Source organism: Thioalkalivibrio sulfidiphilus (genome assembly GCF_000377945.1).
In the GTDB taxonomy this organism is placed as follows: Bacteria; Pseudomonadota; Gammaproteobacteria; order Ectothiorhodospirales; family Ectothiorhodospiraceae; genus Thioalkalivibrio_A; species Thioalkalivibrio_A sulfidiphilus_A.
Genome location: NZ_KB898932.1, coordinates 1 through 81,845, shown reverse-complemented (window position 1 = coordinate 81,845; position 81,845 = coordinate 1). Strand labels below are relative to the sequence as shown.

General features: G+C 66.2%; 82 protein-coding genes and 1 pseudogene. 35 read left to right on the top strand and 48 right to left on the bottom strand.

Annotated elements, in window-relative coordinates:
• Positions 1–122: transposase (locus D580_RS16120; protein WP_155999695.1), on the top strand; the 122-nt coding region annotated here is incomplete at its 5' end.
• 154 nt (positions 123–276) lie between these two features.
• On the opposite strand, the gene gpmI is transcribed toward D580_RS16120, so the two are convergent.
• The 10 genes from gpmI to hisB form a co-directional block, all read right to left on the bottom strand.
• A complete protein-coding gene (gpmI, locus tag D580_RS0106710; protein ID WP_018953651.1) occupies positions 277–1,827 on the bottom strand; it encodes a 2,3-bisphosphoglycerate-independent phosphoglycerate mutase in 1,551 nt (516 codons plus the stop codon).
• Positions 1,828–2,098: 271 nt separating this feature from the next.
• Positions 2,099–3,211 carry a twin-arginine translocase subunit TatC gene (gene tatC / locus D580_RS0106705; RefSeq protein WP_018953650.1) on the bottom strand — a complete coding sequence of 371 codons (1,113 nt, stop codon included), beginning with the start codon at positions 3,209–3,211 and terminating at the stop codon, positions 2,099–2,101.
• Positions 3,195–3,665 carry a Sec-independent protein translocase protein TatB gene (tatB, locus tag D580_RS0106700; protein WP_018953649.1) on the bottom strand — a complete coding sequence of 157 codons (471 nt, stop codon included), beginning with the start codon at positions 3,663–3,665 and terminating at the stop codon, positions 3,195–3,197. Before tatB ends, tatC begins: the two co-directional genes overlap by 17 nt.
• A gap of 59 nt (positions 3,666–3,724) precedes the next feature.
• A complete protein-coding gene (gene tatA / locus D580_RS0106695; RefSeq protein ID WP_012636807.1) occupies positions 3,725–3,991 on the bottom strand; it encodes a Sec-independent protein translocase subunit TatA in 267 nt (88 codons plus the stop codon).
• A 48-nt stretch (positions 3,992–4,039) separates the two neighbouring features.
• On the bottom strand, positions 4,040–4,363 hold the full coding sequence (locus tag D580_RS0106690; protein WP_012636806.1) for a phosphoribosyl-ATP diphosphatase: 324 nt from the start codon (positions 4,361–4,363) through the stop codon (positions 4,040–4,042).
• Positions 4,360–4,755, bottom strand: a complete 396-nt coding sequence (hisI, locus tag D580_RS0106685) for a phosphoribosyl-AMP cyclohydrolase (protein ID WP_012636805.1) — start codon at positions 4,753–4,755, stop codon at positions 4,360–4,362. The genes D580_RS0106690 and hisI overlap by 4 nt, the downstream gene beginning before the upstream one ends.
• 265 nt (positions 4,756–5,020) lie before the next feature.
• On the bottom strand, positions 5,021–5,791 hold the full coding sequence (hisF, locus tag D580_RS0106680) for an imidazole glycerol phosphate synthase subunit HisF (protein ID WP_018953648.1): 771 nt from the start codon (positions 5,789–5,791) through the stop codon (positions 5,021–5,023).
• Between the two features lie 48 nt (positions 5,792–5,839).
• Positions 5,840–6,568: a 1-(5-phosphoribosyl)-5-[(5-phosphoribosylamino)methylideneamino]imidazole-4-carboxamide isomerase gene (gene hisA / locus D580_RS0106675; RefSeq protein WP_012636803.1), complete on the bottom strand. Its 729-nt coding sequence runs from the start codon at positions 6,566–6,568 to the stop codon at positions 5,840–5,842.
• Between the two features lie 17 nt (positions 6,569–6,585).
• Positions 6,586–7,242, bottom strand: coding sequence for an imidazole glycerol phosphate synthase subunit HisH (gene hisH, locus D580_RS0106670; RefSeq protein WP_018953647.1), 657 nt, complete (start codon positions 7,240–7,242; stop codon positions 6,586–6,588).
• A 35-nt stretch (positions 7,243–7,277) separates the two neighbouring features.
• Positions 7,278–7,871 (bottom strand): imidazoleglycerol-phosphate dehydratase HisB, encoded by a 594-nt coding sequence (gene hisB, locus D580_RS0106665; RefSeq protein WP_018953646.1) that lies wholly within the window; start codon positions 7,869–7,871, stop codon positions 7,278–7,280.
• A 216-nt stretch (positions 7,872–8,087) separates the two neighbouring features.
• Here hisB and fnr point away from each other — a divergent pair, with 216 nt between their 5' ends.
• Entirely contained in the window at positions 8,088–8,852 is a 765-nt protein-coding gene (gene fnr / locus D580_RS0106660; protein WP_018953645.1) for a fumarate/nitrate reduction transcriptional regulator Fnr, read from the top strand.
• 86 nt (positions 8,853–8,938) lie between these two features.
• Here the strand turns inward: fnr and D580_RS0106655 are convergent, their stop codons facing one another.
• From D580_RS0106655 to pip, 4 genes are all read right to left on the bottom strand, one after another.
• A complete protein-coding gene (locus D580_RS0106655; protein WP_038043302.1) occupies positions 8,939–9,595 on the bottom strand; it encodes a hypothetical protein in 657 nt (218 codons plus the stop codon).
• Between the two features lie 5 nt (positions 9,596–9,600).
• Positions 9,601–10,920, bottom strand: a complete 1,320-nt coding sequence (locus D580_RS0106650) for an ammonium transporter (protein WP_018953643.1) — start codon at positions 10,918–10,920, stop codon at positions 9,601–9,603.
• A 262-nt stretch (positions 10,921–11,182) separates the two neighbouring features.
• Positions 11,183–11,632 carry a D-aminoacyl-tRNA deacylase gene (gene dtd / locus D580_RS0106645; protein WP_018953642.1) on the bottom strand — a complete coding sequence of 150 codons (450 nt, stop codon included), beginning with the start codon at positions 11,630–11,632 and terminating at the stop codon, positions 11,183–11,185.
• The gene (pip, locus tag D580_RS0106640) at positions 11,629–12,579 is read right to left on the bottom strand and encodes a prolyl aminopeptidase (RefSeq protein WP_018953641.1); all 951 of its coding nucleotides are present in this window, start codon (positions 12,577–12,579) and stop codon (positions 11,629–11,631) included. Before pip ends, dtd begins: the two co-directional genes overlap by 4 nt.
• Before the next feature lie 375 nt (positions 12,580–12,954).
• Here pip and D580_RS0106635 point away from each other — a divergent pair, with 375 nt between their 5' ends.
• On the top strand, positions 12,955–13,731 hold the full coding sequence (locus D580_RS0106635; RefSeq protein WP_018953640.1) for a tRNA 2-thiocytidine(32) synthetase TtcA: 777 nt from the start codon (positions 12,955–12,957) through the stop codon (positions 13,729–13,731).
• Between the two features lie 8 nt (positions 13,732–13,739).
• Positions 13,740–14,591 carry a lysophospholipid acyltransferase family protein gene (locus tag D580_RS0106630; protein WP_018953639.1) on the top strand — a complete coding sequence of 284 codons (852 nt, stop codon included), beginning with the start codon at positions 13,740–13,742 and terminating at the stop codon, positions 14,589–14,591.
• 69 nt (positions 14,592–14,660) lie between these two features.
• Here D580_RS0106630 and D580_RS0106625 read toward each other — a convergent pair whose 3' ends face one another.
• The 11 genes from D580_RS0106625 to def form a co-directional block, all read right to left on the bottom strand.
• On the bottom strand, positions 14,661–15,587 hold the full coding sequence (locus D580_RS0106625; RefSeq protein ID WP_018953638.1) for a lipid A biosynthesis acyltransferase: 927 nt from the start codon (positions 15,585–15,587) through the stop codon (positions 14,661–14,663).
• Positions 15,580–15,912 (bottom strand): tetratricopeptide repeat protein, encoded by a 333-nt coding sequence (locus tag D580_RS0106620; RefSeq protein WP_018953637.1) that lies wholly within the window; start codon positions 15,910–15,912, stop codon positions 15,580–15,582. The genes D580_RS0106625 and D580_RS0106620 overlap by 8 nt, the downstream gene beginning before the upstream one ends.
• A gap of 109 nt (positions 15,913–16,021) precedes the next feature.
• On the bottom strand, positions 16,022–16,603 hold the full coding sequence (locus tag D580_RS0106615) for a class I SAM-dependent methyltransferase (RefSeq protein WP_018953636.1): 582 nt from the start codon (positions 16,601–16,603) through the stop codon (positions 16,022–16,024).
• A 205-nt stretch (positions 16,604–16,808) separates the two neighbouring features.
• Complete coding sequence (locus D580_RS0106610; RefSeq protein ID WP_018953635.1) at positions 16,809–18,260, bottom strand: TrkH family potassium uptake protein; 1,452 nt, start codon at positions 18,258–18,260, stop codon at positions 16,809–16,811.
• A 97-nt stretch (positions 18,261–18,357) separates the two neighbouring features.
• Positions 18,358–19,731, bottom strand: coding sequence for a Trk system potassium transporter TrkA (trkA, locus tag D580_RS0106605; RefSeq protein ID WP_018953634.1), 1,374 nt, complete (start codon positions 19,729–19,731; stop codon positions 18,358–18,360).
• Between the two features lie 55 nt (positions 19,732–19,786).
• Complete coding sequence (locus tag D580_RS0106600; RefSeq protein WP_018953633.1) at positions 19,787–21,163, bottom strand: sigma-54-dependent transcriptional regulator; 1,377 nt, start codon at positions 21,161–21,163, stop codon at positions 19,787–19,789.
• On the bottom strand, positions 21,160–23,364 hold the full coding sequence (locus tag D580_RS0106595) for a sensor histidine kinase (RefSeq protein ID WP_018953632.1): 2,205 nt from the start codon (positions 23,362–23,364) through the stop codon (positions 21,160–21,162). Before D580_RS0106595 ends, D580_RS0106600 begins: the two co-directional genes overlap by 4 nt.
• Positions 23,349–23,933 carry a DUF4390 domain-containing protein gene (locus D580_RS0106590; protein ID WP_231363510.1) on the bottom strand — a complete coding sequence of 195 codons (585 nt, stop codon included), beginning with the start codon at positions 23,931–23,933 and terminating at the stop codon, positions 23,349–23,351. Before D580_RS0106590 ends, D580_RS0106595 begins: the two co-directional genes overlap by 16 nt.
• Positions 23,930–25,228: a 16S rRNA (cytosine(967)-C(5))-methyltransferase RsmB gene (gene rsmB, locus D580_RS0106585; protein WP_018953630.1), complete on the bottom strand. Its 1,299-nt coding sequence runs from the start codon at positions 25,226–25,228 to the stop codon at positions 23,930–23,932. Before rsmB ends, D580_RS0106590 begins: the two co-directional genes overlap by 4 nt.
• A gap of 121 nt (positions 25,229–25,349) precedes the next feature.
• On the bottom strand, positions 25,350–26,306 hold the full coding sequence (gene fmt, locus D580_RS0106580) for a methionyl-tRNA formyltransferase (protein ID WP_018953629.1): 957 nt from the start codon (positions 26,304–26,306) through the stop codon (positions 25,350–25,352).
• Between the two features lie 215 nt (positions 26,307–26,521).
• Positions 26,522–27,058 (bottom strand): peptide deformylase, encoded by a 537-nt coding sequence (def, locus tag D580_RS0106575; RefSeq protein ID WP_018953628.1) that lies wholly within the window; start codon positions 27,056–27,058, stop codon positions 26,522–26,524.
• A gap of 181 nt (positions 27,059–27,239) precedes the next feature.
• Here def and D580_RS0106570 point away from each other — a divergent pair, with 181 nt between their 5' ends.
• The 5 genes from D580_RS0106570 to D580_RS0106550 all read left to right on the top strand — a co-directional run bounded on the left by D580_RS0106570 (position 27,240) and on the right by D580_RS0106550 (position 33,456).
• Positions 27,240–28,391 (top strand): LysM peptidoglycan-binding domain-containing protein, encoded by a 1,152-nt coding sequence (locus tag D580_RS0106570; protein ID WP_026289772.1) that lies wholly within the window; start codon positions 27,240–27,242, stop codon positions 28,389–28,391.
• 264 nt (positions 28,392–28,655) lie between these two features.
• On the top strand, positions 28,656–29,783 hold the full coding sequence (dprA, locus tag D580_RS0106565; RefSeq protein WP_018953626.1) for a DNA-processing protein DprA: 1,128 nt from the start codon (positions 28,656–28,658) through the stop codon (positions 29,781–29,783).
• Position 29,784: 1 nt separating this feature from the next.
• Positions 29,785–30,261: a DUF494 family protein gene (locus D580_RS0106560; protein ID WP_018953625.1), complete on the top strand. Its 477-nt coding sequence runs from the start codon at positions 29,785–29,787 to the stop codon at positions 30,259–30,261.
• Between the two features lie 36 nt (positions 30,262–30,297).
• Positions 30,298–32,700: a DNA topoisomerase I gene (locus D580_RS15270; RefSeq protein WP_018953624.1), complete on the top strand. Its 2,403-nt coding sequence runs from the start codon at positions 30,298–30,300 to the stop codon at positions 32,698–32,700.
• Positions 32,701–32,883: 183 nt separating this feature from the next.
• On the top strand, positions 32,884–33,456 hold the full coding sequence (locus D580_RS0106550) for a Sua5/YciO/YrdC/YwlC family protein (RefSeq protein WP_018953623.1): 573 nt from the start codon (positions 32,884–32,886) through the stop codon (positions 33,454–33,456).
• Between the two features lie 115 nt (positions 33,457–33,571).
• Here D580_RS0106550 and D580_RS0106545 read toward each other — a convergent pair whose 3' ends face one another.
• Positions 33,572–34,279: a ParA family protein gene (locus D580_RS0106545; protein WP_018953622.1), complete on the bottom strand. Its 708-nt coding sequence runs from the start codon at positions 34,277–34,279 to the stop codon at positions 33,572–33,574.
• A gap of 142 nt (positions 34,280–34,421) precedes the next feature.
• On the opposite strand from D580_RS0106545, the gene D580_RS0106540 reads away from it, so the two are divergent.
• The 6 genes and pseudogenes from D580_RS0106540 to D580_RS0106515 all read left to right on the top strand — a co-directional run bounded on the left by D580_RS0106540 (position 34,422) and on the right by D580_RS0106515 (position 37,553).
• Positions 34,422–34,628, top strand: a complete 207-nt coding sequence (locus D580_RS0106540; protein ID WP_012636776.1) for a dodecin — start codon at positions 34,422–34,424, stop codon at positions 34,626–34,628.
• A gap of 3 nt (positions 34,629–34,631) precedes the next feature.
• A pseudogene (locus D580_RS15265) lies at positions 34,632–34,811 on the top strand (DUF2237 family protein); the annotation flags it as partial.
• Between the two features lie 240 nt (positions 34,812–35,051).
• A complete protein-coding gene (locus D580_RS0106530) occupies positions 35,052–35,384 on the top strand; it encodes a hypothetical protein (RefSeq protein ID WP_155999749.1) in 333 nt (110 codons plus the stop codon).
• A complete protein-coding gene (locus tag D580_RS0106525) occupies positions 35,381–35,770 on the top strand; it encodes a helix-turn-helix domain-containing protein (RefSeq protein WP_018953620.1) in 390 nt (129 codons plus the stop codon). The genes D580_RS0106530 and D580_RS0106525 overlap by 4 nt, the downstream gene beginning before the upstream one ends.
• A 3-nt stretch (positions 35,771–35,773) precedes the next feature.
• Positions 35,774–36,322, top strand: a complete 549-nt coding sequence (locus tag D580_RS0106520; protein WP_018953619.1) for a hypothetical protein — start codon at positions 35,774–35,776, stop codon at positions 36,320–36,322.
• Positions 36,323–36,362: 40 nt separating this feature from the next.
• On the top strand, positions 36,363–37,553 hold the full coding sequence (locus D580_RS0106515) for a hypothetical protein (RefSeq protein ID WP_155999747.1): 1,191 nt from the start codon (positions 36,363–36,365) through the stop codon (positions 37,551–37,553).
• Between the two features lie 117 nt (positions 37,554–37,670).
• Here D580_RS0106515 and D580_RS0106510 read toward each other — a convergent pair whose 3' ends face one another.
• From D580_RS0106510 to D580_RS0106465, 10 genes are all read right to left on the bottom strand, one after another.
• Positions 37,671–38,126: a DUF302 domain-containing protein gene (locus D580_RS0106510; protein WP_018953617.1), complete on the bottom strand. Its 456-nt coding sequence runs from the start codon at positions 38,124–38,126 to the stop codon at positions 37,671–37,673.
• Positions 38,127–38,235: 109 nt separating this feature from the next.
• Positions 38,236–39,156 (bottom strand): mechanosensitive ion channel family protein, encoded by a 921-nt coding sequence (locus tag D580_RS15260; protein WP_018953616.1) that lies wholly within the window; start codon positions 39,154–39,156, stop codon positions 38,236–38,238.
• 116 nt (positions 39,157–39,272) lie between these two features.
• Positions 39,273–41,285, bottom strand: coding sequence for an asparagine synthase (glutamine-hydrolyzing) (asnB, locus tag D580_RS0106500; protein WP_026289768.1), 2,013 nt, complete (start codon positions 41,283–41,285; stop codon positions 39,273–39,275).
• 224 nt (positions 41,286–41,509) lie between these two features.
• Positions 41,510–42,598: an aspartate/ornithine carbamoyltransferase family protein gene (locus D580_RS0106495; RefSeq protein ID WP_018953614.1), complete on the bottom strand. Its 1,089-nt coding sequence runs from the start codon at positions 42,596–42,598 to the stop codon at positions 41,510–41,512.
• Positions 42,592–42,714, bottom strand: a complete 123-nt coding sequence (locus tag D580_RS16975) for a hypothetical protein (protein ID WP_018953613.1) — start codon at positions 42,712–42,714, stop codon at positions 42,592–42,594. The genes D580_RS0106495 and D580_RS16975 overlap by 7 nt, the downstream gene beginning before the upstream one ends.
• A 188-nt stretch (positions 42,715–42,902) precedes the next feature.
• The gene (locus D580_RS0106485) at positions 42,903–44,339 is read right to left on the bottom strand and encodes a sodium:solute symporter family transporter (RefSeq protein WP_026289766.1); all 1,437 of its coding nucleotides are present in this window, start codon (positions 44,337–44,339) and stop codon (positions 42,903–42,905) included.
• Positions 44,336–45,079, bottom strand: coding sequence for a cysteine hydrolase family protein (locus D580_RS0106480; RefSeq protein WP_018953611.1), 744 nt, complete (start codon positions 45,077–45,079; stop codon positions 44,336–44,338). Before D580_RS0106480 ends, D580_RS0106485 begins: the two co-directional genes overlap by 4 nt.
• Positions 45,076–46,365, bottom strand: a complete 1,290-nt coding sequence (locus D580_RS0106475) for a Zn-dependent hydrolase (protein ID WP_018953610.1) — start codon at positions 46,363–46,365, stop codon at positions 45,076–45,078. Before D580_RS0106475 ends, D580_RS0106480 begins: the two co-directional genes overlap by 4 nt.
• On the bottom strand, positions 46,362–46,796 hold the full coding sequence (locus D580_RS0106470) for a fibronectin type III domain-containing protein (RefSeq protein WP_018953609.1): 435 nt from the start codon (positions 46,794–46,796) through the stop codon (positions 46,362–46,364). Before D580_RS0106470 ends, D580_RS0106475 begins: the two co-directional genes overlap by 4 nt.
• A 4-nt stretch (positions 46,797–46,800) precedes the next feature.
• Complete coding sequence (locus D580_RS0106465; RefSeq protein ID WP_018953608.1) at positions 46,801–47,343, bottom strand: MarR family winged helix-turn-helix transcriptional regulator; 543 nt, start codon at positions 47,341–47,343, stop codon at positions 46,801–46,803.
• A 94-nt stretch (positions 47,344–47,437) separates the two neighbouring features.
• Between D580_RS0106465 and D580_RS0106460 the strand changes: the two genes are divergently transcribed.
• From D580_RS0106460 to D580_RS0106445, 4 genes are all read left to right on the top strand, one after another.
• A complete protein-coding gene (locus D580_RS0106460; RefSeq protein WP_018953607.1) occupies positions 47,438–49,816 on the top strand; it encodes a sucrose synthase in 2,379 nt (792 codons plus the stop codon).
• A gap of 493 nt (positions 49,817–50,309) precedes the next feature.
• Positions 50,310–52,256, top strand: a complete 1,947-nt coding sequence (locus D580_RS0106455; RefSeq protein ID WP_018953606.1) for a PrkA family serine protein kinase — start codon at positions 50,310–50,312, stop codon at positions 52,254–52,256.
• Positions 52,257–52,262: 6 nt separating this feature from the next.
• Complete coding sequence (locus tag D580_RS0106450; protein WP_018953605.1) at positions 52,263–53,546, top strand: YeaH/YhbH family protein; 1,284 nt, start codon at positions 52,263–52,265, stop codon at positions 53,544–53,546.
• A gap of 1 nt (position 53,547) precedes the next feature.
• The gene (locus D580_RS0106445; protein WP_018953604.1) at positions 53,548–55,101 is read left to right on the top strand and encodes a SpoVR family protein; all 1,554 of its coding nucleotides are present in this window, start codon (positions 53,548–53,550) and stop codon (positions 55,099–55,101) included.
• Positions 55,102–55,267: 166 nt separating this feature from the next.
• Here D580_RS0106445 and D580_RS0106440 read toward each other — a convergent pair whose 3' ends face one another.
• From D580_RS0106440 to D580_RS0106430, 3 genes are all read right to left on the bottom strand, one after another.
• Complete coding sequence (locus tag D580_RS0106440; protein ID WP_018953603.1) at positions 55,268–56,200, bottom strand: carbohydrate kinase family protein; 933 nt, start codon at positions 56,198–56,200, stop codon at positions 55,268–55,270.
• A 212-nt stretch (positions 56,201–56,412) separates the two neighbouring features.
• Positions 56,413–56,616, bottom strand: a complete 204-nt coding sequence (locus D580_RS0106435) for a cold-shock protein (protein ID WP_012636760.1) — start codon at positions 56,614–56,616, stop codon at positions 56,413–56,415.
• Positions 56,617–56,825: 209 nt separating this feature from the next.
• Positions 56,826–59,252, bottom strand: a complete 2,427-nt coding sequence (locus D580_RS0106430) for an EAL domain-containing protein (protein WP_018953602.1) — start codon at positions 59,250–59,252, stop codon at positions 56,826–56,828.
• A 167-nt stretch (positions 59,253–59,419) separates the two neighbouring features.
• Between D580_RS0106430 and D580_RS0106425 the strand changes: the two genes are divergently transcribed.
• Together D580_RS0106425 and D580_RS0106420 are read left to right on the top strand one after the other, a co-directional pair.
• Positions 59,420–60,628, top strand: coding sequence for an alkaline phosphatase family protein (locus D580_RS0106425; protein WP_018953601.1), 1,209 nt, complete (start codon positions 59,420–59,422; stop codon positions 60,626–60,628).
• Between the two features lie 47 nt (positions 60,629–60,675).
• Complete coding sequence (locus D580_RS0106420) at positions 60,676–60,975, top strand: hypothetical protein (RefSeq protein ID WP_012636757.1); 300 nt, start codon at positions 60,676–60,678, stop codon at positions 60,973–60,975.
• Positions 60,976–61,097: 122 nt separating this feature from the next.
• Here the strand turns inward: D580_RS0106420 and D580_RS0106415 are convergent, their stop codons facing one another.
• The 6 genes from D580_RS0106415 to D580_RS0106390 form a co-directional block, all read right to left on the bottom strand.
• A complete protein-coding gene (locus D580_RS0106415; protein ID WP_018953600.1) occupies positions 61,098–61,463 on the bottom strand; it encodes a hypothetical protein in 366 nt (121 codons plus the stop codon).
• A gap of 155 nt (positions 61,464–61,618) precedes the next feature.
• Complete coding sequence (locus D580_RS0106410) at positions 61,619–62,908, bottom strand: ATP-binding protein (protein WP_018953599.1); 1,290 nt, start codon at positions 62,906–62,908, stop codon at positions 61,619–61,621.
• Positions 62,908–63,588 (bottom strand): response regulator transcription factor, encoded by a 681-nt coding sequence (locus tag D580_RS0106405; RefSeq protein WP_018953598.1) that lies wholly within the window; start codon positions 63,586–63,588, stop codon positions 62,908–62,910. The genes D580_RS0106410 and D580_RS0106405 overlap by 1 nt, the downstream gene beginning before the upstream one ends.
• 16 nt (positions 63,589–63,604) lie before the next feature.
• A complete protein-coding gene (locus D580_RS16820) occupies positions 63,605–63,979 on the bottom strand; it encodes a PepSY domain-containing protein (protein WP_231363509.1) in 375 nt (124 codons plus the stop codon).
• A gap of 40 nt (positions 63,980–64,019) precedes the next feature.
• Positions 64,020–64,553, bottom strand: coding sequence for a glycine zipper 2TM domain-containing protein (locus D580_RS0106395; RefSeq protein ID WP_018953596.1), 534 nt, complete (start codon positions 64,551–64,553; stop codon positions 64,020–64,022).
• Between the two features lie 78 nt (positions 64,554–64,631).
• Entirely contained in the window at positions 64,632–64,979 is a 348-nt protein-coding gene (locus D580_RS0106390; RefSeq protein WP_018953595.1) for a hypothetical protein, read from the bottom strand.
• Positions 64,980–65,387: 408 nt separating this feature from the next.
• Here D580_RS0106390 and D580_RS0106385 point away from each other — a divergent pair, with 408 nt between their 5' ends.
• From D580_RS0106385 to D580_RS0106360, 6 genes are all read left to right on the top strand, one after another.
• Positions 65,388–65,777: a thioredoxin family protein gene (locus tag D580_RS0106385; protein WP_018953594.1), complete on the top strand. Its 390-nt coding sequence runs from the start codon at positions 65,388–65,390 to the stop codon at positions 65,775–65,777.
• Positions 65,778–65,960: 183 nt separating this feature from the next.
• A complete protein-coding gene (locus tag D580_RS0106380; protein WP_018953593.1) occupies positions 65,961–66,377 on the top strand; it encodes a thioredoxin family protein in 417 nt (138 codons plus the stop codon).
• Between the two features lie 51 nt (positions 66,378–66,428).
• Positions 66,429–66,734: a DUF2288 domain-containing protein gene (locus D580_RS0106375; protein WP_018953592.1), complete on the top strand. Its 306-nt coding sequence runs from the start codon at positions 66,429–66,431 to the stop codon at positions 66,732–66,734.
• On the top strand, positions 66,734–67,489 hold the full coding sequence (locus D580_RS0106370) for a spermidine synthase (protein ID WP_018953591.1): 756 nt from the start codon (positions 66,734–66,736) through the stop codon (positions 67,487–67,489). The genes D580_RS0106375 and D580_RS0106370 overlap by 1 nt, the downstream gene beginning before the upstream one ends.
• A gap of 137 nt (positions 67,490–67,626) precedes the next feature.
• A complete protein-coding gene (locus tag D580_RS0106365) occupies positions 67,627–68,010 on the top strand; it encodes a DUF3775 domain-containing protein (protein WP_018953590.1) in 384 nt (127 codons plus the stop codon).
• Between the two features lie 122 nt (positions 68,011–68,132).
• Positions 68,133–72,551, top strand: coding sequence for a DEAD/DEAH box helicase (locus D580_RS0106360; protein ID WP_018953589.1), 4,419 nt, complete (start codon positions 68,133–68,135; stop codon positions 72,549–72,551).
• 364 nt (positions 72,552–72,915) lie between these two features.
• On the opposite strand, the gene D580_RS0106355 is transcribed toward D580_RS0106360, so the two are convergent.
• From D580_RS0106355 to D580_RS16115, 3 genes are all read right to left on the bottom strand, one after another.
• Positions 72,916–74,457, bottom strand: a complete 1,542-nt coding sequence (locus tag D580_RS0106355) for a phytoene desaturase family protein (protein WP_018953588.1) — start codon at positions 74,455–74,457, stop codon at positions 72,916–72,918.
• Between the two features lie 80 nt (positions 74,458–74,537).
• A complete protein-coding gene (locus tag D580_RS0106350; protein ID WP_018953587.1) occupies positions 74,538–74,915 on the bottom strand; it encodes a hypothetical protein in 378 nt (125 codons plus the stop codon).
• A gap of 381 nt (positions 74,916–75,296) precedes the next feature.
• Entirely contained in the window at positions 75,297–75,443 is a 147-nt protein-coding gene (locus D580_RS16115; RefSeq protein WP_018953586.1) for a hypothetical protein, read from the bottom strand.
• A gap of 88 nt (positions 75,444–75,531) precedes the next feature.
• On the opposite strand from D580_RS16115, the gene D580_RS0106340 reads away from it, so the two are divergent.
• From D580_RS0106340 to D580_RS15250, 8 genes are all read left to right on the top strand, one after another.
• Positions 75,532–75,945, top strand: coding sequence for a hypothetical protein (locus D580_RS0106340; RefSeq protein WP_018953585.1), 414 nt, complete (start codon positions 75,532–75,534; stop codon positions 75,943–75,945).
• Between the two features lie 325 nt (positions 75,946–76,270).
• A complete protein-coding gene (locus D580_RS0106335; RefSeq protein WP_018953584.1) occupies positions 76,271–76,756 on the top strand; it encodes a Na+/H+ antiporter subunit E in 486 nt (161 codons plus the stop codon).
• On the top strand, positions 76,749–77,027 hold the full coding sequence (locus tag D580_RS0106330) for a monovalent cation/H+ antiporter complex subunit F (protein WP_018953583.1): 279 nt from the start codon (positions 76,749–76,751) through the stop codon (positions 77,025–77,027). The genes D580_RS0106335 and D580_RS0106330 overlap by 8 nt, the downstream gene beginning before the upstream one ends.
• Entirely contained in the window at positions 77,024–77,323 is a 300-nt protein-coding gene (gene mnhG / locus D580_RS0106325) for a monovalent cation/H(+) antiporter subunit G (protein WP_018953582.1), read from the top strand. The genes D580_RS0106330 and mnhG overlap by 4 nt, the downstream gene beginning before the upstream one ends.
• Positions 77,324–77,326: 3 nt before the next feature.
• The gene (locus tag D580_RS0106320; RefSeq protein WP_018953581.1) at positions 77,327–78,277 is read left to right on the top strand and encodes a hydrogenase subunit MbhD domain-containing protein; all 951 of its coding nucleotides are present in this window, start codon (positions 77,327–77,329) and stop codon (positions 78,275–78,277) included.
• Complete coding sequence (locus tag D580_RS0106315; protein WP_018953580.1) at positions 78,274–78,552, top strand: cation:proton antiporter subunit C; 279 nt, start codon at positions 78,274–78,276, stop codon at positions 78,550–78,552. Before D580_RS0106320 ends, D580_RS0106315 begins: the two co-directional genes overlap by 4 nt.
• A complete protein-coding gene (locus D580_RS0106310) occupies positions 78,549–79,991 on the top strand; it encodes a complex I subunit 5 family protein (protein WP_018953579.1) in 1,443 nt (480 codons plus the stop codon). The genes D580_RS0106315 and D580_RS0106310 overlap by 4 nt, the downstream gene beginning before the upstream one ends.
• 218 nt (positions 79,992–80,209) lie before the next feature.
• Positions 80,210–81,631, top strand: coding sequence for a proton-conducting transporter membrane subunit (locus D580_RS15250; RefSeq protein ID WP_231363508.1), 1,422 nt, complete (start codon positions 80,210–80,212; stop codon positions 81,629–81,631).
• The last annotated feature ends 214 nt before the right edge of the window (positions 81,632–81,845 follow it).

The following is an 81,845-nucleotide window of genomic DNA, read 5'->3' as shown; positions in this document are numbered from 1 at the left end:
AGGCGATGGGCTTTCGCCGCTTCAGTGTCCGGGGGCTTGAAGCGGTCACGGGTGAATGGAATCTGGTGTGTCTGGCGCTCAACCTGCGACGGATGCAGCGCTTGGGATGGCGCCCGGCATAACCGACACCCCGCCAGTGCGGGGCCGGCGGCCCACTGTGACGCCGGGTGACCCTGCATGCCGGTCACTGTGGCTGGATAACAGTCCCGGCGCCACCCGGCCCCCGCAGATCAGCATCGATTTATGCTCGACCGAAAACTTCTACCGCCCAGGCTCCTAGCCCGCCGGCGCCGTCCCCGAGAGCAGCAGGGACTTGCTGCGCATGGCCTTGGGCTGGGGCAGCCCCATCAGTTGCAGCACCGTGGGGGCGATGCCGCTCAGGCCGCCGCCGGTGGTCAGGCGCCAGCGATCCCGGTCGATCAGCAGCAACGGCACCGGGTACATGGTGTGCTGGGTATGGGGCTCGCCGGTGACAGGGTCCACCATCTCGTCGCAGTTGCCGTGATCGGCGGTCAGCAGCACCGAGAAGCCCTTGGCCTTGGCGGCATCCAGCACCCGGCCCACCTGGGCGTCCAGGGCCTCCACGGCCTTGATCACCGCCTCGCGCACGGCGGTGTGACCCACCATGTCGCCGTTGGCGAAGTTCACCACGATGAAGCCATACTGGCCGCTCTCGATGGCCTTGATGGTCTCGTCGGCCACCTCTCGTGCACTCATCTCCGGCTGCTCGTCATAGGTGGCCACCGGCGGCGAGGGCACCATGACCCGGTCCTCACCGGCGAAGGGCTCTTCCTTGCCGCCGTTGAAGAAAAAGGTCACGTGGGCGTACTTCTCGGTCTCCGCGCAGTGGAACTGGCGAATCCCGGCGGTACTGATCACCTCGCCCAGGGTGATGGACGGGCGCTCCGGCGGGAAACCGATGGGCGACAGGAAGCGGGGGTCGTACTCGGTCAGACAGGTCACGGACACGGGCTTGAAATCGCCCCGGTCGAAACCGTCGAACTCGTCCATGCCCAGAGCGGCGGCCATCTGCCGGGGCCGGTCGTTGCGGAAATTGAAGAACACCAGGGCATCACCGGGCCTGAGCATGCCCTCGGGGTCGATCACCCGGGGCTTGATGAACTCGTCGGTCTCGCCCGCCGCATAGGCGGACTCGATGGCCGCGGCGGCGGACGCGGCGCGCTCGCCGTCACCGTGCACCAGGGCGTCGAAGGCCTTCTTGGTCCGATCCCAGCGCTTGTCCCGGTCCATGGCGTAGTAGCGCCCGCTCACGGTGGCGATGCGCCCGCCCGCCTCGGCCAGCAGGGGCTCCAGTTCATCCAGGTAATTGGCAGCGCATTTGGGCGCGGTGTCTCGGCCGTCGGTGATCATGTGCACCAGGGGCTTCACCTCCAGGCGCTGGCACAGCTGGATCAGTGCCTGCAGGTGGCGCACATGGCTGTGCACGCCGCCGTCGGACACCAAGCCCAGCAGGTGCAGGGGGCGACCCGCCGCCTTGGCGGCCTGGGCGGCGCCGTTGAGCGCCGGGTTCTCGAAGAAGCTGCCATCGGCAATGGCATCATCGATGCGCACCAGGTCCTGGCGCACCACGGAACCGCAGCCCAGGGTCAGGTGACCCACCTCGGAGTTGCCCATCTGCCCGTCCGGGAGACCCACCGCCCGGCCGCAGGCGTCCAGCGTGGTGTGCACGTGGGTGGAGAAGTATTCATCCAGGCGCGGCGTGCGCGCCTCCGCGACGGCGTTGTTGATCTTGCTGGGGTTGATGCCCACGCCATCCATGATGATGAGCAGGGTGGGGCAGCGGGGTGTCTTGTGGTCTTCGCTCATGGGGCGTCGTTCCGGGTGCGATGAATGACGGGTGGGCACGGAGAGCTGGAGAGGCTTCGATCCGGGCCGGGGAGGGGTATTTTAGCAGATGCTGTTGGAGCGTGAGAGGATGGCTAGTGGCTAGTGGCTAGTGGCTAGTGGCTAGTGGCTAGTGGCTAGTGGCTAGTGGCTAGTGGCTAGTGGCGAAAATGCTAAGTTATCCCCTCTCCCTCTGGGAGAGGGTTGGGGTGGTCTTCCTTGCCACTTGAGACTAGCCACTAGCCACTGCAAATTACGCCTTACCGCCCTTATCCTGATCCGAATCCTTCTTCTCGCCCTCGTCCTTCCTGTCGTCCTTCTTGTCGGTCTCCGGGGCTTGCCAGCCGCGGGCCTCCTCATCGGCCAGACGGTCCAGCTCGGCGTCCATTTCCGCGTCGCTCAGGGGGCGATACTCATCATCCCCGGTGGCCGAATCGGACTTGGCGGTGCCGCTGCCGGCGGCAGACGCAGCCGCGGCTGCCTTGGCGGCGGCATGCCGTTCGCGCAGCGGATTGGGCCTCGGCTTGGGCCGGGAGACACCCTCGTCGATGTCCTCCTGGCTCCACTCGGCGTCGTCGTACTGGGCCTCCGACTCACCGGCCTCCGCAGCCTCCCTGGCGCGGCGCCGCTGCATGATTCGGGACAGCAGCAGACCGATCTCGAACAGCAGCCACATGGGCAGGGCCAGCAGGGTCTGGGAGATGATGTCCGGCGGGGTGAGCACCATGCCGATGACGAACACGCCGATGATCACGTAGGGCCGCTTCTGGGCCAGCTTCTCGGGCGTGGTCACGCCCAGGGACACCAGCAGGATGGTGGCGATCGGCATCTCGAAGGCGATGCCGAAGGCCAGGAACAGCATGATGACGAAATCCAGGTAACGGGCGATGTCGGTCATCACCGCCACCCCTTCCGGGGCGGTGCTGGTGAAGAACGCGAAGATCAGCGGGAAGACCACGAAATAGGCGAACGCCATGCCCGTGTAGAACAGCAGGGTGCTGGAGATCACCAGCGGCGCGGCCAGGCGCTTCTCGTGCTTGTAGAGACCCGGGGCGACGAAGCCCCAGACCTGGTAGAGCAGGTAGGGGATGGTCAGCACCACCGCCAGCAGCAGCACCAGCTTGAAGGGGATCAGGAAGGGCGCGGCCACCTCGATGGCGATCATGCTGCTGCCTTCCGGCAGGTGCGCCATCAGGGGCTCGGCCAGGGCAGTGTAGATCTGGTTGGCGAAGGGGAACAGCACCAGGAACACCACCAGGATGGCGAGCACCATGCGCAGCAGACGGTTGCGCAGCTCGAACAGGTGGCTCAGCAGGGTGCCTTCCCCCTGGGCACCGGGTGCCGGTTGCTCAGGCTTTGGGCTCATCACGATCCTTGGCGGGCGGGGTTTCCTGGGCGGCCGGCTGGGCATCGGACACCTTGCTGGTGTCGGCCTCGGTCTTGCGCTGTTTCACCAGACGGGTGGCCTGCTCACCGAAATCCCCCTCCTCGGCGAAGCCCTCCTGCTCGTCCTTGACCTCGTTCTCGATGGACTTGACCAGGTAGGAGGTCTCCTCCACCTCGTGGCGCAGGCTGTCCTCGGTCTCCTTCATCATGTTCTTCAGCTGGCTGATCTCCTTATTCTGCTCGTTGAGCAGTTTGCGCAGCTCGTCGGTCTGGAATTCCTGCTCGATGTCGGCGCGCACGTTGGTGACAAAGCCACGGATCTTGCGCACCCACAGACCCACCTCCCGGGCAAGACCGGGCAAGCGGTCGGGGCCCACCACCAGGAGGGCCACCACCAGGATTACGAGGATTTCCCAGAAGCCGACGTCGAACATGGCAGTGCTCTGTCACGGGTTGGCGGGCGCGCAGGCGCGCGCCCGCCAAGCACGCGACATCAGGCCTGGCGTTCCTTGTCCTTGCCGGATTCCTTCTTGGCCTCGGCGTCGATCACCCGGCCTTCGGTCTTGTCTTCCATTTCGCGGCGGGCGGTGGTGTCTTCCTCGCCCTCCTTCTCGTCGCCGTCACGCACGGACTTGCGGAAATTCTTGATGGCGCTGCCCAGATCGCCGCCCATGTTGCGCAGCTTCTTGGTGCCGAACAGAAGCACGACGATGACCAGAATGATCAGGAGCTGCCAGATGCTGATGCCACCGATACCCATTTGCGTTCTCCGGTAAGTCTCTAAATCGTTATGTAATAGTTATGAATGCTACTTGGCCCGACTGGCCTTTTCCTCGATGCCCGAGACACCGAAACGCCGCCCCAGCTCGGCCAGCACCGCCTCCGGACCCAGGCCCTGATGGGCCAGCATCACCAGGCAATGAAACCACAGATCCGCCGTCTCATAGACGATCTGCTCCGGGTCCCCGTTCTTGGCGGCCACCACGGTCTCCGTGGCCTCCTCCCCCACCTTCTTCAGGATCGCGTCCAGGCCCTTGGCATACAGGCCGGCCACGTAGGAGCTGTCCGGTGCCGCCTGCTTGCGGGCCTCGAGCACCCGCGCCAGCTCTTCCAGGATCCGATCACTGCTCATGTCTTATCACCGTACATCTGATCCGGGTCCTTGAGTACCGGCTCCACCACCTGCCAGTCGCCATCCTGGTAGCGATGGTAGAAGCAGTTGTGGCGCCCGGTGTGGCAGGCGATGCCGCCGCGCTGCTCCACCTCCAGCAGCAGGGTGTCCCGGTCGCAGTCCAGGCGCATCTGCACCACCCGCTGGGTGTTGCCGGAGCTCTCGCCCTTGTGCCAGAGACGCTGCCGGGAGCGGGACCAGTATACGGCCTCGCCGGTCTCCAGGGTGCGCTGCAGGGATTCCCGGTTCATCCAGGCGAGCATCAGGACCTTGCCGGTGCCGGTCTCCTGGGCGATGGCCGGGATGAGGCCATCCGGGTTCCAGTGAATCGTGTCTAGCCAGTCTGGGGACATGCTGTTCTCGCCGGCGGAATGCGCCGGAGTCTTCGACTTTATACGTTAATTGTGAAAGTTTAACCCGAATGTTTCATGAATTCGCGCGATGATCGCGCGGGATATTGGCCGCACAGGGGATTTTCCAAGGGAGCGCCGTATCGGGCTATACGGCCGAGTGAGGAAAATCCCCTGTGCGGACAAGAGACAAGCGAGGGCGCGCGCAGTTCATGAAACATTCGGGTTAAACCACGGGGGAGCGCGGCCCGGCGCGGGGAAAAGGCCGTCAGAGGCGGACCTCCACGCCCTGCTCGGCCATGAATCGCTTGGCCTCGCCCACGGTGTGCTGGCCGAAGTGGAAGATGCTGGCGGCCAGCACCGCGTCGGCATGGCCCCGGGTGACGCCGTCCACCAGGTGCTGCAGTGTGCCCACGCCGCCGGAGGCGATCACCGGCACCCGCACCGCATCGGAGACCGCCCGGGTCAGCTCGATGTCGAAGCCCGACTTGGTGCCGTCCCGGTCCATGCTGGTGAGCAGGATCTCGCCGGCACCGCAGTCCACCATGCGCCGGGCCCAGTCCACCGCATCGAGGCCCGTGGGCTTGCGACCGCCATGGGTGAAGATCTCCCAGCGATCCGCCTCGCCGGGACCGGAGACCCGCTTGGCATCGATGGCGACCACGATGCACTGGGAGCCCACCTTGTCGGCGGCCTCTCGCACGAAGTCCGGGTTGAACACCGCGGCGGTGTTGATGGAGACCTTGTCGGCGCCGGCATTGAGCAGGCGGCGGATGTCCTCCATGCGCCGGATGCCGCCGCCCACGGTCAGGGGGATGAACACCTCGGTGGCCACCTGCTCCACCACGTGCACCATGGTCTCGCGCTCGTCGTGGCTGGCGGTGATGTCCAGGAAGGTGATCTCGTCGGCGCCCTCGGCGTCGTAGCGCCGGGCGATCTCTACCGGGTCACCGGCGTCGCGGATCTCGACGAAGTTGACGCCCTTGACCACGCGGCCGTTGTCGACGTCGAGACAGGGGATGATGCGTTTGGCGAGCATTGGGGCAGTGGCTAGTGGCTAGTGGCAAGGAAACCCGCCGGGCAGAACCTACTGGTCGGCGAGTTTCTGGGCCTCGGCGAGGTCGATGGTGCCTTCGTAGAGGGCGCGGCCGACGATGACGCCGTCGATGCCCTCCTCGCTCACGGCGCACAGACGGCGTATGTCATCCAGGTTGGTGACGCCGCCGGAGGCGATCACGGGCACGTGCACGGCCTGGGCGAGCTTGACCGTGGATTCCACGTTCACGCCCTGCATCATGCCGTCCCGGGAGATGTCGGTGTAGATGATGGCGGCCACGCCGTCCTGCTCGAAGTGCATGGCCATGTCGATCACGTCGTGGTTGGAGAGCTTGGACCAGCCGTCGATGGCCACCTTGCCGTCCTTGGCGTCCAGGCCGACGATGATGTGGCCGGGGAATTCCAGGCACAGGTCATTGACGAAATGGGGCGCGCTCACCGCCTTGGTGCCGATGATGACCCACTGCACGCCAGCGTCCAGGTACACCTGCACGGTGTCGTCGTCGCGGATGCCGCCGCCCACCTGCACCGGCAGGTCCGGGTAGCGGGCGACGATCTCGCTGATGATGCCGGCGTTGCGTGGCTCGCCGGAGATGGCCCCGTCCAGGTCCACGATATGCAGCCGGCGCGCCCCGGCCTCCACCCAGCGACCGGCCACCTCCACCGGGTCGTCGGAGAACACCGTCGCGTCGTCCATCCTGCCCTGGCGCAGACGCACGCACTTGCCATCCTTCAGGTCAATGGCCGGAATCACCAACATGCTCGAGTCTCCTGGGATCATGACTGTGGCTGCCCATCCCAGCGCATGAAGTTCCTGAGCAGGGTGAGGCCCGCGGCCGCGCTCTTCTCAGGGTGGCACTGGATGGCAAAGATGTTGTCCTTGGCAATGGCCGAGGTGAAGCGGATGCCGTACTCGGTGGTGGCGGCCACCAGGGCGGGGTCGCCGGCCTCGAGGTGATAGCTGTGCACGAAATAGAAGCGGCTGTCCTGGGGGATGTCCCGCCACAGGGGGTGCGCGCCTTCCTGATGTACCTGGTTCCAGCCCATGTGGGGAATCTTCAGGCGGTCGCCGCTGCCGGCGTCCCGCAGATCCGTTCCGAAAAACCGCACCGTGCCGGGCAGGATGCCCAGGCAGGGGGTGCCGCCATTCTCTTCACTATAGTCCACCAGCACCTGCATGCCCATGCAGATGCCCAGGAACGGACGGCTGGCGGCCACCTCGCGCAGCACGGCATCGAGGCCCCGGGCGATGAGCGCGGCCATGCAGTCCCGGGCGGCGCCCTGGCCGGGGAACACCACCCGCTCGGCGGCGGCGATGTCCCCGGGGCTGTCGGTGAGCAGCACGCGGGTGCCCGCCGGAGCCTCGTGCTCCAGGGCCTTGACCACGGAGCGCAGGTTGCCCATGCCGTAATCGACCACTGCCACGGTGTTCATGATCGCTGCCTTGCTCGGGATGCGGGTGTCGCGGCCTACAGGGAGCCCTTGGTAGAGGGGGTGGTGCCCTGCATGCGCGGGTCCGGCTCGGCGGCCATGCGCAGGGCGCGGCCGAAGGCCTTGAAGATGGTCTCCGCCACGTGGTGGGCGTTGCGCCCGCGCAGGTTGTCGATGTGCAGGGTCACGGCGGCATGATTGACGAATCCCTGGAAAAACTCGCCGAACAGGTCCACGTCGAAGTCGCCGATGCGTGCCCGGGGGTAGTCCACGTGGTACTCCAGGCCGGGACGGCCGGAGAAGTCCACCACCACCCGGGACAGGGCCTCGTCCAGGGGCACGTAGGCATGGCCATAGCGGCGGATGCCCTTCTTGTCGCCCAGGGCCCTGGCCATGGCCTGGCCCAGGGTGATGCCGATGTCCTCCACCGTGTGGTGGGCATCGATGTGCAGGTCACCCCTGGCGACGATCTCCAGGTCCACCACGCCGTGCCGGGCCACCTGGTCGAGCATGTGGTCCAGGAACGGCAGGCCGGTGTCGAACTGGCCTTTGCCCTGACCATCCAGGTTGATACGGACCCGGATCTGGGTTTCCAGGGTGTCCCGGGAGACTTCGGCGATACGCTCGGACATGGGTGCAATAAATCCGCGGATTGATCGACCTGCGATCATATCACAGCCACCGGCCCTGACACGCGCCGTCACAGCGAGCAGATCGGCGGCCGCAGTATGAAGGGTGGTGAGAATTGCGGGCCTGTAGTGGCGTGCTGCTTGTAGGGCCGCGAAGCCTTCGGGTATCTTGAGCATTAAGGTAGGTACAGGGACACCTCCTCACCACGGGAACCACGCATGCCCACGTCCAATATCATCGATCTGCATGGCCTGAAGAAGGCCTGCAGCAACTGCAGCCTCCACGACCTGTGCATCCCCATGGGGGTCAGTGACCAGGAACTGGACGCGCTGGAGCGCATCATCAACCGCCGCCGGCCCCTGCAGCGGGGCGAGTACCTGTACCGCCCCGGCGACCGCATGCAGGCCCTGTACGCGGTGCGGGCCGGCTCCGTGAAGACCTCCTCCATCAGCGACGACGGCCTGGAACAGGTCACCGGCTTCCACCTGCCCGGCGAACTCCTGGGCCTGGATGCCATCAGCGACGGCATCCACCCCTGCACCGCCCGGGCCCTGGAAACCACCTCGGTGTGCGAGATCCCCTATGACCGGCTGGAAGACCTGGCTGGCCAGGTTCCGGGGCTGCAGCGTCAGCTGTTCCGCATCATGAGCCGGGAGATCCAGTTCGACGAACACCTCATGACCCTGCTGGGCAAGAAGTCCTCGGAGGCGCGCCTGGCCGCCTTCCTGCTGAGCCTGTCCAAGCGCTTCGGCGAACGGGGCTTCTCCCGCCAGGAATTCAACCTGACCATGTCCCGCAACGACATCGCCAACTACCTGGGCCTGGCGGTGGAGACGGTCAGCCGGCTGTTCACCCGCTTCCAGCAGCTCGGCCTGCTGGAGGTCAACCGCAAGCTGGTGCAGCTGATCGACATGGAAGGCATGCACCAGATGGCCGGCGCCCACGGCGCCGAGAGTCTTGAGAAAGGCAGCCGGGGAGGCTGATGACTGCAATTCAAAGTTCAAGATTCAAAATTCAAAGAAAAGCTCACACCCCCTTTGAATTTTGAATCTTGAATGTTGAATCGCCTCTACAGCAGTGCTCTCGGCGAAAACACCTCCGCCTCACCCAGCTTCTCCGTCACCCTGACCGCCTCCGCCAGCAGCCTGTCCGCGCTCACGGGCCCCACCTCCTCGCAGGCGGCCACGTAGGTCAGGTGCAACAGGCCGCGCAGGCCCTCCAGGCCCACGGCCTGGGGCAGGTGCGCCGCCTCCCCCGTGATCCAGTCGGTCACCTGCCCGCGCAGACCCGCCGGCAGACCCAGGCCCACCAGGCGCTGCATCACCCGCACCCGCACCCCGGTCTCCACCTGCCGCTGCACGAGCCCCTCCATGAGGCCCCCGTACAGGGACTCGAACACCGTCAAGGCGCCCGGCGGCAGGGACGGCGAGGCACTGGCCGCAGGGACGGCACCCCGGTCCGAGGGACCCGGGTCCGGGGCCAGGTCCGCCTCGTCCAGGGACAGTGCGCGCACCAGGGCCCGGTGCAGTTCGCCGCGCCGCGCCTCCAGCCCGGCCTGCCGGCAGATGCGCGCCAGGAAGTCGTGCAGGGCGTACACGGGCTTGTCCGAGAACTCCCGCTCCCAGAGGCCCAGACCCTCACGGGCGGCGGCCTCGTCCATGAGGGAGCACAGTCCGGTGAAGATGGCGCGGCGGCGGCGACGCAATTCCCTGCTGTCCACGGCCATGACGCTCACCCCTTGCCCTTGTGCAGGACATCGGCCTGGAACTCCGGATAGCCGATCTCGTAGTGCTCGCTGAAGTCGAGACCCCGCTGCTCGTCCAGCGTGGAGGCGCGCAGGCCCACGGTGCGGTCGATGAGGAAGTACATCAGCAGGGCCATGGGGAAGGCCCACAGGAAGCCCGCCAGGATGCCGATCATCTGCACCGCCACCTGCATGGGGTTGAACAGGTCGCCGGCCAGGAACAGGCCCGCCGCCAGGGTGCCCCAGGCGCCGGCCAGGCCGTGGGCCGAGACCGCGCCCACCACGTCGTCCAGGCCCAGGGACTCCAGCAGGCGCGTGCCCGCCACCACGATCATGCCCGAGACCAGGCCGGTGACCACGGCGAAGTGCGGGTCCATGGTGGCGGCGCCGGCGGTGATGCCCACCAGGCCGCCGATGGAGGCATTCACGGTGGTGGTGAGCAGCACCGGCTGTCGCAGGATGGCCAGCAGGATCAGGGCGCCGGCGGCGCCGGCCGCCGCCGAGAGGTGGGTGTTGAGGTTGATCAGGCCGATGGAGACATCGGCGCCGCCGGTGCTGCCGCCGTTGAAGCCAAACCAGCCCACCCAGAGAATGAAGCCGCCCAGGGCCACCTGGGTGAGGTTGTGGCCATGGATGGGCCGGCGCTCGCCATTGGGGCCGAAGCGCCCCAGGCGCGGTCCCAGCACGATAACGCCAGCCAGGGCCACCCAGCCGCCAATGGAATGCACCACCGTGGACCCGGCGAAATCGATGAAGCCGAGGCTGGCCAGCCAGCCCTCGCCGCCGTGGGCGCTGCCCCAGGCCCAGCTGCCGTACACGGGGTAGATGATGGCGGTGATCAGCACCGCGCCCAGCAGGTAGGCCTGGTAGCGGGTGCGCTCGGCCATGGCGCCGCTGGCGATGGTCACGGCGGTGGCGGCGAACATGGTCTGGAACAGCAGGGCCATGTAGTCGCCGTTCTCGGCGCCGATCAGGGCGAAATGGGACTGGCCGAACCAGCCGGTGGGGTTGAAGCCGAACATCAGCCCGTAGCCCACCAGCCAGAAGGCCAGGCTGCCCAGGCACACGTCCACGTAGTTCTTCATCACCACGTTGACGGCGTTCTTGGCCCGGGACATGCCGCTCTCCAGCAGGGCGAAACCCGCCTGCATGAAGAACACCAGGGCGGCGGCCACCGCCAGCCAGACCGTGTCCAGGGCGGGCAGCCAGTCCGGCGGCCCGGACTCCGCGGCCTGGGTGACGGCCGGGAACAGGCACAGGGCCGTGATGAGCATCAGGGGGGTGAAACGGGATCGGTGCAGGGTCATGGAATCTCTCGTCCTCTTGCTGGGCCTTGCTTGTGAATGAGCAAGGCCCATGCCAGAGGACAGATCCATGACCGGCGGCGGATGCCGGGTGATGAATGGCGCCTGGGCACGATAGATCCGACCGTCCGCGCACCAGGGCAGGGCGGGCGCACCGGGGCGGTGCCGCAGGGAGATCGAGATTCAAAATTCAAAATTCAAAGGGGGTGACGTTTCCTTTGAATCTTGAATCTTGAATTTTGAATCTTGAATTCTGAATTGTCCGTTAGCTGGTCGGCGGCACTTCCAGCCAGAAGGTCACCGGGCCGTCGTTGACCAGGCTCACCGCCATGTGGGCGCCGAAGCGGCCCGTAGCCACGGGCGTGTGGGCCGAGACTGCCAGGGAGACCAGGTGATCGAACAGCGCCCTGCCGAGCCCGGGCTCGGCGGCCGGGGTAAGGCTCGCGCGCATGCCCTTGCGGGTGTCGGCGGCCAGGGTGAACTGGGGCACCAGCAGCAGGCCGCCGCCGGTGTCCAGGAGGCTCAGGTTCATGCGCCCGGCCGCATCCTCGAACAGGCGGTAGCCCAGGATGCGCTCCAGCAGGCGCGCCGCCTGGGCCTCGGTGTCGCCCCGCTGCACGCCGATCAGGGCCAGGATGCCGGGGCCGATGGCCCCCACGGTCTCGCCGTCCACACGCACCGCGGCCTCGCTGACCCGCTGCAGCAGGGCGATCATCGCAACATCGCGGCCAGTTCGTCCGTGGCCCGCACCAGGGCATCCACGATGCCCGGTTCGCCGGCGGAATGGCCCGCATCCGGGATGATCTCGAGCTTCGCCCGGGGCCAGGCCCGGTGCAGGGCATGGGCCTGGTCCAGCGGGCAGACAACGTCGTAGCGGCCGTGCACGATGGTGCCGGGGATATCCGCAAGGCGGTGGGCGTCGCGCAGCAGCTGGTTCGGTTCCAGGAAGGACTGGTTCATGAAGTAATGACACTCGATGCGCGCCAGGCTCAAGGCCACGTGGGGATCGCGGAAATGGTCCACCACCCCCGGATTGGACAGCAGCGTCGCGGTGCGTCCCTCCCACTCGGACCAGGCCTTGGCGGCCGCCATGCGCGCCACCTCGTCCTCGCCGGTGAGCCGGCGATGGTAGGCGGAGACCATGTTGTCCCGTTCCGCCTCGGGGATCGGCGCCATGTAGTCCTCCCAGTAGTCGGGGAACAGGCGCCCGGCGCCCTCCTGGTAGAACCATTGGATGTCCCGGGGCCGGCACAGGAAGATGCCGCGCAACACCAGTCCCAGCACCCGCTCAGGGTGGGCCTCGGCATAGGCCAGCGCCAGGGTCGAGCCCCAGGAGCCGCCGAACACCACCCAGCGCTCGATGCCCAGATGCTCCCGGATGCGCTCCATGTCGGACACCAGGTGCGCGGTGGTGTTGTCCTCCAGGGAGGCGTGGGGGCGGGAGCGGCCGCAGCCCCGCTGGTCGAACAGCACGATGCGGTAGGCGGCGGGATCGAAGAAACGCCGATGCCAGGGCTCGCAGCCGGAACCGGGGCCGCCATGCAGGAACACCACCGGCAGACCTTGGGCAGTGCCGCAGGTCTCCAGGTGCAGCCGGTGGGTCTGGTCCACGGCCAGGGTTTCCATGTGATAGGGGTCGATGGGCGGGTAGAGCACACGCATGATCGAGGACCTCGAGGCCTGTCCGAATGGGTCCCATCATAGCCCCAAACAGCCCAAAAGCGTCTGTGTAGGCCTAGGCCTACACGAATTGTGGAAGAATCCTACAAAAATGGCCGTTTTCGGGCCTTTTCTCACGCCACGGAATGGGAAATGATGGTATCGCCCTCCAGGGGAGGAGGTTTCAGGGAACCCCGGACACTCGATAGGACGTCGGATTCGGGTGTGGAACGGATCCCACCAGGGACGCTTTAATCACCAAGGGGCCAGGACGGCCAAACCCCGGTGCCAGGATGGCGCCGGGGTTTTTTTATGCCCGCATCTCCCTGGTGGCCAGGGCCCTTGCCCGCACCCTGAATGGCACGTATCTTCGGTCGGATGACCGACTTCATCGCACCCCCCAAATCCCTGATCCGCCTCACCGGCAAGGCCCTGGGCGATTTCCGCATGATCGCCGACGGCGACCGGGTGCTGCTGGGCCTGTCCGGCGGCAAGGATTCCCTGAGCCTGCTGCACCTGCTGCACCACTTCCAGCGCCGCGCCCCGGTGCGCTTCGACCTGGCCGCGGTGACCATCGACCCCCAGAGCGAGAGCTTCGACCCCTCGCCCCTGATCCCCTACATGAAGGCACTGGGGGTCGAGTACCACTACGTGCGCGAGCCCATCATGGAGCTGGCCACCGAGCACATGGACAACGACTCCTACTGCGCCTTCTGCTCGCGCATGAAGCGCGGCCTCATGTACCGCACCGCCCGGGAGCACGACTTCAACGTGCTGGCCATGGCTCAGCACCTGGACGACCTGGCGGAGAGCTTCCTGATGAGCGCCTTCCACGGCGGCCGCCTGAAGACCATGAAGGCCCACTACCGCATCGACGCCGGCGACCTGCGGGTGATCCGTCCCCTGGTCTACGTGCGCGAGCGCCAGACGGCCGCCTTCGCCGAGGCCGCCGGGCTGCCGGTGATCAGCGAGAACTGCCCGGCCTGTTTCGACATGCCCACCCAGCGCCAGCACATGAAGGAACTGCTGGCCCGGGAAGAGGCCGAACAGCCCCGCCTGTTCCGCAACCTGCTCTCCACCCTCAGGCCGCTCATGTCCCAGGGCCTTGAGGACATCCCCGAGGCACCCGCCGTCCCTGCCCGCAAGCGGGCCTGAGCATCCCCATGGATGGCCTGCTGCTGCGCGCGCTGCTGGGTCTGCTGGCCCGGCTGCCCCTGCCCGTCAATCACGCCCTCGGCGCGGGTCTCGGCTGGCTCGCCTGGCTGCTGCCCAACGACCTCAAGCGCATCTCCCTGGACAACCTGGCACGCTGCTATCCGGATGAATCCGAGACCTGGCGACGCCGGGTGGCACGCAGAAGCCTGATGGAGACCGGCAAGGCGCTGACCGAGGCACCCTGGCTATGGCGCGCCGGCCCCAGGCGCATCGCCGCCCTGCTGGACGGGATCGAGGGCTGGGAACACGTGGAGCGGGCCCTGGCCGAGGGCCGGGGCGTGTTCCTGGTCTCGCCCCACCTGGGCAGCTGGGAGTTCGCCGGCCTGCATGCCGCCTCCCTGGGACCCATGACCAGCCTCTACCGCCCGCCCCGTCAGAAGGCCCTGGACGGTCTGCTGCGCCGCTCCCGCCAGGCCACCGGCGCCAGGCTGGTGCCCACCACCCCCGGCGGCATCAAGGCCCTGCGCCAGGCGGTGGAACGGGGCGAACTGATCGGCATGCTGCCGGACCAGACGCCGAAGGGCTCCAGCGGTGTGTTCGCCCCCTTCTTCGGCCACCCGGCCTACACCATGATCCTGCTGGCACGGCTGGCGGCACCCGCCCGGGTGCCGGTGATCTTCGCCTACGCGGAGCGCCTGCCCCGGGGCCGGGGCTACCGCTATCACTGCATCCCCGCCCCCGAGGGCCTGTACGCCGAAGACCCGGTGGAGGCCGCCACCGCCATCAACCAGGCCGTGGAGACCCTGGTGAGACAGTGTCCGGAGCAGTATGCGTGGAGTTACAAACGGTTCAAAAAGTAAGAAGTGGGAGTTGGGAAGTGGGAAGTAAAAGGCCTTACTTCGCACTTCCCAATTCACACTTCCCCCTTCTTAGTAGACCTTCTTCTCGCCCGCCGGCCGCGTCTTGAAGTACTTCAGCGTCCACAGGTACTGGGCGGGATGGCGGCGGATGGATGCCTCGATGGCCTGGTTCATGCGCCGGGCATCCTCCTCGGCATCCCCGGTCGGATAGTCCTGCAGAGGGGGCTCCAGGCGCATCTCGTAGACGTCCTCCTCCGGCAGGTAGACGCTCAGGCTGGGCAGCACGGCGGCGCCGGTGAGTCTGGCGAGACGGCCCAGGGCGGGCAGGGTGGCCTTGGGCACGCCGAAGAAGGGCACGAACACCGAGTGCTCCGGACCCAGGTCCTCGTCGGGCAGGTAGTAGAAGAAGCGGCCCTGCTTGATGTGTTTCAGCGCCGGGCGCAGGCCCTGCTCCCGGGCGAAGATGTCGCCGCTGTACTGGGTGCGGCTCCTGTGGTTGATCCACTCCACCACTGGGTTCTTCATGGGCTTGGCGAAAGACACCCCGTCGTAGAGCTGGCTCATGCGCAGGCCGCCGAAATCCAGGGCCGGGGCGTGGGGGGCCAGCACGATCACCGGTCGGCCCGCCTCCCGGCAGGCCCGGTAGTGTTCCTCGCCCGCCAGGCGGATACGCCGGGCGTGGGCGCGGGGGCCGCGGAACCACAGCAGGCCGTAGTCCACGAAGCATTGCGCGGTGGAGCGGAAGTTTTCCCGCGCCAGGCGTTCCCGGGCCGCCTCGTCCAGCTCCGGAAAACACAGGGCCAGGTTCACCGCGACGATGTGCCGCTGCTTCGGGGCGAAGCGCCACATCAGCGCCGCCAGGCCCGCGGCCGCACCCCGGATGACAAAACGGGGCATGACGCTGAGCAGCGCCACCGCGCCCAGCCCCAGCCAGGTGGGCCAGTAGCGGGGCGCGAGCAGTCCGGCGTGAAACGGCGCCCGGTAGGCCTCAGCCATCGGCACCGCCCAGCTGCTTCTCGGCCCGGCGGCGGAACACCTGCATCTCCTTGGCCGCCTGCTTGTCGCCCTTCTCCTCCGCCACGGCGATGCCCTGGTCGAAGGCCTCGATGGCCGCGGCCTGATTGCCGCTCTCCGCCAGGGCCTTGCCCAGCAGCTTCCATGCCGCCGAGTACTTGGGATCATGACCCACCGCGGCGCGCAGATGGGGCACCGCCTCGGCGGCGCGCCCGGCACCCAGCAGGGCGTTGCCCAGGGAGAAACGGAGCATGGCATTGTCCTGCCCGGCATCGAGCATGGACTGGAAACGTTCGATCATGGACATGGGGGGATTATAAGGGCCGGAAGCGGGAACAGGAGATATGAGGTACGAAGTGAGAATTGGGAAGTGGGAACACAGACCACTTCGTACTTCCCAATTCTCACTTCCCACTTCAACAGGTCTTGACCCCCACCAGATACGCCTCATTCCTCCACCCTCTGCTCGTATCTCCGATCACGCCCTCCTCCCGGTAGACGACGAGCCGCAGGGGCGAGAAGAGTTTCAGCAGTTCGTTGGGTGCCAGGCGGAAGGCGGGATCCGCGGGGCCGGTGGCCTCCACCGCCTCGCGGGTGAAGGTCTCGTAGAACAGCAGGCCGCCGGGGCGCAGGGCGGCGATCAGGGCGGGCACGTGCGCCCGGTCCAGAAAGCGGGACACCACGATGACGTTGAAGCTCTCAGGCTCGGGCGGTGACTGCTCCACGTCTCGCACCCTCGCCTGCAGCGGCAGGGACTGGGACTCGGCCAGGGCATTGATCTTGTCCACGGCCACCGGCGAGATATCCCAGGCCTCGGTGTCCAGCCCGTATTGCGCCAGCAGGCGCGCGTTGCCGCCGAGCCCGCTGGCCAGATCCAGGGCGCGGCCCTTCTCCGGCAGCAGGTGCGCGAACTCCGTCAGCACCCGGCAGGCCGATGCCTGGGCCACATCGGCGTCCCGATAGCGGGCATCCCATTTGTCCTGCGTTGGGCTTGTCATTGGGGGTCCTTGGGTACTGTGAGAGAAGCAACTTCTGCCGCAGAGGCGCAAAGAAAAAATCTCTTTGACAGGATTTACATGATTAACAGGATTGAAAAGAACGGCATGGCGAGCATTGGTTTTACATCATGTTAATCATGTAAATCCTGTCCGATCCCTTGATTTCTCTGCGCCTCCGCGCCTCTGCGGCATTCCGTTCGAGACCCTACTTGCGCCAGAACGCCGGCGTCAGCAGCACCAGCACCGTGAAGATCTCAAGGCGGCCCATGAGCATGGCGATGCACAGTATCCACTTGGCGAAGTCGTTGATGTCCGCGTAGTGGGGGCCCACGTCGCCCAGGCCAGGACCCAGGTTGTTGAGGCTGGCGGCCACGGCGGAGAAGGCGGTGACCTGGTCAAGGCCCGAGGCCATGAGCAAAAGCATCATGACGGCGAACACCGCCACGTAGGCGGAAAAGAAACCCCACACCGCCTCCACCACCCGGTCGGACAGGGCGCTGCGTCCCACCTTCACGGCGATCTCCGCGTTGGGGTGCACCAGGCGGACCACCTCGCGCTGCCCCTGCTTGAACAGCAGCAGGAAGCGGATCACCTTGATGCCGCCGCCGGTGGAGGCGGCGCAGGCGCCGATGAAACTGGTGAAGATCAAGAGCACGGGCAGGAAGCCCGGCCAGTTGTAGAAGTCCGTGGTGGTGAAACCGGTGGTGGTGCCGATGGACACCGCCTGGAAGATGCCCTGGCGCAGGGTGTCGCTCCAGCCCTCGGTGGTGGCGGTGTAGTAGAGGTAGCCCACGCTGACCGCCGCCACGGTGGAGATGATCAGCACGTAGGTGCGGAACTCCGCGTCCTGCCAGTAATGGCGCACGGACAAGCCACGCCAGGTGAGGAAGTGCAGGGCGAAGTTCACGCCGCCCAGCAGGATGAAGGTGATGGCCACCGCCTCCACCGCCGCGCTGTCGTAGTAACCGATGCTGGCGTCATGGGTGGAAAAGCCGCCCAGGGAGACGGTGGAGAAGCTGTGGGCGATGGCGTCGAAGGGCTCCATGCCCACGGCCCAGTAGGCCAGGGCGCAGGCCACGGTGAAGCCCAGGTAGAGATACCACAGGGCCTTGGCGGTCTCGGTGATGCGCGGCGTGAGCTTGGTGTCCTTCACCGGCCCGGGCATCTCGGCCCGGTAGAGCTGCATGCCGCCCACACCCAGCATGGGCAGGATGGCCACCGCCAGCACGATGATGCCCATGCCGCCCATCCACTGCAGCTGTTGGCGGTAGATCAGGATGGCCCGGGGCAGATCGTCCAGGGCGGTGATCACCGTGGCCCCGGTGGTGGTCAGCCCGGACATGGACTCGAACACCGCATCGGTGACCGAGATGTGCAGGGCCTTGTCCAGGTACAGGGGCAGCGCGCCGAACACCCCCAGCACCAGCCAGAACATCAGCACCACCACGAAGCCGTCGCGCAGGCGCAGCTCGCGGCGCACCCGGTATACCGGCGCCCAGATGATCAGGCCGGTGAGCAGCAGAATGCCGAAGGCCTCCAGGAACGGCCACATGCTCTGCTCGCCGTAATAGAACCCCACGGCGGCAGGCGGCAGCATGGTCACGCTGAACAGCATGATCAGCAGGCCGAGGATGCGCTGGATGACGGTTAGTTGCATAAGAGCAGTGGCAAGTGGCAAGTGGCAGGTGGCAAGGAACACCAGGGGGCGCGCTTGCGCGCGTGGCCCTTGCCACTTGCCACTTGCCACTTGCCACTCATAAGAAGGTGACGCTCACGGCGAACAGGCGCTCCACTTCACGGATGCGGCGCTTGTCCACCAGGAACAGGATCACGTGGTCCTCGGCCTCGATCAGGGTGTCGTGGTGGGGGATGATCACCTCGTCACCGCGCACCAGGGCACCGATGGTGCAGCCCTTGGGCAGTTTCAGTTCCTCGACGCGCCGGCCCACCACCTTGGAGGTCTTCGGATCGCCGTGGGCCACCGCCTCGATGGCCTCGGCGGCGCCGCGACGCAGGCTGTGCACGGCGACCACGTCGCCGCGGCGCACATGGGTAAGCAGGGCGCCGATGGTCACCTGCTGGGGCGAGATGGCGATGTCGATCACGCCGCTCTCCACCAGGTCCACATAGCTCGGGCGATTGATGATGGACATCACCTTCTTGGCGCCCAGGCGCTTGGCCAGCATGGCGGACAGGATGTTGGCCTCATCGTCGTTGGTGAGCGCGCAGAAGACGTCGGTGCTCTCGATGTTCTCCTCGATGAGCAGGTCTTCGTCGGCGGCGTCACCGCGCAGCACGATGACGTTGTTGAGCACTTCGGACAGCTCCTTGGCGCGTTCCTTGTTGTGCTCGATGAGCTTGACCTGGTACTTGGGCGTCAGCACCTCGGCCAGGCGCCGGCCGATATTGCCGCCGCCGGCGATGATCACCCGCTTGTAGGGCTTGTCCAGCTTGCGCAGCTCGCTGGTGATGGCGCGGATGTTCTTGCGCGCGGCGACGAAGAACACCTCGTCTTCCGCCTCGATGACCGTGTGTCCCTCGGGAAAGATCGGGGTGTTGCGCCGGAAGATGGCGGCCACCCGGGTCTGGATGCCGGGCATGTGCTCGACGAGTTCGCGCAGTTCGTGACCCACCAGAGCGCCGCCGTGATGGGCGCGCACCGCCACCAGCTGCACGCGGCCGTCGGCGAAGTCCAGCACCTGCAGGCTGCCGGGATGTTCGATGAGGCGCTGGATGTAGGTGGTGACCAGCTCCTCGGGGCTGATGAGCACGTCGATGGGTAGGGCATCCTGGGCAAACAGGGCCTTGTGCTCCAGGTACTCGGCGGCACGCACGCGGGCGATCTTGGTGGGGGTATGGAACAGGGTGTAGGCCACCTGGCAGGCGACCATGTTGGTCTCGTCGCTGTTGGTGACGGCGACGATCATGTCCGCGTCCCGGGCGCCCGCCTTGATGAGCACGTCCGGGTGGGAACCCACGCCCACGATGCCGCGCAGGTCGAGCCGGGCCTGCAGCTCGTGCAGCACATCCGAGCGGGTATCCACCACGGTGATGTCGTTGGCCTCGTTGGCGAGGCTCTGGGCCACGGAGGTGCCCACCTGGCCGGCACCCAGGATGATGATCTTCATGCGCCTGCGTCCACGATGGCTGACAGGGCCGAAATTCTAGCACCATCCGTGGGCATTATTCGCCGCGCCCCTTGCGCGGCTCGATGCCCAGGGCCTTGAGCTTGCGGTACAGGTGGGTGCGCTCCAGGCCCACCTGCTCGGCGAGCCGGGTCATGTTGCCCTCGGCCCGCTCCAGCTGCTGCAGGAGGTATTCCCGCTCGAACTGTTCCCGGGCCTCGCGCAGGGGCAGGTCCATGGGGATCACCCCCGGGGCGGCCTCTTCGGCCAGGCGGGGACTGCGACCGGCCAGGGCCAGCTCCACCTCGGTGCGCGAGATGTCATCGCCGCTGCCGAGGATCAGCAGGCGCTGCACCACGTTGCGTAGCTCACGCACGTTGCCGGGCCAGTCGTGCTGCCGGAGGCGCTCCACCGCCGGCTGACTGAAACGGCGCAGGGGCAGGCCTTCGTGCTCGTGGAGGGTGGCGACGAAGTGCTCGATGAGCACGGGCACGTCCTCCAGGTGCTCGCGCAGGGGCGGGATCACCAGGGGCACCACGCTCAGGCGGTAGTAGAGGTCCTCGCGGAAGTCGCCGGCACGCACCAGGGACTCCAGGTCCTTGCGGGTGGCGGCCACCACGCGCACGTCCACGTCGATGGGTTCGCTGCCGCCCACGCGGGTGATGCGCCGCTGTTCCAGGGCGTTGAGCAGACGGCCCTGCACGTGCAGGTCCATGTCCGCCACCTCGTCCAGGAACAGCACGCCTCCGCTGGCACGCTCCAGCAGGCCGCGACGCACGCGCTCGCCCTGCTCCTGGCCCAGCAGTTCGATGGCCGACTCCTCGGGCGCGAGCGAGGCCACCGCCACTTCCACGAAGGCGTGGGCGCGGCGGCTGCTCTGGCTGTGCAGGTAGCGGGCGAAGGTCTGCTTGCCCACCCCGGCCTCGCCGCTGATCAGCACCCAGGTATCGTGCTGGGCGATGCGCCGGACCTGTTCGCGCAGGCCCTGGATGCGCGCGCTCACCCCCTCCGGGTAGACGGCCCGCTCCAGCTGCTGGCGCAGACCGATGTTCTCCCGGGCCAGCTGATCCGCCTCCAGGGCGCGGGAGACGGTGAGGATCAGCTTGGCCAGGGACAGGGGCTTTTCCAGGAAGTCATAGGCCCCCAGGCGAGTGGCCTCCACGGCGGTCTCCACGTTGCCGTGGCCGGACATCATGACCACCGGAAAATCCGCCGGCGCCTGCTGCTTCCATTCCTTGAGCAGGCTGATGCCGTCGCCATCGGGCATCCAGATGTCCAGCAGGGCCAGGTCGGGGGCGCGGGCACGGCTCTGGTCCCGGGCCTCGGCCAGGGTGCCCGCCACGCGCACGGTGTAGCCCTCGTCCACGAGGATCTCCTGGACCAGGTCGCGGATGTCCGGCTCGTCGTCCACCACCAGGATGTCTGGCGTACTCATGCGATCTCCTCTTGCAGGTCCTGACGCGAACCGGCCACCGGCACGCTGGCCGGCAGGCGGATCACGATGCGGGCGCCGCCGCTGGCGCGGTTCTCGGCCCAGACCATGCCGTTGTGTTCCTCGACGATCTTCTTGACGATGGCAAGCCCGAGGCCGGTGCCCTTAGGCTTGCTGGTCACGTAGGGTTCGAACAGCCGGGACATGAAGTCCTCGGGCACACCGCGGCCATTGTCCTGCACGCGCAGTTCCACCACCGTGCAGCGCGCCTCGCGCACACAGCGGGTGTCCACTTCCAGGCGCGGCTCGGGCACCCCTTCCAGGGCCTCCAGGCCGTTCTTGATCAGGTTGTGCAGCAGCTGGCGCATGCGCCCGGCATCGGCGAGCACCGGCGGCAGCGTATCGGCCAGGTGCAGGCGCAGACGCTGGCCCACCCCGGCGTAGAGATCCGCCACTTCACGCACCAGGGCGTTGAGGTCCAGGGGCTGCACCGAGACCGCCGGGGTGTGGGCGTATTCGCTGAAGGCATTGACCATGGATTTCATGGCCTCCACCTGCTGCACGATGGTGTGGGTGGAACGCTCCAGGACACGGGCCTCGTCTTCCTCCAGGTGCGGCTTGAGCTTGCGCTGCAGGCGCTCGGCGGAGAGCTGGATCGGGGTGAGCGGGTTCTTGATCTCGTGGGCCAGGCGCCGCGCCACCTCACCCCAGGCCGCATCCCGCTGGGCCTGCAACAGGGCGGTGATGTCGTCGAACACCACCACCTGACCGCCACGCATGCCACTCTCCGGGGGCAGCTTCACGCCCCGGCACATGAGCACCTTGCGCCCGGCGGCGCCAAACACGGTGATCTGGGCCTGCCACTCGTCCTGCTGCTGCCGGAGCTGGGTGTCGATCTCGTCCAGGAAGCGCTGCACCTGGGCATGGTGGCGGCCGATGTCACCCAGGCTGCGCCCGGACTCCCGGGTCAGGTCCACCTCCAGGATCTGGCTCGCGGCGGCATTGGCGGTGCGCAGCATCATGTCCCGGTCCAGGGTAACAACGCCGGATGACAGATGTTGCAGCACGGTCTCCAGATAGGTGCGCCGCCCCTCGGCCAGGCGCCGGCTGCGCTCGGCCTCGTCCCGTGTCGCGGCCAGGGTCGCGGTCATGGAATTGAACGAGCGCACCAGGAATCCCAGCTCGTCGCGCTGGTTCACCGGCAGCTTCTTGCGGAATTCACCGGCGGCCACCAGGCGTGTGCCCTCGGCCAGTTCGCGGATCGGCGCCACCAGCCGTCCGGCGGAGTAGAACGCCGCCCAGATGGCGCCCAGCACGGACACCAGCAGGGCCAGGGACAGGGTGATGGCGAAGCTCTGCTTGAGCGGTGCGCGCAGGTAGGCGAATTCCTTGTACTCGGAGAAGGCGTCCTGGACGCTGTCAGCCAACGCGCTCATGCGCGCCTCCACCGGGTAGATGGCCTGCAGGATGCGGCCCTCGTCACCGGGGCTTCGGGCGCGCACCGGGACCACCACGCGGATGTACAGGCCGGTGTCGTACACCGGCTCCAGGGCCACGTAGTTCTGGCGCTGGGCGAGCACCAGGAACACCTCCTGGCTGGGCAGGCTGGGCAACCTGCGCAGGGTGTCGCCGATGCTCGAGGCGATGATGCGGTTGTTGCTGTCGATCAGGGTCAGCTCCACTGCGCCGCCCCGATTGCGCAGGTCATTGAGGGTGAATGCCGCGAGTCCCTCGGAGAGGTCCACCGTCTCCTCGGCCAGGGATTCCGTCTGGCGGGTGAGCTGGCGCATGCGCAGGTCCAGAGAGCTGCGCGACAGCTCCAGGGCGTCCTCCAGGGCCTTTTCCACGCGCACGTCGAACCAGCTGTCGATGCCCTCGTCCAGGAACTTCATGGAGAAGTAGTAGACCACCCCGGCCGGCGCCAGGGAGAGCACCACGAACAGCAGCACCAGCTTGAGCGTCAGGCGCGAGCCGGGCTCACCGCGCAGCAACTGTGCCACCGCCTGGTAGACCTTGGTGCCGATGAGCACCGCCAGGAACACCAGGCCCAGGGTGTTGAGCAGCAGCAGCCAGATGTACAGACGTTCGAAGCGCGCGGAGTTGCGTGCCGCATCGCCCATGACGAACAGCGAGGCGAGCAGCAGCAGGAAGATCACTGCCATGGGCAGCAGGCCCAGGGAAAGCCTTTTCAGCGCAGCGACCATGTGTACCAGTCACTCACCGGGCTCCATTCCCCGCTCATGTAGGCCCGCGCCCGCAGCGGCAGGGGCAGGGCATCCACCGCCAGGCGCGCGCGCAGGCGCGCCGTGTAGCTGGCATTTTCGTCCAGCAGGGCAGCATCCAGCAGGGGAATGTGTTCCAGTTCACCCAGGGTGGTCAGCAGGGAGGGAAAACGGAAGAAGCTCTGCTGGGCACCGCTGTTGAGATGGGTCAGGAGGTAGAGGCGGCTCAGGGCGTGGTATTCGATCCGGTAGCGCTGGGTGATGGTGGCCACGTGGGCGTCCCAGAGCCAGCCCCGGGCCTGCTCCACCTGCACCTGCACCTCGAACACCAGGGAGACACCGTTGTGCAGCGCGTCGGTCAGGGCGGGGCTCAGGCGGTAGTGGATACCGGCATCCAGGTAGTAGACCCCGTCCAAGAGCTGGGTGCGGGCGAAATCCACCGCGATCCAGGGCTGGGCGGGCTGCGCGGGCGCGGTGGCGGGCAAGACCATCAGGCAGCCCGCCAGCAGCAGGCCCATGAGTCGCAACGGACTGGGGAGGGAGATCTTCAAGTCTTTTTAATCAGCCTGGCGTAGTAGAAGCCGTCCATGCCCTGTTCTCCGGCGAGTATCTGCCGCCCCGGCGAGGTACTGCGGCCAAAGTCTTCGGGCAACGGGCTCTCCTTGGCATCCCCGTGGGCCTGCAGAAAGGCGCGCACCTGCCCGGCATTTTCCCGGGGCAGCAGCGAACAGGTGGCATACAAGAGCATACCCCCCGGGGCCAGCAGGGGCCAGAGCGCTTCCAGCAGGGCCGCCTGGCGGGCTGCGAGCCTGGGGATGTCATCGCCCTTGCGCAGCAGCTTGATGTCCGGATGACGCCGGATCACGCCGGTGGCGGAACAGGGGGCATCCAGCAGGATGCGATCATAGGCGCCGCCCAGGTGCCATTGTCCCGGATGCTCGCCATCACCGGCCACGAGCCGTGCCCGGCGCCCGCCACGGGCGAGATTCTCCTCCACCCGTTTCAGGCGTTCGGCATCCACATCCAGGGCGGTGAGATCCAGGTCACCGGCCACCGACTCCAGCAGGTGCAGGGTCTTGCCGCCGGGCGCCGCGCAGGCGTCCAGCACCCGCATCCCGGGACGGCAGTCCAGCAGCGGCGCCGCCAGCTGTGCCGCCGCGTCCTGCACCGAGACCAGCCCCGCGTCGAAGCCCGGCAACTGGTTCACGTCCACCGGTGCTGCCAGCACCAGGGCCGAGGCCACCACCGCATGGGGCTCGGCGGCCAGCCCCGCCTCGGCCAGGCGCGTCCGGTAGGCCTCCCGGGAGATGCGCGACAGATCCACCCGCAGGGTCATGGGGGCCTGGTCGTTCAGGGCCTCGCCCAGCGCCTGCCAGTCCCAGGGCCAGGCCTTCCTGAGCGCCCCCAGCAACCAGGCCGGCAGGGACAGACGCAAGGCCGGGTCCCGATCCAGATCGGCCAGCAGGGCATCCCCCTCCCGCTGCACCCGGCGCAGCACGGCGTTGACCACCCCGGTCGCCCAGGGCTTGCCCAGGCTTTTCGCCAGTCCGGCGGTCTGCTGGATGGCCGCATAGTCCGGCGTGCGCAGGTAGAGCAGTTCGCACAGCCCCATCTCGATGACCAGCCCCACGTCCCGGTCCTTGTCGCGCATGGGCTTGCTCAGCAGGCGCCCGGTCAGGGCCTCGAGCCGGTGGTGCCAGCGCAGGGTGGCGAAGGCCAGGGCCTGGGCAAAGGCCCGGTCCCGGGGCGCCAGCGGCGCCAGCAGCGGCGGCAGCACGTCGGAAAGGGAGGCGCCGTTGATGACGACACGCTTGAGGGCCTTGAGGGTGATCTGGCGGGGGGACACGGTTCGTTAAGTGAGAAGGGGGAATTGGGAAGTGAGAATGTCAGAAGCTATTGTGAAGCGAGTGTCAGGAGGGTGAAAGGTGCGTGGCTCATGCCTTTGAACTTTTCGCCCTTCCCAATTCTCACTTCGCACTTGCGCCGAGTCTTTTGCCGAGCAGCGATCTTCCGGCCACGACCTGCGCCGCCGTCAGCGGCCTGCCGCCGGGAAACTGGATGCGGTTAAGGCGCAGCAGGCCCTCGCCGGTGGCCACGTCGATGCCTTGCGGGCCCTCGGCCACCACGCTGCCGGGGGTGGCCGTGACCGCCGAGGCCACGGGTTCGGCGGCCCAGATGCGCAGCGTCTCGCCGTCGAGGTGGGTGTAGGCCACGGGCCAGGGGTTGAAGGCGCGCACCTGGCGGTCCAGCACAGCGGCGGACAGGAACCAGTCCAGCTCCGCCTCAGCCTTACTGAGCTTTTCGGCGTAGGTGGCCAGGGCCTCGTCCTGGGGCTCGGGCCTGAGCCGGCCGGCCTGCAGGTCCTCAAGACAAACCAGCAGCAATTGTGCACCCTGCTCGGCCAGCCGGTCGTGCAGGTCCTGGGCGGTGTCCGCGGGGCCAATGGGAGTCACGGCCTTGAGCAGCATGTCGCCGGTGTCCAGGCCCGGGGCCATTTGCATCAGGGTCACGCCGGTCTCGGCATCCCCGGCCAGGATGGCCCGCTGGATGGGCGCGGCGCCGCGCCAGCGGGGCAGCAGGGAGGCATGGATGTTGAGGCAACCGTGTGTCGGGATCTCCAGCACCGCCCTGGGCAGGATCAGCCCGTAGGCGGCCACCACCATCACGTCGGGCGCGTAGGCCCGCAGACGCGCCTGCACCTCCGGGGATTTCAGGCGCTCGGGCTGTTCCACGGGGATACCGTGTTCCAGGGCCAGGCGCTTGACGGGGCTCGGGGTGAGCTTGCGCCCGCGCCCCGCGGGCCGGTCCGGCTGGGTGTAGACCGCCACCACCTGGTGGGGCGAGTCGATCAGCGCCTGGAGCGCCGGCACGGCAAACTCCGGCGTGCCGGCGTAAACGATGCGCAGCTTGGGGCTGGGTTCCAAGGTTCTGTCTCGGGTCAGAGGGAGTGACGAAAATCAAACGCGTCGCGAAGCCGCGAAGGTACAGAGAAAAGCAAGGACTGGACAGGATTTACATGATTAACAGGATGAATTCTGAGACTGAAAAGCCCTCTGTTTTCTCATGAATCCCGTCAATCATGTAAATCCTGTCGAATGATTTTCCCCGCGTCTTAGCGCCATTGCGGCGAGGTCACGTCTCAAATGGCATGCTGCCGGTCGATGTTTTTCGGCAGGGCGCCCTGACGGGTGAGCTTTTCGAGTTTTTTCTGGATGCGGTTGCGTTTGAGCGGTGAGAGGTAGTCCACGAACAGCTTGCCGTCCAGGTGATCCATCTCGTGCTGGATGCACACCGCCAGCAGGCCGTCGGTCTCCAGCTCGAAGGACTCGCCGTTGCGGTCCAGGGCGCGCACCCGCACCCGGTCGGCGCGTCGCACCGTCTCGAAATAACCGGGCACCGAAAGGCAGCCTTCCTGCATCTCCTCCTCACCCACGCGATCCAGGATCTCCGGGTTGATGAACACCAGGGGCTGGTCGTTGTTCTCGGAGACGTCGATGACGATCACCTGACGCTGGACATTGACCTGGGTGGCGGCCAGGCCGATGCCGGGGGCGTCGTACATGGTCTCAAACATGTCATCCACCAGGCGGCGAATCTCGTCGTCGACCTTCTCCACCGGTACGGCACGCTTGCGCAGGCGGGGGTCGGGAAAATGCAGGATCTCAAGCTTGGCCATGACCGTTCGTCCGCTGTTGACCCGCCTTGGCGGGATATTCGTGCAGCATTGCAGGTTTTTCTGCTAATGTTGTGATCATACTCATATAATGTGGTCAGTTAAGGGCTTATCAACCCGGCCGGATCGGGGTTACTTTCACCATCCGACCATCGAACATCAGAAATAATTCCAAGGGGGAATGATGTCCGCCATCCATCCGACTCGCACCGGACAGATCCTGTTCGCCACGGCCCTTATTGTAGCGTTACTGGCCGGCGGATGCGCCAGCACCGAGCCCGCCCCCGCGCCAGCACCCCAGCCCACCCCAGCACCCGCTCCCGTTGCCACACCGGCGCCCCCGCCGCCCGCCCCGGCCCCGGTACAGGTGCGTGAGGCCGCACCCGAGCGCTACGTGGTGCAGCGGGGCGACACCCTCTGGGACATCGCCAACACCTTCCTGCGCGACCCCTGGTACTGGCCCGAGATCTGGGTGGTCAACCCCCAGATCCCCAACCCCCACCTGATCTACCCGGGTGACGTCATTACCCTCTATTACATCGACGGCCAGCCGCGCCTGATCGTGGACGGCGGCCCACGGGTGCGCCCGACCCAGCGGCTCTCACCCCAGATCCGGGTGGAGGAGCTGCCGCCCTCCCTGGACGTGCCCATCCAGAGCCTGCACCAGTTCCTGGTGCGTCCCCGGGTGGTGACCGAGGAGCAGCTGGACCAGGCCGCCTACGTGCTGGCCTCCCAGGACGACCGCATGATCTTCGGCACCAACGACCGTCTGTATGTGCGCGGCCTGGACGCCGATGCCCTGGAGGGCAGCCGCTACAGCATGTTCCGCAAGGGTGGCGCCCTGAACGATCCGGTCACCGGCGAACTGCTGGGCTTCGAGGCCATCCCCGTGGGCGACGCGGAAGTGGTGCGCGCCGGCGACCCGGCCACCGTGGTGATCAGCCGCAGTGACCGCGAGGCCCTCATCGGCGACCGCCTGATGCCCCTGGACAACAGCGATCAGGACTTCGTGTTCACCCCCCACGCGCCCCCGATGGACACGGACGGCAAGGTGATCTCCCTGTTCGACGCCATCAGCCAGATCGCCCGCTTCCAGGTGGCCGTGATCAACCTGGGCGAGCGCAACGGCATCGAGCAGGGCCACGTGCTGGCCACCTACCAGTCCGGCCGCGTGATCCGGGACACCATCGCCAGCGAACGTGGCGAAGAGGTGACCCTGCCGGACGAGCGCATCGGCCTGATGATGGTGTTCCGCACCTTCGATAAGGTCAGCTACGCCCTGGTGATGGAGTCCACCCGCCCCATCCAGGAAGGCTACAGCGTACGTCACCCCTAGCCCGCATATTTCACCGGGATCGCGGGAGCAGGCGAAGGGTTCGCGTTCGCAGGCGCCGCTCTGGAGCGAAACCCATAGCAATAGCTATGGGTTGAGTGAAGAGCAAGCCTACGGACGCGAAGACGAGCCTGAACCGCGATAGGACACCGGCGGGAACAGATTGTCATGCTGAGTTCGTCGACCACTTCGCTGTATTCCACTTTCGTTTCAGGCTGTTACGCGTCCGCCGGTGTCCGACCGGTGAGATATGCGGGCTAAACCGCCATGACGGACACGGACGTCCTCACGGCCTGGCTGCGCCTCTGGCACGCCCCAGGCGTCGGCCCGGGCATCCTCTCTCGACTGATCGAACGCTTCGGCGGCCCTCTCCAGGCCCTCTCCGCGCCAACCCAGGCCCTGCGTGACGCCGGGCTCGGAGACGACGCGCTGTCGTTTCTCGACCGCCACGCCCTGCCCAAGGGCGTGCTTGACGACCTGGACTGGGCCGAGGCCCCGGGCCACCACATCCTCACCCCCGAAGACCCCCGTTTCCCGCCCCTGCTGCGGGAGGTGTCGCCGGGGATCCTGTACGTGACCGGCGATCCGGCCCTGCTGTCCGAACCGCAGCTGGCCATGGTGGGCAGCCGCCACCCCACCCCCGGCGGGGCCGAGACCGCCCGGGCCTTTGCCGCTCACCTGTCGCGCACCGGCCTGGTGATCACCAGCGGCCTGGCCCTCGGCATCGACGCCGCCGCCCACCAGGGCGCCCTGGATGCGGGCGGTGCCACCATCGCCGTGGTGGCCACCGGGCCCGACCGGATCTACCCCGCCCTGCACCGGGACCTGGCCCATCGTATCGCCGAACAGGGTGCGCTGGTGACGGAATACCCCACCGGCACCCCGGCACGGCCCGGGCATTTCCCCCGCCGCAACCGCATCATCAGCGGCCTGAGCCTGGGTACTCTGGTGGTGGAGGCGGCACTGAACAGCGGCTCCCTGATCACCGCCCGCAACGCCGCGGAACAGGGCCGTGAGGTATTCGCGATCCCCGGATCCATCCACAATCCCGTGGCCCGGGGCTGCCACCGGCTCATCCGCCAGGGGGCCAAACTGGTGGAAACCGCCGACGATGTGCTGGAGGAACTGGCAGAATTGCTGCGCCCGCACACGCTGGATCAGGGTCCTGCGGCAACCCCCGCCACAACGACACAAGCTCTTGAATCAGAAACGGATTCTGAGCATCAGGCCCTGCTCGATGCGATGGGCTACGACCCGGTCACCGTGGACCGGCTGGTGTCCCGCACCGGATTGACCGTCGCTGCCGTTTCCTCCATGCTGCTGATCATGGAGCTCCGCGGTCAGGTGGTGTCTCTCTCCGGCGGGCGTTATGTCCGCCACCAGCCGGAACCCTGAAATGAAAGAAAACGTGCTAGACGTCCTGATGTACCTGTTCGAGAACTACATCGACGAGGACACCGAGATCGAGCCGGACCGGATCCAGCTCCAGGACAAGCTCCTGGAGGCGGGCTTCCCGGGCGCGGAGATCGACCGTGCCTTCGACTGGCTGGAAAACCTGGCCAACCAGGAAGACCAGCCCCTGGGGCATGCCCGTCACGACTCGGCCCTGCGGGTCTATACCGACCGCGAAGTGGAGCGTCTGGACGCACGCGCCCGGGGTTTCCTGCTGTTTCTGGAACAGAATGGCGTGCTCGACGCGGGTACCCGGGAACTGGTCATCGACCGCATCATGGACCTGGACGCCGAGGACATCAGCCTGGACCAGCTCAAGTGGGTCACCCTGATGGTCCTGTTCAACCGGCCCGACCAGGAGGCCGCCTACACCTGGCTCGAGAGCATGATGTTCGATTCCCCGCCGGAATTTCTGCATTGATCCACCCAAGCACCCACGGAGCACGGACACCAGGCCATGAGTAAACACCTGGTCATCGTCGAATCCCCCGCCAAGGCCAAGACCATCAAGAAATACCTCGGACCCGATTACGAGGTGATGGCGTCCTATGGCCATGTGCGCGACCTGGTCCCCAAGGAAGGCGCCGTGGACCCGGATCACGGCTTTCGCATGAACTACCAGGTGATCGACCGCAACGAGCGGCACGTGGAAAGCATCGTCAAGGCCCTGCGCAAGGCCGACTCCCTGCTGCTGGCCACTGACCCTGACCGCGAGGGTGAAGCCATCTCCTGGCACCTCTACGAGCTGCTCAGGGAACGGGGGGTGCTGGACGACAAGCAGGTGCAGCGGGTGGTGTTCTACGAGATCACCCAGCGCGCCGTGAAGGAGGCCATCGAGCATCCCCGCGGCCTGTCCTTCGACCTGATCAACGCCCAGCAGGCGCGCCGCGCCCTGGACTACCTGGTGGGCTTCAAGCTCTCGCCGCTGCTGTGGAAGAAGATCAAGCGCGGCCTGTCCGCCGGCCGGGTGCAGAGCCCCGCCCTGCGCATGATCGTGGAGCGCGAGGAAGAGATCGAGCGCTTCCAGACCCGCGAGTACTGGACCCTGGAGGCGGACCTCGACAAGTCCGGCCAGGCCTTCAACGCCAAGCTGCATACCCTGGACGGCAAAAAGCTCGACCAGTTCGACATCGCCGACGAGGCCACCGCCAGCGCCGCCCGCAACACCCTGCTCTCCGCCGCCGACGGCAAGCTGCGCGTGGCGCGCATCGAGAAGAAACAGCGCCGGCGCAACCCGGCGCCGCCGTTCACCACCTCCACCCTGCAACAGGAGGCGGTGCGCAAGCTGGGCTTCTCCGCCAGCCGAGCCATGCGCGTGGCCCAGCAGCTCTACGAGGGCATCGACCTGGGCGCAGGTCCCATCGGCTTGATCACCTACATGCGTACCGACTCGGTGACCCTGGCCGGTGAGGCGATCGCCGAGATCCGCAGGCTCATCGAGCAGCGCTATGGCCGCGACAAGCTGCCCGAGCACCCGCGCCAGTACAAGACCAAGGCCAAGAACGCCCAGGAGGCCCACGAGGCCGTGCGTCCCACCTCGGTGATGCGCACCCCCGAGGAGGTCAAGCGCCACCTGACCACGGACCAGTTCAAGCTGTACGACCTGATCTGGAAGCGCACCGTGGCCTGCCAGATGCAGCACGCCACCCTGGACACCGTGTCCGCGGACCTGGCCGCCGGCAGCGAACGCCACCTGTTCCGCGCCTCCGGCTCCTCGGTGCGCGACCCGGGCTTCATGGCCGTCTACCAGGAAGGCAAGGACGACGCCAAGGAAGAGAGCGACGAGCGCATCCTGCCGCCGCTCGAGGAAGGCGACATCGTCAAGCTCGAGGCCCTGCGTGCCGAACAGCATTTCACCGAACCGCCGCCCCGCTACACCGAGGCCAGCCTGGTGAAGGCCCTGGAGGAATACGGCATCGGCCGTCCCTCCACCTACGCCAGCATCATCTCCACCCTGCAGCAACGGGAATACGTGGAGATGGACAGCCGGCGCTTCATCCCCACGGACATCGGGCGCATCGTCAACGCATTCCTGACCCAGCACTTCACCCAGTACGTGGACTACGACTTTACCGCCCGCCTGGAAGACGAGCTGGACGAGATCTCCCGGGGCGAGAAGGAATGGGTGCCGGTGATGGAGGGCTTCTGGTCCTCCTTCAAGGAACAGATCGAGGAGAAGGAGGCCACGGTCACCCGCGCCGAGGCAGTGCAGTCCCGGGAGCTGGGCATCGACCCCAAGAGCGGCCGCCCGGTGAGCGTGCGCATGGGCCGTTACGGGCCCGTGGTGCAGATCGGCACCAAGGACGACGAGGAGAAGCCCCGCTTCGCCGGCCTGCCGCCGGGCAAGAAGATGGACGCGGTCACCCTGGAAGAGGCCCTGGAGCTGTTCAAGCTGCCCCGGGAGCTGGGCGAGACCCCTGAAGGGGAACCTGTGTCGGTCAACATCGGCCGTTTCGGCCCCTACGTGAAGTTCGGCAGCCGCTACGCCTCCCTGAAGCCCGAGGACGACCCCTTCAGCATCGAACTGGCCCGTGCCCTGGAGCTGGTGGCCGAGAAGAAGGAAGCGGATGCCAACAAGTACATCCGGGTGTTCGACGAGGCGGGCGTGCAGGTGGTCAACGGCCGCTACGGCCCCTACATCACCGACGGCAACAAGAACGCCCGCATCCCCAAGGATCGTGATCCCAAGAGCCTGACCCTGGAAGAATGCCAGGCCCTGCTGGCCGCGGCCCCCGAACGCAAGGGCCGGCGCGGCGTGAAGAAGGCGGCGCCGAAGAAAAAGGCCGCAGCGCCCAAGAAGGCCGCCGCCAAGAAAAGCGCCGCCTCCGGTGGCGAATCCGGGGCCGGGTTGACCCGCTGATCCTAGCCCGAATGTTTCATGAATTGCGCACGTCCTCGCTTGTCTCTTGTCCGCACAGGGGGTTTTCCGAGGGAGAGCCGTATTGGACCATACGGCAGACCGAGGAAAACCCCCTGTGCGGCCAATATCCTGCGCGATCATCGCGCGAATTCATGAAACATTCGGGCTAGCAGCACGCCGCCCATGTCCCGCGACGACCCCATGCCTCTGATCCAGGATGTGCGCCGCGCCGGCGCGCTGATCCGCGCCGGCGGCGTGATCGCCTACCCCACCGAGGCGGTGTTCGGCCTGGGCTGTGATCCCCGCAACGAGGAGGCCGTGACCCGGCTGCTGGCCATCAAGCAGCGCGAAGTCTCCAAGGGACTGATCCTCATCGCCGCCGAGGCCGCCCAGCTCGAACCCTACCTCCTGCCCCTGGACCCGGAGACCACCGCCCGGGCCCATGCCGCCTGGCCCGGCCCGGTGACCTGGCTCTGGCCGGTGCGTCCAGACACCCCCCGCTGGCTCACCGGCGATCACGATACCCTGGCGGTGCGGGTCACCGACCACCCCCTGGCCGCAGCCCTGTGCCGCGAGGCCGGCGCCATCGTCTCCACCAGCGCCAACCTGGCCGGCGAGGAACCGGCGCGCACCGACGAGACGGTAGCCGCGCAACTGGGCCATCTGCTGGACGGTGTGCTGGCGGGCAAGGTGGGCGGCCGGGACCGGCCGAGCGAGATCCGGGATGTGCGTACCGGCGCCGTGATCCGGGCCTGACCCGGCATAGCCCTGAGCAGCAACCCTCGGCGTGCACACTCTGCGCTACCCGTAGGTCGGCCTTCAGGCCGACTCGAGCGCCAACCGAAGCATCGTTGTCGGCCTGAAGGCCGACCTACGCCGAGCGCGACTCCTCGGGATCGCTCCAGAGGCTCTCCGGCACAGGCACCTGCCCTTCCTCGATCCAGGCCAGCAGGGTTTCCCACTGTTCCACGTCCCGTCCCTGGGTCCCGCCCTTCATCTCGTGCACCCCGACGCCCGCCTCGAAGGCACGCACGTAGTTCTGGGTATCCCGCAGCACCCCCACCACCGGGATCTGCAGGGAAGTGAGGAAGCGCATCAGGGAACGGAACACCAGGGTGTTGGGCTTGACCCGGTTGGCCACCACCGCGATGCGGTTGTCGGGCCGGGGGATCTTGGCCACCAGCAGCAGGTCGGCGATGCAACGGGTGGCGGCGTGGATGTCGATGTCCGAGGGCATCACCGGCACCAGGATGCGGTGGGCATCCCGGGTGATCTCCCGCAACTCGTCCCGGGGCAGGCCCGCGGGGGTATCCACCACCAGCCGCCGGGTCTCGGGCGGCGGCCGCAGGGCGAAGCTGCGGGTGACGTTGCTCGGCAGCCCGAAACCCTTCAGGCCGTGGACCCGGGGCCATTCCGCGGAGCGCTTGCCGATCCAGCGGGTGCTTGAGCCCTGGCTGTCCATGTCCAGCAGCGCCGGCAGCAGACCCTGCAGGGCATAGTAGGCGACCAGATTGGTGGCAAGGGTCGTCTTACCTGAGCCCCCCTTGGGGTTCAGGATCACCACCTTGCGCACATCCATTTGTTCTCCCTGCATACATCAAGCATACCCAAAAGCGCGCCCGGCCGTGACAGCTGTTTGTGCGAACGGTCCGTTCATCCGCTACGCTCAAGTCGAGGAGTAAGTTGTCACAGCCTGAAAAACCATCACGAGGAGACGCACCATGTCACACGTCTACAAGACCCTGGAACTGACCGGTTCCTCCACCACCGGCAGCGACGACGCCATCAAGACCGCCATTGCCAAGGCCGCCAAGTCCGTGCGCCACATGGACTGGTTCGAGGTGGTGGAAACACGGGGCCATATCGAGAACGGCCAGATCGCCCACTGGCAGGTGACGATCAAGATCGGCTTCCGGCTGGAGGACTGAAAACCGGAATTCGGTTTCCCTGGCCTGCGCCCCGGGGATCGCTGGTGCCTGTGCGCGGCGAGATGGAAGGAGGCCCTGGAGGCCGGCGCCGCACCCTCGGTGGTACTCATGGCCACCCATGAGAAGACCCTGGAGGTGGTCAGTCTCGAGGATCTCAAACGCTACGCCATCGATCTCTCCTGACCTCCGGCCAGGAGGAGGAGCATAGCGTCCGCGAATTCCTGCCTTCCTGAGCGTGTCCAGGACTTCGCTCCCAACCTAAAGCACCACAGCGGCCCAATTCTCCCTACCAGAGTGAGTTTAAATGGAATAAACTGGACATTTGTTTACTTATAAGTAAACTCCATGGAGGAATATCGGGGAGTTAAACTTGTTATCCGCTACTGCGAGGAGCGGCCTCCGGGGTCCCAAGGGGGCTTCTGGATGCCGCCAAGCCTGAAGGACGCGCTCGCCTCGATCACGGCGGGGAAGCGCGACGGTTGTTTGGCTCGGTTGGCCGCGCGGCGGGAACAACTGGCGGACACGGGGCGGCTGCGATCCCCAGATTACTGGAACACCGAGGGTAAGCTCCCCAACGGCAAGCATTTCTATGCCATCAAGGTGGACAAACTGCGCGCTTACGGATGGTTCTCCAGTCGCTTCCCAGGGGTTTTCTATATCAGTCACTTCGCTTTCAAGAAGGGACAGAAGCTGGCCCAGCAGGACACGAACCGTGTGATTCAGAACTGGCGACGAATCGAGGAGCAGGACACATGACCGATTTTCTGGATCGATGGACCACCGAAAACTCTGACAATGCTAGGCTGGTGGCCCAGGAACGCCTCATCACCCAGGTAACCGAGGCAATCTGGAAGGAAATGGAAGATGCAGGGGTCACCAAGACGGAGCTCTCTGACCGCATGGGTACAAGCAAGGGATATATCTCCCAAATCCTGAGCGGATCCCGGAATATGACGCTGCGCACACTGGCGGATATATGCTTTGCACTGGGTCGAGAGGCGAACATCAGTCTAAGACGGCCCCAAGCCGAAGGCTGGATTTCTGAGTCCATCGCGAAGGTTACCCTGGGCCGTCCCAAGGTCCGTTACAAGCGGACCGGCAATGTCGTCAGCCCCATGGACCACTGGAAAACCGCGGCCTGAGCCATGGACAAGTCGCTCATCGAGACGGCTGCCAAAGCGCTGACCATCCAGGGTGTGTACCTGCGCAACAGCACTATCCGTTGCAGGGATGGCCTCCTTTTGCCCTATCCCGACGTTGATCTGGATCTCGTGCCCCAATACCGGGGCACACCAAGCGGAAAGGTGAACATTCTCAAAGTCTCGGATGAGGATAGCGGATCGCAACGCATAATCGCAGTATGCCACTTCCAGGCGGGTGTGCGGCTCGTGGACAATGCCCGGCTGTCCGAGACCGAGGAAGTCGATGAGGATGCCGTTTACGTGGAAATCGAGGCGAACTTCAGCGCCCACTACGAGATCCGCGATGGTGTCGAGGACGAGACCCTGCGCCCCGCCCTAGCAGAGTTCGTCCGCTACAACGTGGGTTATCACGTCTGGCCATACTGGCGGGAGTACGTACAGGGCACCTGCGCCCGCATGGGCATTCCGCCCATTCCCGTGCCAATGTATCTGCTTAAGAATGCCGACAGCGGCGACGAATCGGACAAAGACAAAGTGCCAAAACAAGAATAGTCGTTACCTCCCGGCCGTTTACGAATGGGGAGATCCGTTAGTGCAGAAGCTTCCTGTTTTCAATCCTGGGCCCAAGGCAAAGGAATGGGTAACCCAGGAGCGGCGCACGGCCAAGCTGATTCGGGCGCTTTGGGAGGCCGCACCAGGAAAGGCACGTCGTGATCCCGAGTTCCTAAAGATGTTGATCAGATGTTCCTGGGTGAACGGCGAATCCCACATGCTCGCAGCAGGGCGAACGTGGAGAAACGGCCTTCTGGCGGCATGGCTTGATCTACCGCCCGGATGGACGGATCAGGATCTCTCACGTGCGCTTGAGCGTCGACTCCGGCTACGCTCTGAACAGGCGGAATGGATCGTGGCAACACCCTCGGGCATCACGAACTACTACAAGTCGCTGCGCCCTGGCTTTCTGGAACAGGTCGACAGGCATGCAGGCGCCATCTGCAAGGCATTCACGATGGTGTCCATGAAATCGACCGACGTGGAAACTAAAATAGCGAATGTCGCCAACAGGGTATTGACACTGTCTGACTTCACAACGCCCCGGGGCGGCACAACATCAATGATGAATGGCCTCGCACCGACACTCGCTTGCCTGGACCCGCAGCGGCGGTTCCCCATCATGAACGCAAGGACCCGCGACCTGCTTAAGAGCATTGGTAAGCAGCCGGACGCCCAGGGAGCAGTTTCACTGAGTAGATTGATCGGCACGCGTGGAATCAAGGATGCGTTTGAGCTGGATGTCTATGCGTGGACAACGACTTTCGCAAAAGCCCCGAGAGCCAAGCCCTTACGTGTTCCCGAGCCAAGGACCGTTGGACTGAAGGCTGAAGAAGAGGCGGTCGCGAACCTTGCCAGGCGCAAGGTTGTCATCCGAAGGCGGCACAACGAACTCGTCAACCGGTTTCTGCGGGCGGTCGAATGGAAGCTGCTGCCCAAGGAAAGCGAGTATGACCTCCTCATAGAGGACTGGCAGCGCGGCAGATGGCTGCTGATCGAGGCCAAGACAGAAACCTCCGGCGTGTCGGGGCGCACCCAAATCCGCCAGGCTATTGGTCAGTTGTTCGACTACCGTTGGAGATCGTTCCGAGATCGGCTGGACAAGGTCGATCTTGCGCTCCTCACCCCCACGAAGCCTGATCAGGAGATTCTGGACCTGCTGGCGAGTATTGGCATCGAGGCCTTCTGGTTTGAAGGCAAGCGGCTTACGGGCACCACCCGACTCATCTGAGCCTGCCTGTCAGGATTAGCCCGCATCGCTCACCGATTTGGCGAGAGGGGGCACAAGTGACGAAAACGAGAAGGCCGCCCAAGGGCGGCCTTCTCGCTCAACGTGGGCGCTACAGACTCAACGCACTGTCCTGGCGATGATCTCGGCGATCTCGCCGTCAGAGGCCTCCATCACCTCGGCGACCTCCGGCGGCATCATCTGCACGAAGGCGCCCGTATTCATGCGGGCGATGAAGACGTCACCCGTCGAGGTCTGGTAGATGCTCACCCGGCAAGGCATGAAGGCGGAGATGGGCCGGTATTCGTCATTGCCCAGTATGCGCGCACTGTACTTGCCGCTGCACACGTCCAGGATCACCACCGGGTCCAGGGTAAATCCCCGTTCGGAAAGCACGCCGGCCATGTTGTTGCTGTTGAGCAGGCTCCAGCCGGCCTTGCTCACTTCTTCCTTGAAGGCCTGCAGGGTGTCCGGGAAGGACTTGTTGCTCTTGACCACTTGCACCAGCTGGGGCTGTTCACCCTCCTGGGCCAGCGCAGCGCCCGGAATCACCCAGGCCACCAGGAGCAACAGCATCAGTCCGAAAGTGCTTGCGCCGAATGCAGCGCGTGCGGTGGCTTGAGTCGCGGAATGAGGTGTCATAGTGGCTACTCCTTGTCTGTGTCTTGGATATGCATGAGGAACATTATTGGCCGTTCTCGCCCGCAGGGGTCTGCTGATTGAGCATGCGGGTCAAGAACGGGGGACTGGCTTCGCCAAAGTATAGCGTCCTGTGCGGGAACGGGATCTCCACACCGTGGGCATCGAACGCATACTTGACGCGCCTCAGGAACTCACGGCCCACGTACCACTGCTTGATGGGCAGGGTCTTAATGCGCCCCTTGATCACCACGGCGGAGTCATCGAACTTGTCCACGCCGAAGATCTCGATGTCCTGGATGTTGGGGCCGTATTCGGTGTCGGCCATCATCTCCTCGCCCACGTCCTTGAGGATGCCCACCACCTTGTCGGTGTCCTCCTTGTAGGCCACGCCGATGTCGAACACATAGGCAGACCATTCCCGGGTCAGGTTGGTGACCGCGTCGATGGTGCCGTTGGGGAAGATGTGCACCTTGCCCTCCAGGTCACGCAGCACCAGAGTGCGGAAGTTGATGCCCTCCACCAGCCCGCCGGTGCCGTTAACCACCACCACGTCGCCCACGCGCACCTGGTTCTCCAGGATGAAGAAGAAGCCGCTGATCACGTCGCGCACCAGGTTCTGGGCGCCGAAGCCGATGGCCAGGCCCAGTACGCCGGCCGAGGCCAGGATGGGGGCCACGGAGACGCCCAGCTCGTTGAGGATCACCAGCAAGGCCATCACCCAGACCACGATGAGCACCAGCTGGCGCAACAGCCGCACCAGGGTCTCGGCACGTTTGGTGGCCTCCGAGGGCACATCGCCCTGCTTCTTGCCGGCTTCCACCAGCTTTCTTTCCATGCGGGCCAGACCACCCCGGACCACGCTCATGATCACCCAGGCCATGACCAGGATGAGCAGGATGCGCAGGGTGGAGAAGATCAGGTCTTCCCATTGGACGCCTTCGAGGTATTCCAGGACGAGTTCCATGTTTGAAGCTCCGTGTGTAATGTCAGATCAGTGAACAGTGGCAAGTCTCAAGTGGCTAGTGGCAAGGGAAATCAATAACCGAAGTTCCTTGCCACTTGAGACTTGCCACTTGCCACTTACGCGGCCCAGCCCAATTCCTGCGCCTTCCTGCGCGCCAACGCCGGCACGTCCTGAGCCACGAAGTGACTGTGCAGGACCTGCACGCCGATCATGTGGTTGATCACCGCGTCCAGCTGTACCTGGGTGGAGGCGGAGGTGTTCTCGGCCTCGTGCAGGGCGAACAGGGCCTTTACGCCAGAGGGGTCCAGCAGGCCGGCGGCCTCGATGGCCTCGTCGGAGAGGTATTCATCGGCCAGGGCCTTCATGGCGGCCCACTTCTTCGGGTCCGTGTGGGCCGGCGGGGCCATGAAAGCGAACTTCTCGCGCTCATAGAGCACCTTGGGCAGCAGGCCCTTCATGGACTCGCGCAGCACGTACTTCTCGGTGCGGCCACGGATACGCATGGAGGGCGGGATCTTTGTCGCGAATTCCGCCAGGTGGTGATCCAGGAACGGCGGGCGGGCCTCCATGGAGTTCGCCATGTCCACCCGGTCGCCGCCCCAGGTGAGGATCTGGCCTTCCAGCATGGTCTTGATCCACACGTACTGGGCCTTGTCCAGGGGATGACGCCCCTCGATCATGTCGCCGTCCAGGGCCTCGGCGATGGCGCGGCCCGGCTCGTAGCCTTGCACCTGTTCACGCATGGCCTCGGACATGAGGCCCGGCACGTGGGCGGCGGTGGCCAGCCAGGGCTGCAGGCAGGAGGGGGTGAAACCCACCAGGTCGCTGAGCGCCGGGTCGTTGAGTTCGTTCTCGGCCAGCATCGCACCGGAGAACAGCTTGTTGCTCTCCGCCAGCATCTGCTCCCAGCTGGCCCGCTCGGCGGGATCCATGTGATCCAGGCCGTGCAGGAACATGTCGCGGCGGAAGGCCGGGTAGCCGGCAAACAGCTCGTCGGAGCCCTCGCCGGTGACCACCACCCGGTAACCGGCCTGGTTCACGTGCCGGCTCATGAGCAGCTTGGCCACGCCCAGGGTGTTGTAGATGGTGCGCTCGGCGTGCCAGAGGGTCTCCACCAGGTTGTCGTAGAGGTGGTCGGCATTGAGCCGCATGATGTCCTGGTCGGCGCCCACGGACTCGGCCATCTCCTTTGCAATAGCGGTCTCGTCATAGTCTGCATTGTCGAAGCCGATGGTGAAGGCCTTGACCGGGGACTGCTGGTTGGCTGCCGACAGCCCCAGGGTGATGCAGGAGTCGATTCCGCCGGAGAGATAGCAGGCCACGGGCACGTCCGCCTCGAGACGCAGCTGCACCGCCTCCATCAGTTCCCTGCGCACGCCCTCGATGTAGACCTCGTCGTCCTCGGGCTCGCCACGCTCGGAAAGCAGCGGGAAGTCCATGTCCCAGTAGCGCTCGTCCTTGATCTCGAACTTGCCATGGCGCCGCTCGAAGGTGATCACGTGGCCGGGCTTGACCTGGTGGATGCCGTCAAAGGCCGTGGTGCCGGGCACCACGGTCTGCATCAGCTGGTGATAGAGGCCCTGGGCGTTGAAACGGCGCGGCACGTCCGGGTGGGCGAACAGCACCTTGATCTCGGAACCGAACACGATCTTGCCGTTGACCTCGGTCCAGTACAGGGGCTTCACGCCGAAACGGTCGCGGATCAGCATGAGGCGATCCTTGGCCCGGTCGTACAGGGCCACGGCGTACTCGCCGCGCATCTGCTTCAGGGTCTCCTCCAGGCCGTAGCGTTCATAGAGATGAAGCACGATCTCGGAATCGCTCTTGGAGCGAAACTTGGCGCCTCGGGAGGTCAGCTCGGTGCGAATGCGCTTGTAGTCGTAGAGTTCACCGTTGACCGCCAGCATCAGGTTGCCGTCCTGGGAGGCGAAGGGCTGACGGCCGCGGTTCTCGTCCAGATCGATGATGGTCAGACGGGCGTGGGAAAAACCCACCCCGCGATCCTTCTCCACGCGATAACCGAAACCGTCCGGACCCCGGTGATACTGGATGGCCGCCATGGCCACCAGGGTTTCGGGATCAACGGGCTGTTTGGGGTCGGCGTGCAACACGCCTGCAATTCCACACATGTGTGTTTTCTCCTGCTTACATTACTCAGAAAGGCTTGATGATTGCCGCAGAGACGCGGAGACGCGGAGATATCAAAGGACTGGACAGGATTTACATGATCAACATGATTTAAGACTAGGATCTGTAGAAAGCAGTTTTAATCCTGTCAATCATGTAAATCCTGTCAAAGCGTTTCTCTCTCCGCGCCTCCGCGTCTCTGCGGCCGCCTTGAATTCAGTTCATTTCAGCCGCGCCCGACATCCGGCACATCCATGACCTCGCTGATCCGGCGCACCATGCAGGTGAGCAGGGCCATGCGGATGAATACCGCGCCGCGGGCCTGGGCGAAGTACCAGTTGTGGGGGGTCTTATCCAGGTCGGTGGACAGTTCCTCGCCGCGGGCGAGCGGGTGCAACACGATGGCGCCCTTCTTCAGCGGCGAGGCGGCGGACAGGCGCATGTCCATGCCCATGGCCTCGAAGGTGTCTCCCACCCAGGCGATGGCATTGATGTACACCACGTCCAGGCTCGGCAGTTCACCGTCCAGATCCGTGGCCACGCGCACCTTGAGCCCGGCCCCGCCCAACTCCTCGGCCTGGCCCTCGTCGAACAGATTGTCCTCGCGACTCAGGATCACCACCTCTTCGATGGCGTGGGCGAAGCAGCCCAAGGTCAAGAGCAGGCTGCGCACGGTGCGCATGCGGCTGGGTACGCCGATGATGCCGATGCGGATGCGCTGCCCGGCGGGCAGATCCGTGCGGGCCAGTTCGGGACGCCACTTCATGATGGTGTAGACATCCGCCATGGCCTGGGTGGGATGCTCGTCGATGCCGTTGCCCGCGTTGATGATGGGGATGCGCAGGGAGTCCAGCATCTCGTAGATCGCCGGGCCTTCGTTGTTGCGCAGCACGATCACGTCACCGTAGTTGTTGAACATCTCGGCGATGTCAGCGAGCGATTCGCCCTTGGCCATGCCCGTACTCTTCGGGTCGGTGATGGACATGATGTCCCCGCCCAGCCGGTGCCAGGCGCTCTCGAAGGACAGGCGTGTACGGGTGCTCGGCTCGTAGAAGGCGCTGATCAGGATCTTGCCGGCCAGGGGCGGATGCAGCAGCGCGGGCGTGCTCTCGTACTGGGCCGCGAGGCGGAACAGCTGCACCAGGGTCTCCCGGTCGAACTGGCGCGAGGAGACCACGTGCCGGCTGGACAGGGTCATGAGCGGGCGCGGATCCTCGGGCAGGCTGTCCAGCAGCGCCTTGGGCCGCTCGATACCGGCGGTACCGTCCTTGGGCTGCAGCGGCCGGTCCAGCTGCGCGTCGTTGGTCTCTACCATAGCGTGCCCCTCCTCAGGTCACGGATGAACAAACCGATGAGCAGCAGCGGCGACAGGGTGGTCACCACGGTGGCAATGCTCACCAGCCATGTGAATGCACTGACGGATAGGGTCATGGATGCATCTCCTTCAATTCACTACTTGCCGCTGAAACGCCGTGGCGCGGAGGGCAAGACATAAAATCCTCTGACAGGATTGACAGGATGAAAGCGGATTCACAGGATTGAACCTTTTACATGTAAATCCTGTTAATCCTGTCCATTTCATTTCTCCGCGCCTCCGCGTCTCTGCGGCACGCTGTTGTTCAGCCACGCAGCGGCTCTTCACGCAGACTGGCCCACTGGAAATCCCTCGGCCACAGCCAGGTCGTCACCAGCACCAGCGCCATGGAGATGGCCGCGGACACCAGTGCCGCCACGTAGAAGCCGATGGCGAAATAGCTGTAAAGCCCGATCACCGTGCCCAGCACCATGGCGGCGATCACGCCCCAGGGGTTGGTGCGCCGCCAGTAGAGGCCGGCGACGATGGGCATGATGGTGCTGGCCACGAAGGCGCCCAGGAACTGCAGCACGGCGCCCAGCGTGCCCAGGCGCAGCATGCACAGGGCCCAGGTCACCGTGCCCAGCACCACCACGATGGTCTTGGCGGCCAGATAGACTTCGCGCTCGCCGGCCTGCCTGCGCAGGTGGCCCTTGTAGATGTCCCGGGTCACCAGGTCCGACGTGGCGGCCAGTACCGAGTCCACGCTGGAAGCCAGCGCCGAGAACACCACGATGAAGACGATGATGGCGCCCGCCAGGCCCAGCAGCTCACCGGCCACCAGGGGCCCCACCATGTCGGCGCCAGGCACGTTGATGCCGAGCGCCGGCGTGGCCAGGGCTATGAAACCGGCGACGATGGGAATGGGCATCCACAACAGGCCCGCCATCAGGTAGGCCCGCTTGCCCACGCCCCGGCCGAAGGCGAAGGCGCGGCTCCACCACACGTTGGAATGAAAGATCTCGCCCACGCCGAACAGCAGGTTGTTGAACAGGAACATGATCGCGGCGGGGAACAGCAGATTCAGCAGTTCGGGACGCTGTTCCGAGACCGTCACGTGGATTTCACCGAAGCCGACCTGAGCGATGACCAGCCACGCCAGGATGACCAGGCCCACCAGGATCAGGATCGTCTGAACGAAGTCGGTGCCGATCACCGCGCGCAGACCGCCCAGCAGGGTGTAGAGCACGCAGATGAACAGGATCACGCTCATGCCCACCCGGTAGTCGATACCGGCGAGCGCCTCGATGAGCACGCCGCCGGCCATGCCTAAACTGATCAGCCAGCCCAGGCCATAGATCAGCGAGATCACCAGGAACACGCGCCAGGCGGTGTTGCCGTAACGCAGGCGGATGAAATCGCCACTGGTAAAGCCGCCCGGCATCAACCTGCGGATGCGCCCCGCCAGTGGCGCGAACAGGATCAGTCCCACAGAGCCCAGGGCATAGCCCACCATGCCCCAGATGCCCAGTTGCAGTGCGAACTGGGGCGCGGCCATGGTGGTGTTGGTGGTCACCCAGGTGGCCATGGCGGTGGCAGTGGCGAGCGCAAGCCCCACGTTGCGTCCGGCCAGCATGTAGTCGTCCACGGTCCGCGCTCTGCGCCCCAGGTACCAGCCCAGGAACACCCACAGGACACTGAACGCCCCGAGGATGCCCCAGGCGATACCCGCCGGGAGCACGGCCGTCTCAGGCCCGTTCACGAGGCCTCCGCCACCTTGGCCACTTCGGCCAGTGCCTCGTCGGTGCTCATCACCCGGGCATAGCGGTCCTTGATGGTGGTCAGCGTCGCCTGCTGCATCTCCGGGGTCACCGTCGCGCAGCCGTCCTCGATCAGCGTCACGTAGAAGCCCAGGTCACAGGCATCACGGATGGCGGTGGAGACGCACTCGTTGCTGTAGACCCCCACCACGAAGAGCGACGTGATCTCCAGGTTGCGCAGCACGTACTCCAGGTTCGTGGAGGTGAACACGCCGCTGGCGGTCTTGTTGATGATGATCTCGTCGCCCTGGGGCGCGACCATCTCCACGAACTCCGCCTCTTTGGAACCGGGCGCGGCATGCAGGTTGAGGCGCTTGTGCCCCGGACCCCGGTCGCGGCCATCGGCGGTGAGCGACTGGATGCGGGTGTGGATCACCTCCAGGCCCACGGCACGGAAGGCGTCCTGCAGGCGCCGCACGTTGGGCAGCACCTGGTTCTCCAGGGCGTTGAAGTAGTACTCCTGGGCCTCGATGGGCACGCCGGATCGCTCGCAGTCGGCGAACACGCCGTAGCCACGCGCCGCATCCAGGTACTGCAGGTCGATGCACAGCAGGGCCGCGTGGTGGGCGCCCAGTTCCCGCTTCAGGATCCGGTTGGTGATCAGGGTCTCGCGGTACTGGTCCCTGAGCGGGTCGATGCTGTCGTACTTCGACAGGTCGGTGACGTTGTCCGGCTTGCTCATGCCTTCTTCCTCTTCGGTTTTTGTTCTCTCATGGCCGCGCCGGCATCCGCGGCGGCCAGCTGCAACACCGTGTGCAGGGCCAGGTTCGCGCCCCGCTCGATGTCCTCCCAAGCGGTCCACTCGGAGGCCGAGTGGCTTTTGCCCTCCAGGCTCGGCACGAAGATCATGCCGGTGCGGGTCACCGAGCCCATGATCTGGGCGTCGTGGGCGGCGCCGCTCGGCATGCGCAAGTGCTTGAGGTCGAGACGTTCTGCGGTGTCGGTCACCAGCTGCACCAGGCCGGGATCGCAGCGCATGGGCGGGATCTCCGAGAGCACGTCGAACTCGAACATCAGGTCCCGGCGGCGGGCCAGGGCCGAGAGGGTGCGGCGGAAGGCATCCGCCAGGTTCTTCAGGGTCTCGGCGTCGGTGTCACGCACGTCCAGGGAGAAACTGGTCTGCCCCGGCACGGTGTTGGCGGCGCCGGGCTTGAGTTCCACCCGGCCGATGGTGGCGCGGCTGTGGGGGCTGCCGTGCTCCTCCAGGATGCGGTTGATCTCGCCGGCGAATTCCGCCAGGCCCTGGAAGCTGTCCACGCGCATGTCCATGGGGGTGGTGCCCGCGTGGTTGGTCTGGCCCATGAGGCGCACGTCCCACTTGAACAGGCCGGTGATGGCATCCACCACGCCGATGGACACCTGGTTGCGGTCCAGCACCGGGCCCTGCTCGATGTGCAGTTCCAGGTAGGCGTGGATGGAATCCGGCGCACGCCGGGCGAACAGGGCAGCGTTGGCGTCCAGGCCCCAGGAGGCCATGGCCTCGGTGAGGGTCACGCCATCCAGGTCCCGGGCGTTATGGATCACCGCCGGGGTCAGCTGCCCGGCGATGGCCTGGGAGCCGAACAGGCCGCCGAAGCGCCCCTCCTCGTCGGTGAAGTCCACCGCCTCCAGGGGATGCCTGAGCGTGACGCCCGCCTCCTTGACGGTGCGCAGCACCTCGAGGCCCACCAGCACGCCGAGCGCCCCGTCCAGGGGGCCGCCGCCGGGCACCGTGTCCAGGTGCGAGCCCATCATCACGCTGGGGCGCTTGCCGTCCCAGTCCAGACGCGCGTGCAGGTTGGCGGCGCCGTCCTCGTAGACCTCCAGGCCCGCCGCTTCGATGCGCGAGCGGAACCAGCGACGGCCCTCCAGATCGCCCTCGCTGAAGGCCATGCGGTGGATGCCCTGGTCGGGGGTCTGGCCGATGCGCGACAGGGCAAGCACGTCCTCGCGCAGGCGTTCAAAGTTGACTCGGATAGGGTGGTTCATGGGGTGTCTCGATCCTCCCGGGCGCCCCGGATGATCACCGCCAGCAGGACGGCGAACACCAGTGCGCCCACGACAAAGAATTGCAGCGCCCGGGCCAGGCTGTGGTGCTGCACGGTGACCTGAAGCGGCTCGCTCCAGGGGCCGGGGCCCGACTCGCCCAGCACCCGCACCCGGTAGAAGTACTCGCCATCCGGCTTGCCGGTGATCACCGAGGCGGTGTCAGCGCCGGTGTACAGGGTGCGCGCAGGGTTGAAGTGGGCGCCGTCCGACTCCTGCAGCTCGAAGCGGGCCGCCCCATCAGCCTCCCAGCTCAGGCGGTAGACGCCATCGGTGGCCCGCTCGGGCGAGGCGCGCAGGTCGGGCGCGGCCATCGCCGCCGGGGCGGCCAGCAGGCTCAGGCACCAGAGCAGAAGCAGTGCACGACGCGCCAAGGGCTCAGTCCTCGTTGTCGATGGGCCGCAGGGCTGCGTCATCGTCGCGCTCGTCCATGCGTTCCAGCAGGGCGGCAAGACCGGATTCCAGGGACGCGAGCTGGTCCAGGGGCAGGGCCTGCAGGGCACGGTTGAGCTCACCCTGGGCGGGGGCCGGGGCCGCCTCCAGCAGTTCCGCGCCCCGGGCGGTGAGGTAGAGCGTCACCACCCGCTGGTCCAGACCCGCGCGGCGGCGCTCCACCAGGTGCTTTTTCTCCAGCTTGTCCAGCATGTTGGAGGCCGTGGACGGGTGGATCATCAGGCACTGGGACAGGTCCCCCACGCTCAGACCGGGGCTTCGATGCAGTTCCCACAGGGCCCATAGCTGGGCGGCACTGACGCCGCAGGCCTTCTCGATGCTGCGGGAGTGGGTCTGCAGGGCCCGGAACACGATGCGCAACTGGCGGATCACCGTCTGAACACTGGCCGTCTGCACGCTGGGGCCCCGCGGGGAAACGGCATCCTGACCGGCGCCGTGCCGGCTCATCTCGGAATGGGGTGTGGCCATGGGATTTCTTTTTGCAGAAAGTATTTTTGTACAATAACATTACTCCCATCGCCCTGACAACGCGACCCCGCCCACACATCCCCAAGGAGGCCCCATGACCCAGCCCACCCGGGACGCCCTGGAACTGCACCGGGAAGCCGCCTACCTGCTGCTCAGACGCTACCTGGCCCTGGGCCGCCCTTTCCTGCTGCGTTCGGACCTGCAGGACGGCTTCCAGGCCCTGTGCCTGGAGCGGGACGAGCCGGGGCTGGCCGAGAGCCCCCTGGCGGACCTGGTGGGCCAGGCCCAGGAGGCGGTGCTGGCGGCCCCCTGGGTCTGCCTGGCCCTGCGCCCGCGCATCGGCCGCTGGCAGTTCCTGCGCATCCACGCCGACGACCTGAGCGTGGAGGACCTGGGAGTGAGCGAGTTCCTGGCCATCAAGGAGCGTCTAGTGTGCCCCACGCCCCGCCATGGCCGGCCCCTGGAGTTCGACATCGAGCCCTTCAACCGGGAGTTTCCGCGCCTGCGCGAGACCCGCTCCATCGGTCGCGGCGTGGAGTTCCTCAACCGCAAGCTCTCCAGCCAGCTGTTCGACCGGGCCAACGGCGGCCTGGACAAGCTGTTCCGCTTCCTGCGTGAACACCGCTGCGACGGCCGGCTGCTGATGATCAACGACCGCATCCGGGACGTGGACGCCCTGCGGGTGGCGATCCGGGACGCGGAACAGCGCCTGGCCCGGCTCAAGCGGGATACCCCCTGGGCGGACTTCGCCCACCCCCTGCAGGACCTCGGTTTCGAGCCCGGCTGGGGCCGGGACGCGGGCCGGGTACAGGAGACCCTGCGCCTGCTCTCGGAACTGCTGGAGGCGCCGTCCCCGGAGAGCCTGGAACGCTTCCTGGCGCGCATCCCGATGATCTTCAGTCTGCTGATCCTCTCCCCCCACGGCTTCTTCGGCCAGGCGGGGGTGCTGGGCCTGCCGGACACCGGCGGGCAGGTGGTCTACATCCTGGACCAGGTGCGCGCCCTGGAGCGGGAGATGCGTGACCGGCTGGCGGAACAGGGCCTGGACATCGAGCCGCGCATCCGGGTGGTGACCCGCCTGATCCCCGAGGCCCGGGGCACCAGCTGCGACCAGCCCGAGGAGGCCATCTCCGGCACCGAGAACGCGCGCATCCTGCGGGTGCCGTTTCGCGGCGAGGACGGCGAGGTGGTGCCCCAGTGGATCTCCCGCTTCGAGATCTGGCCCTACCTGGAACGCTTCGCCGACGAGGTGGAACGCGCCATCCTGGCGGACCTGGGCGGACGGCCTGATCTCATCATCGGCAACTACTCCGACGGCAACCTGGTGGCCTCCCTGCTCTCGGCCCGCCTGCACGTGACCCAGTGCAACATCGCCCACGCCCTGGAGAAGACCAAGTACCTGTATTCCGATCTCTACTGGAAGGACAACGACGCCCAGTACCACTTCGCCACCCAGTTCACCGCCGACCTGATCGCCATGAACGCGGCGGACTTCATCATCACCAGCACCTACCAGGAGATCGCCGGCACCGGCGAGGACATCGGCCAATACGAGAGTTACATGCACTTCTCGCTGCCGGATCTCTACCGGGTGGTGCGCGGCATCGACGTGTTCGACCCCAAGTTCAACATCGTCTCCCCGGGCGCCGATGACCGGGTGTACTTCCCCTACACGGAGGAGGAGCGGCGCATCACCGGGCTGCACCAGGAGATCGACGCGCTGCTGTTCGGCTGGCCCCGCGACGATGCCCGCGGCGTGCTGGCGGAACCGGACAGGCCGGTGATCTTCACCATGGCGCGCCTGGACCGGATCAAGAACATCGCGGGACTCGTCTCCTGGTACGCGCAGAACACCGAGCTGCGCGCGCGGGCCAACCTGGTGGTGGTGGCCGGCACGGTGGATGCGTCCCGTTCCGACGACCAGGAGGAACAGGCCCAGATCGCCCGGATGCACCAGCTGTTCGACGAGCATGATCTCAACGACTGCGTGCGCTGGCTGGGCGTGCGCCTGGACAAGACCCTGTCCGGGGAGTTGTATCGCTGCATCGCCGACCGGCGCGGCGTGTTCGTGCAGCCGGCCCTGTTCGAGGCCTTCGGCCTGACGGTGATCGAGGCCATGGCCTCGGGCCTGCCCACCTTCGCCACCCGCTACGGCGGGCCGCTGGAGATCATCGAGGACGGCATCAGCGGCTATCACATCGACCCCAACCACGGCGAACAGGCCGCGCGCATCCTGCTGGAATTCCTCGAACGCTGCGCGTCCGACCCGGGCCACTGGCAGCAGATCTCAAGGAGTGCCATCAGGCGCGTGGAACAACGTTACACCTGGAAGCTGTACGCGGAGCGCATGATGACCCTGTCACGCATCTACGGCTTCTGGAAGTACGTCACCAACCTGGAACGGGCCGAGACGCGACGTTACCTGGAGATGTTCCACGCGCTGCAGTACCGGCCACTGGCGTTGCTGAAGTGAGAAGTGGGAACTGAAGTGCGAAGTGTGAATTGGGGAGTGGGAATGAGGATTGATTCTCCGCCTGATTGAATCGGCTTATCCACGCCAATCTGTTTTTTATCAGCGTAATGAACTTCGCACTTCCAAATTCCCACTTCGCACTTCAAGACTGCCGTTCCCGCAGGAACACGACACGTTCGTCGGATGACATCGGCAGCGCTGCACACGCGCCCTTCCCTGTACTAAGCTTTGACCATGGGCATGCAATCCTGCGTGCCCCGCAGCAGACTAAGGTGTCCATCGGCCAGGTGAATACCGGTTCACAAACAGGCCTTGCACCACCGACGCAACGCGCCGGCACGTTCATTCACACTTCACCGATTCATCTTGAGATTTCCCGGAACTGCGCCAGCCACCCCGGGGTCCAAATTTCTGACAGCCGCCGGACCCGCGCGAGCAGGTCCGGCGGCGTCGCGCTCACACCACTGCATCCAGACGAGGAGGTGTCACCGTTATGGATTCTGCAGAAACCCTGATTGCCCAGTACGCCCGCGAATTCCAGAAGCGCCAGGAATCGGAAATGTCCCTGGCCTCTTATCTGGAAGCCTGCGCCGACGATCCCATGCTCTACGCCACCGCCGCCGAGCGCCTGGTGGCCGCCATCGGCGAACCCCGGGTCCTGGACACCGCCAGGGACGAGCGCCTGGGTCGCATCTTCCTGAATCGCACTATCAAGATCTATCCAGCCTTCGAGGATTTCTATGGCATGGAGGAGACGGTGGAACGCATCGTCGGCTTCTTCCGCTACGCCGCCCAGGGCCTGGAGGAACGCAAGCAGATCCTCTACCTCTTGGGCCCCGTGGGCGGCGGCAAGTCCTCCCTGGCCGAGCGCCTCAAGTCCCTGATGGAGAAACACCCGGTCTACGTGCTCAAGGCGGGCGAGGAACTCTCGCCGGTATTCGAAAGCCCCCTGGGCCTGTTCGACCCGAACATCCACGGTCCGGAACTGGAGGCCCGTTTCGGCATCCCGCGCCGGCGTCTCACCGGGCTCATCTCCCCTTGGGCGGTGAAACGCCTGGACGAGTTCGGCGGCGACATCTCGCGCTTCTCCGTGGTGCGCCTGTATCCCTCCAAGCTGCGCCAGATCGCCATCGCCAAGACCGAACCGGGCGACGAGAACAACCAGGACATCTCCTCCCTGGTGGGCAAGGTGGACATCCGCAAGCTCGAGCTCTACAGCCAGAACGACACCGACGCCTACAGCTATTCCGGCGGGCTCAACAGGGCCAACCAGGGCATCCTGGAATTCGTGGAGATGTTCAAGGCGCCCATCAAGATGCTGCACCCGCTGCTCACGGCCACCCAGGAGGCCAACTACGTAGGCACGGAGAACATCGGCGCCATCCCCTTCCAGGGGGTGATCATGGCCCACTCCAACGAGTCCGAGTGGCAGGCGTTTCGCAACAACAAGAACAACGAGGCCTTCCTGGACCGCATCTCGGTGATCAAGGTGCCCTACTGCCTGCGCGCCACCGAGGAACAACTCATCTACGACAAACTGATCCGCAGCAGTGAACTGAGCGAGGCCCCCTGCGCGCCGGCCACCCTGGACCTGCTGGCCAAGTTCTCGGTGCTCACCCGCCTCAAGGAACACGAGAACTCGAGCCTCTACTCCAAGATGCGCGTCTACGACGGCGAGAGCCTCAAGGACACCGACCCCAAGGCCAAGTCCATGCAGGAATACCGGGACGTGGCGGGCGTGGACGAGGGCATGAACGGGGTCTCCACCCGCTTCGCCTTCAAGGTTCTGTCAGAAACCTTCAACTACGACACCCGCGAGGTGGCCGCCGATCCGGTGCACCTGCTCTACATGCTGGAGCAGGCCATCCGCCGGGAACAGTTCCCGGAGGAGACCGAGCGGCGCTACCTGGAGTTCATCAAGGCGGAACTGGCGCCCCGCTACGCGGACTTCATCGGCAACGAGATCCAGAAGGCCTATCTCGAGTCCTACCACGACTTCGGCCAGAACCTGTTCGAGCGCTATGTCGCCTATGCCGACGCCTGGATCGAGGATCACGACTTCAAGGACCCGGACACCGGGCAGATGCTCGACCGCGCGGCGCTCAACCAGGAGCTGTCCAAGATCGAGAAGGCCGCCGGCATCGCCAACCCCAAGGATTTCCGCAACGAGGTGGTCAAGTTCGCCCTGCGTGCCCAGGCGGCCCAAGGGGGCAAGATGCCCTCCTGGACCTCCTACGAGAAGATCCGCGAGGTGATCGAGAAGCGCATGTTCAGCCAGGTGGAGGACCTGCTGCCGGTGATCAGCTTCGGCACCAAGGCGGACTCGGACATGGAGCGCAAGCACAGCGAGTTCGTGCAGCGCATGGTGGCGCGCGGCTACACCGAGCGCCAGGTGCGCCGCCTGGTGGAGTGGTACATGCGGGTCAAGCAGGCGGGATAAGGCCTCATGGTCAGCATCGTCGATCGGCGCCTCAATCCCAAGGACAAGAGCCTGGCCAATCGCCAGCGTTTCATCCGTCGTGCCAAGCGCCAGATCCTGGACGCGGTGCGCGACATCTCCGGTAGGCGCAAGGTCACCGAGGTGGGGCAGGGGGAGGAGGAGATCCGCATCCCCGCCGACGGCCTGCAGGAGCCCTCGTTTCGCAAGGACACGGACACCGGCATGCGCCGCCATGTGGTGCCCGGCAACAAGGAATACCAGGCCGGCGACCTGATCCCGCGGCCCGATGGCGGCGAGGGCGGTCGCGGCCCCGGCGGCAGCCCGACGGGGGAGGGGGAGGACGAGTTCCGCTTCACCGTGAGCCGCGACGAGTTCCTGGACCTGTTCTTCGAGAACCTGGAACTGCCGGAGCTGGCGCGCACCCAGCTCTCCAAGGTGGAACAGGAGGGCGTGCAACGGGCGGGATACTCCGTGTCCGGCTCGCCGGCGAGCCTCAACCTCACCCGCACCATGCGCAACTCCCTGTCCCGGCGCCTGGCCCTGCGCCGTCCCAAGCGCGAGGAGATCCTGGAGCTGGACCGGGAGATCGACCGCCTGGAACGTTCCGGCAAGGACCCGGAGCGCCTGCGCGCCCTGGTGCTGGAGCGCGAGGCGCTGACACGCCGCTCCCGGCTGATCCCCTACATCGATCCCATCGACCTGCGCTACAACCGCTTCACGCCGGTGCCGCGACCCATCTCCCAGGCGGTGATGTTCTGCCTGATGGACGTCTCCGGTTCCATGACCGAGGACATGAAGGATCTCGCCAAGCGCTTCTACATGCTGCTCTACCTGTTCCTGGAGCGGCGCTACCGGCACGTGGACATCGTGTTCATCCGTCACACCCACATCGCCCAGGAGGTGGACGAGGAGACCTTCTTCTACTCCCGGGAGACCGGCGGCACCCTGGTCTCGCCGGCGCTCCGGGAGATGGAGCGCATCGTGCGGGACCGCTACTCGCCGTCCGACTGGAACATCTACGCCGCCCAGGCCTCGGACGGCGACAACACCCCCTCGGACAACGCCACGGTGGTGGAACTGCTGGAGAACGCGATCCTGCCCCTGTGCCGCTATTACGCCTACATCGAGGTGTCCGAGGAGCGCGGCTGGGATGCCCTCACGGATCTCTGGGAGATCTACCAGAAGCTGGTGGCCAAGGGTCACCCCATGGCCATGCGCAAGGTCAAGAAGCGCGCCGACATCTTCCCGGTGTTCCAGGACCTGTTCACCCCCGCCGAGCTCAGACGCTGAGATGATCAACCGCTTCGAAGCCGACGCCCGCCTACTCTACACCGGACCGGACTGGGACTACCGGCTGGTGAAGAAGGCCTATGACGCCATCGAGCGCATCGCCGTGGACGAGATGGGTCTCGACCCCTATCCCAGCCAGATCGAGGTGATCAGCTCCGAGCAGATGCTCGACGCCTATGCCTCCATGGGCATGCCCCTGTTCTACCGGCACTGGTCCTTCGGCAAGCACTTCGCCCGCGACGAGATGCTCTACCGCAAGGGCATGACCGGGCTCGCCTACGAGATCGTGATCAACTCCAACCCCTGCCTCTGCTACATCATGGAAGAGAACACCATGACCATGCAGACCCTGGTCATGGCCCACGCCGCCTTCGGCCACAGCCACTTCTTCAAGAACAACCAGCTGTTCAAGGCCTGGACCGACGCGGACTCCATCCTGGACTACCTGGACTTCGCCAAGCGCTACGCGGCCGAGTGCGAGGAGCGCTACGGCGCCGAGGCCGTGGAGCAGGTGCTGGACGCCGCCCATGCCCTGATGAGTCACGGGGTGCACCGCTACCCCCGCAGGACACTCAACCTGAAGCGCGAGATGGAACGGGAGCGGGAGCGGCGCCGCCACGAGGAACAGACCTTCAGCGATCTCTGGCGCACCCTGCCCCGGCGCAAGCCCGAGGACGGCGACGAGGACCCGGGACTGGACGCACGCCGGCGCGCCCTGGGCCTGCCCGAGGAGAACCTGCTGTATTTCCTGGAGAAGCGGGCGCCCAAGCTGGCCCACTGGCAGCGCGAGCTGTTGCGCATCGTGCGCATGGTGGCCCAGTACTTCTATCCCCAGCGCCAGACCAAGGTGATGAACGAGGGCTGCGCCACCACGGTGCACTACGCCATCATGAACCGCCTGCACGAGACCGGGCAGATCACCGACGGCGCCTTCATGGAGTTCCTGCACGCCCACACCAACGTGGTGTTCCAGCCGCAGTTCGACGACCGGCGCTTCTCGGGCATCAACCCCTATGCCCTGGGTTTCGGCATCCTCCAGGACATGAAGCGCATGGGCGAAAACCCCACCGAGGAGGACCGGCGCTGGTTCCCGGACATCGCCGGCAACCCGGACTATCTCGGCACCTGGAAGTCCGCCTGGGCCGAGTACCGGGACGAGAGCTTCATCCTGCAGTTCCTGAGCCCGCGCCTGATGCGCGAGTGGCGCCTGTTCTCGGTGACCGACGATGCCGACGAGGCGGACCTCAAGGTGGAGGCCATCCACAACGAGGCCGGCTACCGGGAGGTGCGCCGGGCGCTGGCCGCCCAGTACGACCTGGCCCGTCACGAGCCGGACATCCAGGTGGTGGACGTGGACCTGACCGGCGACCGGCGCCTGATCCTGGAACACCGGGTGCTGGACGGACGCCTGCTGGAAGAGCGCAACACCCTGATGGTGCTGCGACACCTGGCCAACCTGTGGGGCTACCCGGTGAGCCTGGTGGAGATCGACCCCCGGGACGAGGACATCCTCAACGCCTACGAGGACGTGGAGCCGGACCGGCGGATGGGTTGAACGGTTTGAAAGTCAAAGGCCTCGACGCAAAGGCGCAAAGGCGCAAAGAAACGCGAAGTGTTCTGGATGTAATGAAGAAGGCCGGCGTGAGCCGGCCTTCTTGAACCCAATCATCCTTTGCGCACCTCTGCGTCTTTGCGCCTTTGCGTCGCGGTTTATTTCCCGTTCAGAACCGATACCCGAACTCCCTCTGGAACCGCTCCGCAAAACCGTCCCGGTCGAAGCGGTGGTTCTGGGTGCCGTAATGTTCGATCTTGATGGCGCCCATCAGCGAGGCAATGCGCCCGGTGGTCTCCCAGTCCATGTCGCGCATCAGGCCGTAGAGCAGTCCTGCCCGGTAGGCATCGCCGCAGCCGGTGGGGTCTCTGAGCTGCGCCGGTTTCGCCGAAGGGATCTCCAGGCACTTCCCACCGGTGTAGACCAGGGAACCCTCACCGCCCCGGGTCACCACCAGTGCCTTCACCCGCTCTGCCAGTTGCTCTACGCTGAGCCCCGTGCGGTCGCACATGAGTTGCGCCTCGTAGTCGTTGAGGGTCACCCAGGTGGCCTGGTCCACGAAGCGCTTGAGGTCCTCACCGTCGAACATGGGCATGCCCTGGCCCGGGTCAAAGATGAAGGGGATGCCGCTGCCGGCAAACTGCTCCGCGTGCTGGATCATGCCGTCCCGACCATCGGGGGAGACGATGCCGAGGGTGATGTCGCGGGCGTCGCTCACCTTGTTGCGATGCGACTCGCCCATGGCGCCGGGGTGGAAGGCGGTGATCTGGTTGTCGTCCTGGTCGGTGGTGATGAAGGCCTGGCCGGTGTAGAGATCGTCGAGCACCTTCACGTGCTTGCGGCTGATGCCGTTCTCGTCCAGCCAGTTGGCGTAGGGGCCGAAGTCGCCGCCCACGGTGGCCATGATCACCGGGTCATCCCCCAGCAGGTTCAGGTTGTAGGCGATGTTACCGGCGCATCCGCCGTACTCGCGGCGCATCTGCGGCACCAGGAACGACACGTTCAGCATGTGCACCTTGTCCGGCAGGATGTGGTTCCTGAACCGGTCGGGGAACACCATGATGGTGTCGTAGGCGATGGAACCGCAGATCAGTGCTGACATGGAGACTCCTGAGGATTCGGATGCAAGGCACCGACCATAACGAAGGCCTCAGGCGCATTCAAGATTCAAAATTCAACATTCAAAGGCGGGACAGTGCTGTTCCCTTTGAATGTTGAATTTTGAATCTTGAATGCGCCTGGAAAAAAAGCCCCGCACGGGGCGGGGCTCATACGTGAGGCCATGGAGGCCCTCCCGTTTACTGATTTCCGGTCTTACTGTGCGACGACGTTCGCCGCCTGCGGGCCCTTGGGGCCATCCTGCACATCGAAAGAGACCTTCTGGTTTTCGGCCAGGGTCTTGAACCCGGAGCCGCTGATGGCGCTGAAGTGGACGAATACGTCCTTGCCACCGTCATCAGGAGTAATGAAACCAAAACCCTTGGATTCGTTGAACCACTTCACAGTACCAGTTGCCATGGAACGCTACCTCAAAACAAACAATTGAACACTCACGGTTGATGCGCGCAGGTCATTGCAGGGGGGTCAATCGCGGGCCAGTGACGAGACTGTAAACACGAGCGACACCTAAGAAACGAACCGCCACAGGCACAAGCTACGCAACTTTTTCACGCCGCGCCAGTGTTTTTTGCAAAGGTCACGGCTAATTCATAACAATCGTACGGGGATTAATCCCGGCCAGTTTGAAACAGGCCGCACGTTCTGAAAGACGTCGGCCGGCCGATGCCATAGCCCTGGGCGTAGTCCACGCCGATCTCGCGCAGGTGTTCGAGCACCGCTTCGGATTCCACGAATTCCGCGATGGTCTTGACCCCCAGCACGCGGCCGATGCGGTGAATGGCGCCGACCATGGCGGCATCCACCGGGTCGGTCAGCACGTCCTGCACGAAGCTGCCGTCGATCTTCAGGTAGTCCACGGGCATGTGCTTGAGATAGTTGAACGAGGACAGTCCGCTGCCGAAATCATCCAGGGCGAAGGCGCAGCCCATGTCGCGCAGTTCGCGGATGAAACCGGCGGCACTGGAGAGATTGGCGATGGCCGCGGTCTCGGTGATCTCGAAACAGAAGCGGTGCGCCGGCATGCCATAGTACTGCAGTGCCTCGGTGACGAAGTCGAGCAGATCCTCCTGGCCCAGGGACTGGCCGGAGAGGTTGATGCCCACGATGGCATGCTGCTTCAGGGCGAAGTCCGAATCCGCCAGCATGGCAAACACCGAGCGGATCACATGCCGATCCACCTGGGGCATGAGGTTATAGCGTTCCGCCGCCGGGATGAACGCCCCCGGCTCCACCAGGCTACCGTCCTCGGCCTTGAGCCGCAGCAGGATCTCGAAGTGGGACACGCCCTCCCCGGAGATCGGCCGGATCGGCTGGCAGAAGAGCTCGAAGCGTTCCTCCTCCATGGCCTCGCGGATGCGGCCCAGCCATTCCATCTCGCCGTAGCGGGTCTTCAGGGCCTGGTCACCGGGGCGGGAGACGTAGACCCGGTTGCGGCCCTGTTCCTTGGCCACGTAGCAGGCTGAATCCGCCTCGCTCAGCACCTCCGAGAGGGAGGCGCTGGTCCCGTCGATGGACACCAGACCGATGCTCATGCCCACGTCGAAACGCCGTCCCTCCCACATGAAACGCAGCTCGGCCACCTCCGCCAGCAGCTGGTGACAAATGCTCAGGGCGCGGTCCAGGGGGCAGTTTTCCAGCAGCAGGCCGAACTCGTCACCGCCCAGGCGGGCCAGGGTATCGGTGTCGCGGATGTGGCGGGGCAGGGCGGCGGCCAGCTGGCGCAGCAGCTCGTCGCCGGCCACGTGCCCGCAGGTGTCGTTGACCACCTTGAACTGGTCGAGATCGATGTAGCAGAGGGCGTGGGAGCGACCGCTGCGCCGGGCGCTCTCCAGGGCCTCGCGCACCCGTTCCTCGAACTCGCGCCGGTTGATCAGGCCGGTGAGGGCGTCATGACGGGCCTGGTGACTCAGCTGCCGGGCCATGTCCCAGAGCATGCTGAAGTCATGCAGCACCAGCACCGCGCCGCTGATGCCGTCCTCCCCGTCCCGCAGGGGCGAGACCGTCAGGCGCACGGCGTAGCTCTCGCCGTCCGGTCGGCGCAGCCGGCTCTCCTCGCTGAACACCACCGGGCTGCCACCGTTGAAACAACGTTCCACGGGATCGGGCATCAGTTCACCGGTCTCCAGGTCCTCCACCCGCAGGATCTCCTCCATGGGACGGCCGCGGGCCTGGCTCAGGGTGAAGCCGGTGAGCTGTTCCGCCACCGGGTTCATGTAGGCCACCCGACCGGCCACGTCGGCGGTGATCACGCCGTCGGCGATGGACTCCAGGGTGGTGAACAGCCTGTCGCGCTCGCCGCTGAGCGCCTGCTCGGCGAGGCGCTGGGCGGTGATGTCATAGGAGACCCCCAGCACACCCCAGCCGCCCGCCGCCTCATCCGGCACGGGCTGCCAGTGGTGCAGAAAGCAGCGCCCCTCCACCCGGCTTTCCAGCTGCACAGGCTCGCCCGACAGGGCCCGCCGCAGCCCCTCGGCCACCTCCGGGTAGGTCCCGTACATCTCCAGGGCGTTCATGCCCACCGCCTGCCCGGGGGCAAGCCCCAGGCCCTCCAGACCCTTGCCCTCGGAGAGGGTGAAGGTACCGTGCCGGTCCAGGGAAAACAGCACCATGGGCGCGCTGGTGATGGCGGTACGCAGCTGGTGTTCCCGCTCGCGCAGGGTGCGCTCCGCGGCCAGGCGCTCACTGATGTCCAGGAAGGTGGCAAAGACCTGGACCTGATCCTCCACCCAGACGGCGTTGAGGTGCACCTCCGCCGGGAAGGTGCTGCCGTCCTTGCGACGGTAGGTACTCTGGAAGCTGGCGGGCAGATACCGCTCCGGATTGCCGTGCACCCGCTCCACATCCTCGCGGGTGGCGTTCAGGTCAAAATCGGTGACGTGCAGTCCGCCCACCAGCTCCTCGTGGCTGTAGCCCAGGCTGGCGCAGGCACTGCGATTGGCCTCGACGATGCCGCCATGGCGGTCGACCAGGATCATGGGGTCCAGGGCCTGTTCGAAGATCAGCCGGAAGCGCAGGTTGTCGTTGCTGGCGGGCATGGAAGCCTTTGGGTGAGTGAGTGGCCAGGGACGTCTTCCACACAGCCCGCCCCATGACCCCTTTCTGACCGAGTCTACGCGAATAAAGTCCGACAGACGCTCATTCAATGGGATCGGCGGCCCTGTTCCCATGACGGAACGCCTCGCATCGGGTTACGCTCCCCAAAATGGCACAGGCCCATGACAACCCCACAGGTTTCGCGGACCTTCAGCCCGGATGGTCCCCGCCGGACTACACCGGCGAAGGCATCGCCAACCTGATGCAGAGCCTCGCCCTGGGGCTGGGGGATCGCGCGCCGCACAACGCCTTGCCGCCCCTCAACGGCCTGCCGCCCGAGTCGGTCGCCCTGCACCGGCGTGTGCTGCTGCTGGTGGTGGACGGGCTGGGCGATGCCATGCTCGCCGACCCCGGCCTGTACCCGAACCTGCGTGCCCACCGGGTGAGGGCCCTCTCCTCGGTCTTTCCCACCACCACGGCGGCGGGCATCACCACCTACCTCACCGGCCAGCCGCCCGCACGGCACGGACTGACCGGCTGGTTCACCTACATCGAGGCCCTGGACCAGGTCATGGCCGTGCTGCCGGGCCTGCCCCGGGGCGAGGGCCCGGGCTACGGGGATCTCGCCGTCACACCCCGGGAACTGCTGGGCCTCGATCCCCTGTTCGCGCGCCTGTCCGTGCCCACCGCCAGCGTGAGCCCGGCACGGATCGCCAACTCGCCGTTCAATCGCAGCATCAGCGGCGATGCCCGGGGCTATGTCTACAAGGACCTGGCCGGCTTCTTCCGACAGACCCGCCGGGCCGTGCTGGACGCACCCGGCTTTGTCTACGCCTACTGGCCAGAACTGGACCACCTGGGTCATGAGCATGGCGCCGACAGCGCCGAGCTGCGCGCCCACCTGGCGGAGCTGGACGCGGGCTTCGCCCGGTTGTTGGAGGGTCTGGCCGGCAGCGACACCCTGGTGCTGCTCACCGCCGACCACGGCATGATCGACGCGCCCCGGCGCGTGGACCTGACCCGGCACCCGGAGATCGCCGCCTGTCTGAGCCGCCCCTTGTGCGGCGAACCCCGGGTGGCCTTCGCCTACGTGCGCCCCGAGGCCAGGGCGGCATTCGCTGAGCGCGTCATCGCGGAACTCGGCCACTGCCTGAGCCTGGTGGACAGCCGGGTGCTGCTGGAGAACGGCTGGTTCGGGCCCGGCCCCGTCCACCCGGCCCTGGCCGGGCGGGTGGGCGACTTTGCCCTGTTCATGCATGACGGCTGGATGATCTTCGACCGGGTACCCGGAGAGAAGCGCCCGCCTCGAATGGTGGCGGTGCACGGCGGGCTCAGCGAGGCGGAACGCCTGGTGCCGCTGGTGATGGCGCGGGTCTGAGCCGTACCCGTGATAAAATCGGGGCCTTACGCATGAGGTCCGCAGCCATGATTGATCCAGATGACGCCTACCAGACCGCCGCCACCGAAACCGTGGAACTGGCCAACCGGCTGGCGGCCGACACCCCCGACAACCACCCCTGGGACATCGCCGACGGCCTGCTGGCCGGCGCCGTGCACTACTGGCTCTACAGCCGCCAACCCTGCGGCGACCCCATGTGCGAGGACTGCAGTGCCTTCGCCACCGCCGACCTACGGGTGGCGGAACTCAAGCGCCTGGTGGAACAGCTCGCCCAGGACAGCGATTACTACCATTCGCCGACGGATGTGAACGTCGGTCGCGCGTAGCGCGATCGACAGTGGCTAGTGGCAAGTCTCAAGTGGCGAGGAACACCACCCTCACCCCGACCCTCTCCCTGAGGGTGAGGGGGCTCTACTTGCCACTAGCCACTTGAGACTTGCCACTGCCCTCAAGCACTTTCATCCAGCCGCCTCACACCTCCGGTCTGCCCGAGCATCTCGCTGATCCGCTGCTCCAGGAGATCGGCCGGGGCGCGGTAGGGACTGCCGTGGCTTCCCCGACGCATCACGTTGCTCTGGCGCTGCTCCTGTGGTTCGGCCAGGGCCACCCGCAGGCGTCCCAGCATCTCCCGTTCCTGGCGGTCGCGGCGTTCCTCCTCGGTGCGCGCCGAGTCCGAGGACGGCACCGGGCGACGGATCGATTCGGCGCCGGCGCGCTCCGCCTCGCCGCGCACGGGCACCGGCCAGGTGGATTCCGGATCGCTGCGGATGACCGGCGGCGGCAGGGCGGTGAACTGGACGGGGGCGAGGGACACGGCGACTTAAGAAGTGGGAAGGGTGAATTGGGAAGTGGGGCAGGGAGTAGGAGTTTAGAACTTTTGGGGAGAATTCAACATTCAAAATTCAAAGGAAAACCGGGCGCCATCCCCCCTTTGAATTTTGAATCTTGAATTTTGAATATTTCTTCGCCTCACCCCGGCAGCACCACCCTCACCTGCGCCCCGCCCAGGGGGCTGCGGTCAATCTCGATACGGCCCTCGTAGGCGACGACGATATCGGCCACCACCGCCAGGCCGATGCCCTGGCCGGGGACCTGCTCGTCCAGGCGCCCGCCCCGGGTGAGGATGGTGGGCACCTCCTCGGGGGGGATGCCGGGGCCGTCGTCGCAGACGGACAGTGCCAGGCCCTCGCCGGTCTGGCCGGCGATGACCCGCACCCGACTGCCGCCATGCTTCCAGGCGTTGTCCATCAGGTTGCCCAGCAACTCCATCAGGTCGCCCTCGTTGCCGCGAAACTGAAGGCTGGACGGCACGTCCATCTCGAACTGCACGTCCCGTTCCGGATAGACCTTGCCGAGCGTCGAACCCAGGCGCTGCACCAGGGGCGCCACGGGGATGGGCGCGCTCAACACCGTGCGACCCGAGGTGGCGGCCCGCTGCAGCTGGTAGGCGACGATGCGTTCCATGCGCTCCAGCTGCTCCAGGGCCTGATCACGGTCCGGGTCCCGGGTGTCCAGGGTGCCGCGCAGCACCGCCAGCGGGGTCTTGAGGCTGTGGGCCAGGTTGGACAGGGCGTCCCGGTAGCGGGCCAGCTGGGCCCGCTCGTGGTGGATCAGGGCGTTGAGGTTGTCGGTCAGGCCCTTCAGCTCCACGGGGTAGCGGCCCTCCAGGCCGGGCTGTTCGCCCCGCTCCACGGCGCGCAGTTCCCGGGCCACCTGCCTCAGCGGCTTGAGGCCCTGGGACAGGGCAACGCCCTGGGCCGCCAGCAGCAGCACCGCCAGGGCCGCCAGGGCGCCCCAGAGGCTCTGGCGGTATTCCGAGAGTTGGGCCTCGAAGGCACGGCGGTCCTCCAGGATGCGAAACTCCAGGGGGTAGAGGCGTTCCCCCAGCTCCCAGTTCACGGTCAGGTTGACGGTGAAGGGCAGGGCGCCGCGGTCCGGGTCACGGCCCAGGGCCGAAGGCGAGATCCACAGGCGCTCGCCGGCCGGGGTGCGGATCTCCGCCACCAGCCCGGACTCCGGCAGCATCAGGCGCGCCTCGGGCAGGCGCTCCGGGAGGATGACACGCCCGCCGGGATCCACCTCGGTGACCCCCATGAGCAGATACAGCTGGGCGTGCAGGCGCTCGTCCAGGGCCTGGGCGGCGCTGTCCCGGAAGGCCCGCTCCAGGGCGAGCGCGGTGAGGCCGGCGAACACCGCCACCACCACGGCGGCGATCAGCCCCACCCGCAGGCTCAGGGAGTTGAGGCGGCCCCGGGGCATCAGGTGTCCGGGGTCAGGGTGAGCCGGTAGCCCCGGCCGCGCAGGGTCTCGATGGGGGTCAGGCTGCCGTCCGGGTCCAGCTTCTTGCGCAGCCGGCCGATGAGCACCTCTAGCACGTTGCTGTCCCGGTCGTCGTCGTGGGCATAGAGATAGTCGGTCAGGGTCTGCTTGGAGACCACCTGCCCGGCGTGGCGGGCCAGGTATTCCAGCACCCGGTATTCGAAGGTGGTCAGCGAGACCGGTTCGCCATTGCGGCTCACCGCCTGGGCGGCGGTATCCAGCACCAGCGGCCCCAGGGCCAGGCGCCCGTCGGCGCTGCCGGCGGCGCGCCGCGCCAGGGCCCGGATGCGCGCGACCAGTTCCTCCATGTGGAAGGGCTTGGCCAGGTAGTCATCCGCGCCGGCCTCCAGGCCCTGCACCTTCTCCTGCCACTGACTGCGGGCGGTGAGGATCAGCACCGGCACCTTGCCGCCCCCGGCACGCAGGCGGCGGATCACCTCCAGCCCCGGCAGGCGCGGCAGGCCCAGGTCCACCACCGCCACGTCGGCGGGATATTCCGTGAGCTGGAACAGCCCGTCCTCGCCGTCGGCGCTGGTGTCCACCATCCAGCCCTCCGCCTCCAGGCGGGTACGCAACTGCTCGCGCAGGGGCGCCTCGTCCTCGATCACGACTACACGCATGGCCTGGTTCTCCGCTTCACAGCCATTCCCCGGTCTCGGCGTCCACCCGGATGGTGCGCACCCGCTGGTTGTCCACCAGCACCCGGATCACGTGCACCGTGGTGCCGTTGTGTTGCTGGGTCTCGGCGGACAGCACCCGCCCGCCGGTGCGACGCTGCACCTGGGCCACGGCCTGGTTGAGAGAGACCTGGCCATTGGCCTGGGCCAGCCGGTAGGTCGGATAAGGCGCAGCCGCATCCGGCACCAGGGTCACCGCGGCCTGGGGCTCGCTGATCGGCCCGGCGGCGAGCTTGTCCGGCCACGGGGCGGCCTGCACGGACATGACCAGGCCAAGGCTCAGGACCAGTGCTCGGCCGAGGCCGCGAAGCGATGAAGAGACACGGGTGTTCATGGACTCAAGTGTACCGCCTCGCGGCTCCGGGGAAAGGGCTTCAGTCGATGGGATCGACGGTCACGCGCACGCGCACCGTCCGGCCCGGATCGTAGGGCATGGTGCGGGTGTACTCCTGGCCCTGGTAACGGTAGGTCACCCGGTAGCCCACGTGGCGCTCTTCCTCGTAGAAGCGCTCCACGATCTGGCACTGCTGCTCCTGGGTGGTGTAGACCCGGGTCTGCTGGCGGCTCTGGGCCATGCTGTTGCCGATCACGGCGCCGGCCATGCCGCCCACCACGGTGGCCGCATTGCGGCTGTCGCCCTTGCCGATCTGGTTGCCCAGCACGCCGCCGATCATGGCGCCGGAGAGGGTGTAGGCACCGGTGCTCGGGCCGGTCTGCTGCACATGGCGTACCGGCTGGGTCCAGCATTCCTGGGCGGGCGCGGCCACCCGCACGAGCTCCTTCACCGGGCGCACGTCCACCACCCGGGCCTGGTCGTAGAACACGCCGCCGGGGCGGTCGAAGGCCTGGGCCGCGCCGGTGGTCAGCGCGGCCAGTGCCAGGGGAATCGCTGCATATCGGGTTTTCATGACGGCATCTCCTTGAGGGTTCTTTGCCGTGTTCAGGTTGCCTCGGGCAGCCTGAACACGGCCTGAATCCGCCAGCGTTCAGTACTGGGTGCGGTAGCGGATGGTGAAGTCCAGGGTGTTGCGCGGCACCGGCTCGTGATAGATCACCGTGGGCGCGCGGTAGACCGGCGGCCGATGAACCGGGGTGTGGTGGTACACGGGATAAACCGGCGCCCGGTGATGATGCTTGTGCTTGTGCTTGCCGCGATAGCCATGGGCCGGCGCATGGGGCGGCGGACCCGGACGGAAATGGCTGCCGCCGTAGGTCACGGTAGTCACCGTGGTGGTCGTGGTATGTCCATAGGGACCGGCCATGGCCAGCCCCGGCAGCAGCAGCGCGGCACCCACGACACCGGCGCCCAGACGGATCAGATGCTTCTTGTTCATGACGGCTCTCCTTACGGTTGCGGGCACATGCCCTCGAGTGTCGCCGTCAGGCTATCCCCGCCGCCCTGAACGCGGCCTGAATGTGGTTGGGGGGTTCGGTTTCCATGAAGTCCCGCAGGCGGATGAAAACTCTGTCCTCTCACGGAGCCACGGGGGCACGGGGTTTTGGAACAAATGACTTTCTCTGCGCCCCTGCGCCTCCGCGAGAACATCATGCCTTTGGTTTGCTGGGTTGCAATAAACCAATCCTCTCGCGGAGGCGCGGGGGCGCAGGGAAAATCTTATTGGTCTAAAAACCGGTGGCTCCGTGAGAGGACACCGTTTTTTTCGCCTCCCGTCTCCCGCCTAACACCTCACCCCCCAACACTTGTATCTTGTCTCTGCCCACTTGCCTCTAGAGCCTTCCTCATGGACCGCCTCGCCGTCTTCTTTGCCCTGCTGATCGCCGCCTACTTCGGCTTCCAGTTCTGGCTGCTGTACCGCACCCGCAACCAGCAGGGTCGGCCGGCCCCGGAGCTGAGCGATCTGCTGGACCCGGCCCTGCTGGCGAAGCCGCGCCTGGTGTTCTACTTCTGGAGCCCCGCCTGCCCCATGTGCGGCCAGGTGACCCGGGTGATCGACAGCTTGCTGGAAAGCCGCGACGACATCGTCAAGATCAACGCCATGGAACAGCCGGAGCTGGCGCGCCGCTTCCGTGTGATGGGCACCCCCACCCTGCTGACCGTCTCCGACGGCCGCATCCAGCGCATCCTGGTGGGCGCCAAGAGCGAGAAGGCCATTCGCGAACTGGTGGGCTGAGCCCGGGGGAATCACGCAGGCCGGATGCGTTGCGCTTATCCGGTCTACGACACACCAAAAGGCCATCCTCTCACGGGGGCACGTGAGAGGACACTGTTTTTTTGCCTCCCGCCTCCCGCCTAACACCTCACCCCCCAACACTTGTATCTTGACTCTGCCCACTTGCCTCTGGAGCCTTCCTCTATGGACGGCCTCGGCTTCTCTTTCCTGCTGTTCCTCGGACTGCTCGCCGCGATGCAGTTCTGGCTGCGCCGCTGCGCCCGGCTCATGGAAGGCTGCACCGCGCCCCGGCTGGATGACCTGATCGATCCGAAGTGGTTGCTTCAGCCGCGCCTGATCCTGTATTTCTGGCGCCCCGGCTGTCACATCTGCGGCCAGACCTCCAGCATCGTCAACCCGCTACTGGAGACGCGCCGAGACATCCTCAAGATCAACGCCCTGGAAGAACCCGAACTGGTGCGACGCCTGCGCCTCACCGGCACCCCCGCCCTGATCGTCATCGCCGGCGAGCGCATCGAGCGCGTACTCATCGGCTCGCGCAACGAGCAGGAGATCCGCGCTTTACTCAACGCCTGGCCCGAAGCCGATGAACACGAGTGACCCGTTTTTTGTGTATCTTCTTCCTTGCCACTAGCCACTAGCCACTGCCTTATGCACGACACCGCCGCCGAACTCCGCGCCCGCCTCAATGCCGAGACCGGGCCCATCTCCTGGCCCGAACTGGAGCGCCATTTCGCCCGGGGCGTGGTGGTGCACGTGGCGCCCGAACTGGACCTGGTGGAAGTGGCCGCGCGCATGGTGGAGGACGACCGGGACAGCATCAGCGCCTGGATGGACGCCGGACAACTGGGCCCCGCCACCGACGCGCAGGCCCGCGACTGGCAGACCCGGCGCCCGGACTTCTGGGCCGTGGTGGCCGCCCCCTGGGTAGTCATCCAGGAAAAGTCCGCCGGCTGATGCTCATCTGGTCCCACACCCGCGGCGGCACCCGCTACGAGGTGCGCACCGCCGGCCGGGTGCACCGGCTCTACACCGACGGCATCTTCCACAGCCAGGCCCATCCCGAACGGCTCGCCACCGGCCACCTCTGGGACCTGTTCAGCCTGCCCGTCCTGCTGCGCCGTGATCCCGGGATCGGGCGCGCGCTGGTGCTCGGCGTGGGCGGCGGCACCGCCCTGCGCCAATTGCGCGGCCTGGGGGCAGAAAGCGTCGACGGCGTGGAACTGGACCCCACACACCTCAGCATCGCCCGGCGCTTCTTCGGCCTCACCGGACCCGGCATCCGCCTGCACCGGGCCGACGCCCGGGACTGGCTTGCCCGGCACCGGGGCCCGAAGTTCGACTACCTGGTGGACGATCTGTTTGGCGGCGAGGACGGCGAACCCCGTCGGGCCATCCCCGTGGACGCCGCCTGGGCCCGGCAGTTGCTGCGCCACCTGGCCCCGGGCGGCACCCTGGTGATCAATTTCCCCGGGGCCTGCGAACTGCAGGCCTGCGCCCTGCTGCGTCAAGCGACCCTGCGCCGGCGCTTCTCCAGCGCCTGGATGCTGCAGCACCCCCGCTACGACAATGCCGTGGGTGTATTCCTGCACGACTCCCTCAGCGCCCGGGGCTTCCGCCAGCGCCTCGACCGCCTGCCCGCCGGGCATCCGGCACGGGGGCTCGCCCGCACCCCCGTGCGACTGCACCGCCTGGGAGCCTGTCGGACTTAGGCTGCTCCTACTGCGCCGGAGGGAGAGCGAGGCTCGCTACGGGCACCTAAGTCCGACAGGCTCCCAAGCTGATCGCTGATCCGTTCTGCTTGGTCTATGCTCCGGGCATCGAAACCCATCCGCATCGGAGGTACCCCATGCTGGAGATGAATCCGGACATCGTCTGCGCCATCATCGAGCGCGCCCGGGAATTCCACGCCAAGGAGGAGGTGGTGATCACCGAGGAGCCCGGTAGCCCTGCCGACGACTGGGCCCTGCAGGTGCTCGCCGACCACGCCGACGACCTGACCTACCAGGACCTGAAGACCCAGATCGACGACCTGGACCCGGAGCAGCAGGTGCAGCTGGTGGCGCTGATGTGGATGGGACGGGGCGACTACGAGGCGGACGAGTGGGACACCGCCCTGGCCGAGGCCAAGGACAACTGGACCCCCACTACGGCTGAATACCTGATCGCCACCCCGCTGGTGGCGGACTACCTCAGCGAGGGTCTGGACATGCTCGGCTACAGCTGCGAGTAGGAGGCCCGACCCCGGGCCGAACCTCCGCAACCTCCGGACGCAGCGCCTGACCTCGTGTCAGACAAGATGTGCCAGGTCGCCGGCTTGGCATCTCCGGTCCCCAGGGTCACACTTGGCCGACCATGTTCTCCCGCCCCACCCACACCTGGTTCACCGACAACTTCACCGAACCCACCCCCGTGCAGCGGGAGGGCTGGGCGCGCATCGCGGCCGGTGACCACGCCCTGCTGGTGGCCCCCACCGGCAGCGGCAAGACCCTGGCCGCCTTCCTGGCCGGCATCGACCGGCTCATGCAGGAGACCGGCGATGCGAAAGCGGGCGTGCGGGTGCTCTACGTCTCGCCCCTCAAAGCGCTGGTCTACGACGTGGAGCGCAACCTGCGCGCGCCGCTCACCGGCATCCTGCGCACCGCCGAACGCCTGGGCGAACCGGCGCGCGAACTGCGCGTGGACATGCGCACCGGCGACACGCCCCAGGCGGAACGCCGGGCGCAGCTCAAGGACCCGGCCCAGATCCTGGTCACCACCCCCGAATCCCTGTTCCTGCTGCTGAGTTCGAAGGCACGGGAGAACCTGCGCACGGTGCACACGGTGATCGTGGACGAGGTGCATGCCCTGGCCCCCAGCAAGCGCGGCGCGCATCTGGCCCTGTCCCTGGAACGCCTCACGGAGATCACCGACGCCGAACCCCAGCGCATTGGTCTCTCCGCTACCGTGAACCCGCCGGAGCTGGCCGCCCGCTTCCTGGGCGGCGACCGCAAGGTGGCCATCGTCGACACCTCCGCGAAACCCGCCCTGGACCTGCACGTGGAGGTGCCGGTGGCGGACATGGAGGCGGTGCAGGCGCCCGCCACCACCACACCCCGCGGCGGCTCCATCCTGGGCGAGCTCTACGCCCGGGAGGTGGCCAGGCCCACCCCCGAGCGGGGCATCTGGCCCGCCATGTACCCGGCGCTGGTGGCGGCCATCCGCAGCCACCGCTCCACCCTGATCTTCGTCAACAGCCGGGGCCTGGCCGAGCGGCTGACCCAGCGCCTCAACGAGGTTGCAGACGAACCGCTGGTACTCGCCCACCACGGCAGCGTCTCCCACGAGCGCCGCGCCGAGATCGAGGAGGGCCTCAAGGCGGGTCGCCTCAAGGGCATCGTCGCCACCAGTTCGCTGGAACTGGGCGTGGACATGGGTGCGGTGGACCTGGTGATCCTGGTGGAGTCCCCCGGCAGCGTCGCCCGGGGCCTGCAGCGGGTGGGCCGCGCCGGGCACCAGGTGGGCGCGGTGAGCCGCGGGCTCATCTACCCCAAGTTCCGGGGCGACCTGCTGGAATGCGCCGTGGTGAGCGAGGCCATGCTGGAAGGTCTGCTCGAACCCATCAGCGTACCCCGCAATCCCCTGGACGTGCTGGCCCAGCAGCTGGTGGCCATGGTCTGCGACACGCCGCGCACCGTGACCGAACTGGAGGCCCTGGTGCGCCGCGCCCACCCCTACCGGGAGCTGTCCCGGCCGCTACTCGAAGGCGTGCTGGACATGCTCTCCGGCCACTACCCCTCCGCCGAGTTCGCCGACCTGCGTCCCTGGCTCGCCTGGGACCGGGCCGAGGACCGGCTCACCCCGCGCCGGGGCGCGCCCATGGCCGTGCGCCTCAATGCCGGCACCATCCCCGACCGGGGTCTGTACGCCGTGCACCTGGGCGGCGCCGACGGCCCGCGCCTGGGGGAGCTGGACGAGGAGATGGTGTTCGAGACCCGCGCCGGGGAGAACATCCTGCTGGGCGCCAGCACCTGGCGGGTGGAGGAGATCACCCGGGACCGGGTCATCGTCAGCCCCGCACCGGGCGAGCCGGGCAAGCTGCCCTTCTGGCACGGCGACAGCCTGGGCCGCCCCGTGGAATTGGGCCGGCGCATCGGCGCGCTCACCGCAAGACTCGGCGCCCTGAGCCAGGCCGAGGCGGCCCGCTGGCTCGAGGCGCACACGCCGCTTTCGCCGTTCGCCGCCGGCAATCTCGCCGCCTACGTGCACGAGCAGAAGCAGCACACCGGCGTGCTGCCCACGGACACCGCCATCACCGTGGAGCGCTTCCGCGACGAGCTGGGCGACTGGCGCGCCTGCATCCTCTCCCCCTTCGGCGCGCGCATCCACGCCCCCTGGGGCATGGCCCTGCAGAACCTGCTCTCGGCCAAAAGCGGCTTCGAGGTGCAGGTGATGTACACCGACGACGGCATCGTGCTGCGCTTCGCCGACACCGACGCCCTGCCCGACGCCGACGAGCTGATCCCCGACCCGGAAGAGGTCGAGGCACTGATTACCGAACAGCTGGCCACCACCGCCCTGTTCGCTGGCCTGTTCCGGGAGAACGCCGCCCGGGCCCTGATGCTCACCCGCAACCGTCCCGAGGGGCGCACGCCGCTCTGGGCCCAGCGCATGAAGTCCGCCCAGCTGCTGGCCACCGTGAGCCGCTACCCCGCCTTCCCCATCGTGCTGGAGACCTACCGCCAGGCGCTCTCGGACGTCTTCGATCTGGTGGGTCTCAAGGCCCTGCTGGCCGACATCCGCGCCCGCCGGGTGCGGGTGGACGAGGTGGAGACCCGCTCTGCCTCGCCCTTCGCCCGCTCCCTGGTGTTCGCCTACGTGGCCGCCTACATCTACGAGCAGGACGCGCCGCTGGCCGAACGCCGTGCCCAGGCGCTGACGCTGGACCGGGGCCTGCTCTCCGAGCTGCTGGGCCAGGCGGAGCTGCGGGAGCTGCTGGATGCGGAGGTGCTCGCCGAACTCGAGGCGGAACTGGCCCACGAGACCGGGGACACCCGCGCCCGGGACGCGGACGAGCTGCACGACCTGCTGCGCCGCCTCGGTGACCAGACTATGGTTGAACTCTCCCGCCGCTGCACCGAAGACCCGGCACCCTGGCTGGAGACCCTGAAACACTCGGGTCGCGCCGCCGCCGTGCGCATCGCAGGCGAGCCCCGCTTCATCGCTGCCGAGGACGCGGGCCTGTACCGGGATGCCCTGGGCGTCGCTCCGCCCCCCGGCCTGCCCGACGCCTTCCTCGCGCCCGTCCCCGACGCCCTGGAGCAACTGCTGCGCCGCTTCGCCCGCACCCGCGGCCCGTTCGTGACGAAACAGGCCGCGGCACGCTTTGGCCTCACCGAGGCCCAGGTGATGCCCGTGCTGCGCGCCCTGCTCGCCGAGGGCCGCCTGGTGCAGGGGGAACTGCGCCCCGGCGGCCGCGAGCCCGAGTGGTGCGACGTGGACATCCTGCGGCGCCTCAAGCGCCGGACGCTGGCCAGCCTGCGCCACCAGGCCGCCCCGGTGGAGGCCCGTGCGCTCGCCCGCTTCCTGCCCGAGTGGCACGGCATCACCCGGGAGACCGGACAACGTCGCGGGGGTGCGGCGCGGCTCATGGACGTGGTGGCGCAACTGGAGGGCCTGCCCCTGCTCTGGTCCCTGCTCGCCGAGGTGATCCTGCCCGCCCGGGTGAGCGGCTTCACCCTCGAAATGCTGGACATGGCCGCCGCCACCGGACAGGTGGTGTGGGTGGGCACGGGCGCCCAGGGGCCGCGGGACGGGCGCGTGGCCCTGTACCGGCGCGAGCGCGCCCCGCTGCTGTTGCCGCCCGCGGGCGACCTGCCCGGCGAGCCCCTGCACCGCACCCTGCTGGAACACCTGGACCGGCGCGGCGCGAGCTTCTACCTCGAACTGGAGACCGCCGTGCAGCGGGCCCACCCCGAGGCCAGCGCCGCCGACTTCCGCGCCGCACTCTGGGACCTGGTCTGGGCCGGGGCCATCACCAACGACACCTTCGCGCCCCTGCGCGCCCTGGCACGGGGCCCCGCCAAATCCACGGGACGCAGCGCCCGGCGCGGCGGTCAGGCCCTGGCCGGCGGGCGCTGGTCACGGGTGAGCGAGCTGCGCGACCCGGCCATCAGCGACACCGAGCAGGCCGTGGCCCGGGCCGAGATGCTGCTGGAGCGCTACGGCATCGTCAGCCGCGAGGCGGCCGTGGCCGAGAACCTGCCCGGCGGCTTTGGCGCCGTCTACGGCGTGCTGCGCGCCATGGAGGAGTCGGGCCGCATCCGCCGGGGCTACTTTGTGGAGGGCCTCTCCGGCGCCCAGTTCGCCTGGGCCGGCAGCGTGGACCGCATCCGCGGCATCCGCCTGGAGGACGACCCCCAGGCGAGCGGGGAGCCGGTGGCCCAGTGTCTCGCCGCCATGGACCCCGCCAACCCCTTCGGCACCCTGCTCCCCTGGCCGGAGCCGTCCGGCGACACCCGCCCCCGCCGCGTCCCCGGCGCCTGGGTGATGCTCGTCGACGGCTTGCCGGTGCTCTACCTCGGCCCCGGCGGCAAGCACCTGGTCACGCTCGACCAGGAACCCCACCACCTGCTTGCCGCCTGCCGCGCCCTGCACCAGATCCCGCGCACCGGCCGGCGACGCCTGATGATCATCGAACAGGTGGACGGCGTACCGGTGAATGAGTCGCCCCATACTGGCGTACTGCTGGAGGCGGGGTTCGTGCGAGACTATCGGGGGTTTTCCAGGGCCTGAGCGTCGAAGCACCGGCGCAGTACAAAACCCGTTCTCTCACGGGGCCACGGAGGCACGGGGATTTCATCACAAAGGCCTTTCCCTGCGTCCCTGCGCCTCCGCGAGAGCATCATGCCTTTGGTTTGATTCTCAAGAAAAAACCGATTCTCTCGCAGAGACGCGGAGGTGCAGGGGTGATGAAATGAATTGCTTTGCTCCGTGGCCCCGTGCCTCCGTGAGAGGAAAGGCTTTACAGCCAAAATCATGAACTCTCGCCAAGACGCGAAGACGCAAAGGAAAAGAGCTTTCAATGGGGTTTCTTTGCGTCTTAGCGTCTTGGCGAGAGAAATTGTCTTTTCAAGCCTGAACTGCAAAAGAGACGCCTTTATCTTGGCATCTGCATCCACAAACGAGGCTCAATCGACGCAGCGGCCATTATCCCGCCCATGAACGCGCCCTGGATCCCCGGACTGATAAGATCCTGCCCTGCGAGCAACAGGCCTGGCACTGGGGTACGCACCTTCAACGCCTTGTGGCGCATGCGTTCGGCCGACATCACGAGCCCGTACATGGCGCCACGGTCCGCATGAACAAACGATGTCTGGGATAGCGGTGTCGAGACTTCGTGGAAATCGATCAAGGGCGCGAGACTCGGAAAGTGGCGCTCGAACTGTGCCAGCAACCGCTCGCCGATCCGCTCCTTGGCCGCCTTGTACGCCTCGGGCCGGTCTCCATGCTTACTGTCCGACCATGCCGCGAAGGGTTCCCACCGACAAATCACCACGACCTCGGCCGTGTGGTGTTCTGGGTCCGGATGCGCCGGGTCTTTGAGCGAGGGGAACGACACAAACAGGGACGGAGGGTCATCATCCGCCGGCCGCTCCCATACCCGTCCCACGTCGAAGTCTTCATACACCCAGATGTTCGCGCTTGTCGCGCCATGTGCCCTGATGTCACCCCGGAATCCCAGGTAGAGCGTGACATAGGAAACACTGGGGTCGATCGACTCAATCTCGCGTCGCCACTCAGGCGCCACCTCCTTGGGCAAAGCGGCAACGGTATTGCGCGCACCCATTGCCGAGACGACTACGGACGCATCGATGCTGTCGCCATCCACGAGACGCACACCGACCACTCGACCATCAGCAACACGGATCTCTGAAACAGGTGCATATGTGCGCAGCTCGCCACCGGCGTCGCGTATGGTTTTCCCAAGTTCCTCGGCGAACCGCGCTGGACCACCAATCGGGTAATAAGCGCCGTTGGCATAGCTATCCGTGACCAAGGCGTGGATCGCGAACGGCGACTGCGCGGGCGGGACGCCGTAGTCGCCCCAGCGCGCAGTGAGAACGGCGACTAGACGGGGGTCACGGATCTCGCGGACTGCCTCGGCTGTCGTGATGGAAAGTGCACGCCGAACGCGGCGCGCGTTCACCCACCGCAGGACCGCCGCCACTGGCGCGGGGGCGGCCTTGGCCGCGAACAGTGCCATGGTCGCCTTCTGGGCCTCGTCGCAGGCCCAGAAGCACCGGTCGATCGCTTTGGCCTCATCCGGAAACAGGGCTTTGAGCCGTTCTACGTAAGCGGCACGCGGCGCCTCGACAGGCACCTCCAGTCCGGGCAGCCGCAAGATGTCGTAAGGCGAGCCCAAGGATGAGAAACACAATCGCCCGTCGGTCAGCCATCGAAGAATGTGACCGAATTGATGCTCGTGGCCCGACCCATCGCCAACGCCACCAATGTAATGGACTCCAGTTGCGAATGTGTATTCGCGACGTCGAAACGTCTGCGTAAGCCCCCCAAGCTGGAAGTGCTGCTCAAGGAGCAATACCCGTCGGTTGCACTTTGCCAATGACGCCGCTGCCGCAAGCCCGCCTATTCCTGAACCGACGACGATCACATCGAAATGTCGGGCGTCTTCACTCATACCAGTGCTCCGATAGGCTTCGAGTCGCCCAGGGATACCGTCACCCTGACCGCATTAAGTTATCTGCCGCATGAGCAAGCTCAGTCACGATTAGTCGCCTGCTGATCGAGAATCGATCTTAACTGCTGGACCAATGCCTCGGTCTCTGACGCGTCTCGGGATAAAACAAAGCCTGAACTGAGTCGTGTTCCCGCTTTATTCCACACGACCTTGACCACAGGCACACCATAAACCCAGCGACCCGAGTGCCACTTTCCTACTTTTACGCCAATCACATCCAGGAAGTTGATCATGATGGGCTGGTCAGTAATGTATCGTCTAAAGATTAAAGCAGAAGCGTCGATCCAGTACTCGCCGTTTCCGCGCGCCAAGAGACCATCCTTGGAATAACGACGCCACCATTTCTCATCAATCTCTGTTCCGAGATAGTGGCCACGCTTCTGCTCAGTCAGGCTCATTCGAGTTCCTTGTCAATCTGCCAGATCATTCATTTTCGCGAAAGAGCCAATCAATACTATCCTCTCAGGTGCGGCGGTGCTTTCTGAACAAATGCATTTCCCCGCGTCCCTGCGCCTCCGCGAGAGCATCATGTCTTTGGGTTTGTTCCCAGCATAAAACCGCTTCTCTCGCAGAGACGCGGAGGCGCAGGGGTTTTTCAAATGAATTGCTTTGCTCCGTGGCCCCGTGCCTCCGTGAGAGGAAAGGCTTTAAAGCCAAAATCATGATCTCTCGCCAAGACGCGAAGACGCAAAGGAAAAGAGCTTTCAATGGGGTTTCTTTGCGTCTTAGCGCCTTCGCGAGAGAAACTGTCTTTCCATGGCCGGCACAAACTGTGCCCGCTACTCCCGCCAGTATTCCGGCCGGTTCATGACATCCGCGCACACCACCCGGCCACGCACCGTACCCAGCAGGCCCGGGCGCAGGGCCTTAACCATCCAGGCCGCTTCCGGTTCGATGGGATAGGGACGGACTTCGCGTATCTGCATGAGTCTATTCACTCTGTGGACATCATGAGGACTGATGGCCGGATACGTTACACTGCAGCTCCCTTTCACGTCCTGACGGAGACCCCAGATGCGCGCACCTTTGATCCTTGCCCTGCTGCTCTCCCTCCTGCTGGCGGCCTGCGGAGGTTCGGGCCCCGCCACGGGCATCAGCGGTACCGTGAGCCTCGATCCGCAACTGGCCGATCAGGTCTCCGGCGAGGAAACCGTCTTCCTGTTCGCCCGGCGTCCCGCCGGACCGCCCATGCCCCTGGCCATCCAGCGCCTTCAGGTGAGCGATCTGCCTTACCGCTTCCAGCTGGACGACAGCCACGCCATGACCGACACGGCGCTCTCTTCCGTGGATGAGGTGATTGTCGTGGCCCGCGTCTCCCGCTCCGGGCAGGCCATGCCGCAACCCGGGGACCTGGAGGGGCAGAGTGGGCCGGTCAGCACTGCCGGCACCACGGACTTGAACATCGTGATTGATCGTGTGCGGCCATGACCTTCCCGTCTGAGCAAAGATCAGTGACATCGAAATCGCTCACTGAGCGCAATGGCGCTCTGTGTGAATCACAGGCCTCAAGAAACGGATTGACACACCAAGAAACCCGTTCTACCTGCATTCCATCTCGGGTTTAATCCGGGCTTCTCAAGCCGCCACAGCAATGCCATGCTGTTCACTTCGCAAAGCAGCCACGGTTCGCGACATGGATGCCCCTCCATCCCGATCTCACGGATCGAAACCCAATGGGATTGTCATATCCCGGCGAGGTGGGATTTCCTGTGACTCAACCACCCGGACATCAGCGCGAGGAGACCGACTGGCCATGGCCGGTTTTATCCAGCGATTGACGGTCTACGCTTTCCTATGGTGGGTCCTGAGCGGCGGTTCCGCCGCCTCCTGGGCCTGGGGGCTACCGGCGATACTGCTGGCGGCACTGTTCAACCCGTTCCCGCCCGAACGCGGTGTGATTTGGCACCCCACGGCGTTGCTGGCATTCGTGCCGGTGTTCGTGGTGTTCTCCCTGCGCGGCGCACTGGATGTGGCCTGGCGTGCGCTGCATCCCCGCCGGCCTCTTCTCCCCACTCTGGTGGACTACCCTTGGGCATTGCTTCCTCCGGGACGGGGCAGGGTATTTCTCGCCAACCTCATCAATCTCATGCCGGGCACATTGTGCGTCAGGATCACAGAGCACTCCATGACCGTTCATGTACTCAGCCACCCCGCCCGTACCATGGCTGCGTTGCAACGGCTGGAGGGCGTTGTGTACCGTCTGTTCGCCTCGGACCCGGAGTCATCTCGTCATGGCTGACATCTATCTTGGCATCAGCGTGTTGCTGATACTCAATATCCTCGTCGGCCTGATCAGGGTCCTGAAGGGACCCACAGCCGCCGATCGCATGCTGGCTGCGGAGATGTTCTCGACCTCCGCCGTGGTGATCCTCCTGCTGTTCGCCACGGCCACGGGGCAGGACAGCCTTGTGGACATCGCCCTGGTCTTTGCCCTGCTGTCAGCCGTCGCCGTGGTGACCTTTGTCAGCCGCCTCTGGATTGCCAGGGACTCCAAGGGGGAGGGGGCATGACGCTGATTGAAGGGTTGGGCCTCGTGCTTGTCCTCTGCGGGATACCCTTTTTCTTTCTCGGCACGCTCGGATTGTTGCGATTCCCCGACGTGTATACGCGGCTGCATGCGCTGGCCAAGGGAGACAACGTCGGTCTCGGCCTGGTGTGCCTGGGCCTTGGCCTTCAGTCTGGCAGCCTGACCCTGGCCCTGAAGATGCTGGCGATCTGGTTGCTGATGCTCATCGCGAGTGCCGCGGGGGCGGGGCTCATTGCTCGCACCGCCCTGGCGAGGGGTGTCAAACCCTGGGGCCTGTGACCCATGAACTCCCTGCTGGCGTTCGATATCCTGCTCGCCGCCCTGCTGCTCTGGCTGGCCTGGCAATCCATGTTTGCCGCCAGCCTCTTCCGGGCAGTCATCAGTTTCATGATCTTCGGCCTGTTGATGGCGCTCACCTGGGTCCGCCTGGATGCACCGGACATTGCGCTCGCCGAAGCCGCCATCGGTGCAGGGATTACCGGCGCCCTGCTGCTCTCGGCACTGGGACGATTGCCCAGGAAGCGAGCCGGCAACTTGCGTCATCGGCATGGACTTCCCGGCCTGTTCTGGATCCTGTTTGGGTTATCCATGTCCTTGGCTGCCTGGCTCTTGTGGCACCTGGGTCCGCAGCAGCCGCCAGCGCCCGGCCTGGGTGAGCTAGTCGCCTTGAGTCTGCCCGATACCGGCGTGAACAACCCCGTGACCGCCGTGCTGCTGAGTTACCGCGCCTTTGACACCCTGCTGGAAATCGGTGTGCTACTCCTCGGCACCCTGGCCATCTGGTCATTGGGTCCCTCGCCCTGGTCCACGGGGCCTGTCATGCCTTCGCCGGCGCTGCCCTCCCTGGCCCGGGCACTGTTCCCCGCCTTCGTCCTGATCTCCGTTTACCTGCTCTGGCGTGGGAGTCACGCGGCGGGCGGCGCGTTCCCCGCCGGCGCAGTCATGGGCGCCGGCGGGGTGCTGATGCTGCTGGCGGGTGCGACGCCCTGGCTCACCAGTGAGGAGCGGGGGCCCTGGCGCTGGATCCTGCTCCTGGGGCTGGGAATGATGCTGACCGTGGCCAGCGCTTCGCCGCTGCTGGGCTATGCCTTTTTTCAGTATCCGCCCGCCTGGTCGGCAAGGATCATCCTGATGATGGAGGTGGCTGCAGCCCTGTCCATCGCCTTATTGCTGTTCGCCCTGTACCTGGGTGGGCAACCACCCGCGCGCTGGCGCGACGGAGGTCGGCCTTGACGGTCTTTCTCCTACTGGCCACCGGGCTGTTCGTCATGGCCTTGTACGGGGTATTCGCGTCACGCAATGTGCTGCGGCGGATCCTCGCCCTCAATGTGCTATCCACCGCCGTGTTTCTTTGGCTGGTCACCGTAGCCCGGCTGGCACCGGAGCTGGATCCGGTACCCCATGCCATGGTGCTGACCGGGATCGTGGTCACGGTCAGCACCACGGCCGTGGCCGTGGCCTTGGCGGTACGTCTGCAGGCCCCGGACCGGGGAAGCAAGGGATCGTGATCGGAGATGCCTTCCAGGGCGGTGCCATTTTGCTGGTGGCAGCGCCCCTGTTTGCCGCCATGGGGGCCTTTGCCCTGCCGCGAGCCGGCGCCACACTGGCACTGATCGCCGCCGCCGTGGTCCTCATCTCGTCCCTGACACTCCTCTGGCTGGTAGGCAGTCAAGGCGCCTGGCGCCTGGCCCTGGGCGCCTGGACACCCCCCCTGGGGATCGGCTGGCAGGTGGACGGACTGGGCGTCACCCTGCTTCTACTGACAGCCCTGGTGATGACCGGCGCGGGGGTCTACAGGGTCGCTGAGGGCGCGGGGCAGGACCCGCTGTTCTGGTCCCTCTGGCTGTTTCTGTGGACCGGACTCAATGCCCTGTTCCTGTCCGCCGACCTGTTTAATCTCTATGTCACCCTGGAACTGGTCTCCCTTGCCGCAGTGGCCCTGATCGCCACGGCCGGTGGGCCAGCCCTGACCGCCGCTTGGCGTTATTTCATTTCCACTCTGCTAGGCTCCTGTGTGTTTCTCATGGGGGTCGCCCTGGTCTACGGCCAACACGGCAGCCTGGATCTGACCCTGTTGCATGAGAAACTGGCCCCGGATGCGCTCAGCCTGCTGGGCGCGGTTCTAGTAACCTCGGGGCTGCTGCTCAAGGGCGCAATTTTTCCACTGCATTTCTGGCTGCCCGCCGCTCACGGACGTGCCCCGGTCGCCGTCAGCGCGGCGCTCTCCGGCGTGGTGGTGGCCGGCGCCTTCTACCTGCTGGTCCGTCTCTGGTTTGGCCCCTTCGCACTGCTGTTGAGCGAACCCGTGGCCGTCACCCTGGGCCTGCTGGGCGCAGGCGCCATCCTCTGGGGAGGCATCATGGCCCTGCTGCAGCGTCGCCTGAAGATGCTGATTGCCTACTCGACGGTGTCTCAGCTCGGTTACGCCCTGCTGGCCTTCCCCCTCGTCGCCGCCTCGGGTGCCCTCGCCACCCAGGCCTGGCAGGGCGCTGTCGTGCTGGTGCTGAGCCACGGCCTGGCGAAGGCCGCGCTGTTCCTCTCCGCCGGGATACTCGCCCTCAGCCTGGGCCATGACCGCGTGGGCCGACTGGGCGGGCCCGGCGCAGGACCCGGACTGGCCTGGCTGGCCATCGCCCTGGCAGCCGCCAGCCTGGTGGGACTGCCGCCAACGGGTGGTTTTCTGGCCAAGTGGTGGCTGCTGCAAGGGGCCTTGGTCGGCGAGAGCTGGTTTTGGGCCGGCATCATCCTGGCGGGCAGCCTGTTAACCGCCGCCTACCTTTTCCGGATCTTGTCCGGTCCGGTCACGGGTGACTTCCCGCAGCCCTCCGTTCGGGGCCTTCAGACCATGGGGCTCACGGCCCTGGCCCTGGCCCTGGGGGCCTGGATCCCCGCTTTCCTGCCGATGCCTCTGGCCGACATGCTGGCCACTACCTGGAGCACGCCATGACCGGAGGTATCCCGCTGGCATCCTCGGACCCACTGTGGTTGGTTCTGGCTCTGGGCACCCCCTGGCTGGCGCTCTCTCTTCTTTGTATCGCCCGCGTCAGACGGCGTGCCTTGGGCTTGCTCCCATGGGCGCCTCTGCCGGCCCTGGCAGCAGCGCTCTTGGCCCCCACGGAGGCAACGCTGTCCCTGCCCGCCCTGTTCTATGGGACCGGGTTTCGCATGGACGAGGTGGCCCGGGCCTTTCTCCTGCCCTCGGCGTTGATCTGGTGTCTCGCCGGCTGGTTTGCGGCCAGCCGCCGGGGATTGTCCAGCAGCCCGGTCTTCGCCGGCTGCTGGTTGCTGGCGCTGGCCGGAAACCTGAGCCTGATCCTGGCGGCGGAACTGCTCGTGTTCTACTTCGGGTTCGCGCTGATGACCTTTGCCGCCTATGGGCTGGTGGTCCACCAGGGCAGTCCCCAGGCCCTGAATGCAGGACGATGGTATCTGTTCATGATGTTCCTCGGGGAACTGTGCCTGTTTACCGCCGTGGCACTGCTGGCCGTGGCCGCTGGAGCCGCAACAGCCCTTGGACTTGCGTCTTACCATGGGCTGACCTTGGGGCTGTTTGCCGTCGGTTTCGCCATCAAACTGGGGCTAGTGGGCGTACACACCTGGCTGCCCCGCGCCCATCCGGTCGCGCCGGTACCGGCCAGCGCCGTATTGAGCGGGGTGATGATCAAGACCGGCATTCTAGGCTGGTGGCGGGTGAGCGAGCCGCACGGGCCGCTGTTGTCGGACTGGGGTCCATGGTTAATGTTTCTGGGGATCGTGACGGTCTTCTACGGCATCGCGTCAGGCCTGAACAGCCGAGAACCCAAGACGGTTCTGGCATGGTCCAGCGTCAGCCAGATGGGCCTAGCCGCGCTGCTGGCCGGTCTTGCCCTCACGTCCCCGGGTGCTGGCCACCTGGCCTGGCTGGGCATCGCCTGGCTGGTTTTGCATCACGGTCTGGCGAAAGCCGCACTATTTCTCGGTGCCGGGCTATTCCAGGACAGCCAAGGCAAGGCGCGTGGGTGGATTGGGCTGCTGCTTTGTCTGCCTGCGCTTGCCCTGGCCGGCGCACCCTTCACCAGCGGCTGGTTCGCCAAGGCGGCGCTGGACGCCGCGGTGATCGAGGCTGGACAAGGCGCATGGCTGCCATGGCTACTCACCGCCGGGGCCGTCGGTACCACGCTCCTCATGGCGCGTTTTCTCCATAGCCTCTGGGTGACTCCCGAAGCTGATGGCCTGCCGACCCGGGGTCCGTGGCTGCCGTGGGGGTTCAGCATCGTCTGCGTGCTGGCGCTGCCCTGGACGGCCTGGGTGCCGGAGCATGTCAGAGACATGGCAAACGGACCGTTGGCCCTTCTGTCGGCCCTGTGGCCTGTAGTCCTCGGCCTGGCGCTGTACATGGCATTGTTCACCAGACCCGCTACGGCAATCCGATGGCCGTGGCGGCCAAGGGCCTTCGGTCCCAGGGCCGCCATCCCGGCGCTGCTCCCGGGTCTGGTCCACGTAGAACGCCGCATGCACCGCTGGTCCGTCGTCGGGACGCTGTTCATGTTCGTGATTGCGCTCCTGTTGGCCGCCCTTTCGTTGAGGATCTCAGGACCCGTGGCGTGAGCGCTCCCGGCCTCTCTCACGCTTGCCGGATCACGCCCGCCGACATGCCCGGGCCTGTCTAGCCCGCATATCTCACCACCGTTCGTAGCGAGGGCGTCGAGATGCCGCTGTGACGGGGCGCGCACAGCGGAAGACGGCGCCGGCGTAGCCGACACTACGTCAAGCCGGCTGAAGTGAGCACGCCCCGTCACAGCGAGCAGATCGGCGGCCGCAG

Excerpts from the sequence above, each read along its gene's own strand:
- gpmI (WP_018953651.1), bottom strand. The coding sequence starts at position 1,827 with ATGAGCGAAGACCACAAGACACCCCGCTGCCCCACCCTGCTCATCATC.
- tatC (WP_018953650.1), bottom strand. The coding sequence starts at position 3,211 with ATGAGCCCAAAGCCTGAGCAACCGGCACCCGGTGCCCAGGGGGAAGGC.
- tatB (WP_018953649.1), bottom strand. The coding sequence starts at position 3,665 with ATGTTCGACGTCGGCTTCTGGGAAATCCTCGTAATCCTGGTGGTGGCC.
- tatA (WP_012636807.1), bottom strand. The coding sequence starts at position 3,991 with ATGGGTATCGGTGGCATCAGCATCTGGCAGCTCCTGATCATTCTGGTC.
- D580_RS0106690 (WP_012636806.1), bottom strand. The coding sequence starts at position 4,363 with ATGAGCAGTGATCGGATCCTGGAAGAGCTGGCGCGGGTGCTCGAGGCC.
- hisI (WP_012636805.1), bottom strand. The coding sequence starts at position 4,755 with ATGTCCCCAGACTGGCTAGACACGATTCACTGGAACCCGGATGGCCTC.
- hisF (WP_018953648.1), bottom strand. The coding sequence starts at position 5,791 with ATGCTCGCCAAACGCATCATCCCCTGTCTCGACGTCGACAACGGCCGC.
- hisA (WP_012636803.1), bottom strand. The coding sequence starts at position 6,568 with ATGTTGGTGATTCCGGCCATTGACCTGAAGGATGGCAAGTGCGTGCGT.
- hisH (WP_018953647.1), bottom strand. The coding sequence starts at position 7,242 with ATGAACACCGTGGCAGTGGTCGATTACGGCATGGGCAACCTGCGCTCC.
- hisB (WP_018953646.1), bottom strand. The coding sequence starts at position 7,871 with ATGTCCGAGCGTATCGCCGAAGTCTCCCGGGACACCCTGGAAACCCAG.
- fnr (WP_018953645.1), top strand. The coding sequence starts at position 8,088 with ATGCCCACGTCCAATATCATCGATCTGCATGGCCTGAAGAAGGCCTGC.
- D580_RS0106655 (WP_038043302.1), bottom strand. The coding sequence starts at position 9,595 with ATGGCCGTGGACAGCAGGGAATTGCGTCGCCGCCGCCGCGCCATCTTC.
- D580_RS0106650 (WP_018953643.1), bottom strand. The coding sequence starts at position 10,920 with ATGACCCTGCACCGATCCCGTTTCACCCCCCTGATGCTCATCACGGCC.
- dtd (WP_018953642.1), bottom strand. The coding sequence starts at position 11,632 with ATGATCGCCCTGCTGCAGCGGGTCAGCGAGGCCGCGGTGCGTGTGGAC.
- pip (WP_018953641.1), bottom strand. The coding sequence starts at position 12,579 with ATGCGTGTGCTCTACCCGCCCATCGACCCCTATCACATGGAAACCCTG.
- D580_RS0106635 (WP_018953640.1), top strand. The coding sequence starts at position 12,955 with ATGACCGACTTCATCGCACCCCCCAAATCCCTGATCCGCCTCACCGGC.
- D580_RS0106630 (WP_018953639.1), top strand. The coding sequence starts at position 13,740 with ATGGATGGCCTGCTGCTGCGCGCGCTGCTGGGTCTGCTGGCCCGGCTG.
- D580_RS0106625 (WP_018953638.1), bottom strand. The coding sequence starts at position 15,587 with ATGGCTGAGGCCTACCGGGCGCCGTTTCACGCCGGACTGCTCGCGCCC.
- D580_RS0106620 (WP_018953637.1), bottom strand. The coding sequence starts at position 15,912 with ATGTCCATGATCGAACGTTTCCAGTCCATGCTCGATGCCGGGCAGGAC.
- D580_RS0106615 (WP_018953636.1), bottom strand. The coding sequence starts at position 16,603 with ATGACAAGCCCAACGCAGGACAAATGGGATGCCCGCTATCGGGACGCC.
- D580_RS0106610 (WP_018953635.1), bottom strand. The coding sequence starts at position 18,260 with ATGCAACTAACCGTCATCCAGCGCATCCTCGGCCTGCTGATCATGCTG.
- trkA (WP_018953634.1), bottom strand. The coding sequence starts at position 19,731 with ATGAAGATCATCATCCTGGGTGCCGGCCAGGTGGGCACCTCCGTGGCC.
- D580_RS0106600 (WP_018953633.1), bottom strand. The coding sequence starts at position 21,163 with ATGAGTACGCCAGACATCCTGGTGGTGGACGACGAGCCGGACATCCGC.
- D580_RS0106595 (WP_018953632.1), bottom strand. The coding sequence starts at position 23,364 with ATGGTCGCTGCGCTGAAAAGGCTTTCCCTGGGCCTGCTGCCCATGGCA.
- def (WP_018953628.1), bottom strand. The coding sequence starts at position 27,058 with ATGGCCAAGCTTGAGATCCTGCATTTTCCCGACCCCCGCCTGCGCAAG.
- D580_RS0106570 (WP_026289772.1), top strand. The coding sequence starts at position 27,240 with ATGTCCGCCATCCATCCGACTCGCACCGGACAGATCCTGTTCGCCACG.
- dprA (WP_018953626.1), top strand. The coding sequence starts at position 28,656 with ATGACGGACACGGACGTCCTCACGGCCTGGCTGCGCCTCTGGCACGCC.
- D580_RS0106560 (WP_018953625.1), top strand. The coding sequence starts at position 29,785 with ATGAAAGAAAACGTGCTAGACGTCCTGATGTACCTGTTCGAGAACTAC.
- D580_RS15270 (WP_018953624.1), top strand. The coding sequence starts at position 30,298 with ATGAGTAAACACCTGGTCATCGTCGAATCCCCCGCCAAGGCCAAGACC.
- D580_RS0106550 (WP_018953623.1), top strand. The coding sequence starts at position 32,884 with ATGTCCCGCGACGACCCCATGCCTCTGATCCAGGATGTGCGCCGCGCC.
- D580_RS0106545 (WP_018953622.1), bottom strand. The coding sequence starts at position 34,279 with ATGGATGTGCGCAAGGTGGTGATCCTGAACCCCAAGGGGGGCTCAGGT.
- D580_RS0106540 (WP_012636776.1), top strand. The coding sequence starts at position 34,422 with ATGTCACACGTCTACAAGACCCTGGAACTGACCGGTTCCTCCACCACC.
- D580_RS0106530 (WP_155999749.1), top strand. The coding sequence starts at position 35,052 with ATGCCGCCAAGCCTGAAGGACGCGCTCGCCTCGATCACGGCGGGGAAG.
- D580_RS0106525 (WP_018953620.1), top strand. The coding sequence starts at position 35,381 with ATGACCGATTTTCTGGATCGATGGACCACCGAAAACTCTGACAATGCT.
- D580_RS0106520 (WP_018953619.1), top strand. The coding sequence starts at position 35,774 with ATGGACAAGTCGCTCATCGAGACGGCTGCCAAAGCGCTGACCATCCAG.
- D580_RS0106510 (WP_018953617.1), bottom strand. The coding sequence starts at position 38,126 with ATGCTGTTGCTCCTGGTGGCCTGGGTGATTCCGGGCGCTGCGCTGGCC.
- D580_RS15260 (WP_018953616.1), bottom strand. The coding sequence starts at position 39,156 with ATGGAACTCGTCCTGGAATACCTCGAAGGCGTCCAATGGGAAGACCTG.
- asnB (WP_026289768.1), bottom strand. The coding sequence starts at position 41,285 with ATGTGTGGAATTGCAGGCGTGTTGCACGCCGACCCCAAACAGCCCGTT.
- D580_RS0106495 (WP_018953614.1), bottom strand. The coding sequence starts at position 42,598 with ATGGTAGAGACCAACGACGCGCAGCTGGACCGGCCGCTGCAGCCCAAG.
- D580_RS16975 (WP_018953613.1), bottom strand. The coding sequence starts at position 42,714 with ATGACCCTATCCGTCAGTGCATTCACATGGCTGGTGAGCATTGCCACC.
- D580_RS0106480 (WP_018953611.1), bottom strand. The coding sequence starts at position 45,079 with ATGAGCAAGCCGGACAACGTCACCGACCTGTCGAAGTACGACAGCATC.
- D580_RS0106475 (WP_018953610.1), bottom strand. The coding sequence starts at position 46,365 with ATGAACCACCCTATCCGAGTCAACTTTGAACGCCTGCGCGAGGACGTG.
- D580_RS0106465 (WP_018953608.1), bottom strand. The coding sequence starts at position 47,343 with ATGGCCACACCCCATTCCGAGATGAGCCGGCACGGCGCCGGTCAGGAT.
- D580_RS0106460 (WP_018953607.1), top strand. The coding sequence starts at position 47,438 with ATGACCCAGCCCACCCGGGACGCCCTGGAACTGCACCGGGAAGCCGCC.
- D580_RS0106455 (WP_018953606.1), top strand. The coding sequence starts at position 50,310 with ATGGATTCTGCAGAAACCCTGATTGCCCAGTACGCCCGCGAATTCCAG.
- D580_RS0106450 (WP_018953605.1), top strand. The coding sequence starts at position 52,263 with ATGGTCAGCATCGTCGATCGGCGCCTCAATCCCAAGGACAAGAGCCTG.
- D580_RS0106445 (WP_018953604.1), top strand. The coding sequence starts at position 53,548 with ATGATCAACCGCTTCGAAGCCGACGCCCGCCTACTCTACACCGGACCG.
- D580_RS0106440 (WP_018953603.1), bottom strand. The coding sequence starts at position 56,200 with ATGTCAGCACTGATCTGCGGTTCCATCGCCTACGACACCATCATGGTG.
- D580_RS0106435 (WP_012636760.1), bottom strand. The coding sequence starts at position 56,616 with ATGGCAACTGGTACTGTGAAGTGGTTCAACGAATCCAAGGGTTTTGGT.
- D580_RS0106430 (WP_018953602.1), bottom strand. The coding sequence starts at position 59,252 with ATGCCCGCCAGCAACGACAACCTGCGCTTCCGGCTGATCTTCGAACAG.
- D580_RS0106425 (WP_018953601.1), top strand. The coding sequence starts at position 59,420 with ATGGCACAGGCCCATGACAACCCCACAGGTTTCGCGGACCTTCAGCCC.
- D580_RS0106420 (WP_012636757.1), top strand. The coding sequence starts at position 60,676 with ATGATTGATCCAGATGACGCCTACCAGACCGCCGCCACCGAAACCGTG.
- D580_RS0106410 (WP_018953599.1), bottom strand. The coding sequence starts at position 62,908 with ATGCCCCGGGGCCGCCTCAACTCCCTGAGCCTGCGGGTGGGGCTGATC.
- D580_RS0106405 (WP_018953598.1), bottom strand. The coding sequence starts at position 63,588 with ATGCGTGTAGTCGTGATCGAGGACGAGGCGCCCCTGCGCGAGCAGTTG.
- D580_RS16820 (WP_231363509.1), bottom strand. The coding sequence starts at position 63,979 with ATGAACACCCGTGTCTCTTCATCGCTTCGCGGCCTCGGCCGAGCACTG.
- D580_RS0106395 (WP_018953596.1), bottom strand. The coding sequence starts at position 64,553 with ATGAAAACCCGATATGCAGCGATTCCCCTGGCACTGGCCGCGCTGACC.
- D580_RS0106390 (WP_018953595.1), bottom strand. The coding sequence starts at position 64,979 with ATGAACAAGAAGCATCTGATCCGTCTGGGCGCCGGTGTCGTGGGTGCC.
- D580_RS0106385 (WP_018953594.1), top strand. The coding sequence starts at position 65,388 with ATGGACCGCCTCGCCGTCTTCTTTGCCCTGCTGATCGCCGCCTACTTC.
- D580_RS0106380 (WP_018953593.1), top strand. The coding sequence starts at position 65,961 with ATGGACGGCCTCGGCTTCTCTTTCCTGCTGTTCCTCGGACTGCTCGCC.
- D580_RS0106375 (WP_018953592.1), top strand. The coding sequence starts at position 66,429 with ATGCACGACACCGCCGCCGAACTCCGCGCCCGCCTCAATGCCGAGACC.
- D580_RS0106370 (WP_018953591.1), top strand. The coding sequence starts at position 66,734 with ATGCTCATCTGGTCCCACACCCGCGGCGGCACCCGCTACGAGGTGCGC.
- D580_RS0106365 (WP_018953590.1), top strand. The coding sequence starts at position 67,627 with ATGCTGGAGATGAATCCGGACATCGTCTGCGCCATCATCGAGCGCGCC.
- D580_RS0106360 (WP_018953589.1), top strand. The coding sequence starts at position 68,133 with ATGTTCTCCCGCCCCACCCACACCTGGTTCACCGACAACTTCACCGAA.
- D580_RS0106355 (WP_018953588.1), bottom strand. The coding sequence starts at position 74,457 with ATGAGTGAAGACGCCCGACATTTCGATGTGATCGTCGTCGGTTCAGGA.
- D580_RS0106350 (WP_018953587.1), bottom strand. The coding sequence starts at position 74,915 with ATGAGCCTGACTGAGCAGAAGCGTGGCCACTATCTCGGAACAGAGATT.
- D580_RS16115 (WP_018953586.1), bottom strand. The coding sequence starts at position 75,443 with ATGCAGATACGCGAAGTCCGTCCCTATCCCATCGAACCGGAAGCGGCC.
- D580_RS0106340 (WP_018953585.1), top strand. The coding sequence starts at position 75,532 with ATGCGCGCACCTTTGATCCTTGCCCTGCTGCTCTCCCTCCTGCTGGCG.
- D580_RS0106335 (WP_018953584.1), top strand. The coding sequence starts at position 76,271 with ATGGCCGGTTTTATCCAGCGATTGACGGTCTACGCTTTCCTATGGTGG.
- D580_RS0106330 (WP_018953583.1), top strand. The coding sequence starts at position 76,749 with ATGGCTGACATCTATCTTGGCATCAGCGTGTTGCTGATACTCAATATC.
- mnhG (WP_018953582.1), top strand. The coding sequence starts at position 77,024 with ATGACGCTGATTGAAGGGTTGGGCCTCGTGCTTGTCCTCTGCGGGATA.
- D580_RS0106320 (WP_018953581.1), top strand. The coding sequence starts at position 77,327 with ATGAACTCCCTGCTGGCGTTCGATATCCTGCTCGCCGCCCTGCTGCTC.
- D580_RS15250 (WP_231363508.1), top strand. The coding sequence starts at position 80,210 with ATGGACGAGGTGGCCCGGGCCTTTCTCCTGCCCTCGGCGTTGATCTGG.